This window comes from Nocardia sp. FDAARGOS_372 (genome assembly GCF_002554515.1).
GTDB classification, from domain to species: domain Bacteria; phylum Actinomycetota; class Actinomycetes; order Mycobacteriales; family Mycobacteriaceae; genus Nocardia; species Nocardia farcinica.
Window position 1 is genome coordinate 890,468 of the sequence record NZ_PDDW01000001.1, and the last position, 108,551, is coordinate 999,018.

121 protein-coding genes (2 of these 121 running past the window's edge) are annotated in these 108,551 nt (G+C 72.1%); 70 read left to right on the top strand and 51 right to left on the bottom strand.

The features are described 5' to 3' along the window. The 3 genes from CRM89_RS04520 to CRM89_RS04530 form a co-directional block, all read right to left on the bottom strand. A protein-coding gene (locus CRM89_RS04520; protein WP_098083296.1) for an AraC family transcriptional regulator crosses the window boundary here: on the bottom strand, nt 1–605 show its 5' portion. The gene continues 337 nt to the left of window position 1, outside the view; the window shows 605 of its 942 coding nt (coding positions 1–605); its start codon is at nt 603–605; the stop codon falls past the left edge of the window. 14 nt (nt 606–619) lie between these two features. Beyond that, nucleotides 620–1,240: an NAD(P)-dependent oxidoreductase gene (locus tag CRM89_RS04525; RefSeq protein WP_011208833.1), complete on the bottom strand. Its 621-nt coding sequence runs from the start codon at nt 1,238–1,240 to the stop codon at nt 620–622. A gap of 121 nt (nt 1,241–1,361) precedes the next feature. Continuing rightward, nucleotides 1,362–1,784, bottom strand: coding sequence for a DUF6010 family protein (locus CRM89_RS04530; protein ID WP_098083297.1), 423 nt, complete (start codon nt 1,782–1,784; stop codon nt 1,362–1,364). A gap of 197 nt (nt 1,785–1,981) precedes the next feature. Between CRM89_RS04530 and CRM89_RS04535 the strand changes: the two genes are divergently transcribed. The 3 genes from CRM89_RS04535 (at nt 1,982) to CRM89_RS04545 (ending at nt 4,467) form a co-directional block, all read left to right on the top strand. Beyond that, nucleotides 1,982–2,923 carry a GlxA family transcriptional regulator gene (locus CRM89_RS04535; protein ID WP_098083298.1) on the top strand — a complete coding sequence of 314 codons (942 nt, stop codon included), beginning with the start codon at nt 1,982–1,984 and terminating at the stop codon, nt 2,921–2,923. Nucleotides 2,924–3,001: 78 nt separating this feature from the next. Further along, nucleotides 3,002–3,454: a MerR family transcriptional regulator gene (locus tag CRM89_RS04540; protein ID WP_041560069.1), complete on the top strand. Its 453-nt coding sequence runs from the start codon at nt 3,002–3,004 to the stop codon at nt 3,452–3,454. Then, entirely contained in the window at nt 3,451–4,467 is a 1,017-nt protein-coding gene (locus CRM89_RS04545) for an aldo/keto reductase (protein ID WP_098083299.1), read from the top strand. The genes CRM89_RS04540 and CRM89_RS04545 overlap by 4 nt, the downstream gene beginning before the upstream one ends. A gap of 15 nt (nt 4,468–4,482) precedes the next feature. On the opposite strand, the gene bla is transcribed toward CRM89_RS04545, so the two are convergent. Then, the gene (gene bla, locus CRM89_RS04550) at nt 4,483–5,424 is read right to left on the bottom strand and encodes a class A beta-lactamase (RefSeq protein ID WP_098083300.1); all 942 of its coding nucleotides are present in this window, start codon (nt 5,422–5,424) and stop codon (nt 4,483–4,485) included. 171 nt (nt 5,425–5,595) lie between these two features. Between bla and CRM89_RS04555 the strand changes: the two genes are divergently transcribed. Beyond that, the gene (locus tag CRM89_RS04555; RefSeq protein WP_011208841.1) at nt 5,596–6,816 is read left to right on the top strand and encodes a CdaR family transcriptional regulator; all 1,221 of its coding nucleotides are present in this window, start codon (nt 5,596–5,598) and stop codon (nt 6,814–6,816) included. 63 nt (nt 6,817–6,879) lie between these two features. Here CRM89_RS04555 and CRM89_RS04560 read toward each other — a convergent pair whose 3' ends face one another. Further along, the gene (locus tag CRM89_RS04560) at nt 6,880–8,037 is read right to left on the bottom strand and encodes a triacylglycerol lipase (RefSeq protein ID WP_011208842.1); all 1,158 of its coding nucleotides are present in this window, start codon (nt 8,035–8,037) and stop codon (nt 6,880–6,882) included. 332 nt (nt 8,038–8,369) lie between these two features. Continuing rightward, nucleotides 8,370–9,401, bottom strand: coding sequence for an LLM class flavin-dependent oxidoreductase (locus tag CRM89_RS04565; RefSeq protein ID WP_098086876.1), 1,032 nt, complete (start codon nt 9,399–9,401; stop codon nt 8,370–8,372). Between the two features lie 66 nt (nt 9,402–9,467). On the opposite strand from CRM89_RS04565, the gene CRM89_RS04570 reads away from it, so the two are divergent. Next, entirely contained in the window at nt 9,468–11,147 is a 1,680-nt protein-coding gene (locus tag CRM89_RS04570; RefSeq protein WP_098083301.1) for an FUSC family protein, read from the top strand. A 222-nt stretch (nt 11,148–11,369) separates the two neighbouring features. Then, nucleotides 11,370–11,714, top strand: a complete 345-nt coding sequence (locus CRM89_RS04575; RefSeq protein ID WP_011208846.1) for an Lsr2 family protein — start codon at nt 11,370–11,372, stop codon at nt 11,712–11,714. A 3-nt stretch (nt 11,715–11,717) separates the two neighbouring features. Here the strand turns inward: CRM89_RS04575 and CRM89_RS04580 are convergent, their stop codons facing one another. Continuing rightward, a complete protein-coding gene (locus CRM89_RS04580) occupies nt 11,718–12,602 on the bottom strand; it encodes an alpha/beta hydrolase fold domain-containing protein (protein WP_098083302.1) in 885 nt (294 codons plus the stop codon). 13 nt (nt 12,603–12,615) lie between these two features. Continuing rightward, nucleotides 12,616–13,314 carry a hypothetical protein gene (locus CRM89_RS04585; RefSeq protein ID WP_195039522.1) on the bottom strand — a complete coding sequence of 233 codons (699 nt, stop codon included), beginning with the start codon at nt 13,312–13,314 and terminating at the stop codon, nt 12,616–12,618. A gap of 358 nt (nt 13,315–13,672) precedes the next feature. Between CRM89_RS04585 and CRM89_RS04590 the strand changes: the two genes are divergently transcribed. From CRM89_RS04590 to CRM89_RS04595, 3 genes are all read left to right on the top strand, one after another. Beyond that, nucleotides 13,673–15,253 (top strand): NAD(P)/FAD-dependent oxidoreductase, encoded by a 1,581-nt coding sequence (locus CRM89_RS04590; RefSeq protein WP_098083303.1) that lies wholly within the window; start codon nt 13,673–13,675, stop codon nt 15,251–15,253. 141 nt (nt 15,254–15,394) lie between these two features. After that, nucleotides 15,395–15,553 carry a hypothetical protein gene (locus CRM89_RS30750; protein WP_157838376.1) on the top strand — a complete coding sequence of 53 codons (159 nt, stop codon included), beginning with the start codon at nt 15,395–15,397 and terminating at the stop codon, nt 15,551–15,553. Between the two features lie 101 nt (nt 15,554–15,654). After that, entirely contained in the window at nt 15,655–16,077 is a 423-nt protein-coding gene (locus CRM89_RS04595; protein ID WP_041560072.1) for a hypothetical protein, read from the top strand. Here the strand turns inward: CRM89_RS04595 and CRM89_RS04600 are convergent. Further along, nucleotides 15,993–16,583: a DUF6328 family protein gene (locus tag CRM89_RS04600; protein ID WP_011208852.1), complete on the bottom strand. Its 591-nt coding sequence runs from the start codon at nt 16,581–16,583 to the stop codon at nt 15,993–15,995. The two genes, CRM89_RS04595 and CRM89_RS04600, sit on opposite strands and share 85 nt — an antisense overlap. A gap of 391 nt (nt 16,584–16,974) precedes the next feature. On the opposite strand from CRM89_RS04600, the gene CRM89_RS04605 reads away from it, so the two are divergent. The 3 genes from CRM89_RS04605 to CRM89_RS04615 are packed head-to-tail and all read left to right on the top strand — an operon-like array spanning nt 16,975 to nt 18,058. Then, nucleotides 16,975–17,409, top strand: a complete 435-nt coding sequence (locus CRM89_RS04605) for a phage holin family protein (RefSeq protein WP_011208853.1) — start codon at nt 16,975–16,977, stop codon at nt 17,407–17,409. Continuing rightward, complete coding sequence (locus CRM89_RS04610; protein ID WP_098083304.1) at nt 17,406–17,804, top strand: DUF3618 domain-containing protein; 399 nt, start codon at nt 17,406–17,408, stop codon at nt 17,802–17,804. The genes CRM89_RS04605 and CRM89_RS04610 overlap by 4 nt, the downstream gene beginning before the upstream one ends. After that, nucleotides 17,801–18,058 (top strand): DUF4235 domain-containing protein, encoded by a 258-nt coding sequence (locus CRM89_RS04615; protein ID WP_011208855.1) that lies wholly within the window; start codon nt 17,801–17,803, stop codon nt 18,056–18,058. The genes CRM89_RS04610 and CRM89_RS04615 overlap by 4 nt, the downstream gene beginning before the upstream one ends. A gap of 38 nt (nt 18,059–18,096) precedes the next feature. On the opposite strand, the gene CRM89_RS30755 is transcribed toward CRM89_RS04615, so the two are convergent. Both CRM89_RS30755 and aztA read right to left on the bottom strand, forming a co-directional pair. After that, on the bottom strand, nt 18,097–18,264 hold the full coding sequence (locus CRM89_RS30755) for a hypothetical protein (RefSeq protein ID WP_159005486.1): 168 nt from the start codon (nt 18,262–18,264) through the stop codon (nt 18,097–18,099). Nucleotides 18,265–18,861: 597 nt separating this feature from the next. Further along, complete coding sequence (gene aztA, locus CRM89_RS04620; protein ID WP_098083305.1) at nt 18,862–19,602, bottom strand: zinc ABC transporter ATP-binding protein AztA; 741 nt, start codon at nt 19,600–19,602, stop codon at nt 18,862–18,864. A 59-nt stretch (nt 19,603–19,661) separates the two neighbouring features. On the opposite strand from aztA, the gene aztB reads away from it, so the two are divergent. From aztB to CRM89_RS04640, 4 genes are all read left to right on the top strand, one after another. Next, nucleotides 19,662–21,644, top strand: a complete 1,983-nt coding sequence (gene aztB / locus CRM89_RS04625; protein ID WP_098083306.1) for a zinc ABC transporter permease AztB — start codon at nt 19,662–19,664, stop codon at nt 21,642–21,644. Beyond that, nucleotides 21,641–22,552 carry a zinc ABC transporter substrate-binding protein AztC gene (gene aztC, locus CRM89_RS04630; RefSeq protein WP_098083307.1) on the top strand — a complete coding sequence of 304 codons (912 nt, stop codon included), beginning with the start codon at nt 21,641–21,643 and terminating at the stop codon, nt 22,550–22,552. Before aztB ends, aztC begins: the two co-directional genes overlap by 4 nt. 29 nt (nt 22,553–22,581) lie before the next feature. Then, nucleotides 22,582–23,745 carry a zinc metallochaperone AztD gene (gene aztD, locus CRM89_RS04635; RefSeq protein ID WP_060591853.1) on the top strand — a complete coding sequence of 388 codons (1,164 nt, stop codon included), beginning with the start codon at nt 22,582–22,584 and terminating at the stop codon, nt 23,743–23,745. Between the two features lie 244 nt (nt 23,746–23,989). Further along, nucleotides 23,990–25,669 carry a hypothetical protein gene (locus CRM89_RS04640; RefSeq protein ID WP_098083308.1) on the top strand — a complete coding sequence of 560 codons (1,680 nt, stop codon included), beginning with the start codon at nt 23,990–23,992 and terminating at the stop codon, nt 25,667–25,669. Between the two features lie 12 nt (nt 25,670–25,681). On the opposite strand, the gene CRM89_RS04645 is transcribed toward CRM89_RS04640, so the two are convergent. Next, nucleotides 25,682–26,665, bottom strand: coding sequence for an LLM class F420-dependent oxidoreductase (locus tag CRM89_RS04645; RefSeq protein WP_011208862.1), 984 nt, complete (start codon nt 26,663–26,665; stop codon nt 25,682–25,684). Between the two features lie 106 nt (nt 26,666–26,771). Then, nucleotides 26,772–27,323 (bottom strand): LppA family lipoprotein, encoded by a 552-nt coding sequence (locus CRM89_RS30760; RefSeq protein WP_172964442.1) that lies wholly within the window; start codon nt 27,321–27,323, stop codon nt 26,772–26,774. A 294-nt stretch (nt 27,324–27,617) separates the two neighbouring features. On the opposite strand from CRM89_RS30760, the gene CRM89_RS04655 reads away from it, so the two are divergent. Then, nucleotides 27,618–28,100, top strand: coding sequence for a hypothetical protein (locus tag CRM89_RS04655; RefSeq protein WP_011208864.1), 483 nt, complete (start codon nt 27,618–27,620; stop codon nt 28,098–28,100). 46 nt (nt 28,101–28,146) lie between these two features. Here CRM89_RS04655 and CRM89_RS04660 read toward each other — a convergent pair whose 3' ends face one another. Next, nucleotides 28,147–28,686, bottom strand: a complete 540-nt coding sequence (locus tag CRM89_RS04660; protein ID WP_098083311.1) for a hypothetical protein — start codon at nt 28,684–28,686, stop codon at nt 28,147–28,149. 144 nt (nt 28,687–28,830) lie between these two features. Next, the gene (locus tag CRM89_RS04665) at nt 28,831–29,268 is read right to left on the bottom strand and encodes a DUF6098 family protein (RefSeq protein ID WP_228821703.1); all 438 of its coding nucleotides are present in this window, start codon (nt 29,266–29,268) and stop codon (nt 28,831–28,833) included. A gap of 165 nt (nt 29,269–29,433) precedes the next feature. Between CRM89_RS04665 and CRM89_RS04670 the strand changes: the two genes are divergently transcribed. From CRM89_RS04670 to CRM89_RS04725, 12 genes are all read left to right on the top strand, one after another. Further along, a complete protein-coding gene (locus CRM89_RS04670) occupies nt 29,434–30,012 on the top strand; it encodes an RNA polymerase sigma factor (protein ID WP_011208867.1) in 579 nt (192 codons plus the stop codon). Beyond that, nucleotides 30,009–30,599 (top strand): Asp23/Gls24 family envelope stress response protein, encoded by a 591-nt coding sequence (locus CRM89_RS04675; RefSeq protein ID WP_082668715.1) that lies wholly within the window; start codon nt 30,009–30,011, stop codon nt 30,597–30,599. The genes CRM89_RS04670 and CRM89_RS04675 overlap by 4 nt, the downstream gene beginning before the upstream one ends. Then, on the top strand, nt 30,596–30,973 hold the full coding sequence (locus tag CRM89_RS04680) for an Asp23/Gls24 family envelope stress response protein (RefSeq protein ID WP_060591840.1): 378 nt from the start codon (nt 30,596–30,598) through the stop codon (nt 30,971–30,973). Before CRM89_RS04675 ends, CRM89_RS04680 begins: the two co-directional genes overlap by 4 nt. Then, a complete protein-coding gene (locus tag CRM89_RS04685) occupies nt 30,970–31,284 on the top strand; it encodes a hypothetical protein (protein ID WP_086841380.1) in 315 nt (104 codons plus the stop codon). The genes CRM89_RS04680 and CRM89_RS04685 overlap by 4 nt, the downstream gene beginning before the upstream one ends. A gap of 105 nt (nt 31,285–31,389) precedes the next feature. Further along, nucleotides 31,390–31,875 (top strand): Asp23/Gls24 family envelope stress response protein, encoded by a 486-nt coding sequence (locus CRM89_RS04690; RefSeq protein WP_060591837.1) that lies wholly within the window; start codon nt 31,390–31,392, stop codon nt 31,873–31,875. Nucleotides 31,876–31,904: 29 nt separating this feature from the next. Further along, entirely contained in the window at nt 31,905–32,093 is a 189-nt protein-coding gene (locus CRM89_RS04695) for a hypothetical protein (protein ID WP_011208872.1), read from the top strand. Further along, nucleotides 32,090–32,437 carry an Asp23/Gls24 family envelope stress response protein gene (locus tag CRM89_RS04700; protein ID WP_060591834.1) on the top strand — a complete coding sequence of 116 codons (348 nt, stop codon included), beginning with the start codon at nt 32,090–32,092 and terminating at the stop codon, nt 32,435–32,437. Before CRM89_RS04695 ends, CRM89_RS04700 begins: the two co-directional genes overlap by 4 nt. Next, nucleotides 32,434–33,072, top strand: a complete 639-nt coding sequence (locus tag CRM89_RS04705) for a DUF6286 domain-containing protein (protein ID WP_086841379.1) — start codon at nt 32,434–32,436, stop codon at nt 33,070–33,072. Before CRM89_RS04700 ends, CRM89_RS04705 begins: the two co-directional genes overlap by 4 nt. Further along, nucleotides 33,069–33,641, top strand: a complete 573-nt coding sequence (locus tag CRM89_RS04710; protein ID WP_011208875.1) for a hypothetical protein — start codon at nt 33,069–33,071, stop codon at nt 33,639–33,641. The genes CRM89_RS04705 and CRM89_RS04710 overlap by 4 nt, the downstream gene beginning before the upstream one ends. Before the next feature lie 82 nt (nt 33,642–33,723). After that, a complete protein-coding gene (locus tag CRM89_RS04715) occupies nt 33,724–34,224 on the top strand; it encodes a hemerythrin domain-containing protein (RefSeq protein WP_011208876.1) in 501 nt (166 codons plus the stop codon). Nucleotides 34,225–34,234: 10 nt separating this feature from the next. Then, nucleotides 34,235–35,065: an SDR family oxidoreductase gene (locus CRM89_RS04720; protein ID WP_076573483.1), complete on the top strand. Its 831-nt coding sequence runs from the start codon at nt 34,235–34,237 to the stop codon at nt 35,063–35,065. 49 nt (nt 35,066–35,114) lie between these two features. After that, nucleotides 35,115–36,593, top strand: a complete 1,479-nt coding sequence (locus CRM89_RS04725; RefSeq protein WP_098083313.1) for a DHA2 family efflux MFS transporter permease subunit — start codon at nt 35,115–35,117, stop codon at nt 36,591–36,593. A gap of 58 nt (nt 36,594–36,651) precedes the next feature. Here CRM89_RS04725 and CRM89_RS04730 read toward each other — a convergent pair whose 3' ends face one another. Next, nucleotides 36,652–37,083 (bottom strand): SRPBCC family protein, encoded by a 432-nt coding sequence (locus CRM89_RS04730; protein WP_011208879.1) that lies wholly within the window; start codon nt 37,081–37,083, stop codon nt 36,652–36,654. Nucleotides 37,084–37,204: 121 nt separating this feature from the next. Between CRM89_RS04730 and CRM89_RS04735 the strand changes: the two genes are divergently transcribed. From CRM89_RS04735 to CRM89_RS04765, 7 genes are all read left to right on the top strand, one after another. After that, nucleotides 37,205–38,404, top strand: coding sequence for an LLM class flavin-dependent oxidoreductase (locus CRM89_RS04735; protein ID WP_098083314.1), 1,200 nt, complete (start codon nt 37,205–37,207; stop codon nt 38,402–38,404). Then, nucleotides 38,401–39,111 carry an FMN reductase gene (locus CRM89_RS04740; protein ID WP_098083315.1) on the top strand — a complete coding sequence of 237 codons (711 nt, stop codon included), beginning with the start codon at nt 38,401–38,403 and terminating at the stop codon, nt 39,109–39,111. Before CRM89_RS04735 ends, CRM89_RS04740 begins: the two co-directional genes overlap by 4 nt. Before the next feature lie 79 nt (nt 39,112–39,190). Then, nucleotides 39,191–39,742, top strand: coding sequence for a YceI family protein (locus CRM89_RS04745; protein WP_011208882.1), 552 nt, complete (start codon nt 39,191–39,193; stop codon nt 39,740–39,742). Between the two features lie 539 nt (nt 39,743–40,281). Beyond that, complete coding sequence (locus tag CRM89_RS04750) at nt 40,282–41,655, top strand: sensor histidine kinase (protein ID WP_172964443.1); 1,374 nt, start codon at nt 40,282–40,284, stop codon at nt 41,653–41,655. Beyond that, complete coding sequence (locus tag CRM89_RS04755; RefSeq protein WP_041560083.1) at nt 41,655–42,086, top strand: roadblock/LC7 domain-containing protein; 432 nt, start codon at nt 41,655–41,657, stop codon at nt 42,084–42,086. Before CRM89_RS04750 ends, CRM89_RS04755 begins: the two co-directional genes overlap by 1 nt. Next, nucleotides 42,083–42,433, top strand: coding sequence for a DUF742 domain-containing protein (locus CRM89_RS04760; protein WP_011208885.1), 351 nt, complete (start codon nt 42,083–42,085; stop codon nt 42,431–42,433). Before CRM89_RS04755 ends, CRM89_RS04760 begins: the two co-directional genes overlap by 4 nt. Next, nucleotides 42,408–43,013 carry an ATP/GTP-binding protein gene (locus tag CRM89_RS04765; protein ID WP_041560084.1) on the top strand — a complete coding sequence of 202 codons (606 nt, stop codon included), beginning with the start codon at nt 42,408–42,410 and terminating at the stop codon, nt 43,011–43,013. The genes CRM89_RS04760 and CRM89_RS04765 overlap by 26 nt, the downstream gene beginning before the upstream one ends. Nucleotides 43,014–43,108: 95 nt before the next feature. Here CRM89_RS04765 and CRM89_RS04770 read toward each other — a convergent pair whose 3' ends face one another. Together CRM89_RS04770 and CRM89_RS04775 are read right to left on the bottom strand one after the other, a co-directional pair. Continuing rightward, entirely contained in the window at nt 43,109–44,080 is a 972-nt protein-coding gene (locus CRM89_RS04770) for a proline dehydrogenase family protein (RefSeq protein ID WP_098083317.1), read from the bottom strand. 25 nt (nt 44,081–44,105) lie between these two features. Further along, nucleotides 44,106–44,885 carry a uracil-DNA glycosylase gene (locus CRM89_RS04775; RefSeq protein ID WP_082668617.1) on the bottom strand — a complete coding sequence of 260 codons (780 nt, stop codon included), beginning with the start codon at nt 44,883–44,885 and terminating at the stop codon, nt 44,106–44,108. A gap of 207 nt (nt 44,886–45,092) precedes the next feature. Between CRM89_RS04775 and CRM89_RS04780 the strand changes: the two genes are divergently transcribed. After that, nucleotides 45,093–45,704, top strand: a complete 612-nt coding sequence (locus tag CRM89_RS04780; protein WP_127516063.1) for an LUD domain-containing protein — start codon at nt 45,093–45,095, stop codon at nt 45,702–45,704. A 17-nt stretch (nt 45,705–45,721) separates the two neighbouring features. Here CRM89_RS04780 and CRM89_RS04785 read toward each other — a convergent pair whose 3' ends face one another. Next, nucleotides 45,722–46,336: a QsdR family transcriptional regulator gene (locus CRM89_RS04785; RefSeq protein ID WP_011208891.1), complete on the bottom strand. Its 615-nt coding sequence runs from the start codon at nt 46,334–46,336 to the stop codon at nt 45,722–45,724. 123 nt (nt 46,337–46,459) lie between these two features. Here CRM89_RS04785 and fabG point away from each other — a divergent pair, with 123 nt between their 5' ends. The 4 genes from fabG to CRM89_RS04805 all read left to right on the top strand — a co-directional run bounded on the left by fabG (nt 46,460) and on the right by CRM89_RS04805 (nt 50,208). Then, a complete protein-coding gene (gene fabG, locus CRM89_RS04790; protein WP_060591818.1) occupies nt 46,460–47,221 on the top strand; it encodes a 3-oxoacyl-ACP reductase FabG in 762 nt (253 codons plus the stop codon). Between the two features lie 116 nt (nt 47,222–47,337). Next, nucleotides 47,338–47,754, top strand: a complete 417-nt coding sequence (locus tag CRM89_RS04795; protein ID WP_011208893.1) for a hypothetical protein — start codon at nt 47,338–47,340, stop codon at nt 47,752–47,754. A 51-nt stretch (nt 47,755–47,805) separates the two neighbouring features. Further along, the gene (locus CRM89_RS04800; RefSeq protein WP_098083318.1) at nt 47,806–49,338 is read left to right on the top strand and encodes an NAD(P)/FAD-dependent oxidoreductase; all 1,533 of its coding nucleotides are present in this window, start codon (nt 47,806–47,808) and stop codon (nt 49,336–49,338) included. Between the two features lie 78 nt (nt 49,339–49,416). Next, nucleotides 49,417–50,208: an SAM-dependent methyltransferase gene (locus CRM89_RS04805; RefSeq protein WP_060591813.1), complete on the top strand. Its 792-nt coding sequence runs from the start codon at nt 49,417–49,419 to the stop codon at nt 50,206–50,208. 39 nt (nt 50,209–50,247) lie between these two features. Here the strand turns inward: CRM89_RS04805 and CRM89_RS04810 are convergent, their stop codons facing one another. Both CRM89_RS04810 and CRM89_RS04815 read right to left on the bottom strand, forming a co-directional pair. Further along, entirely contained in the window at nt 50,248–51,159 is a 912-nt protein-coding gene (locus tag CRM89_RS04810) for a DUF5995 family protein (protein WP_082668616.1), read from the bottom strand. A gap of 116 nt (nt 51,160–51,275) precedes the next feature. Beyond that, complete coding sequence (locus tag CRM89_RS04815) at nt 51,276–53,087, bottom strand: serine/threonine-protein kinase (RefSeq protein WP_098086877.1); 1,812 nt, start codon at nt 53,085–53,087, stop codon at nt 51,276–51,278. A gap of 84 nt (nt 53,088–53,171) precedes the next feature. On the opposite strand from CRM89_RS04815, the gene CRM89_RS04820 reads away from it, so the two are divergent. Then, entirely contained in the window at nt 53,172–53,687 is a 516-nt protein-coding gene (locus CRM89_RS04820) for a gluconokinase (RefSeq protein WP_011208898.1), read from the top strand. 41 nt (nt 53,688–53,728) lie between these two features. On the opposite strand, the gene CRM89_RS04825 is transcribed toward CRM89_RS04820, so the two are convergent. Next, nucleotides 53,729–54,520 carry a M50 family metallopeptidase gene (locus CRM89_RS04825; protein ID WP_098083319.1) on the bottom strand — a complete coding sequence of 264 codons (792 nt, stop codon included), beginning with the start codon at nt 54,518–54,520 and terminating at the stop codon, nt 53,729–53,731. A gap of 56 nt (nt 54,521–54,576) precedes the next feature. Beyond that, complete coding sequence (locus CRM89_RS04830; RefSeq protein WP_098083320.1) at nt 54,577–55,629, bottom strand: Gfo/Idh/MocA family oxidoreductase; 1,053 nt, start codon at nt 55,627–55,629, stop codon at nt 54,577–54,579. 130 nt (nt 55,630–55,759) lie between these two features. Here CRM89_RS04830 and CRM89_RS04835 point away from each other — a divergent pair, with 130 nt between their 5' ends. After that, nucleotides 55,760–56,704 (top strand): GlxA family transcriptional regulator, encoded by a 945-nt coding sequence (locus CRM89_RS04835; RefSeq protein ID WP_098083321.1) that lies wholly within the window; start codon nt 55,760–55,762, stop codon nt 56,702–56,704. 31 nt (nt 56,705–56,735) lie between these two features. Further along, nucleotides 56,736–57,482 carry an HD domain-containing protein gene (locus tag CRM89_RS04840; RefSeq protein ID WP_098083322.1) on the top strand — a complete coding sequence of 249 codons (747 nt, stop codon included), beginning with the start codon at nt 56,736–56,738 and terminating at the stop codon, nt 57,480–57,482. A gap of 4 nt (nt 57,483–57,486) precedes the next feature. Here the strand turns inward: CRM89_RS04840 and CRM89_RS04845 are convergent, their stop codons facing one another. From CRM89_RS04845 to CRM89_RS04870, 5 genes are all read right to left on the bottom strand, one after another. Then, nucleotides 57,487–58,248 (bottom strand): siderophore-interacting protein, encoded by a 762-nt coding sequence (locus CRM89_RS04845; protein ID WP_041560086.1) that lies wholly within the window; start codon nt 58,246–58,248, stop codon nt 57,487–57,489. A 59-nt stretch (nt 58,249–58,307) separates the two neighbouring features. Continuing rightward, nucleotides 58,308–58,679: a hypothetical protein gene (locus CRM89_RS04850; protein ID WP_060591805.1), complete on the bottom strand. Its 372-nt coding sequence runs from the start codon at nt 58,677–58,679 to the stop codon at nt 58,308–58,310. A 21-nt stretch (nt 58,680–58,700) separates the two neighbouring features. Next, nucleotides 58,701–59,153 carry a PIN domain-containing protein gene (locus CRM89_RS04855; protein WP_172964444.1) on the bottom strand — a complete coding sequence of 151 codons (453 nt, stop codon included), beginning with the start codon at nt 59,151–59,153 and terminating at the stop codon, nt 58,701–58,703. Continuing rightward, nucleotides 59,150–59,380 carry a CopG family transcriptional regulator gene (locus tag CRM89_RS04860; RefSeq protein WP_011208906.1) on the bottom strand — a complete coding sequence of 77 codons (231 nt, stop codon included), beginning with the start codon at nt 59,378–59,380 and terminating at the stop codon, nt 59,150–59,152. Before CRM89_RS04860 ends, CRM89_RS04855 begins: the two co-directional genes overlap by 4 nt. A gap of 408 nt (nt 59,381–59,788) precedes the next feature. Continuing rightward, nucleotides 59,789–60,124 carry a hypothetical protein gene (locus tag CRM89_RS04870; protein WP_050768268.1) on the bottom strand — a complete coding sequence of 112 codons (336 nt, stop codon included), beginning with the start codon at nt 60,122–60,124 and terminating at the stop codon, nt 59,789–59,791. 475 nt (nt 60,125–60,599) lie between these two features. On the opposite strand from CRM89_RS04870, the gene CRM89_RS31960 reads away from it, so the two are divergent. The 3 genes from CRM89_RS31960 (at nt 60,600) to CRM89_RS04880 (ending at nt 63,399) form a co-directional block, all read left to right on the top strand. Further along, the gene (locus tag CRM89_RS31960; protein ID WP_255266225.1) at nt 60,600–60,722 is read left to right on the top strand and encodes a hypothetical protein; all 123 of its coding nucleotides are present in this window, start codon (nt 60,600–60,602) and stop codon (nt 60,720–60,722) included. 266 nt (nt 60,723–60,988) lie between these two features. After that, complete coding sequence (locus tag CRM89_RS04875) at nt 60,989–62,008, top strand: alpha/beta hydrolase family protein (RefSeq protein ID WP_098083325.1); 1,020 nt, start codon at nt 60,989–60,991, stop codon at nt 62,006–62,008. Beyond that, entirely contained in the window at nt 62,005–63,399 is a 1,395-nt protein-coding gene (locus CRM89_RS04880) for a wax ester/triacylglycerol synthase family O-acyltransferase (RefSeq protein WP_098083326.1), read from the top strand. Before CRM89_RS04875 ends, CRM89_RS04880 begins: the two co-directional genes overlap by 4 nt. Nucleotides 63,400–63,425: 26 nt before the next feature. Here the strand turns inward: CRM89_RS04880 and CRM89_RS04885 are convergent, their stop codons facing one another. Continuing rightward, complete coding sequence (locus CRM89_RS04885) at nt 63,426–64,223, bottom strand: helix-turn-helix transcriptional regulator (RefSeq protein WP_098083327.1); 798 nt, start codon at nt 64,221–64,223, stop codon at nt 63,426–63,428. A gap of 83 nt (nt 64,224–64,306) precedes the next feature. Between CRM89_RS04885 and ilvD the strand changes: the two genes are divergently transcribed. The 5 genes from ilvD (at nt 64,307) to CRM89_RS04910 (ending at nt 69,377) form a co-directional block, all read left to right on the top strand. Next, entirely contained in the window at nt 64,307–66,196 is a 1,890-nt protein-coding gene (gene ilvD / locus CRM89_RS04890) for a dihydroxy-acid dehydratase (RefSeq protein ID WP_098083328.1), read from the top strand. 150 nt (nt 66,197–66,346) lie between these two features. After that, the gene (locus tag CRM89_RS04895; RefSeq protein WP_098083329.1) at nt 66,347–66,772 is read left to right on the top strand and encodes a hypothetical protein; all 426 of its coding nucleotides are present in this window, start codon (nt 66,347–66,349) and stop codon (nt 66,770–66,772) included. Nucleotides 66,773–66,775: 3 nt separating this feature from the next. Further along, entirely contained in the window at nt 66,776–67,546 is a 771-nt protein-coding gene (locus CRM89_RS04900) for a phosphotransferase family protein (RefSeq protein ID WP_098083330.1), read from the top strand. A 66-nt stretch (nt 67,547–67,612) separates the two neighbouring features. Further along, on the top strand, nt 67,613–68,479 hold the full coding sequence (locus CRM89_RS04905) for a glycosyltransferase family 2 protein (RefSeq protein WP_060591789.1): 867 nt from the start codon (nt 67,613–67,615) through the stop codon (nt 68,477–68,479). A 70-nt stretch (nt 68,480–68,549) separates the two neighbouring features. After that, nucleotides 68,550–69,377: an NADPH-dependent oxidoreductase gene (locus CRM89_RS04910; RefSeq protein ID WP_081433301.1), complete on the top strand. Its 828-nt coding sequence runs from the start codon at nt 68,550–68,552 to the stop codon at nt 69,375–69,377. Nucleotides 69,378–69,396: 19 nt separating this feature from the next. Here the strand turns inward: CRM89_RS04910 and CRM89_RS04915 are convergent, their stop codons facing one another. After that, nucleotides 69,397–70,389 (bottom strand): LLM class flavin-dependent oxidoreductase, encoded by a 993-nt coding sequence (locus CRM89_RS04915; RefSeq protein ID WP_011208918.1) that lies wholly within the window; start codon nt 70,387–70,389, stop codon nt 69,397–69,399. A gap of 64 nt (nt 70,390–70,453) precedes the next feature. Beyond that, nucleotides 70,454–71,905, bottom strand: coding sequence for an MDR family MFS transporter (locus tag CRM89_RS04920; protein WP_098083332.1), 1,452 nt, complete (start codon nt 71,903–71,905; stop codon nt 70,454–70,456). A gap of 127 nt (nt 71,906–72,032) precedes the next feature. On the opposite strand from CRM89_RS04920, the gene CRM89_RS04925 reads away from it, so the two are divergent. Genes CRM89_RS04925 through CRM89_RS04935 form a run of 3 tightly spaced genes read left to right on the top strand, consistent with a single transcriptional unit; the run spans nt 72,033 to nt 74,699 of the window. Further along, the gene (locus tag CRM89_RS04925; RefSeq protein ID WP_060591786.1) at nt 72,033–72,356 is read left to right on the top strand and encodes a hypothetical protein; all 324 of its coding nucleotides are present in this window, start codon (nt 72,033–72,035) and stop codon (nt 72,354–72,356) included. Continuing rightward, complete coding sequence (locus tag CRM89_RS04930; RefSeq protein WP_098083333.1) at nt 72,353–73,714, top strand: hypothetical protein; 1,362 nt, start codon at nt 72,353–72,355, stop codon at nt 73,712–73,714. Before CRM89_RS04925 ends, CRM89_RS04930 begins: the two co-directional genes overlap by 4 nt. Beyond that, complete coding sequence (locus CRM89_RS04935) at nt 73,701–74,699, top strand: hypothetical protein (RefSeq protein WP_127516065.1); 999 nt, start codon at nt 73,701–73,703, stop codon at nt 74,697–74,699. The genes CRM89_RS04930 and CRM89_RS04935 overlap by 14 nt, the downstream gene beginning before the upstream one ends. Nucleotides 74,700–74,731: 32 nt before the next feature. On the opposite strand, the gene CRM89_RS04940 is transcribed toward CRM89_RS04935, so the two are convergent. Genes CRM89_RS04940 through CRM89_RS04975 form a run of 8 tightly spaced genes read right to left on the bottom strand, consistent with a single transcriptional unit; the run spans nt 74,732 to nt 81,927 of the window. Then, nucleotides 74,732–75,694 carry a glycosyltransferase family 9 protein gene (locus CRM89_RS04940; RefSeq protein WP_098083335.1) on the bottom strand — a complete coding sequence of 321 codons (963 nt, stop codon included), beginning with the start codon at nt 75,692–75,694 and terminating at the stop codon, nt 74,732–74,734. Further along, nucleotides 75,685–76,659 (bottom strand): PfkB family carbohydrate kinase, encoded by a 975-nt coding sequence (locus CRM89_RS04945; RefSeq protein ID WP_098083336.1) that lies wholly within the window; start codon nt 76,657–76,659, stop codon nt 75,685–75,687. Before CRM89_RS04945 ends, CRM89_RS04940 begins: the two co-directional genes overlap by 10 nt. A gap of 1 nt (nt 76,660) precedes the next feature. Then, nucleotides 76,661–77,278, bottom strand: a complete 618-nt coding sequence (locus CRM89_RS04950; protein WP_011208925.1) for an SIS domain-containing protein — start codon at nt 77,276–77,278, stop codon at nt 76,661–76,663. Next, nucleotides 77,275–77,853, bottom strand: coding sequence for an HAD family hydrolase (locus CRM89_RS04955; RefSeq protein ID WP_011208926.1), 579 nt, complete (start codon nt 77,851–77,853; stop codon nt 77,275–77,277). Before CRM89_RS04955 ends, CRM89_RS04950 begins: the two co-directional genes overlap by 4 nt. 10 nt (nt 77,854–77,863) lie before the next feature. Next, the gene (locus tag CRM89_RS04960; RefSeq protein ID WP_011208927.1) at nt 77,864–78,982 is read right to left on the bottom strand and encodes a glycosyltransferase family 9 protein; all 1,119 of its coding nucleotides are present in this window, start codon (nt 78,980–78,982) and stop codon (nt 77,864–77,866) included. Further along, nucleotides 78,979–79,929 (bottom strand): glycosyltransferase, encoded by a 951-nt coding sequence (locus CRM89_RS04965; protein ID WP_060593378.1) that lies wholly within the window; start codon nt 79,927–79,929, stop codon nt 78,979–78,981. The genes CRM89_RS04960 and CRM89_RS04965 overlap by 4 nt, the downstream gene beginning before the upstream one ends. Nucleotides 79,930–79,976: 47 nt before the next feature. Then, nucleotides 79,977–80,681: an SDR family oxidoreductase gene (locus CRM89_RS04970; protein ID WP_098083337.1), complete on the bottom strand. Its 705-nt coding sequence runs from the start codon at nt 80,679–80,681 to the stop codon at nt 79,977–79,979. 28 nt (nt 80,682–80,709) lie between these two features. Next, on the bottom strand, nt 80,710–81,927 hold the full coding sequence (locus CRM89_RS04975) for a glycosyltransferase (RefSeq protein WP_060593377.1): 1,218 nt from the start codon (nt 81,925–81,927) through the stop codon (nt 80,710–80,712). 248 nt (nt 81,928–82,175) lie between these two features. Here CRM89_RS04975 and CRM89_RS04980 point away from each other — a divergent pair, with 248 nt between their 5' ends. Further along, nucleotides 82,176–83,267 carry a glycosyltransferase family 9 protein gene (locus CRM89_RS04980; protein ID WP_098083338.1) on the top strand — a complete coding sequence of 364 codons (1,092 nt, stop codon included), beginning with the start codon at nt 82,176–82,178 and terminating at the stop codon, nt 83,265–83,267. 17 nt (nt 83,268–83,284) lie between these two features. Here CRM89_RS04980 and CRM89_RS04985 read toward each other — a convergent pair whose 3' ends face one another. Beyond that, nucleotides 83,285–84,001, bottom strand: coding sequence for a GNAT family N-acetyltransferase (locus CRM89_RS04985; RefSeq protein ID WP_229434993.1), 717 nt, complete (start codon nt 83,999–84,001; stop codon nt 83,285–83,287). 179 nt (nt 84,002–84,180) lie between these two features. On the opposite strand from CRM89_RS04985, the gene CRM89_RS04990 reads away from it, so the two are divergent. Together CRM89_RS04990 and CRM89_RS04995 are read left to right on the top strand one after the other, a co-directional pair. Next, nucleotides 84,181–85,470 carry an MFS transporter gene (locus tag CRM89_RS04990; protein ID WP_098083339.1) on the top strand — a complete coding sequence of 430 codons (1,290 nt, stop codon included), beginning with the start codon at nt 84,181–84,183 and terminating at the stop codon, nt 85,468–85,470. 107 nt (nt 85,471–85,577) lie between these two features. Further along, nucleotides 85,578–86,966: a lipase family protein gene (locus tag CRM89_RS04995; protein WP_098083340.1), complete on the top strand. Its 1,389-nt coding sequence runs from the start codon at nt 85,578–85,580 to the stop codon at nt 86,964–86,966. Between the two features lie 6 nt (nt 86,967–86,972). On the opposite strand, the gene CRM89_RS05000 is transcribed toward CRM89_RS04995, so the two are convergent. Then, nucleotides 86,973–87,575 carry a TetR/AcrR family transcriptional regulator gene (locus CRM89_RS05000; RefSeq protein ID WP_011208935.1) on the bottom strand — a complete coding sequence of 201 codons (603 nt, stop codon included), beginning with the start codon at nt 87,573–87,575 and terminating at the stop codon, nt 86,973–86,975. A 109-nt stretch (nt 87,576–87,684) separates the two neighbouring features. On the opposite strand from CRM89_RS05000, the gene CRM89_RS05005 reads away from it, so the two are divergent. Further along, entirely contained in the window at nt 87,685–88,500 is an 816-nt protein-coding gene (locus CRM89_RS05005) for an SDR family oxidoreductase (RefSeq protein WP_098083341.1), read from the top strand. Between the two features lie 16 nt (nt 88,501–88,516). Here CRM89_RS05005 and CRM89_RS05010 read toward each other — a convergent pair whose 3' ends face one another. From CRM89_RS05010 to CRM89_RS05020, 3 genes are read right to left on the bottom strand one after another with little or no spacing between them, the layout of a single operon-like run. Further along, on the bottom strand, nt 88,517–90,166 hold the full coding sequence (locus CRM89_RS05010; RefSeq protein ID WP_098083342.1) for an AMP-binding protein: 1,650 nt from the start codon (nt 90,164–90,166) through the stop codon (nt 88,517–88,519). After that, nucleotides 90,163–90,630, bottom strand: coding sequence for a MaoC/PaaZ C-terminal domain-containing protein (locus CRM89_RS05015; RefSeq protein ID WP_098083343.1), 468 nt, complete (start codon nt 90,628–90,630; stop codon nt 90,163–90,165). Before CRM89_RS05015 ends, CRM89_RS05010 begins: the two co-directional genes overlap by 4 nt. A gap of 32 nt (nt 90,631–90,662) precedes the next feature. Then, entirely contained in the window at nt 90,663–92,012 is a 1,350-nt protein-coding gene (locus CRM89_RS05020) for an MFS transporter (protein ID WP_011208939.1), read from the bottom strand. Nucleotides 92,013–92,231: 219 nt separating this feature from the next. Between CRM89_RS05020 and CRM89_RS05025 the strand changes: the two genes are divergently transcribed. From CRM89_RS05025 to CRM89_RS05035, 3 genes are all read left to right on the top strand, one after another. After that, complete coding sequence (locus CRM89_RS05025; RefSeq protein WP_098083344.1) at nt 92,232–92,900, top strand: TetR/AcrR family transcriptional regulator; 669 nt, start codon at nt 92,232–92,234, stop codon at nt 92,898–92,900. Between the two features lie 107 nt (nt 92,901–93,007). Continuing rightward, on the top strand, nt 93,008–93,898 hold the full coding sequence (locus CRM89_RS05030; protein ID WP_098083345.1) for a manganese catalase family protein: 891 nt from the start codon (nt 93,008–93,010) through the stop codon (nt 93,896–93,898). Nucleotides 93,899–94,017: 119 nt separating this feature from the next. Further along, a complete protein-coding gene (locus tag CRM89_RS05035) occupies nt 94,018–94,293 on the top strand; it encodes a GlsB/YeaQ/YmgE family stress response membrane protein (RefSeq protein WP_011208941.1) in 276 nt (91 codons plus the stop codon). A 94-nt stretch (nt 94,294–94,387) separates the two neighbouring features. Here CRM89_RS05035 and CRM89_RS30765 read toward each other — a convergent pair whose 3' ends face one another. From CRM89_RS30765 to rfaE2, 3 genes are read right to left on the bottom strand one after another with little or no spacing between them, the layout of a single operon-like run. After that, nucleotides 94,388–94,525, bottom strand: coding sequence for a hypothetical protein (locus CRM89_RS30765; protein WP_170986911.1), 138 nt, complete (start codon nt 94,523–94,525; stop codon nt 94,388–94,390). A 24-nt stretch (nt 94,526–94,549) separates the two neighbouring features. Then, the gene (locus CRM89_RS05040) at nt 94,550–95,401 is read right to left on the bottom strand and encodes a glycosyltransferase family A protein (RefSeq protein WP_050768272.1); all 852 of its coding nucleotides are present in this window, start codon (nt 95,399–95,401) and stop codon (nt 94,550–94,552) included. A gap of 11 nt (nt 95,402–95,412) precedes the next feature. Further along, a complete protein-coding gene (gene rfaE2, locus CRM89_RS05045) occupies nt 95,413–96,933 on the bottom strand; it encodes a D-glycero-beta-D-manno-heptose 1-phosphate adenylyltransferase (protein WP_098083346.1) in 1,521 nt (506 codons plus the stop codon). 147 nt (nt 96,934–97,080) lie between these two features. Here rfaE2 and CRM89_RS05050 point away from each other — a divergent pair, with 147 nt between their 5' ends. Both CRM89_RS05050 and CRM89_RS05055 read left to right on the top strand, forming a co-directional pair. Then, entirely contained in the window at nt 97,081–97,269 is a 189-nt protein-coding gene (locus CRM89_RS05050; RefSeq protein WP_011208944.1) for a DUF2795 domain-containing protein, read from the top strand. Between the two features lie 74 nt (nt 97,270–97,343). Next, on the top strand, nt 97,344–98,411 hold the full coding sequence (locus tag CRM89_RS05055) for an NAD-dependent epimerase/dehydratase family protein (protein ID WP_098083347.1): 1,068 nt from the start codon (nt 97,344–97,346) through the stop codon (nt 98,409–98,411). A 51-nt stretch (nt 98,412–98,462) separates the two neighbouring features. Here the strand turns inward: CRM89_RS05055 and CRM89_RS05060 are convergent, their stop codons facing one another. Beyond that, entirely contained in the window at nt 98,463–99,107 is a 645-nt protein-coding gene (locus CRM89_RS05060; protein ID WP_060591747.1) for a TetR/AcrR family transcriptional regulator, read from the bottom strand. 147 nt (nt 99,108–99,254) lie between these two features. On the opposite strand from CRM89_RS05060, the gene CRM89_RS05065 reads away from it, so the two are divergent. From CRM89_RS05065 to fadD1, 3 genes are all read left to right on the top strand, one after another. Then, nucleotides 99,255–100,283 carry an NAD-dependent epimerase/dehydratase family protein gene (locus CRM89_RS05065; protein ID WP_011208947.1) on the top strand — a complete coding sequence of 343 codons (1,029 nt, stop codon included), beginning with the start codon at nt 99,255–99,257 and terminating at the stop codon, nt 100,281–100,283. A gap of 114 nt (nt 100,284–100,397) precedes the next feature. Beyond that, on the top strand, nt 100,398–100,742 hold the full coding sequence (locus tag CRM89_RS05070) for an Lsr2 family protein (protein WP_086844560.1): 345 nt from the start codon (nt 100,398–100,400) through the stop codon (nt 100,740–100,742). A 77-nt stretch (nt 100,743–100,819) separates the two neighbouring features. After that, a complete protein-coding gene (gene fadD1, locus CRM89_RS05075) occupies nt 100,820–102,427 on the top strand; it encodes a fatty-acid--CoA ligase FadD1 (RefSeq protein ID WP_098083348.1) in 1,608 nt (535 codons plus the stop codon). 449 nt (nt 102,428–102,876) lie between these two features. On the opposite strand, the gene CRM89_RS05080 is transcribed toward fadD1, so the two are convergent. Further along, nucleotides 102,877–103,824, bottom strand: coding sequence for an alpha/beta hydrolase (locus tag CRM89_RS05080; RefSeq protein WP_098083349.1), 948 nt, complete (start codon nt 103,822–103,824; stop codon nt 102,877–102,879). Further along, on the bottom strand, nt 103,821–105,200 hold the full coding sequence (locus tag CRM89_RS05085) for an NAD(P)/FAD-dependent oxidoreductase (RefSeq protein ID WP_098083350.1): 1,380 nt from the start codon (nt 105,198–105,200) through the stop codon (nt 103,821–103,823). Before CRM89_RS05085 ends, CRM89_RS05080 begins: the two co-directional genes overlap by 4 nt. A 127-nt stretch (nt 105,201–105,327) precedes the next feature. Between CRM89_RS05085 and CRM89_RS05090 the strand changes: the two genes are divergently transcribed. The 3 genes from CRM89_RS05090 to CRM89_RS30770 all read left to right on the top strand — a co-directional run bounded on the left by CRM89_RS05090 (nt 105,328) and on the right by CRM89_RS30770 (nt 107,895). After that, the gene (locus tag CRM89_RS05090) at nt 105,328–105,975 is read left to right on the top strand and encodes a TetR/AcrR family transcriptional regulator (protein ID WP_098083351.1); all 648 of its coding nucleotides are present in this window, start codon (nt 105,328–105,330) and stop codon (nt 105,973–105,975) included. 263 nt (nt 105,976–106,238) lie between these two features. Then, the gene (locus tag CRM89_RS05100; RefSeq protein WP_371391959.1) at nt 106,239–107,570 is read left to right on the top strand and encodes an NAD(P)/FAD-dependent oxidoreductase; all 1,332 of its coding nucleotides are present in this window, start codon (nt 106,239–106,241) and stop codon (nt 107,568–107,570) included. A 175-nt stretch (nt 107,571–107,745) separates the two neighbouring features. After that, nucleotides 107,746–107,895: a hypothetical protein gene (locus tag CRM89_RS30770; protein ID WP_157838381.1), complete on the top strand. Its 150-nt coding sequence runs from the start codon at nt 107,746–107,748 to the stop codon at nt 107,893–107,895. Between the two features lie 27 nt (nt 107,896–107,922). Here CRM89_RS30770 and CRM89_RS05105 read toward each other — a convergent pair whose 3' ends face one another. Next, on the bottom strand, nt 107,923–108,551 hold the 3' portion of the coding sequence (locus CRM89_RS05105) for a 3-hydroxyacyl-CoA dehydrogenase (RefSeq protein ID WP_060591733.1). 133 nt of this gene lie beyond the right edge of the window; the window shows 629 of its 762 coding nt (coding positions 134–762); its start codon lies beyond the right edge, outside the window — the gene reads right to left on this strand; the stop codon is at nt 107,923–107,925.

Below are 108,551 nucleotides of genomic sequence, written 5' to 3' on the forward strand. Positions count from 1 at the left end.
TACCAGGCCGGTGCGTGCTCGCGTTGCGCGGCGAACCACGTGCGCAACGCGGAGATGAGCAGCACGTCCAGTAGCCGGTCCAGCACCGCGCGCTGACCGGGCGCGGCGATCTGCATCTCCTCGGCGAGCACGTCGATCAGCGGCGAACGCCACTGGTCGCGGCGCAGCACCACCAGCGCGGGCAAGGCCGCGAGCAGCGGTTTGCTCGCCTCGCCTGCGTTGTCGTAGGTGCCGGTGAGCAGCGTGGTGCGGCCCTCGGGCGCGCCCCAGGTGCGCACACCGAGCGACCACTCGTCGACGAGGCTGCGCCCGTCCTCGGCGCTGGTGCACAACCCGCCGGGCAGGACGACCACCGACGGCTCGGTGGCCGGATCGTCGGCGACGGTGTAAAAGCCGGGGCCGCGCACGATCGCCACGTCCCCGGTGCTCAGCCGCACGGCGTCGCCGTCGTCGGGGAGCAGCCACGCCTCGCCCCGCAGCGGCGCCGCCACGGTGAGCGGCGCGCCGTCCTCGATCCGAAGCGCCCACGGCGGGTCGAGCAGGGACCGCAGCAGGAAGGCGCCGCGGGCCCGCGGGCCGTCCAGCAGCGCCTCCAGTACGTCCACATCGGTGAGCGTACTCAGTGCGACACCGCCACCGCACGGCCGACCTGGGCGCGGTCGGTGACGGCGCGCAGCAGCGCGTCGGCCACGTCGGCGCGCGCCACCTTCAGGGTGAGACCGGTTGCGTCCGGGCCGAATCCGTGGCGGTAGTCGCCCGTGCGCGGACCGTCGGTGTAGGCGCTGGGCCGGATGAGGGTCCAGTCCAGGCCGCTGCCGCGCACGACCTCCTCCTGGCGCTGATGGTCGGCGTAGGCGGCACGCAGCAGGAGACCGAACATCAGGTACTTCCAGACGAAGTTCAGATTGGCGCGGCTCTCGCCCGCCCCGAGGGTGGACAGGCACACCAGTCGCCGCACCCCGGTCGCGCGCATCGCCTCGACGGCCGTGCGGGTGCCCGTCTCGCGCACCCCGGCGGCGCGGCCCGCGCCGAGTGCCACGATCACCGCGTCGCTGCCGTCGACCGCGGCGGTCACGTCGGCCGGGACGGTGGCATCGCCGCGGACGACGGTCAGGCCGGGCCGGGCGGGCAGGCGGGCGGGATCGCGGACGAGGGCGACGATCTCGTGACCGTCGGCCGGCGCCTGCTCGACGACGTGGGCGCCGACGCTGCCGGTGGCTCCCAGAAGGGTGATTCGCATGGTGTTCTCCTCGGCGAGTGGGCTTTTCGGTCCACTCCAGTCAACTGCCGGGAGCCGGGTCGAACCATCGCCGAGACGCGCCGGAACATACGCGATCGTCCACACCGGAGCCGCCGATCGCTCAGGGGACCTCGGCCGTGGTCGGCCGGGTCGCGCCGAGCCTGCCGCGCGTCCACGCGATGACGTCCGGCCCACCCCGCAACGCCCACACCGCGATCACCGGGTCGCAGATCGCGCAGCCGAGCGAGGAGTCGTGCAGGAATGGAACGATCGGGTTCCCTTTGAGATGGTGCACGGCGTCCCAGACGGTGTGCAGCAGCCAGGCGATGCCGATGAAGCGCCAGGATCGCAGACCCCGGTAGGCGCAGTAGGTGACGAGCGCGGTGAACGCGAATTCCCAGATGCCGAAGCCGCCGCCGCTGAGGTAGGCGGCCCCGGCCCCGGCCACCATGATCGCGTTGAACTGGCGCCGGTGCGGTTCGCGGATCAGCGACATCAGCACGATGTAGACGGCACCGACGAACAGTGGCGCGACGTAGTTCATGGAGCGACTCCTCGGGGTGGCGGTGGAAGGGGTCCGAGCCGGACCGCTCCGACGCTATCCAGCGCCACGGAAAGCCGCACAGTGGCGAGAACGCCAGATGACGACGGGATAGCGCCAACACTCCTGACCGGGGCCGAGCACGGGCGATCGGCGAAAGCGCGGCTGGCGGAAACCCGGCGGAGAGGTACGTTGTAGCCGTGCACGTGGTGGCCGTTCTCGCCCTGGACCGGGTGATCCCGTTCGACCTCTCGACGCCCCTCGAGGTCTTCACCCGCACCCGGCTGCCCGACGGGCGCCCCGCCTACCGTGTGCGCGTCTGCGCCGAGCGCCCGCAGGTGGACGCGGGCGCGTTCACCCTGCGTGCGCCCTGGGGCCTGGACGGCCTGGACGGCGCCGACACGGTGATCGTCCCCGGCGTCGCCGACCCCGCGTCCCCGCCGTCACCCGCGGTCGTCGCGGCGCTGCGCCGCGCGGCCGCGGTCGGCACCCGCATCGCCTCCATCTGCACGGGCACCTTTCCGCTGGCGGCCACCGGGCTGCTGGACGGCCTGCGCGCCACCACCCACTGGGCGGCCGCCGAGGCGCTCGCGCGGGCCCACCCGGGGGTCACCGTCGATCCGGACGTCCTCTACGTCGACAACGACGGCCGCGTCCTCACCTCCGCGGGCGCGGCGGCGGGATTGGATCTGTGCCTGCATCTCGTGCGCCGCGACTACGGGTCCGCGGTGGCCGCCGACGCCGCCCGGCTGGCCGTGATGCCGCTGGAACGCGAGGGCGGTCAGGCCCAGTTCATCGTCGCGCCGCTGCCGCCCGCCCCGCGTGGTTCGGCGTTGGAACCGCTGCTGATCTGGTTGCAGGACAACCTGTCCCGCCCGTTGACCCTCGCCGAGATCGCCGCCCACGCCGGGACGAGCACCAGGACACTGCTGCGACAGTTCCGCGACCAGACCGGTACCACGCCGCTGCGCTGGCTGCACCGGGCCCGCATCCACCGCGCCCAGCATCTGCTCGAGACCACCGATCACACGGTCGAGCGGATCGCCGCCCAGGTGGGCTTCGGCTCGCCGACCACCTTCCGGGAGCGCTTCACCCGCGTCACCGGCGTCACGCCGCACGCCTACCGCCGCAGTTTCCGGTGAGGGGGCAGAATCGGTCTTGCTTGGAGCGCACTCCAGGTGACTAGTGTCGGGTCGTGTTCGACGAAAGGGGCGAGTCCGGTGAGCGTGATCGCGGCACAAGCCGACGACGGCGAGCGGGAACGGGCGAAATACTCCATCGGTGAGGCGGCCGAACGGTCCGGGCTGAGCCGCGACACGTTGCGGTGGTACGAGCGGATCGGGCTGATGAACTACATCGGCCGCGATCACACCGGCCGCCGCCGGTTCAGCGACCGCGACCTCGAGTGGCTGGAGCTGATCGGCAGGCTCCGCGCGACCGGCATGTCGGTGGCGGACATGATCCGCTACGCGGAGCTGGTGCGCGCCGGGGATGCCACGTTCCCGCAACGCCTGGAGATGTTCCGCGCCACCCGCGCCGAGGCCCTCGCCAAGATCGCCGAACTGCAACAGACCGTGGCCGTGCTGGATCGCAAGATCGCGCTCTACGAGGGCGCTTCCGCGACCCGGCCGGCCGCGCTCGGCACCGACGACTGCGAAGGGACCACCGCATGAGCACCCCCGACACGTTGCCCACCACCACGCTGGGCGCCTCCGGGCTCCGCGTCGGCAGCCAGGGCCTGGGCTGCATGGGCATGAGCGAGTTCTACGGCGAGTCCGATCTCGCCGAATCCCGGGCCACGCTGGAACGGGCCCTGGAACTCGGTGTCACCCTGTTCGACACCGCCGACGTGTACGGCATGGGCCACAACGAGGAATTCCTCGCCGATTTCGTACGCGCGCACCGGGATCGGATCGTGCTGGCCACCAAGTTCGGTATCGTCCGCAAGGCCGACGACCCCGCCTTCCGCGGCATCGACAACTCCCCGGCCTACCTGCGCGCCGCGGTGGACGCCAGCCTGCGCAGGCTCGGCATCGACACCATCGACCTGTACTACCTGCACCGGCGCGACGTGCGCGTGCCGATCGAGGAGACGGTGGGCGTGCTGGCCGAGCTGGTCGCCGCGGGCAAGGTGCGCGCGCTCGGCCTGTCCGAGGTGACCGGTGCCGAGCTGCGGGCCGCGCACGCGGTGCACCCGATCGCGGCGGTGCAGTCGGAGTGGTCGCTGTTCTCCCGCGACGTCGAACGCACCGCCGTGCCCGCCGCGGCCGAGCTCGGGGTGGCCTTCGTGCCGTACTCACCGCTCGGCCGCGGCTTCCTCACCGGGTCCTTCACGGCCGCGAGCGAATTGAGCGACACGGACTTCCGGCGGGCGATGCCGCGGTTCACCGGCGCCAACGCCGCCCGCAACGCCGAACTGCTCGCCCCGATCCGCGCCATCGCCCAGGAGCGGGGCCGCACCCCGGCCCAGGTGGCGCTGGCCTGGGTGCACAGCCGCACCCAGGTCCACGGCCTGCCGGTGGTGCCGATCCCGGGCACCCGCAGCCGCACCCGGCTGGCCGAGAACGTCGCCGCCGCGACGCTGCGCCTGACGCCGGAGGAGCTGGCGGTGCTCGAACCGATCGCCGAACAGGTGGCCGGACCGCGCTACGCCGACATGGCCTTCACCTCGGCGGGGCGGGAGTGACCCGCGCGCTGATCGTCATCGCAGGGCGGTGACCACCGCCCGGGTCGCCTCGGCGAGCAGGGCGTTGTCGGCCTTGGCGGCGGGGTCGGTGCGGTGCGAGAGCAGGGCGATGACGATCGGGTCGCCGGTCTCGGTCCAGGCCACGGCCACGTCGTTGTTGCCGCCGTGGCTGCCGCCGCCGGTCTTGTCGCCGACCGTCCAGCCCGCGGGCACGCCCGCACGGATGCGCTGGTCGCCGGTGGTGTTGGCGACCAGCCAGTCCCGCAACTGGGCGCGCTCGGGCTCGGCGAGCACGTCACCGAGCACCAGCGCGCGGTAGTTCGCCGCCACGGCGGCGGGGGTGGTGGTGTCGCGTTCCTCGCCGGGCGGCACCTCGTTGAGTTCGGTCTCCCAGCGGTCCAGCCGGCTCACCTCGTCGCCGAGCGAGCGCAGGAAGGCGGTGAAACCGGCGGGGCCGCCGAGCAGTTTCAGGATCTGGTTGCCCGCGGTGTTGTCGCTGACGGTGATCGTGGCGTGGCACAGTTCGGCGACGGTCATCCCGGTGTCCACGCGGGTCTCGGTGACCGGCGAATAGGACACCACCTCCTCGCGGGAGTAGCGGACGACCTGGTCGAAATAGCCGGACGACAGCGGGTGCTCGCGCAGCAGCGCGCCGCAGGCCAGGCCCTTGAAGGTGGAGGCCATGCCGAACCGCTCGTCCGCCCGGTAGGCGACCTCGGCGCCGCTGGTCGTGTCGACCGCGTAGACGCCCAGCCGCGCGCCGAATCGCTGTTCCAGTGCGGCGAACTCGGCGGTCGCCGCGTCGGTGGCCGTGCTCGGCGCGGTCGTGCTCGCCGCGGTGGTGGCGGGCTCGGAACCCGCGTCCGCGCCGCAGCCGCCCAGTAGCGCGATCGCCGCGGCGGCCGCCATCGTCCGGCGACCAGATTTCTTCAGGAAGGAAATATCCACGCCTGGCATCTTCGGCCGACGCCCCACCGCCGCGCAACGCGAGCGCTGTGAGCACTCACAGACGCGGTCGCGGCGGTCCGGAGCGTTGTCACAGAACCACGCGATTCCGTCCGCGGCAGCACCCCGCTCATTAGTGTGAATCTGCCACACAGTAATTCTCGGGGGCTGAAGGAGTTGCCGATGACCGTCGACAGTTCGATCAGACCGAGCCTGACCCTGTCGGGCAAGCCGATGTCGTCCCCACTCAAGGACGTCCGCGGCCTGTCCCGGCAGATGGTCGGCCACTTCGTGCAGAACGTGGTGCCCTGCGGCACGCTACCCGGCGACGCGATCAGCGGCGACGTCACCACCATCACCCGCGTCTGCCTCGAGGTGGCGGTGAGCATGCTCGACGGCCGCGATATCCAGACCAAACTGCGCAGGCTGGAGGACGCCGCGGCGGGCTGGGCCCGCGAAGGCGTCCCCATCGACACCATCCACCATTCGGTGCACGAGGGCTTCAAGATCGGCCTGGACCTGGTGGTCGCAAATGCCTCGGTCAAGGACTACGACAGCCTCGTCGACGGCGCCAAGCTGGTCGTGGAGATGCTCGACCGGATGACGACCACGATCTCGACCGCCTACGTGCGCGAACTGCGCGCGGTGGTCAGCGAACACCACACCGCCGTGCACACCCTCACCTCGGCACTGCTGGGCGGGCACAGCAATTCGACGATGGCGCGCGAATGCGGCATCGCCATCGCCGACTCCTACGCGGTGGTGGCGGTGGCGATCCCCCCGCACCGCGACGAGGCAAATCCGGCGCTGGACGGCCAGGTGGTCGCGCGCCGCAAACTGCGCCGGGTGCAGGCCGAACTCGCCACCCGCTGCGGCACCGCCGCGCTGTCGCTGCTCAGCGTCGACGGTGGCACCCTGCTCGTCCCGGCGACCATGTTCGACGACGACGGCCTGGACCGTCTCGTCACCGACCTCTCGCGCGCCGCCCAGGTCGGCATCACCGCCACCCTCGTGCAGGCCCCGCCACCGCAGATCCCCGACGCCGCCGACCAGGCGCACGAACTGCTGGACATGGTGCAGCGCTTGCAGGCGGTGCCCGGCCTCTACCGCTTCGACGAACTGGCGTTGGAATACCAGCTCACCCGGCCCGGCCCGGGCCGGGAGTACCTCGGCGCACTGCTCGACCCGCTCGACGACCATCCGGAACTGCTCGAAACCCTGCAACGCCACATCGCCAACAACCTCAACCGCCAGCGCACCGCACGCCTGCTGCACGTGCACACCAACACCGTCGACTACCGCCTCAAGCGGATCGGCCAGCTCACCGGCTTCGACCCCACCCAGCCCTCCGGACTGTGGTACCTGCGTTCGGCGCTGGTCGCGCGCAGCTACCGCACCCGCTGACCGCGAACACCCAGAAGGGCCGGGCGATCTCCTCGCCCGGCCCTTCTCGGTGCGATCAGCGTGTCACAGCGATCCGCCGCCACCGAGCAACCAGGGGTTGCCCGTGCACACCAGATCCGGGTGGCCCTCCGGGTCCAGGGCGCGCAACGCGATGGACAGCCCGCGCGGGGAGTACATCATCGTCAGGTGATCGGACATGTCCTGCTCACAGCCGTCCTGCAGGGTGATGTTCTGCACGGTCGCGCCGGGCACGGCCTGCAGGAAGGTCAGCTCGTAGGGGTTGGTGATCTCGTCGTAGCGGGTGCCCACCACGGTGTAGTCCACCCCGGCGATGGTGTCGCCGTTCTCGTTGAGCTTGTTGATGAAATCCGATCCCACGGTCTGCTGGATACCGGCGTGACCGACGAAGATCTCCACGAAACCGAGCACGTCGATGCCGAAGTTGTTGATCGCCCGGCCGAGCGCGCCGATACCGACCAGCGTCGTGCCGTGGTGGGTGGCCCCGTAGGTGATCAGGTTCTTCACCTTGTCCGCGCCGCCCTCGTACTTGGTGTACCAGTTCGCCAGCGCACCGCCCTGGGAGTGGGCGATGATGTCGACCTCGTCGGCGCCGGTCGCCGCCAGCACCCGGTCGACGAAGGTGGCCACCTGCTTGGCCGAATCCTGGATGTAGCCGGTACCCATCACGCCCGGCAGCACCGAGCCGAGGCCGCCGCCCTCGAGCAGATTCGACCGCCCGTAGTTCAGGGTGAAGGTGCAGAACCCGGCGTCCTTGATCGGCTGGCTCATGTAGGCGAAGCCGTTGTAGGCGTTCATCCAGGTGCCGTGCAGCAGCACCACCGGGCGCGGATGCTCGGCGGTCGGCTTGCAGTTCCAGTCGTTGGCGCCCGGCGGCGCCACATCCGGATTGCCCAGGCCGTAGCCGAAAGCGGCCAGCCACGACGACATCTCGGGACCGTGCCCGACGGTGTCGCTGGCGTAGCCGCCCGCCGAACCCGAGCTGCTGCCCGAACCGCCGTAGCAGTTGCCCGAGCCGTTACCCGAACCCGCACCGCTGCCGGACGTGCACGCCGAGCCGGTGCCGCCCGCGGTCGGTGCGAGCGTGCGACCCTCGGCGATGATCGCCGCCAGCGCCTGCTCGGAGACGGAGGTGCCCGCGTCGGGATCGGCGTGCGCGGGGGAGCCGGACACCGTCACCGCCAGCACCGAGACGGTGACCATCGCCGCGGTGCCACACCATTTGGCCAGAAGCGTCGCGCGCCGGCCGGAACTTCGTTTCATGGAGATGCCTTCCTACAGAACGTCGGCGTTCTCGGATTCGAGGTACTTGCGACCTCGAATTCCGGGAGGACAGTAGGGTCGGCGAAATCCCGGAAACCACCGATCGACCGGCTGTCCGGACAGCTCACGAAAGCGTTCCGGAACAGCTAGGGAGCGGCCACAGCGGCGTACCGGCGCCAGTCACCGGACTGGTCCGGAGGCGCCCGCGGTCCTTCGGCGGTGCCGAATACCGTTGCGCCCGGTGAATTCTCACAAATCGCGCGCGGAGTCGTTCAGGCGGCGGGATATGCCTGTGCCCGCGCGGTCAGGCCGGCGAGCAGCGCCAGTCGCCGATGCGACTCCAGCCGGGCCGCCCGGTCGAAGGTGCTGGTGTGCACCAGGACCTCGTCGGCGGAGGTGGCGGCGAGCAACTGCTCGAGTTCTTCGGCGACCTCGTCTTCGGTGCCGTGGATCTGATCGCGCAGTGCTTCGTCGAAATACGCCCGCTCGCGGGGCGCGAGTGCCGCCGGATCGATGGTGGTGGGATCGGGCAGTGGCGGGAATTCGCCTTTGGTCCGGGAATAGGCGTTCGACCACGCTTCCGGCCACAGCAATCGATGTGCCTGCTCGGTCGTGTCCGCGATCATCACCGTCGTGGAGACCATGACGTAGGGCTGCTCGCCCCACGGGGTGCGGGTGAAGTCGGCGCGATAGCGGGCGATCGCCTCGGCCATCCGGTCGAAGCCGCCGACCGGCGCGATCACCAGCGGCAACCCGAACCGGGCGGCCCGCGCCGCACCGGAACCGGTGGCCAGCAGAAAGGCGGGAACGGACAGGCCCTCCGCGGGCCAGGCGTGCACGCCCGCGCGCCCGCGCGCCAGATAGTCCAGCACCTCGGTGAGCCGGGCGTCGAAGTCGGCCGCGTCGCTCTTGCCGTGGGCCAGCGCCCGGCGCACCGCCTCGGTGAAGCCGACCGACCGGCCCAGGCCCATGTCGATGCGCCCCGGATACAGCGATTCGAGCACCCCGAACTGTTCGGCCACGACCAGCGGCTGGTGGTTGGGCAGCATCACCCCGCCGGTGCCGACCCGGATGCGCTCGGTCGCGGCGGCGACGGCGGCGGCGAGCACCGTCGGCGCCGACCCGGCCACGCCAGGCACGCTGTGGTGCTCGGACACCCAGAACCGGTGGTACCCCCACCGCTCCGCGAGCCGGGCGAACTCGACCGTCTCGCGCAACGCGGCCGGATGCGGCTGGCCGCGGCGCACCCGCGATCGATCCAGGATCGAGAATCGGACGGTACCGGTCGGTGTCGCGCTGGTCATGTTCACCTCAACGCGCGCGCGGCGCGAGGATTCCACCGGGCGGTCCTCCGTAGACTGATCCGGGCAATGAGCTCCGATCGCCCCGACCCCGCGAACCCGGTCCGCGCCACCGCACGGGAGGTGCTCGACCCGGCCGTGCTGCGGCAGTCGCTGCGCGTCGGCCGGGCCGACGCCGCGCTGGCTCCGGCCGTCCGCGTCGGCATCGCGGCCGCGATCGCGTTGGTCGGCTTCGGGCTGGCCGGGCATCAGGAACTGGCCGGTTTCGCCGCACTCGGCGCCCTGACCTCGCTCTACGGCCGCTACGACACCTATCGGCGGCGCGCGGCCCTGCTCGCCACCGTCGGGACGCTGATGACCGCCGCGATCGGCGGTTTCACCCTGCTCGCCGCACTCGGCGCGCCGACACCGGTGGGCTGGCTGCTGATGGCGACGCTGGCCGGCGGGATGACCGCGTTCGTGCTGCTGCTGCGGGCCGGACCGCCGGGAGCGACCATCGTCGTGTTCTGTGCGGGGGCGGGAATGGCCGGCGATCCGGCGACCGGCGATGTGCTGCCGCGCACCGGCGCCGCCGCGACCGGCGCGCTGCTGGCCTGGGTGGTGTGCATGGCGGGCGTGCTCGGGTACCCGACCGCGCCCGCCCGGCTGGCGGTGCGCCGCGCCGCCGACGCCGTGCGCCGGGCCCGCGCGCACCGGTCCGCCGACGACCTGGCCGCGGCGCAGGCCGCACTGGCCGCCGCCCGCGCGGCCCTCGCCGACGACCGATCGTGGCGGCGCACCCGGCCCGTCGCGCAGCTGCTGACCGGCGAACTCGACGCGATCGAGCGTGCCCTGTACCCCGACCGCACCGGCCCGCCGACACCGCTGCCACCGCGCCGTTCGTTGCGCGGCACCGCCCGGGCCGAGAGCGCCGGGCCGGGCTGGATCCTGGCGACCGCCCGGGTCACGATCGCGGGTCTGGTCGCCTGCGTGGCCTCCGCGGTGGCCGGGCTCGGGCACGCGGCCTGGGCGGTGATGGGGTCGACCGCCACCCTGCAGGCCGACACGCCCCGGCACGCGGTGGTGCGGGCGGTGCAGCGCGCCGCGGGCACGGTCGTCGGGGCGCTGGCGATCGCGTGGCCGCTGCTGGCCGCGGACCTGTCCTTCTGGCAGGCGGCCTGCGTGGTGCTCGTCCTGCAGGTCGCCACCGAGATCGTCATCGCGGTGAACTACGGTCTCGCGCAGCTGCTCATCGCGCCGATGGCGCTGCTGATGACCGCGCTCGGCGCGCGCCGACCCGTCCGCGCTCGCGATCGACCGCGCGCTGGACACCGCGCTCGGCGCGTTCGTCGGTGTGCTCGCCGTGCTGCTCGTCCACCCCCGTCCCGCCCGCGCACGAGCCTGACTCACCCCGCGTCGCCGGGCCGGGCCGCCACCCGGACGCCACGGCGGGGCGAGCGCGCGCCGGATCGGCGCAGCGGGCGATCGCGAGACGGGACGGCGGGTTCGTGGCCGGTGTTCCCGCCGGCCGGGTGGCACGGAAGGAGTGCTGCGCCGATTTCCCGGGGAATTCCGCCGCCGGGGAATTGCGGGCGGCGGAATTGCCGCGGGGATGAAATACTCGGTGGTGGCGGATTTCAGGATTCCGGGAGGGGGATGAGTTCGAAATGGTCGCCGGGTTCACCGGCCGGTCCGCCGGGCCTGCCGTTGATCGCGGTGGACCCGCCCGGGTGGGCGACCACCCATTGCCCGCAGACGCAGCGGAGGTAGCGCACGGAACCGTGGGTGGACACGAGCATCGGGGCGGGCCAGGCACAGGTGGGGCAGGGGTCGGACATGGGGTAAGAGTGGGCAGTGGGCGGGGGTAATGCAATCACCCGTGCGGCGTGGCGGGGGAAATGAGACCGATCGTGACCGGGGCGAGAGCGGCCTCGGTGCGGGTGCGACGCAGAATAGGATCGCAGTTTCGCAGACCGAGGAGGAGGGCACGTAGTGGCACGCAAGGTGGTCGTGACGATCGTCGATGACTACGACGGCGAATCGCAGGCCGCGGAGACGGTTTCGTTCGGGCTCGACGGTGTGGGTTACGAGATCGATCTGTCCGAGCAGAACGCCGCCGCGCTGCGGCAGATCTTCGAACAGTGGACTCCCTACGCGCGCAAGGTGGGCAAGTCCGGCCGCAGCCGCAGTGTGAAGCAGCGCGAGCGCGGCGATCAGGAGCAGGCCGCCGCGATCCGGGAGTGGGCGCGCCGCAACGGCTACGAGGTGTCCAGCCGCGGCCGGGTCTCCGCCGACGTGGTGGCCGCGTACAAGGCGGCGCACGCCGACGGCGACTGACGCCTAACGGCTCGCGCACACCGCGCGGGCGATGCGGGCCGCGGCGGCGCGGCCTTCGCGGGTCGGCAGCAGCGGATAGTCGTGCAGCGCACCGCCGCACACGGTGAATTCGACCCGCACTCCCGCCGCGGTGGCGCGGTCCCGGAACGCGCACGCGTCGGGGTAGCCGAGGTCGCGGGTGCCGATGTAGAGATCGGTGGGCGGCAGCGCGTCCATCGGGCCGTTGAGCGGACTCAGCCGCGGATCGGTCGGGTCGGTGCCCGCCGCCCACGCCCGTCCGGCCTCGAGCAGCCCGGCCCGGGTGAGCCACGGATCGTCGACGGCCGCCATGTCCGGATTCGACAACGTGAGATCGAGCCACGGTGCGATGAGCACCAGCCGATCAGGCCGACGGACGGGCTCGTCGAGTCCGGCGAGCGTCTGGGTGAAGCCGAGGGCGAGTCCGCCGCCCGCGGAATCACCCAGCACCGTCACCGGTCCCGGCGCCTCGGCGGCCATGGCGCGATACGCCTCGGTGACGAACGGATACGCGTCGTGATGGCTGAACCGCGGGGCCAGACCGTAGATCGGGACGTCGACGCGCGCACCGTGGTCGACCAGCCGGGCGATCAGTCCCCAGTGCTGGCGCGCGATCTCGGCGATGTAGGAGCCGCCGTGCAGGAACAGCACCGCGCAGTGCGGCGCGCGGTGCCGTGGCGTCACGGTGTAGGTGGTGAATTGGCCGAACCGGCGTTCGGTGACGGTGTGGCGGGCCCGTAACCGGGCGGGCGGCGCGGCCGAACTTTTGGGCGCCGCCATCCGCGCACGGGCCCGTTCGGCGGTGGCCATCCGGCGTCGCGAGGTCAGCCGCAGGTAGAGCCCGACCGCGCGCATTCCCAGACCGCTCACACCACACGTCCTCTCATCCGCGCGACGCGGAGGGCACCGACGCGCGCTCCGGTTCGTCGTGCTCGGGCGAGTTGGGCTCGCCCGGCCCGAACGCCTTGTCGGCGTTGCGGATGACGCTCTTGGCCAGCATACGGTTGCCCGCCGCGCCGACCACCGCGCCGATGCCTGCCGGGATCACCCGGCCGAAGGCCAGCACGCTGCGCTTGGCGATGGCGCGCACGACGAGCCGTTTGAGCGCGGAGTCGTCCATCTCGCCGATGATCGGCAGCCGGTCGGCCAGCTCGTCGGCCCAGTTCTTGGCCGACCCCGCCGACTCCTTGCCGAGCAGTCGCGCGCCCTCGGCCCCGAACACGATGCCCGAGAGCAGGGTGGCCTGTCGCGCGATGAGCTCGGTCTCCTCGCCCGCCAGCGCGGCGGCCGTGAGTGCGTAGAACACGGAGGCTTCGACGAAGAACACGGTGTCCACGCCCATCGCGGCGAACCCGGTGATCAGCCCGATGCCGGGCACCGCGGCGCACATACCCGCCGCGACACCGCTGGCGGTGACGGCGACGAGGTAATGCTTGCGAGCACGGTGCAGCAGCTGCTCCGGCGACTCGGCGGGGTGCGCGCGACGCAACCAGTCGCCGTACTTCTCCACCAGCGGGGTCTGCGCCCGCGCGCCGGTGTCGATGGCGGTCAGCACGATCTTGTTCACGGCCTGTCCGAACACGTTGCCACCCTTTCCTACGACTCCGCCTCCGCGGAATCGGATCGACCTCACGGATACCCGACACCCCGGCCGCTCAGACGGCACGGGCACGTGTCGGGGCTCACGTGCTGGTCGGTTGATTTTGCTGGATGTCTGCTGTGAACCTGTTCTCTCCTTGATTTCGGGCTGTTCCATTCTGCATGGAAGGGTCAGGCCTACAGCCACGCTGAGCGCGTTTCGGCCATTTCCGCTGAGAAGACCCCGTTTTATTCGTTGTGTGCGTGTGATTCGATCTTGAACCGTGCTGTCCCATAGCATGTGGTCCGCGTCACAATTGGGTTTGCTGAATGTTGTCCATTGATGAGGAAGTGAGGCTGCGGTGACTGCGGAGCGGGACGGGGCGGACGCGGTTCGAACGACACGGGTGGTGATCGTCGGGGCGGGGTTCGGCGGGATCGGCACGGGGGTGGGATTGAAACGGGCCGGGATCGAGGACTTCCTGATCCTCGAGGAGGGGACCGACGTCGGCGGGGTGTGGCGCGACAACACGTATCCGGGCTGCTCGTGTGACGTGCCCGCGCACCTGTATTCGTTCTCGTTCGCGCCCTACCGCAGCACGCGTAGACGCTACCCGGGACAGCAGCACATCCTGGCCTACCTGCGCCGCGTCGCCGCCGACCACGGGCTGGTTCCGCACCTGCGGCTGCGCACACCGGTCGCCGCGGCCACCTACCGGGAGGACCGGGCGCGCTGGGAGGTGCGCACGGTGGCGGGGGAGGTGATCGACGCGGAGTTCGTGGTGTTCGCGGTCGGCCAACTGCACCGGCCGTGGGAACCCGCGCTGCCCGGCCGGGAAGTGTTCGCGGGCAAGGCCTTCCACACCGCGCGCTGGGATCATCGGGTCGACCCCGCGGGACGCGAGATCGCCGTGATCGGCACCGGCTCCAGCGCCGCGCAGGTGGTTCCGGAACTGGCGGCGGTGGCGCGCCGGGTCACGGTCTACCAGCGGACCCCGAATTGGCTGTTGCCCAAGCCGTGTGAGCAATTCGGCCGCGTCTCGCGCACCCTGTTGCACCTGCCCGCCGCCCACCGGATGTACCGTGGCGTGCTGGCCCAGGGCGCCGACCTCACCCTGGCCCCGATCATGCGCCGGGGGTGGTCGGCCCGGCCCGCCCAGTGGTTGGCCCGCGCCCACCTGCGCCACCATGTCGCCGACCCGGACCTGCGGGCGAAACTCACCCCCCGCCACCCCATCGGCGCCAAACGCATTCTGTTCGACAACGGCTACTATCGCGCGCTGACCAGGGACAACGTCGAACTCGTCACCGAGCCGATCGCGCGGCTCACCCCCGACGGCGTGTGCACCACCGACGGCGTGCACCGCCGCGCCGACGTGCTCGTCTACGCCACCGGGTTCCGCGCCGCGGAATTCCTCGCCCCGATCGTGGTGCGTGGACGTGGCGGGCAGGTGCTGCACGAGCGGTGGCGCGACGGCGCCGAGGCCTATCTCGGGCTGGCGGTTCCCGGATTCCCCAACGCCTTCCTCATCGCCGGGCCCAACACGTTCAATCCCGCGGGCAGCAACCCGGGCATGAAGGAACACCAGATCGAGTTCGTGCTGGAATGCCTGCGCTGGCGCGACGAGATCGGCGCACCGGCCATCGAGGTCACCCCCGCCGCCATGGAGGGTTATCGGCGCTGGCTCAGCGGGGCGATCGCCGAGACCGTGTGGCCGGCCAGCGCGAGTTGGTACCGGCACCCGAGCGGCCGGGTCACCAACCCGTGGCCCGCCACCGCGCGCTCCTTCGCCCGGATGCTGAAACAGTCACCCGCCCACGCGTTCCGGCGCGTCGACCCGCCGCCTGCGCCGCCGCGCAGACCGAGCGCCTGCGACCGCGCCCGGGTCGCCCGGATCCTGTCGGCCCGCTACTCCTCGCACGCTCCGGCGCCTCGGGCCTGAGGCGGGGAGGTCACCGGACGGCGTAGGGGTCGTCACGAGACGGTCTCCGCGCCGTGTGCCCCGCCTGCCGTCACCCGCCCGCCGGGCTAGCGTCGCCGCTCGACCCGTGCACGGTGCGGACCGGTGAGGAAGGTGGCAGGCATGCGGATCGAGGCAGTACGGACGGCCGTCACGATCGGCGTGGCCGCGGCGGTGCTGGCCGCGGGCTTCGTCGTCGCCCAGCGGGCACTGCCCGCCGACCGTGCCCTCGCCGAGGCCCAGCGCGGCCCCGCGCCCGTGTACACCGACCGGACCGGCTGAGGCGACCGTCGCCGCCGGTTTGGTGGCCGCCGTGGCGGGAAGTCGCTTGGGGGCAGATGAGCCGACGGCAAATAGAGCAGAGGGCAATAAAGGAGACGGCAATGACGGAACCGAACGACACCTTCGACCCGCCACAGGACACGGGGGCGCCGGATTCGGTCGAGACCGACCCGGCCGCTCTCAACAGCGCCGAGGACCTGGACGAGGACCGGCTGCGATCCGATCCGCTGGAGGCGGGCATGGATCCGCCGGAACACTGGACCGCCGCCGACAAGTACGGCACCACCCCGTGGGAGCAGGCCCATCCGCGCCCGATCGGCGACCGGCTCACCGAAGAGGAACCCGACATCGATCCGGACCGGCAGGCGCCGCCCGCGGACGACCAGCGGCTCACCGATATCGCGGCCGACAACGGCGAGGAAGTCGGCCCGGCCACCAGCTACGAGGAGTCGCTCGGCGTGGAGGCCGATGTCGCGGGCGGCTCGGTCGCCGACGACATCCGCCGTCCCGAGCCGCCCGAATGAGGCGAACGCCGTGGCGCCTGCCGGTGGCCCCGCCGGCGCCACGGCCCGATCATCCACGCCAGCAGGAACGACACCGCGAGCACGACCGCCGCCGCGGCGGCGGCCTCCTCGCCGAGGATCCGGTCCACCACGAGCACCAGCGCCCCCGTCAACGCCACCGCCAGGCACACCATGCCCGCGGCGGCGAACCGGTGCGCGGCGGCGACCAACTGTTCGAGCCGGTGCCTGCGGAACAGCACCCGATGCCAGGCCACCGGCGCGACGACGAAGACCGTCGCCGCCACCGAGGCGCCCATCGTGGTCAGATAGATCGCGCGCATGCCGGTGTCGAGATCGGCGAAACCGGGCTGGAACGGCAGGGTCACCAGGAAACCGGTCAGCAACTGCACACCGGTCTGCAACACCCGCAGCTCCTGCAGCAGATGCGACCAGTTGCGGTCCAGCCGTTGGGTTTTCGTCTCGCCCCTGGCCCGGCGATTCCAACCGTCGTCGTCATCCAGCGTCATCGGACCGTGCTCCCGCCGGCCGCGGCGGCGACCGCGGCCCGGAGCGGTCGAAGGCTCCAGCATCGGGTCGACCACCTTCTCCAGTACTCGCACGGGGCGCGGCCCCGCTGGAGCGAACTACCCACCCGCGCCGGATCCAATCGCGGAATCGCGCCCTGACCTGCTGTTCAGGTCGGCGATTGAGTGATCGGCGGCAGGGTATACGCCCCGTGGGACATCGCGTCATCGACACCCGACGCGAATCCCGGCGGCACCACCGCCGATTCGGCCGTCGCCGACGGCGTCAACGGGGACGTGGGCTCGCAACGGCGCGGGCCGGGAACGGCGACGCACAGCCGAATCGGGTGTGCCCGTCCGGAACGGACATGCCGCTCGATGCGGAGGAGGACTCATGACCGACACGACAGGGGCTCACCTGACCGAGCAGGCCAGGTCGACGACGCAGTCCCGGTCGACGGCCGAACTGGTCGAAGACGCCACCGCGCAGGTCAGCAGGCTGATCAGAGACGAATTCCGGCTGGCCCAGCTGGAGATGCAGAGGAAGGCGCGCGGCATCGGGATCGGCGCCGGACTCGCGGGCGCCGCGGGGCTGCTGGCGTTCTACGGCGGCGCGGCCCTGGTCGCGGCGGCGGTGTTCGCGCTGAACATCCCGCTGCCGGACTGGGCGGCCGCGTTGATCGTGGCCGCGGCGCTGTTGCTGGTCGCCGGCGTGCTGGCGCTGGCGGGCAAGAAGAAGGTGGACAACGCCACCCCGCCGGTGCCACAGGAGGCCGTGCGCGGCGTGGAAGACGACATCCGAGCGATCAGGAACGGGACCCGCCGATGAGTGACACCGAGCCGAACAGCACGAGCCCGGACGCGCTCGCCGACGCCGTCCGCGAGGACCGCGATCAGGCGCGCCGCGAACTGGGCGAGACCGTCGACGAACTCGGCCGCAAACTGGACGTCCGAGCCCGCGGCAAGGAGAAGGTGAACGACACCGTGCACTCCGCGCAGCAGGCCGCGAACGAGGCGGTGCTCGCCGCCGAGGACAAGGCCGCGCAGGCGGGCAGGCGCGCCAAGGAGGCCATCGCCCGCGCCGAGGCCAAGGTGCCCGAACCGGTCGCCCAGAGCGGTAGGCACGCCGCCGACACCGCGCGCAGGCAGCCGGTGCCGCTGGTGCTCGGCGCCGTGGGTGCCGGCGTCCTGGTGTGGTGGCTGTTGCGGAGGCGGCGCTCGTGAAGACCTTGTACAAACCCCTCGGACTGATCGTCGGCGTGCTCGGCGGTGTCGCCGCCAACGCCGTGTTCAGCAAGGTATGGGGCAAGCTGACCGGCGAGGACGAGGCGCCGAACGCGACCGCGCCCGATCACACCTGGCGCGAGGTCGTCATCGCGGCCGCGCTGCAAGGTGCCATCTTCGGTGCGGTGAAGGCCGCGGTGGACCGCGCGGGTGCCCGCGGATACCAGTCGTTGACCGGTACCTGGCCGGGCTGATCGCCGGGCGGGGAGTGCGGGGTTCCGGCCCGGCGGCGCTATTGCCGCCGGGTGCTCTCGTGCAGCGCATCCCCCGACGACCCGGCGGACCGGCTGCCCGATCCGAACATGACCCGTTCCCACCACGGCTCGAGACGGCTCGGCTCGGGCCAGATCACCACCCCCGGCTCGGGTTCGTACTGCTCGGTCACGGCATTGTCGACCATGGTCGGCCTCCTCGGCAGGTGGGCCGGCGCCGACGTGGCGGCATCGCGATGTTCGAGCGAAGGCGCTGGTCGTCGGGCCGCGGGGACTTCCTGTACAGACGAACTGGTGAGGTGGACAGGAATGCCGACCCACTTCGATTTTCCAGGTGCCGACAATTTTAGCCGCTGATCGCCGAGAATGCGGGAAACAATTCGGACTGCCACCCCGCATCGGTGGTCGGTTACCGGAAAATCGGTCCGAATCTCGCCCGGTGGAGCCCACAAATCGGGACTTCCGGCGTGGATGTGCCGATGATCTGCGCGTTCGGATGCACGGGAAGATTTGCGCGGAATTAACAATTCACGTATCCGCGCCGGTGCAAACGGTATCCTGTCGACCGTCCGGGCGCCCCGCGCAATTCGTGCTCGGCGATGTGCCGCAATTCTTCGATGGATCGAGGATCGCTCGGAACGAGCGGAGTTTTCCGGAGGGGGTGCTGGTCAGGCGGGGTCCGGGCTGAAGCCGGACCCGGGCCCCGCCTGACCTGCTCGGCGATGGCGAGTCGCGTTCGGGGGCGTGACGACCCGCCCTGCAACCCCGGGGCTACCGGGGCGCACTCAGCGTAAGCCGATCGATTGCCGCGCCAAGGCGTTTCGGTCGAACGACACGCCCTCGTGACCAAAGAGTTGCGCCGCGGGGCCGCCGAGTATCGACGCGGGATCACCCTGGGCGCGCAGGTGTCCCGCCTCGAGCAGCAGGCAGTGGGTCGCTGCCAGTGCCTCGTCGGGATGGTGGGTCGCCTGCACGATCGTCGCGCCGTCGGCGGCCAGTTCGACGAGCAGGTCGGCGATGATCCGGCGCGAGTGCGCGTCGAGGCCGACGGTGGGTTCGTCGAGCAGCAGGATGTCGGCCCGCTGGGCCATCGCCTGGGCGAGCAGGGTGCGCTGGCGCTGGCCGCCGGAGAGGGTGTCGAGGCGGCGCCCGGCCAGCTCGGTGAGGTCCAGCCGGTCCAGGCAGGCGTCGACGATCGCGGTGTCGGCGCGGGTGAGCCGCCGCCAAGGACCGCGATGCGACCAGCGGCCCATCGCCACCGTCTCCGCGACGGTGATGGGCAGCGTGGCGGGCACGGCGCTGTGCTGGACCACGAACGCCAGCCGCGTGCCGGGGCCGCGCTCGACCCGTCCCGCCGCGGGGCGCAGCACTCCCGCGACCGCGGCGAGCAGCGTCGATTTGCCCGAACCGTTGGGTCCGAGCACGGCGGTGACGGCGCCGCCGGGCAGATCGGCGGTGAGGTCGTGCAGGGCGATCCGCCCCCGATAGCCCGCGGTCAAGCCGTGGATCCGCAGTCCCGCCGCCATGTGTGGCTCCCGTCACGTCAGTTGTAGTGATAATCGTTTTCATCTTATGGTGTCTCGCCATGGAATGGTTGCTCGCCCCGTTCGAGGTGTCCTTCGTCCACCGGGCGTTGTGGGGCGGGCTGCTGGTCAGCTGCCTGTGCGCGATCGCCGGAACGTGGATCGTGGTGCGCGGCATGGCATTTCTGAGCGACGCCATGGCGCACGGCATGCTGCCCGGCATCGCCGTGGCCGCGCTGCTGGGCGGAAACCTGGTCCTGGGCGCCGCCGTCAGCGCCGCGGCGATGGCGCTCGGCGTCTCCGCGCTGACCCGCTCGCCGCGATTCTCCGCCGACATCGGCATCGGCCTGCTCTTCGTGGGCATGCTGGCGATCGGCGTGGTGATCATCTCGCGGGCGCAGTCGTTCGCCGTTGACCTCACCGGCTTCCTGTTCGGTGACGTGCTGGCGATCCGTGACCGCGACCTGGCCTTCCTCGCGACGGCCCTGCTGCTCGCCGGGATCGTGGCCGCACTCGGCCACCGCGCGTTCGTGGCGCTGGCCTTCGATCCGCGCCTGGCCCACACCCTCGGCCTGCGACCGCGCCTGGCGCAGGCGGCCATGCTCGGCCTGATCACGCTCGCGATCGTGGCCTCCTTCCACGTGGTCGGCACCCTGCTGGTCTTCGGGCTGCTCATCGCGCCGCCCGCGGCGGCGATGCTGTGGGCGCACCGCATTCCGGTGATCATGGCGCTGGCCGCGCTGCTCGGCGCGAGCGCGACGGTGGCGGGACTGCTCATCTCCTGGCATGCGGGCACCGCGGCGGGCGCGACGATCGCGGTCGTGGCGGTGGCGCTGTTCTTCCTGTCCGCGGCCGCCTCCGCCGCCCGCTCGTGGTGGCGCGGGCGCCGGGCCCGCGCGGCCGCCGCCACCGTGGCCGTGGCCGCGGTGCTGACCGGTTGCGCCGCGAATCCCGAACCGGCGCAACCGGAGCCGACCCCGCACGGATACATCGCGGGCGCCGAGGAGACGGCCGAACCGCAGCCGCGGCTGGTACTGGCCGACACCGGGTCCGGCGCCGTACGGGTCCTCGACCTGGTGAGCGAGCAGGTCACCGAGCTGCCCGCGGTGCCGGGCGTGCGCGGCATCGCCGCCGACGGCAGGCACGCCTACCTCTCCGACGGCGCCGCGCTGCGGATCGTGGACACCGGCAGCTGGCTGGTCGACCACGGCGACCACACCCACTACTACCGTGCGCCGATCCGCGAAGTGGGCACCCGGCCGGTCACCGGTGACACCACGGTGCTCGCCGACCGCGCCGTGGCGGCCGTGCACACCGGCGCCGAGACCGTGCTGCTGGATCGTGGCGCGCTGGACGACGGTTCGGTGCGCGCGCTCGGCGAGCCGATCGCCGGAACGGCCGTGCCCTACGCCGAACATCTGGTGATCGCCCGCCCCGACGGCCGGGTGGAGGTGCGCACCAGGGACGGTGCCCCCGTCGCGTCGCTGCCGCAGCCCTGCCCGGAACCGCGCGGCAGCGCCTCGACCCGCCGCGGTGTGGTGTTCGGCTGCGCGGACGGCGCGCTGGTCGTGCACGCGGACGGTACCGCCTTCACCGGCACTCCGATCGCCTACCCGCACCCGGTGCCCGCCACCGAGCGCGCGACCGAGTTCCGACACCGTCCGGGCAGCGCGACGCTGGCGGCGCGGGCCGGTGATCGCGGCGCCTGGCTGCTCGACGTGCGGGCGCGGACCTGGACGCTCGTCCCGGCCGGGCCGGTGCTCGCGGCGAACACCGCGGGGGAGGGCGCCCCGTTGCTCACCCTCACCGCCGACGGGATGCTGCACGCCCACGACCCGGTCACCGGTGTCGAACTCGCCGGCACGCAGCTGCTGGCGACGGTGGATCCGGCCGCGGCCCCGACCGTGACCGTCGACAGCGCCCGCGCCTACGTCAACGACCCGGCGGGCAGGCGGGTGTTCGAGATCGACTACGCGGATCTGCGGGTCGCGCGGACCTTCCCGCTCGACATCGCCCCCGCGCTGATGGTGGAGACCGGCGAATGAGAACGATCCTGCGACTGCTGGTCCTGGTCACCGCGCTCGTGCTGGCCGCGGGCTGTGCCGACGGCGGTGGCCGCGGCGAGGGCGTCGTGGTGACCACGAACATCCTCGGCGACCTCACCGCCGCCGTGGTGGGCGACGCCGCCGAGGTGACCGTGCTGATGTCGCCCGGCGCGGACCCGCACCATTTCGCCGTCTCCGCCCAGCAGGCGGCCGTGCTCGAGCGGGCGAGCCTGATCGTGCACAACGGCCTCGGCCTGGAGGAGGGCGTGGCCCGCCACGTCACCGCTGCCGCCGAGGCGGGTGTGCCGACGCTGGCGGTGGGGGAGCGGGTCGATCCGCTGCGCTTCCGGCCCGAGGTCGGTGCCGACCGTCCCGACCCGCACTTCTGGACCGACCCCCGCCGGGTGGCCCGCGCTGTCGAAGCGCTGCGCGACGCGGTGCTCGAACACACCGGCGCCGACCCGGACATCGTGCGGGCGCGGACCGAGAACTATCTACGCGAGCTCGACGAGCTGGACCGCTGGATGACCGAACGTTTCGCCACCGTGCCGCCCGAGCGCCGCAAGCTGGTCACCAACCACCACGTCTTCGGCTATCTGGCCCAGCGTTTCGGTTTCGAGGTGATCGGCGCGGTGATCCCCGGCGGCACCACGCTCGCCTCGCCCAGCCCCGCGGATCTGGCCGAGCTCGCCGGCGCGGTGCGCGCGGCGGGTGTCGGGGCGGTCTTCGCCGACACCGCCCAGCCCGACCGGCTCGCCCGCGTCCTCGCCGAACAGGCCGGACTGCACGTGCGGCTGATCGGCCTGCACTCGGAATCGCTGAGCCCACCCGGCGGCGGCGCGGCCACCTACCTGGAGATGATGCGGTCCAACACCGAGGCCATCGTGGCCGGGCTGGCCGCTCCGTGAACGCAATACATCGGAAAAGGGAGCACCACATGCACATTCGATCCACCGCGCGGACCGCGACCGCGCTGGCCGGTCTGCTGACCGCCGCGGTCACGCTGACCGCCTGCGGGTCCGGCGACGACGCCGACGCCCAGGACCGCGCGATCGCCGAGCCGATCGCGGTCACCTTCGACGGCGGCATCCACGTCCTCGACGGCCGCACGCTGGAACTGGGCGGCACCACCCGGCTCGACGGCTTCAACCGGCTCAACCCGGCCGGTGACGAGCGGCACCTGATGGTCTCCACGTCCGAAGGGTTCCGGGTCTACGACGCGACCGCCGCCGAATTCACCGACATCTCCTTCCCCGGCCCGGAGCCCGGGCACGTCGTGCGCCACGCCGGGCGCACCGTGCTGTTCACCGACGGCACCGGCGAGGTGGTCTCCTTCGACCCGGCCGACCTCGCCGCGGGCGCGCCGCCCACCGAGGTCTACAAGACCCCGCAGCCGCACCACGGTGTCGCGGTGGAACTGGCGGACGGGAAGCTGGTCGTCACCCTCGGCACCGAGGAGAAGCGCACCGGTCTGGCCGTGCTGGACGAGCGGCGTACCGAGATCACCCGCAACGAGGACTGCCCCGGCGTGCACGGCGAGGCCGCCGCCGAGGACGAGACCGTCGTCGTCGGCTGCGAGAACGGTGTGCTCGTCTACCGCGACGGCGTCATCACCAAGATCACCAGCCCGACCCCCTACGGTCGCATCGGCAACCAGGCCGGCAGCCCCGAATCGGCCATCGTGCTCGGCGATTACAAGCAGGACAAGGACGCCGAACTGGAGCGCCCGCAGCAGGTCTCGCTGATCGACACCACCACCGGCTCGCTGCGCCTGGTGGATCTGGGCGCCAGCTACACCTTCCGCTCCCTCGGCCGCGGCCCGCAGGGCGAGGCGCTGGTGCTCGGCACCGACGGCCGCCTGCACGTCATCGACCCGGTGGCGGGCACGGTGGTGCGTCGCATCGACGTGCTCGCGCCGTGGCAGGAACCGCTGAAGTGGCAGCAGCCGCGCCCGGCGCTGTTCGTGCGGGGCGGTGACGTCTACGTCAGCGATCCGGCGACCAAGCAGGTGCACCGGATCGATCTGGCCGCGGGCACCGTGGCGGCCTCGGTCACCTTGCCGGACAGCCCGAACGAATTGAGCGGCGTGAGCGCGCACTGATCGCGCGCGCCGAGCGGTGCCCGTCCCGGGATGTGCCGGGGCGGGCACCGCGCTGTCGTCGTGCTGTCGTCGTGCCTGGGAAAAGCGCGTCGTTCCCCCGTGTGTCGCGCGCGGCGCGCCGGGGAAGAGCGGAGCGGGAAAATCTATGGTTTTGCAGGCAACCGTGCATGGACTATGAATGTGGGGTGCTGTTCACACCCGTGATCACTTGTCTGCCATCGAAACTCCCCGGCGGGAGGTCGATATGACCGTCGAGCATCCGATCGAGGACGAGGTCACGCAGCTGGCGCGGCGGGTCGAGAAGGCCAGAGGCCGCCTGGCCTACCAGTTCGACCCGGCGCTCACCGAGGCGTTGTCGGAGGACGAGCTGCGTGCCGAACGCGAGCTGGCCGAACGCATTCGCGAGCAGGACCGGGAACAGCGCTGGAAAGAAGTGCAGGCCGCCGCGGTGGCCTCGGACCGGGCACGTCAAACCGCGGAAGAGATCGCGAAGGCCGACATGCGAGATCTGTTGCTCGCCCGCAAGGCGATCGCCGCGCAGCGGCGCGAATCCAGCCCGCACGCGAAACTCGCCTCGCTGTACCGGCATCGGTCCTGGTCGCTGCGCGCGCTCGCCGGTGTCGTCGCCGCAGGCATGCTCTGGTCGGCGGTCAACGTCCAGCACAACATCGCCCCGGGCGGGCCGGGCGATCCGCTGTACTGGTTCAGCTATCTGCTGGAAGGCATGATCAGCGTCTGTCTGATCATCATCATGATCGGCACCAACAAGGTGGCCGAATGGGGCGTGGTCGACAACCGCAAGCAGGTCGCCGCCGCCGAGATCGCGCTGCTGTCGCTGACGGTCGTGCTGAACACCTACCCGTATCTGCGGGCGGGGCAGTGGTACGAGGTCGGTGTGCACGCCATCGCGCCGGTGATGATCGGCGTCGCGTTGCTCATCCACGACGCCGCCAGCTCCCGCTACGGTCTGGCGATCTACCGGGCGACCGAGCAGGTGCGCGAGCTGCCCGACCCGGCCGAGCAGATCCGCAACAGCCTGCCCTCGCTGGTGGCGGTGCGCTCGCGCGGCCCGATCGAGATGGTGCCGCGGGTGGCGGCCGAGGCCGAGATCGCCGAGCAGGCCGACCCGGACGTGGACGGCCGCGTCGATCCCGAGACCGGTGAGCCGCTGGCCGCCGACGAGGCGCAGGAGGCACCGGCCGAGGGCGAACTCGTCGAGGCGGGCCACCGAGGCGAGCCCGCGGACGGGTCCGCCGCACCGGCGGCCGAGAAGTCGCGCCCGAAGACCGCCGCGCCCGAGAAGAAGGCGGCCACGCCGGCCGAGCCGACAGCTGCGGCGTCCACGAACGGCAGCGCCGCCACCCACGGCACCTCAGGCAAGGGCACCACCACCAACGGCACCCCCGCGAAGTCCGCCCCGGCCGCGGTGAAGACGCCGAAACCGGCTGCGCCCGCGACCAAGCCATTGAGCACGTCGGTGCCCGCGACCGCGCCGATTCCCACCGCGACCGGGAAAGCCGCGGCCGCGTCACCGAATCCGGCCCCGAACCGGGCGAAGACGATCGACGAGGCACTGGCTCCGGTCGGCCGCCCCGCGGTGCCCGGCCGGTCCGACAGCGCGATGACCGCCAAGGTCGTCGTGCCGCAGACCCCCGCGGCGGCCAAGGGCGATCCCTCGGTGCCGCCGCCGGTCGCCAAGGACAACCGGTCGCTGGCCAAGGACAGCCGCACCATGTCCTCGCGGAAGAGCAAGGAGCGCAGCGTGCCGCCGCCCGATCCGGACGGTGCCTACCACGAGGTGGTGCGGTCCTCGGGCATCTACGACACCGGCCAGTTCCGTATCGCCGAGGCGCTCGAGCAGGAGCTCGCCGAAATGGCCGAGGCGCGCCGCCGCGCCCGCAGCAGCAGGCAGCGCCTGAGCTGAGCGGGCGCCCGCTCAGCCGCGGTGCGCGGTGAGCGCCGTCGACTCGCGCAACGTCTCGCGCAACCGCGAGCCGTAGAAGTCGATGAAGCCGTACGGGTCCGGCCCCGCGTTCTGCAGGACGAGGTGGTCGAACCCGGCGTCGGTGAAGGTGCGCACGGCCTCGACGTAGCGATCCGGGTCGGTCCCGCAGGTGAAGTGCGCGCGGATGTCGTCCTCGCGCACGGTCGCGCTGGCCGCGGCGAAGTTCACCGGGTTGGGCAGTTCGCTCATCACCTTCCAGCCGGCGAGCGCCCAGCGGGTGGTCTCCAGCGCGGCCTGCGCGGCGGTGTGCTCGTCGGGCGCCCAGGCCACCGGCACCTCGGCGTAGCGCGGGCCGCTGCCGCCGTGCTCGTGGTACTCGCGGACGATCTCGGCATTCGGCTCGGTCGCGAAGAGCCCGTCGCCGAGATCGGCGGCCAGCCGCGCGGCCGCGGGTCCGCCCGCGGCCACCGCGATCACCGGGGGCGTCTCGGGCAGGTCGAAGATGCGGGCATCCGACAATTGCAGGTACTTGCCCTCGTAGGACCGGTAGCCGCCCTGCCAGAGCAGCCGGATGATCTCCAGCGCCTCGCGCAGCATCTCGTGGCGCACCCGCACCGAGTCGGGAAACTCCAGTCCCACCACATGTTCGTTGAGGCGTTCACCGGAGCCGATGCCGAGGGTGAAGCGGCCGTCGGAGATCAGCGCGGTGGTCGCGGCGGCCTGGGCCACGATGGCGGGGTGGTAGCGCAGCGTCGGGCAGGTGACGCCGGTGGCCAGGCCGATCCGTTCGGTGCGCGCGGCGATCGCGCCGAGCACGCTCCAGGCGAACGGGGAATGGCCCTGGTTGTCGAGCCAGGGATGGAAATGGTCACTGATCTCGACGAAGTCGAAGCCGGCCTGCTCGGCCGCCACGGCCTGCCGGATGAGGTCGTTCGGCCCGTAGCCCTCGGCCGCGAGCTTGTATCCGATGGGCATCGCTACCTCCTGAGCTGGTGTGCAGTCCCGGTCGGTCGCCCGGGACGCCGGGCGACCATGGAGCGCCTACCCGGGCCCCCGCCGGGCAAACAGCCACGGCGCGGCGTCAGGGACGGCGGCAGCCGGTGTTGGCGGTGATCGTCATCGAGTCCGGCCCGGCGAACACGGCCAGGTTCGTCTGGTTGTCCCAGTACGCACCGTCGGTGCCGTCGGCGTCGAGGTGGTAGTGCGGTGGCGTGCTGGTGTCGGGCCGCAGATCGACCGCTCCCGCGGCGGCAGCGAACTCGTGCGCGACGCGGCGGAACTCCGGCCAGGCCGACGCGGGAATGGAGCCCTCGGCGAGGTAGCGCGGCAAGACCACCCGCAGCCCGCCGACACTCGCGTACGGGCCGTGGCAAGGACCTTCGGCGCGTTCGCCGCTCCAGCTCCACCGCAACGCCGGGTTGTGTGCGCCGGCCGCGGCGGCGATGTGCTCGACGGCCGTGCGCAGCGACTGTTCGGCCTCGGCCGCGCGCGGCAGTGCCGCCACCTCGTCGGCGGCGCGCGCGATCTGCTCCGGCGACGGCGGCGGCGGCGGATCACCGAACAGGGTCGCGCAACCCGGGACGGCGGCCACGACGACGGCGACGGCGAGCGCGCGGCGTAGACGGCCGGGCATGGAGTCCTCCCCGAGCGCCCGCACGGGCGGCGAGCGCGCTTCGGCGGCAAGCCTATTCGGTGGCCGCCCGCGCCGGTGCCGATCGCGGCATCCGGCCAGGTGGTGGCTGCTCTGGACAGGGCAGGCCGACTTGGCTACGTTGATGCCGCGTTGGTGATGCCGCGTTCGATGCAGGGGCGTGTTCCGGTCCCGGGGGTGTGGGTTCGGTACCGGGTGTGTTTCGACGCGGCGGGTGGTTCGAGGCGGTTCGATGGGTGGGCAGGACAGGCGCTGGCGAACAGGGAGGACGCGAACGTGGTGACCATCGCGCAACTGCGGGCGGTGCTGGCGATCCTGCGGGTGGACCCGCAGGAGTCGGTCGCGGCGCATCGCGATCCGGCGTCCGAGCAGGCCGAACTCGTCGGCCTGCTGCACCGGGTGGTGTCGGGGGAGTTGCGGCAGGTGCTCACCGCCGACCCGGCCCACCCGCTCGCCGAGGTCGGTGCGGTGCTCGACGAAAGCCCCACCGAACAGGTGTGTTTCGAGGCGTGCCTGTTGCACGATCACATCGACGCGCTCGCCGGGGCGGCCACCGCCGACCCGGCGCCGGTGCTGCTCGACGCCGCCGCCAGGTCGGCCGATGCCGCCGCCGCACTGCTGGCGCTGAGCCGCAGGCCCGCGGGGGAACTGGCCGATGGCTGGTGGCAGCGGGCACTCACCGATCTCGGCGAGGCCTATCACCTCATCAACGACGAGTACGTCGGCCGATCCAACACCGTCACCGCCCCCTTGCGCTGATCGCCGGCGTCCGTGCGTGCGGACGCCGGCGATCCCGGTGGCCGTGCTAGGGGGTGGCGAAGCCGATCAGGGCGCCGATCCCCGCGCCGATCGGCACGGTGACCAGTGCGCCGACGCCACCGAGGAAGAACCCGAACACCGCGCCGATTCCGGCGCCGATGAGCGCCCCGACGCCGGCGTTGTGCTGCTTGCGGGCCAGTGTCTCGTCCTGGTCGACGAAGCTGGCCAGCCGCTCGCTCGCCGCGGGCGCGCCGACGGGGGTGAGGGTGAGCGTGCGGCCCGCGTCGCTGATCCGCGGGGACAGGGTGACCGCGGCGCCGTCGACCTGCACCGTGGCCGGTACCGCGGCGACCGGCAGGCCCGCGGCGTCGGTGAGGACGACGGCATCGCCGACCGCGCGGAACGTGCCGGAGTCGAGGCGGGTGACCAGACCGGTGCCGTCCGTGGTCGGGCCCGCGGTGAAGCCGATGCCCTGTTCCACCCCGGCGATCTCGGGTGCGGCGGGCGCGGCGTGCACGGTGCCCGCGGCGAAGGTGGTGGCCCCGATGGCGAGCAGGGTGGTTGCGGCGAATCGATGGACTCTCATCGTGTGATCCCTACGTGTTTCGTGCGGGCAAGAGTCGATCGGGAAAGACGAGCTGCGGATGTCCCCCCGTCGGCGGCCGACGCGCGGCCCCTTCCATTCTCGCTCGCGAAACCCCCGCCACCGCAAGGTTTTCCACAAGAAATCTCAGTCCGAGGTGGAGTCCCGGCCCACGTGGAACCGCTCGCCGTAGACCCGTTCGGCCTCCGCCAGCGCCGCCTCGCTCACCCGGGCAATCGGTGTCATATCGGCCACCAGCGGCTCGTGGTCTGGTCCGCGCCCTACCACGCGACCGATCAGCAACCAGGGAAACCGGCCGTGCGCGGCGCCGAGTTCGGCGTATTTGCACAGCCGGCGCGCCACCCAGTCCCGGTCGGGTCGCGGCCACCACGGTTCCGGTGTCACGGTCGTCACCGACCACCCGGGCAACTCGACCTCGGCCTCGAAATCGCGGCTGGGACCGCTGCGCGCGTCGGCCGCGGGCCCGCGCGAGTAGCGCAGGAACACCGAATCGTGCGCGCGTGCGATCTCGGTCACCTCGTCGAGGGTGTCGATGCTCGGCAGGGAATCCTCGTCGATCGCCATGTCCGGGAGGTTAACCAGCGCCCGGTGCGGTAATCGGTCCTGGCGGGGACGACACGCGCGCACCCCGCCCGCGAACGGCACTCGCTGAGACGACCGTCACGCGATAATCGCCGTGACGTTCTCGCAGCCCGCGGTGTCCCACCCATGAGCGGCGGAGGAGGTGCGGTGACCACGACCGATGCGGTTGTTCACGACACGGGGTCCACGACGCCCGACGAGGTGACGCTGGTCGAGCGCGCCAAGGACGGTGATGTGCGGGCCTACGAGCAATTGGTGCTGCGGTACCAGAACCAGATGTTCCGGCTGGCGTTGCGCATGCTCGGCGACCGCGCCGACGCCGAGGACGCGGTGCAGGAGGTCTTCCTCGGCGCGTGGCGCAGGCTGAGCCAATTGCAGGACTCGGCCGCGTTCGTCGGCTGGCTGTACCGGATGACGACGAACCGGTGCCTGAACGTGATCCGCGCCCGCCGCCCCACCGCCGACGTGGACCCCGATACCGCCGAGTCGCCGCGCACCGACACCAGACCCGACCACGCCGCCCAGGTGAATTCGCAGCTGGCGGCACTGAACCAGGCCCTGCAACGGCTCACGCCGGAACAACGCGCGTGCTGGCTGCTGCGGGAAGTCGACGGACTGTCCTACGAGGAGATCGCCACGATCGTCGAGACGAACACGACCGCCGTACGCGGCCGCATAGCCCGGGCACGCGCCCAACTCGCGGAGGTGATGAAGCCGTGGCGGTGAACGACACGACCGAACAGAATTATGTGTTGCCGTGCGGCCGCGACATCGAACAGGTGTGGGAGCGGTTGGACATGGTGCGCGCGGGCTTCGGTGACGAGCACGACATGACCTGCGAGTACTGCCGCGGCGCGCGGGAGAGCCTGCTCGCCCTGCGCGCGGCCACCGCGGAACTGATCGAGGAGCCCACCGCGCCGCCACCGGACCTGGTCACCCGGATCATGTCCGCGGTACGGGCCGAGGCGCGGCGCGGGCGCACCCTGCGGTTGGCCACCGACCAGCCGGGTGCGGTGGAGGTGAGCGAGCAGGCCGTCGCCGCGGTCCTGCGCTACGCCGCCGACACCGTGCCCGGCGTGCGCGCCCGGCACTGCGCGGTGCGGGAACTGGGCGCCGAGCCGGACGGAACGCGCCGGGTGACGGTGGAGCTGTCCATCGCCGTGCGCTTCCCGGCCACCGAGGTCGGCCGGGTGCTGCCCGCGGTGCGCGAGCGGGTGCGCACGGCGTTGGCCGCGCGGACCGGGCTGGTGGCCGAACGCATCGACGTGGTCGTCGCCGACGTGTTCGACGAGTCGCCGCGGGAGGGCCGATGAGCACGCCGCCGGGGACCGTGCTGGTGGTCGAGCCCGCCGTGGTGGCGGCGGTGGCGGCGCGTGCGGCTGCCGCCGTCCCCGGGGTACGCAGACTGGAACCGGGGGTGCGCGGACTGGTGGGGTCGGTGCTGCGCGCCGGTCGGCAGCGGCTCGCCGGCGCCGACCCCGCCCGCGCCGATGGCGTCCGCGTGCGGCGCACCAACGACGGCGGCGTGCGGGTCGCGGTGGACCTGGTGGTCACCGCCGACGCCGACGTCGCGGCGGTGGGCCGTGCCGTGCAGCGCGAGATCACCCGCGTCGTCGCCGAACAGACCGGCGAGGACGTCGGCGAGGTCGCGGTGCTCGTGCTCGACATCGAGCCGGAGGCGCGATGATCGACGAGGAGACCAGGGACAAGATCGTGGCCGCGGTCGGCGGCGTGTCCGGGCTGCGGCCCGCGACCCCGCTCGGCGCGGGCGACCCGGCCTGGTGGCCGTGGGACACCCGCCGCTACGCCGTCGATCTCGGCCCGACCACGGTGGAGGTCAGGGTGATCGCCGCGGCGCTGCCGTTGCCGCCGCTGCTGAACCTCGCCGCCGAGGCGGTGCGCGGCGTCCTGCACGGCACCCGCTGGGAGAACGCCGCGGTGCGCCTGGTGGTGACCGAACTCGACGCCGCCGCCTTCGCCGACGACCAGGGCGGGTGACCTCGCTCACCCGATTTCCACCGTGAGCATACCGCCCGTGCCGGTGTCGAAAGGAGTACAGGACCGGCGACAACCGCTGTATCCGAAGGAAACTCAGGAGGAACGATGACCACTGCGACACCCTCGAAGTCCACCGGCGAGAACAGCGCCCCCGCCAAGACCACGGCCGAAACCGCGCCCAAGCGCAACGACCTGGTCACCGATCAGGGCAGCACCACCATCGCCGACGTCGTCGTGCAGAAGGTCGCCGGCCTGGCCGCCCGCGAGGTGCGCGGCGTCCACGCGCTCGGCGGCGGCGCGGCCCGTGCCTTCAGCGCCATCCGTGACCGCATCCCCGGCGCCTCGGCCAGCATCGGCCAGGGCGTCTCGGTCGAGGTGGGCGAGACCCAGGCCGCGGTCGACCTGGAGATCGTCGTCGAATACGGCGTGGCCATCGCGGAACTGGCGCGCACGGTGCGCCGCAACGTGATCACCGCGATCGAGCAGATGACCGGCCTCGAGGTGGTCGAGGTCAACATCCACGTCAACGACGTGCACATCCCCGGCGACGACGAGGACGAGACCGACGCCGCGCCGAGCCGGGTCCGCTGAGCGGCCGGGGCCGCGGAGAGGAGACCGGTGTGAACGCGACAACGCTGTGCCTGGCCGTGGGTCTGGCGCTCGGATTCGCCGTCGCCTTCGGGGGTTTCGGCGCCTTCGCCATCGTCTTGGTGTTCGCGCTGCTCGGCCTGGTGGTCGGCCGCTGGCTCGACGGCGAGCTGGACGTGGCGGGCCTGGTGCGCACCGCCCAGCGTCGGAGCGGGCGATGACGGCGGTGACCGCCGCGGCCGATCCGGTGGACCCGGCGGCGGACCTGCCCGGCGTCACCGTCGTGGCCGACCGCGTGGTGCGCAAGATCGCGGCGCGGGCGGCGCGCGAGGTCGAGGGCGTCGAGCCCGATGTCGACGTGGCGGTGCGCGTGCTCGGCGACCGCGCCACCCTCGACGTGCGGCTGGCGGTGGGCTACCCGCGCCCGGTGGGCCGGACCAGCGACAGCTGCCGCGCGCATCTGATCCGCCGCACCGGCGAACTCACCGGGCTCACCGTCGACCGGGTGGACATCGTGGTGAACCGGCTGGTGCGTCCGGCCGAGACGGCCGGGAGGGTGCGATGATCCGCAGGCCGCGCCGCACGCTGCCCGCCGTGATCGTCGCGCTGGTGCTGCTGGCGCTGTCGGTCGGCGCGATCGTGTGGGCGGTGCAGCGGCTGGCCGGTGCGCGCGAGTTCGTGTCCTACCAGCGGGTGGCGACCGAACTGCACGGCCGGACCTGGGACGACGTGCCCGTCCTCGTGACCGGGGTGGTCCTCGCCGCGCTCGGCCTCGTGCTGCTGGTGCTGGCGATCTGGCCCGGCCGCGCGGTGGTGGTGCCGCTGGCCGGCGACGACGGGCTGCGCGGCGGCGTCACCCGGCGCGGACTCGGCACCGCGCTGCGGGCCTCGGCGACCACGGTCGGCGGGGTGTCCGCCGCGCGGATCCGGGTGCGGCGCAAGGCCGTCAAGGCCCGCATCCGCACCGACCGGGCCCGCTCCGAGGGGCTGGCCGAGGCGGTGTGCGAGCGGCTGACCACCCGGGTGCAGGAGATCGGCCCGCAGTCGGTGCGCAAGGTGAAGGCGTCGGTGCACGGCGGTCGGCGCGCGAAGGCCGAGGGACGCCGGGGCGCGAAGGGACAGCTCGGGGCGGAACCCGCCGCGCCGCAGCCGTCGGCCGCGCCCGAAACGGTCGAGGTGACCGGAAGGGGAGTGTCGTGAGCGGAATCAACCGCCCGGCCGGGACGAACCGGACCCTGCTCGGGCTGACCGGTGCGGTGCTGGTGGCCGCGGGTGCGCTGCTGATCGCCGCGCACTTCGGCCGCCTGGCCGCCGCAGGCCGCGACGAACCGCTGGTCCCCGGCACCGGCGCGCCGCCCACCTGGGTGCTGGTGATCGTGATCGCCGCGGGGTTGCTGGCGGCGCTGCTGTGCCTGCGCTGGTTGCTGGCCCAGGCGTTCCGGATGCCCAAGGCACGGGCGTGGGAGATCGGCACCGCCACCGGCGCCGGCGTCACCACCCTCGACACCCGCACCGCCGCGGCGCCGGTCGCCGACGACATCGAGACCTATCCCGGGGTGCGCTCGGCCTCGGCCTGGCTCACCGGCACCGGCACCGAGCCGGAACTGCATCTCGTGGTCACCGCCGAACCGACCGCCGACATCGCCGAGCTGCGGCGGCGGATTCTCGGACACGCGGTGGCGCGGCTGCGCGAGGCACTGGAGGTGAGCACCGTGCCGGTGACGCTGGAGCTGCGCTTCGACGACGGCAGGCGCGGGCTGGCGCGCTAGCGTCCCGGCGCGACCGCAGGTTTCGGACCTCGCCCGGCGGGAATGTCCGCCACGACGGTCGAACCGAATCCGAGGAGTCGCCATGAGCACCGATGCCATCGTGTTGCTGCGGGAGGATCACAAGGAGATCCGGAAACTGTTCCGCGAGTTCGAGAAAGCGGGAGACGACGCCAACGCCACCAAGGGCCGGGTGGTCGACAAGATCATCGAGGCGCTCACCGTGCACACCTACATCGAGAACGAGTGCATGTACCCGGAGGTGCGCAAGCTGGTGCCCGAACTCACCGACGACATTCTCGAGTCCTACGAGGAGCACCACGTGGCCGATCTGCTCGTCATGGAGCTGGCCACCATGAAGCCCGAGGACGAGCACTTCACCGCCAAGACCACGGTGCTGATCGAGAACGTCGACCACCACATCGACGAGGAGGAGCACGAGTGGTTCCCCAAGGTCCGGGAGCGGCTGGGGCGCAAGCAACTCCAGGAGATCGGCGCGCGGATGCTGGAGCTTAAGAAGAAGGCGCCGCACTCGCCCGCGCAGCCCTCGGCCCTGAAGAAGGCCGTCGACGCGGTCATCAGCTGAGGAGGCCGCCGTGCCGACCATCGCACCCCTTCCCCATGAACGCACCGGCGCGCCGTTGCGCGCGGTGGTGACCGGCTCGGACTCCGGCATCGGCAAGGCCGTCGCGGTGGCGTTGGCCGCGGGCGGCGGCGTCGACGTCGGCGTCACCTACCACCGCGACGCCGAGGGTGCCGAACGCACCGCCGAACAGGTCCGCGAGCGCGGTGCGAGCGCGGCCGTCCGGCAGCTCGACCTCACCGACCTGCCCACCGCGGCCGCCGTCATCGACGACATCGCCGAGGAGCTGGGCGGGCTCGACCTGCTGGTGAACTGCGCGGGCACCGGGTCGGCCGAGAAGGTCATGGACATGGACTTCGACACCTGGCGCCGGGTGCTCTCGGTGGATCTGGACGGCGCCTTCCTGTGCGCGCAGCGCGCGGCCAAGCACATGATCCGGGGTGGCCGGGGCGGCCGGATCATCAACATCACCAGCGTGCACGAGCACGCGCCCAAGGTCGGCGCCGCACCCTACTGTGCGGCCAAGGCCGGGCTGGGCGCGCTCACCAAGGTGCTCGCTCTGGAGCTGGCCGAGTACGACATCACCGTCAACTCGGTGGCGCCCGGCGAGATCTCCACCCCGATGACCGGCCAGGAGGACGTGGACCCGCGCGAACAGCCGCGTCCGGGTGTGCCGCTGGGCAGGCCGGGACACGCCGAGGAGGTCGCCGCGGTGGTCGCCTTCCTCGCCACCCCCGCGGCCGGCTACGTCACCGGCGCCTCGTTCGTGGTGGACGGCGGCATGCTCCTGATGGGCCCGCAGGCCAGCAGCATGCTGCCCGACGAGCAGTGGCGGGAGGTCTGAGCGCGGATATCGGGTGGTCACGGACGCGCGAACGTGGCACCCTTAAGCGGTGACAGAACCTCCACATACGCAGGCGGCACAGCCTGATCCCGCCGCGGACAAACTCGACGCAGGGGTGTACAAGGTCGCGGGCGTGGTCGTGCTCGGCGCGATCATGTCGATCCTCGACGTCACCGTCGTGACCGTCGCCCTGCCCACTTTCATCACCGAATTCGAGACGACCTACGCGATCGCCGCGTGGACCATGACGGGGTACACGCTGGCGCTGGCCACCGTCATCCCGATCACCGGCTGGGCGGCGGACAGGTTCGGCACCAAACGCCTCTACCTGATGGCGTTGACCTTCTTCGTGCTCGGCTCGCTGCTGTGCAGCGTGGCCTGGAACATCGAGTCGCTGATCGCCTTCCGCGTGATCCAGGGCCTGGGCGGCGGCATGCTCATGCCGCTCGGCATGACGATCATGACGCACGCGGCGGGCCCGCAGCGCATCGGCCGGGTCATGGCCGTGCTCGGCGTGCCGATGCTGCTCGGCCCGATCACCGGCCCGATCCTGGGCGGCTGGCTGATCGACGCGTTCAGCTGGCACTGGATCTTCCTGATCAACCTGCCGATCGGCATCGTGTCACTGGTGCTGGCCTACCTGGTGCTGCCCGCGGACGAACCGCAGCCCTCGGAGTCCTTCGACTTCCTGGGCATGCTGCTGGCCTCGCCGGGCCTGGCGCTGTTCCTCTACGGCGTGTCGACCATTCCGGAGACCGGCACGGTCGCCGACGCGAAGGTGCTGGTCCCGGCCGCCATCGGCGTCCTGCTGCTGGTGGGCTTCGTGTTCCACGCGCTGCGCACCGAGCACCCGCTCATCGATCTGCACCTGTTCCGCAACCGCGCGCTGACCTTCTCGGTGCTCACGATGGTGCTGTTCGCCATCGCGTTCTTCGGCGCCGGCCTGCTGCTGCCCAGTTACCTGCAGCAGGTGCGGGGTGAGTCGGCCATGGCCGCGGGCCTGCTGATGGCGCCGCAGGGCATCGGCGCGATGTTGACCATGCCGATCGCCGGGCGCTTCGTCGACCGGATCGGACCGGGCAAGATCGTCATGGTCGGCATCGCCGTCATCACGGTGTCGATGGTGTTCTTCGTCCAGCTCACCGACCAGACCTCCTACGTGGCGTTGTGCGCCGCGCTGTTCGTCATGGGCCTGGGCATGGGCTGCACGATGATGCCGATCATGACCGCCGCCATCCAGACGCTGACCCACCAGCAGGTGGCCCGCGGCTCGACGCTGATGAACATCATCAACCAGACCGCCGGTTCCATCGGCACGGCGACGATGTCGGTGGTGCTGTCCAACGAGATGAAGGACCGGTCGGGACCGGCCGGTCTGCCCGGCCCCGCCGAGGCGGCCGAGGCCTTCAGCAACACCTATGTGGTGGCGCTGGTGCTGGCCGGGCTGACCCTCATCCCGGCGTTCTTCCTGCCGCGCACCCGGCCCGCCGCGACCCAGGACGCGGACGCGCCGATGCTCGTGCACTGAGCGCCGCCGACGCCGATCGCCGGTCCCGGTTCGTCCGTGGCCGGCGATCGGCGTTTCATCAGCCGTAGAGCGCGACGAATTTCTCCAGCGACCGCTCGATGTCGCCGCGTACGGCCTTGGCGACCCCGGCGCCGATCGGGCCGAACAGGGGCGCGCCGCCCAGTTCGAGGTCGACGCTCACCTGCGAGCCGGTGCCCGTGGGGGCGACCAGCAGGCCGAGGGTGAATTTGGTGCCGCCCTTGCCCGAACCCTTCAACACCAGCCGGTTCGGCGGTTCGGCGGTCTGCACCGTCCAGGTGACGCGGTTGCGCAGGCCCTTCACCGTCGCCACCCCGACCAGTGTGGTGCCCGGGGTCAGTTCGGTGGGCACCTCGCCGCGCCAGGCCTCGTGCATGGTCAGCCACTTGTCCAGGCCGGCCAGGTCGGAGGTGTGCGTCCACGCCTGCTCCGGGCTGATCGGGACGTCGGCGGAGACCTTCAGCTTTGCCATTCGCGCATGGTATCCGGCGGCTTCCGGTGGCGCCCGCCACGGGAACGGGTGCGGGGAATAGACGGGAGGAGGCCCCGGTTGGTATGGTTGCCAAGTCAACCAACGAGCCCGAGGAGGCCTCGTGCAGTTCGGAATCTTCTCCGTCGGTGATGTCACCACGGACCCGACGACCGGTCGGACCCCCACCGAGGCCGAACGCATCAAGGCGATCGTGCGGATCGCGCAGAAGGCCGAGGAGGTCGGACTCGACGTCTTCGCCACCGGCGAGCACCACAACCCGCCGTTCGTGCCGTCCTCGCCGACCACCATGCTCGGCTACATCGCCGGCACCACCGAGCGCATCCAGCTGTCCACCGCGACCACGCTGATCACGACCAACGACCCGGTCAAGATCGCCGAGGACTTCGCGATGCTGCAGCACCTGGCCGACGGCCGGGTGGACCTCATGCTCGGCCGCGGCAACACCGGCCCGGTCTACCCGTGGTTCGGCAAGGACATCCGCGACGGCATCGCGCTCGCCATCGAGAACTACCACCTGCTGCACCGGCTCTGGCGGGAGGACGTGGTGGACTGGCAGGGCAAGTTCCGCACCCCGCTGCAGTCGTTCACCTCGACCCCGCGCCCGCTCGACGACGTGCCGCCCTTCGTCTGGCACGGCTCGATCCGCAGCCCGGAGATCGCCGAGCAGGCCGCCTACTACGGTGACGGCTTCTTCGCCAACAACATCTTCTGGCCGAAGGAGCACTTCCAGCGGTTGATCGCGCTGTACCGGCGCCGCTACGAGCACTACGGGCACGGCTCGGCCGACCAGGCCATCGTCGGCCTGGGCGGGCAGGTGTTCATGCGCAAGAACTCCCAGGACGCGGTCCGCGAGTTCCGGCCGTACTTCGACAACGCGCCGGTCTACGGGCACGGGCCCTCGCTCGAGGAGTTCACCGAGCAGACCCCGCTCACCGTCGGCAGCCCGCAGCAGGTCATCGACAAGACGCTGACCTTCCGGGAGTACTTCGGCGACTACCAGCGCCAGCTGTTCCTGATGGACCATGCCGGCCTGCCGCTGAAGACCGTGCTCGAGCAGCTCGACCTGCTGGGCGAGGAGGTCGTGCCGGTGCTGCGCAAGGAGTTCGCCGCCCGCCGCCCCGCGCACGTGCCCGACGCCCCCACCCACGCCGCGCTGGTCGCCGCCCGCCGGGCGCGGGCCGACGAGATTCAGGCCGACGCTGCTCAGCCCGACGGGGTTCAGGCCCACGAGGCTCAGGCCGACGAGGTTCAGGCCGACGCTGTTCAGGCCGACGAGCAGAGGCAGGAGGTGCGGTCGTGACCGACACCCGAATCGCGGTGATCTCGGCCGGGCTGTCCCAGCCCTCGTCGACCCGCCTGCTGGCCGACCGGCTCGCCGCGGCCACCGCCCGCTCGCTCACCGAGCGGGCACGCGAGGCGGAGGTCGCCGGGCCGGGGTTCACCGACGCGGAGTTCACCGGCGCGGGGTCCAGCGACGCGGAGTTCACCGGCGCGGAGTTCACCGTGATCGAACTGCGCGACCACGCGCACGACCTGGCGAACAACCTGGTCACCGGGTTCCCCTCGCCCGCACTGCGCGAGGTGACCGAGGCGGTGACCACGGCGAGCGGTCTGATCGCGGTGACGCCGATCTTCAACGCCTCCTACAGCGGCCTGTTCAAGACCTTCTTCGACGTACTGGAACCGGACTCGCTGACCGGGATGCCGGTGCTGCTCGGCGCCACCGGCGGCACCGAACGGCATTCACTCGCGCTCGAGCACGCGCTGCGGCCGATGTTCGCCTACCTGCGCTCGATCGTCGTGCCGACGGCCGTCTACGCGGCCTCGGCCGACTGGGGCGGCGGCGACGCCGGGGAAGGACTGGACCGGCGCATCGATCGCGCGGCCGGGGAACTGGCCGAGCTGGTGGCTGGACGGGTGGGCGCCCGGTCCGCCGATCCCGACCCCGCCGATCCCTACGAGGAAACCGTTCCCTTCGAAGACCTGCTGGCCGGCCGCCTCGGCTGACCGGCACCCCGTCGGGGCACCGCCCACGGGGCTCCCGACCACCCCACTAGTTGAAATTTCTACCACTGGAGGACACGACATGACCACCGGAATCGCCAAGGGACTGACCGCGGGCACCTGGGTCATCGACCCCGCCCACTCGACCGTCGGCTTCTCGGTCCGGCACCTGATGGTGAGCAAGGTCCGCGGCCGCTTCACCGACTTCGACGGCAAGCTCGTCATCGGTGCGGACGGCACCGCCTCGGCCGAGGCCGCCATCCGCGTCGACTCGGTCACCACCGACAACGAGCAGCGCGACGCGCACCTGCGCACCGCCGACTTCTTCCACGCCGCCGAATTCCCGGAGATGACCTTCAAGTCGACCGGCTTCCGCGTCGACGGGGAGAACTTCGTGGTGGACGGCGAATTCACCGTCCGCGGCAACACCAAGCCGGTCTCGCTGGACGTCGAGTTCCTCGGGGTCAACCCGGGCATGGGCCAGGGTGAGGTCGCCGGGTTCGAGGCCAAGACCGTGGTGAGCCGCCGCGACTTCGGGCTCGACATCGACATGCCGCTGCCCGACGGTGGCGCGGTGATCGGCGACAAGATCACGCTGACCCTCGAGGTCGAGGTCGTCAAGCAGGCGAGCTGATCGCCGGCGACGCCGCGATACCGACCGGCCCGTCCACCCGCTGCCGTGGGTGGACGGGCCGTTGTCGTCTCCGGGGGCGTTGCCGGTCGGCTGCGGGACCGGCGTGTCGCGGCGGCGGGTCCGGCTCGGCGTCTGGGGGCCGTGACGCCGTACGGCCCTCGGACCAGCTGTTTTCCACGGGCAGGTACGTGCGGGGCGGGCAAATCCGATGCCGGTCAGCAGGTTACGTCGAGACCGCGCCGTAATACTGCTAATGTTGGCGCGTCGTCGGGTTCCGGTCCGGTCGGGATACCCCGTCCGGACGGCGGTCGTGGTCTGGATCGCCTGTCCCGCAGGCACAGTGAGGTGAGCGGTGAGCCTCCGTGCCGCCCCGGGCCGTTGAACCCTCCGGCAGGAAACCGATCCGATCGAGTTCCACAGGTCGGAAATCCCGAGGAAAGGCACAACGAGTTCTGTGGTCGCAGGCTGGTGGTCGACACGGGGGCCGTGACGTGCTGTTTCCGGGTGAAGGCTCGTAGCCGTAGATGACGAGAGAACAGATGAATTTGGATATCGCCGTAGTACTTCCGTGGATTCTCGCCCCCGTCCTGGTCCTGGCGGTGGCCGTGTACGCCTCGGTCGCGATCCGCAAGGAGCGTGCCCGCGTCGAGGAACTCACCCGTGAGCAGGGTGCGCGCGACGAGGCGCTGGAGCGATTCGCCTCGCAGACCGTGCCCGCGCTCACCGAGGCGATCCGGCGCCACGACGCGCCGACCGTCACCGTCGAAGTGCCTGTCGCGCTACAGAACTCGCGCTTCGCTCAGGTGCTGAACTGGACCGGGGAGCGGTACGTCGACGGCCTGCGCCTGGTGCAGGCCGAGACCGCCGACCGGGTGGGCGCGGAGGCCGAGGCCCGCACCAGGCAGGCCGTGGAAGCGGCCGAGGAGGCCGTTCGCGCCTCCGCGCGGGAAGCGACCAGTGGCGCCGTGCGCTCGTTCGGCACCTCGGTGGTGAGCCTCGGCGCCGACGTCAGCCAGGTGGTCAGCGCCGCGCTGCGCGCGCACCGCGACGACGAGGTGTACGCGACGCTGACCCGCATCGACCACACCGTCCAGCAGATGATCCGCCAGGCGCAGTCCTACGTGATCGTCTGTGGCGGCCTGCCCGGCCGGCGCTGGCCCGCCCAGACGCTGACCGACGTGGTCGGCGGTGCGACCGGCCGCGTGCGCGACTACCTGCGGGTGCGGGCCAACCAGTCCGACCGGGTGGTCATCAGCCGCGCGGTCGAGCCGCTGGTGCACACGCTGGCGACCCTGCTGGACAACGCGCTGCGCTACTCGCCGCCGACCTCCTTCGTGGACGTGACCTTCCAGGAAGGCCACCACGGCGTGACGGTCATCGTGGACGACGCGGGCGTGCGGATGAACTCCGAGCAGATGGAGGAGGCCAGGCAGGTGCTGGCCGGAGAGCGCTCGGTGGACATCCACCAGCTCGGGCCCTCGCCGAAGGTCGGCTTCCCCGGCATCGCCGCGCTGGCCCGCCGCTACGGATTCACCGTCTACATCGACGGTCCCAACGCCTACGGCGGCATGCGCGCGATGGTCTACATCCCGGAGGCGCTGCTGCAGCCGCAGAAGGCGAGCGAGTCGGGCGAGGACGTGGTCGAGGAGCCGGCGCCCGCGCGCGAGCCGGTCGCGGTCGCCGCGGCCCGTACAGACGAAGGGGAGGAGAAGCAGTTCGCCGTGCACGAGATCACCCAGGGCGGACTGCCGAAGCGGCGGCGCAGGGCCGTCGCGCCCGCGATCGGCGCCCGGCCGCGCCGGACCGGCACCGAGGCGACGCCCGGCCGCCCGGATATCGCCGCGGCTTGGCATGCCGGTTCCAAGAGCGGTCGCGCCGCCGCGACCGAACACACGGAAGGGACGACACCTTGATGGGCACAACGAATACGGCCGTGACCGACAGCAGCAACAGGCTGGGCTGGTTACTCGAGGATCTGAGCATTCCCGGTGTGCGTTTCGCGGTGCTGCTGTCCGACGACGGCCTGCGCATCGCGCACTCCTCGGGGATCGCCCGTGACGACGCCGAGCGGTTCGCCGCGGCGGCGTCGGGTCTGCGCTCGCTGGGCAAGGCCCTGGGCGAGTTCTGCGGCGGCCCGGAGAGCGGTGTCCGGCAGAACATGACCGAGTACGACGACGGGATGATCTTCATCACTGCCGCGGGCGAGGGCGCGCTGCTCGGCGTGTCGACCACCACCGAGATCGATGTCAGCCTGATCGCGCATCGGATGAACGAGCTCGCGGGCCGCGTCGGGCACGAGCTCGGCAGCATGCCGCGGCAGAGGACAGACAGCGACCTGTCATGAGCAGGCACCGCCGCGACCCCGACCTCGTTCGGGCCTATGTGCGCACGGGCGGTCGATCCCGACCCACCCGCGACCTGGATCTGGTGACCCTGGTCGTGGCCGCGTCGGATCCGCCCACCGGCGCGAGTCCCGACGCGCGCCGGGTGATGAATCTGTGCAGCCGCCGCGGCGCCCTGTCCATCGCGGAAATAGCCGCCTACCTGGACATGCCGCCGTCCGTGGTGAAGATCGTGGTCTCGGATCTGCTCGACGGCGGCAATCTCAGCACACCGACTCCGGCCCAGATGTTGCCGGAGATCTCCCTGTTGGAGGAGGTACTCAATGGGCTCCGTGCTCTCCCGGCCTGACCGTGTCGTCGAGTATGTGCCGGAGACGGTGACCCGATCGGTGAAGCTGTTGGTGGCGGGTAATTTCGGCGTCGGCAAGACGACCTTCGTCAGCAGCGTCTCCGAGATCAAGCCGCTGCGTACCGAGGAGACCATCACCGAGGCCAGCATCGGGGTGGACGACATGGCGGGTCTGCCGGGCAAGACGCAGACCACGGTCGCGATGGACTTCGGGCGCATCACCCTGAATCCCACGCTGGCGCTGTACCTGTTCGGCACGCCCGGCCAGCAGCGGTTCGTGCCGCTGTGGGAGGAGCTGGCCCGGGGCGCGCTCGGCGCGCTGGTGCTGGTCGACACCCGCCGGATCGAGAAGTCCGACGAGGTGCTCTCGGTGCTCGAGGAGCGCGGGGTGCCGTATTCGGTGGCGGTCAACCAGTTCGACGACGGCCGGGTCTATCCGCTCGACGAGGTGCGCGACGCGCTCGACCTCTCGCCGGAGACCCCGCTGACGAACCTGGACGCCCGCCACCGCGGCACCTGTCTGCAATCGCTGATCACGCTGGTGGAGTATCTGTTCCACCGCGTGGAGTCGCGCGTCTGACGCCCCCGGGCGGGCCGCATCAGGTGTGGCCCGCCCGCGGCGGGACGCCGCTCGCACCGGCTCGGCGCCGGACGACGGGGCACGCCGCGCGCGGATCAGGCGCGGTCGCGGGAGGCGGCGGCGCGGAGGAAGAAGGCCAGATTCGCGGGGCGTTCGGCGAGGCGGCGCATGAAATAGCCGTACCACTGGTCGCCGTAGGGCACGTAGACCCGCATGCGGTGGCCCGCGTCGGCGAGGCGGCGCTGTTCGGCGTCGCGGATGCCGAACAGCATCTGGTATTCGAAATCGTCCGGGCCCCGTCCGGTTTCGGCGGCCAGGCGATCGGCCTCGGCCAGCATCGCGGGATCGTGGCTGGCGACCATCGGGTAACCCCGGCCGGACATGAGGATGCGCAAGCATCGGCGGTAGGAATCGTCCACCTCGGCGGCGCGTTGGAAGGCCACCGATGCGGGTTCGCGATAGGCGCCCTTGCACAACCGGACCCGTGATCCCGGCCCGGCCAATTCTCGGCAATCGCCCTCGGTGCGGCGCAGATAGGCCTGCAGGACGGTGCCGACGCCCGGGAAGTCCGCTCGCAGCTCGCGCACGACGGCGAGGGTGGCGTCGGTGGTGGTGTGGTCCTCGGCGTCCACCGTGACGCCGATCCCGGCCGCGGACGCGGCGGTGCAGATCTCGCGGGCGTGGTCGAGCGCGATCGCCGCACCGTCGCCGGGCAGGGCCTGGCCGAGTGCGGAGAGCTTGACCGAGACCTCGAGCGGGCGGACCGTTCCCGGCGCACCGGCGGCGGGCAGTTCGGCGAGGGCCGCGAGCAGGCGGCGGTAGTGGGCGACGGTGTCGCGGGCCCGCGCCAGGTCGGTGGTGTGTTCACCGAGATGGTCGACGGTGATCCAGCGGCCGGAGGCCAGCAGCGCCTCGACGGTGCCGAGCGCGTCGGCCTCGGTGGTGCCCGCCACGAAGCGGTCCACCAGCGCCCGGGTCGCGCGCAGCGACGTGACGGTGCGCTCGACGCGGGGCGAGGCGGCCGCGGCGAGCAGGGCGGGGCGGAGCAATCGGGTGAAACCGCTCATCGGCGTGCCCTTTCCGTACGGTCGCTCACGACGTGGTCCGCAGTCCGGCGGCGTCGGCGGCTTCGGCCAGCACGGCTTCGAGCATCGCCGGGGTCAGCCTGCCGGTGAAGGTGTTCTGCTGGCTGACGTGGTAGCAGCCGAACAGCTCGAGCGGCGCGCGGTCCGCGGCGGCCGGTTCCAGCCGCACCCGCACCCCGTGCCCGAACTTCGGCCGCGGCCGTGGCACCGCCCACCCCGCCTCGGCCAGCGCGGGCAGCAGCGCCTGCCAGCCGAAGCCGCCGAGTACCACGATGGCGCGCACGGTCGGCGCGAGCAACCCGAGCTCGACGTCGAGCCAGCCGCGGCACCGATCGCGTTCGGCCACCGTGGGTTTGTTGTCCGGCGGGGCGCAGTGCACCGGGGCGGTCACCCGCGCGCCGAGCAGGCGCAGCCCGTCGCCGGGATGCACCGCGGTGGGCTGATTGGCCAGGCCGACCGCGTGCAGGGCGGCGAAGAGGACGTCACCGCTGCGGTCACCGGTGAACATCCGCCCGGTCCGGTTGCCGCCGTGCGCGGCGGGCGCGAGTCCCACGAGCAGCAGCCGGGCGTCGTCGGGACCGAAGCCGGGCACCGGGCGGCCCCAGTACGTCTCGTCGCGGAACGCCGCGCGCTTGGTCTCGGCGACGAGTTCGCGCCACCGCACCAGCCGAGGGCAGGCGCGGCAGGCGGCGATGTCGGCGTCGAGGTCGGCGATGCTGCGGTAGCGGGCGCGCGCCGGCGCACCACCGGCGAGGGGAACGGGCGGCGGTCGCGTACCGGAGGACATCTCGCCAGGGGACATATCCGCAGCATAGGCCCGTCGTGACGGGGATCATGCGGTTGCCACGCCCCGCGCGGCGCGGGTACGTTGCCCGGTGCGGGACGGCCCGGCGGTCGCGGACGCGAGAGGCCGTCGACCCGCGTAGGCGACAACGGTGAGGTGAGACATGACCGAGGGCAGGTGCGAACCGCGCGCACCCCGGAGGGCGGCGCCGTGAGCTCCGACGAACAGCTGCTGCGCCGGGTCCGCGACCTGCTCGTCGAACTGCCCGACGACGAGCGGGTGGTTCCGGTGCGGCGCGGCAGGCACGCCGCGATCGACCCGGCCGACCGCGCCGGCCTCGTCTCGGACTTCCTCGCCCGCCTCGCGCGCGACGGTGCGCGGGGGCGGCGGGTCGCCGAAGAAGAGGTCGCCGCGGCACTCGACGACGCGCTGCGCACGCTCGGCGCGACCGCGGTGATGGTGCCCGACGGGCTGCCCGCCGCCCTGCTGGCGCCGTGGCGGAACGCGGGCCACCGGGTGGTCACCGACAGTCCGATGTCGGCCGCCGAGGAGTTCGACGGGGTCGACGCGGTCGTGACGACCTGCGCGGCTGCCGTCGCCGACTCCGGAGCGCTGGTGCTCGACGGCGGCCCCGGCCAGATGCGGCGTGCCGCGCGCCTCGACGTCGCGTGGCACGTGTGCCTGGTGCGGGCCGAGCAGATCGGCCCGTCCCTGCCGGAGGTGGTCGACCGGCTCGACCCGCGCCGGTCGATCACGATGTTCGGTGGGCCGGGCCAGGAGTCGGCGGGCGGCGCGGGCCTGGTCGTCCTGGTGGTGGAGTAGTTCCGCTCCGGTGTGGTTCAGCCGGAGGTCGGCGGAACCAGCCCCACCAGCACCGAATACACCTCGCGCAGCCGGTCCACGTCGTTGCGGATGCCCGCGGCGGTGTCGGTGTAGAGGAACGCCTCGCCGATGCGCACCAGGGTGTAGGCCAGCAGGTCGCGTTCGAGCGGCGGCTGATACCCGTCCTCGGTCTCGACCCGGCTGATGAGTTCGGCGACGGCGGCGACGGCCCGCGGCTGCACCGGCCCGTCGCTGGCGGTGAGGATCCGCAGTCCCGACATCGGCTCGTTCTCGAAGTACCGGCGGAACGGTTCGTTCACCGCCTCCCAGCGGGCCACGCGGTCGAGCACGTCGAGGATCCGGCGTCCGCCGCGCGCCCGGCACTTGGCGTCGGCTTTGGCGATCATCTGCTCGTACTCCTGGACCAGCATCGCGCCGAGCAGGCCGTCGCGGGAGCCGAACCAGCGGTAGATCGAGGCGCGGCTGAGGCCGAGTTCGGCCGCGATCGCCTGCACGTCCACCCGTTCGCCGGCCAGGAAGGCGCGCCGGGCGAGCGCGACGACCTCCTGGCGGGTCGCCGACGCGGGCCTGCCCGGGGATCGGGTGCCCGCGGGGCGTGGGGGAGTGGTCATCCGGCGAATAATACAGGCAGTCGACTGTGTATCAAAATGCCGCGTCGTGCCGCCGGGCGCGTCTATGTTATTCGGTATCCGCCGGTCCCACACCGGCGCGCCCTCGAACATGTCTGGAGCATCATGAGCGCATCGACCTCCCGCACCGCCATCGTCACCGGTTCCGCGCGCGGCATCGGCGCCGCGACCGCACGCAGGCTGGCCGCCGACGGCTTCGCGGTCGCCGTCCTGGATCTGGAAGAGTCGGCGGCCGGGCCGGTCGTCGGCGAGATCGAGGCGGCGGGCGGCCGGGCACTGGCCGTCGGCGTCGACGTCGCCGACGAGCAGTCCGTGGACGCCGCGGTGCAGCGGGTGGCGAGCGAGCTCGGCGCGCCGACCGTGCTGGTGAACAACGCCGGTATCACCCGCGACAACCTGTTGTTCAAGATGTCGGTGCAGGACTGGGACGCGGTGATGAACGTGCACCTGCGCGGCTCGTTCCTGATGAGCCGGGCCACCCAGAAGTACATGACCGAGGCGAAGTGGGGCCGCATCGTGAACCTGTCGAGCACCTCGGCGCTGGGTAACCGCGGCCAGGCCAACTACTCCGCCGCCAAGGCGGGCCTGCAGGGCTTCACCAAGACGCTGGCGATCGAGCTCGGCAAGTTCGGCGTCACCGTCAACGCCATCGCCCCCGGCTTCATCGAGACCGACATGACCGCGGCCACCGCCGAGCGGCTGGGAATCCCGTTCGAGCAGTTCCGCGAGGCCGCCGCCAAGCAGATTCCGGTGGCGCGCACCGGCACGCCGGAGGACATCGCGCACACGGTGTCGTTCCTGGTGAGCGAGGGTGCGGGCTTCGTCTCCGGCCAGGTCGTCTACGTGGCGGGCGGCCCCACGGCCTGACCGGCACGGCACGGTTTGCCGGATCGTTGCGAGATCGGCGGAAAGGCCCCGATCGGGCCGGTCGCCGCCCTACGATCGCAGTGGGTTTCCCGCGTCGATCCGGAAGGGCCACGCCGATGACCGTCACCGCGCACACCCGCGTCCGCGCCGCCGTCGCCGCAGGCCTGTGCGCCTGCGCCGCCGGGCTCGCCGTGGCCACGGCACCGGCCGCGGCCGGTGCCGTCACCGGACTGAAGACGTTGCCCAACCTCACCTGGGGCATCGACAGCGACTACGGCACCGGCTGCACCGCGACGATCCAGGCCTTCGTCACCGATCCGGTGGCCCCGGTGTACTTCTACGACAACGGGATTCCGCTGGCGACCGTGCGTCCCACCGGCGGGGTCGCGCTCGTCACCTGGGTACCGGCCACACCCGGAATGCACCGGATCAGCGCGGGCCAGGCACCCGACGCGGTGGCCGCGGTGGCGGTGGATGTGTGGACCGGTGTCGGCACGCCGGTGGGCTACGGGTGCGTGGTCACCGGCGCCTGACCGGCGTGTCGGTGTTGGGCCGCGGCCGCGCCGCCGTGCTATCGAGGACCGATGACGCGAGGTAGCTATGACGTGGTCGTGGTCGGCGGCGGGCACAACGGTCTGGTCGCCGCCGCGTATCTGGCCCGCGCCGGGCGTTCGGTGCTGGTGCTGGAGCGGCTCGACCACACCGGCGGTGCGGCGGTCTCGCAACGTCCGTTCCCGGGAGTGGACGCCCGGGTCTCGCGCTACTCGTATCTGGTGAGCCTGCTGCCGGAGCGCATCGTGCGCGATCTCGGCCTGCGCTTCCACACCCGGCGCAGGCGCATCTCGTCCTACACCCCGGTCGGTAGCGGCGGCCTGCTCGTCGACACCGCCGACCTCGCCCGCACCCGCGCCTCGTTCCGCGAGCTCACCGGCTCGGACCGGGAATTCGAGGCGTGGCAACGCTTCTACGCCGCCACCGCCCGGCTGGCGCACCGGGTGTTCCCGACCCTGACCGAACCGCTGCCCACCCGCGCCGAACTGCGCGCCCGCGTCGACGACGACCGGACCTGGGCGGCGGTGTTCGAACGGCCGCTCGGCGAGGCCCTCACCGCCACCTTCGCCGACGACACCGTGCGCGGCATCGTCTGCACCGACGCGCTGATCGGCACGTTCACCCACGGCGAGGACCCCACCCTGCGGCAGAACCGCTGCTTCCTCTACCACGTCATCGGTGGCGGGACCGGTGACTGGACGGTGCCGGTGGGCGGCATGGGCGCACTGACCTCCGCGCTCGCCGACGCCGCCCGCGCGGCAGGCGCCGAGATCCGCACCGGCACCGCCGTGACCGGCATCGACAGCGACGGGCGCACCGCGGAGGTGTGCTACGACGGCGGTGCGGTCGGTGCCGGGCACGTGCTCGTCAACGCCGCCCCGCGCGAACTGGATCGGCTGCTCGGCCGCGCGCCGGGCGGCGAACCCGAAGGCTCCCAACTGAAGGTCAACATGGTGGTGCGCCGATTGCCGCGATTGCGCGACACCGCGGTCGATCCCCGGGACGCCTTCGCGGGCACCTTCCACGTGGCCGAGTCCTACCGCGAACTCGACGCCGCCTATCGCAGTGCCGCGCACGGGCGGATGCCCGCGGTGCTGCCGTCGGAACTGTACTGTCACACGCTGACCGACCCGTCGATCCTGACCGGCGACGCGGCCGGGATGCACACCCTCACCCTGTTCGGACTGCACACGCCCGCACGGCTTTTCCGCGACGATCCGGAGGCGGCCAGGGCCGCGGCGTTGCGGTCGGCGCTGGCCGGGCTCGACGCGGTGCTCGCCGAACCGTTGGCCGACTGCCTGGCCGAGGACGCCGAGGGCAGACCGTGCCTGGAGGTGCGCTCGCCGCTGGACCTGGAGCGGGAGCTGGGTTTGCCGGGCGGACACATCTTCCACGGCGATCTCGAGTTCCCGTGGCGCGCAACCGAGGCCGACGATCCCGCGCACCGGTGGGGGGTGGCGACCGGCGTGCCGAACGTGCTGTGTTGCGGTGCGGGTGCGGTGCGCGGCGGCGGCGTCAGCGGGATCGGCGGCCACAACGCCGCCATGGCGGTACTGGACCGGTGACCGAAGACCCTGCTGCGACAGTGGGATCGGCGGTACAGTCGCCACGACATCGCCGGAAAAGTGTTTCAGGAGTCACCCATGGTCGACCAGCACCGTCCCGTCCGAACCGATGTCCCGTCCTCGGCGCGCATCTGGAACTTCTGGCTGGGCGGGCGTGACTACTACGAGGTGGACCGCCAAGCCGGTGAAGCCGGGCTGGCCAGCTACCCCGAGATCCGCTCGATGGCGGTGCAGTCCAGGCAGTTCCTGATCCGGGCCGTGCACTGGCTGGCCACCGAGGCCGGGGTGCGCCAGTTCCTCGACATCGGCACGGGTCTGCCCACCATGCAGAACACCCACGAGGTGGCCCAGGCCGCGGCGCCGGACGCCAAGATCGTCTACGTGGACAACGACCCGCTGGTGCTGGCCCATGCCAGGGCGTTGCTGGTCAACACCACCGACGAGGGCGTGACCACCTACATGGAGGCCGATTTCAACGCTCCCGAGCTCATCCTCGCCGACAGCCGCAACGTGCTGAACCTGAGCAAGCCGGTGGCGGTGATGTTCATCGGCGTCCTCGGCCACGCCGCCTCCTACGAGGACGCGCGCCGCGTGGTGCGCACCATCATGGAGCCGCTGGCCTCGGGCAGCTACCTGGTGCTCTACGACGGCACCACCGACGATCCCGGCTATGTCCGGCTGTGCGCGAACTACGCGAAAACCGGTGGGGTGCCCTATACTCCGCGCACCTCCGAGCAGATCCGCGGACTGTTCGACGGGCTCGAACTCGTCGAACCCGGTGTGGTGCCGATCAATTTCTGGCGCACCGACGAGGCCGAGCAGGGCGTTCGTCGCGCGTCGGCCTGGGGCGGGGTCGGCCGCAAGCCCTGACCCGCACAGTCCGCGGATGCGCCACGATCCGCGGACGTCTCACAGGCCGCCGACGGCTGCCAGCACCTCGAAGGCGGCGTCCGCGCTGCGCCACAGCACGTCGATCTCGGCGCGCACCGCGGGTTCGAGCGCCGGATCCTGGAGTGCCAGACCGTTGCCGAAGATCACCACATTGGCGCCCGCGTCGGCCAGCCGCAGCAGTGGCCCGGTCGCCACGCCCGCGCCGAGCACGGCATCCAAGCCCTCCCCGACGAAGTAGAACCGCCACAGCGGACCCAGGTCGCCGCCGTAGATCGCCTTCGTCGCGTCCACGATCAGGAAGCCGTGACTGGCGATCGCGTCGACGATGGTGAAGTAGTCGCGGGCATCGGCCGGGGTGGCGCGGGTGGCGGCGACGGCGTTGGCGAGGTCGACGCTGAGGTGGGCGTTGTAGCCGGCCATCGCGACCCGGGCCGCGGAGAGTTCGCAGCGGCGGGTGAGCGCAAAATAGTGCGTCCATTGGGGTTCGGTCGGCCCGCCGGTGAACTCGGCGTGCAGGTTCCGCAGGAAGCGCAGCAGCAGGTCGAGGCTGATGCGGTGCGCCCACTCCGGGTCGTCGAAGGCAGCGGGCGTGCGCTGCAGCGGCATCACCGCGGTCTGTTCGACGGTGTCCAGGCCGAGCGCGAGCAGGCCGCGGCGGTCGCGGTGCTCGACGAGGATCTCGGTGATGCGCCGGTGCCGCTCCACCGCGCGCTCGAGCCGGTCGAGGGAGCTGCCGGTGGCCGGGTCGGCGACCTCGGTGGTGTCGGCGAGGTCGGCGATCTCGGCCACGGTCGCGGGCGCGAGCGGCGCACCGCAGGCGGTGTCGGCGACGGCGGCGGCGCGCGCGGGGACGAGCAGGGTGAGCGCGCTGCACAGCAGTGCCGCGAGGACGGCGAGGGGCAGGAACGGCCGCGCGGGGCGAAGGCTCATGGGTCGCTGCGCTTTCGGGTCGGCGAGTGATCGGCGATCGGGCGGTGACGCGGTCGAGCGGCTGGGATGTCGAGCGGGCTGGGACGTCGAGCGGGCTGGGATACAGCCTAACCCGGTCAGCCGCGGCGCAGGATCCCCGCGATCGAACCGCCGAACAGTCCCGGGGTGCTGTAGGCGAGGGAGCCGTCCGGTTGCAGGCGCACGGTGGTGACCGCGCCCTCGTCGCGGCAGTCGCGCGGGCTGTCGTCGGCCAGCCGCGCGACGAAGGTGAGCTGCTGCGAATTCGCCTCGGTGAGCCGTTCGACGCGGCTGCACCGCTGTCCGATGAGTTTGCCGGTGTTGGCCGAGCGGGCCACCTCCGCGCCGATCTCGCCCTCGTCGATGACGAGTTCGATGTCGAAGGCCACCAGGCCGTCGGCCGCCGTGCCGCGCCAGGTGCCGACGAACTCGGCGGGTACCGCGGATTCGGGGGCGGTGGTCGTCGACGTGGCCGCCGTGGTGGTCGGCGCGGTCTCGGTCGGTTCGGCGACCTGTGCGCTCGGCGGGGCGCCCGCGTTCTCGTGCGGGGGCTGGTCCCGCAACTGCGTACCGATCACGAAAGCGCCCGCGGCGACGGCCGTTCCGACGACGACCAGGGCCGCCACCAGCGGCCCGCGCCGGCCGGACCGGCGGGTGGACGGCTCGTGCGCGGTGGACGGGCGGTGCAGGGCTGTCGCGTCGGTGCGGCCCGCGCCGGACCCGTGTTGCCAGCCGTGTGGAGAGTTCGCCGAATGATCCTGGGGGACATGGTGATTCCGGTCCACCGAGCGGTCGGAGCCGGAGTGTGCGGTGTGGGTGTGCCACCCGGTCGGGGTGGTGCCGTAGCGGCCGGGCTCGGGCTGCGCTCCGGTGCCCTGCCCCGCCGCGATGCCGTACCCGCCCGACGACTGCCGGTAGGGGTCGTCCTGCGGGTAGCGGGCGGTGCCGGGATGCGAAAGTGCGGTGCCGTGGCCGGACGGGATGGTGGCCGCTCGGGTGGGTTCGCCGTAGCCGTCGTCGGGTTCGGAGTCGAGATCGAGCAGCCGCACGGCACGGGCGCTGACGTCCTCGAGCACCGGCGCGGGCAGCCAGCCCGCGCGGTCGGGCAGGCCGAGCGCGGTGAGCTGGTCGAGCACCTGCCGCGGGGTGGGCCGGTCGGCCGGGTTCTTGGCCAGGCAGGCGGCCACCACCGGCCGCAGCCGCGGCGGCACCGCCTCGATCCGCGGTTCCTCGTAGACGACGCGCCACAGCAACTGCACCGTGTCGCCGGTGCCGAACGGCCCTTGGCCTGCGGCGGCGTAGGCCAGCACGCCGCCGAGGGCGAACATGTCGCCCGCGGGCCCGATCGGTTCGCCGGTCACCTGCTCCGGACTCATGAACGCCGGGGAACCGATGACCTTGCCGGTCGTGGTGAGCGAGGTGTCGTCCATGGCGCGGGCGATGCCGAAATCGATCACCTTCGGCCCGTCGAGGGCCAGCAGCACGTTGGAGGGCTTGAGGTCGCGGTGCACCACCCCCGCCGCGTGCACCGCGATCAGGGCCTCGGCCAAGCCGTGGGCGAGCACGAGCAGGGTGTGCTCACCGAGCGGACCGAACCGCTCCACCGCATCCGACAGCGCGAGCCCGGCGACGTAACCGGTGGCCAGCCACGGCGGGTTCGCGGCCACGTCGGCGTCGAGCACCGGCGCGGTGCACGAGCTGCCGACGCGCCGGGCGGCGGCCACCTCGCGCTGGAAGCGGGTGCGGAACTCCGGGTCGGCGACCAGATCGGGCCGGATCACCTTCACCGCGACGGTGCGGCCGCCCGCGCTGCGCCCCAGGTACACCCGCCCCATGCCGCCCGCCCCGAGGACGCCGAGAAGCCGGTAGTCGCCGATCCGTCGCGGATCGTCCAAGCCGAGCGGTTGCATCGCGTAGCGGGTTCCCTTCGAGCCGATCGAACCCCGAAAGGCTACCCACCCACCGATCGCGTCCGCGACACGCACCATGGGGGGATGACGCAGAACGAATCCGCGCCGCGGGTGGTGGTGATGGGCGTGACCGGATCCGGCAAGACGACGGTGGGAACGCGCCTGGCAGCGGCACTGGGTGTGCCCTTCGCCGAGGGCGACGACTTCCATCCGGCGGCGAACATCGAGCGCATGCGCGCCGGTATCCCGTTGACCGACGCCGAGCGCAGGCCGTGGCTGGACCGCATCGCCGCCTGGTTGGCCGGGGCGACCGGCGGAGGCGTGGTGAGCTGTTCGGCGCTGGCCCGCGCCTACCGCGACACGCTGCGCGCGGCCGCGCCCGATGTGCTGTTCGTGCACCTCGACGTGCCGCGGCCGGTGCTGGATCGGCGGGTGCGCGAACGCCGCGGGCACTTCATGGCACCGCAGCTGCTGGATTCCCAGCTGGCGCTGTTGGAGCCACTCGGGCCCGACGAGCCGGGCGTGGTGCTCGACGGAACGCGGCCACCCGAGGAACTGGTGGCGCGGGCACGCGAGCTGATGCGGACGACGCCCCGCTGACCACCGGCTCGGATGCCGTTTCCGGTGCCGGGGTGACCGGTTCAGCCCGGCGCCGGGCAATTGCCCGAGGAGATCGCGGGCAGGCACAGTCCGGTCGCCTCCGACAGCAGCAGCCCGCCACCGTAGAGCAGGGCGGCCAGGGCGATCGCGGCGAAGATCAGCACCCACAGCAGCGCGGGCAGGTGGGTGAGCGCGGCGAGCTGGTCGGCGTCGGAGTCGACGCCGCCCGGATTGCCCCACCGGTGTCGGCGGCCGCGCTGCATCTCGACCACCGGCCGCAGCCCGGCGAACAGCAGGAACCAGGCGGCCAGGTAGGCGAAGGCCGCCTGCACGAGGTCGGTGCCGAACCAGGACACCGCGAACACCAGCGCGCCCAGGGCGAGGACCGTGCACAGGCCGTAGAGGTTGCGCACCTTGATCAGCACGGCGGCCAGCAGCGCGATCGAGGTCCACAACATGAGCGTGATCCGGTCGGCGGCCAGCAACGCCGCGAAACCGAGCCCGAGCAGCGGCGGGGCCGGATACCCGGCGAGCGCGGTGAGGATCATGCCGGGGCCGTAGGGCTTTCCGCGCGAGACCGTCAGGCCCGAGGTGTCCGAGTGCAGGGTGATGCTGTCGAGCCTGCGGCCGGTGACCAGCGCGACGAGCGCGTGGCCGCCCTCGTGCGCGATGGTGACCGCGTTGCGGGTGATCCGCCACAGCGGCCCGGCGGCGACGAGCACCAGCGCCAGCACGGCGGTGACGAGGACCAGTTGCCACGGCGGCGGACTCTGCGTGGTCGTGAGCCGGTCCACGAGGGAGGCGCCACGATCGACGAATTCGGCGGTGTGCACCCGCCGAACCCTAGCGATCGCACCGCCGCACCGCACCGGCTCCCGGCGTCGGGTCGTCAGTCGACGGCGACGACCAGCCCGTCCTCGGCGGAGCGGCGCGCGGCTTCCAGGACGCGCAGTCCGGCCACCGCGTCGGCGGGATCGACCGGCACCGGGCCACCGTCGAGAACCGCCCGCGCCATGCCGTCGTAGAAGGCCGGGTAGTCGCCGGGCAGCGTCGGGTACGGCGCGCTGTCGGGCTCCGCGCCGAGAGTGCCCCACGCCTCGGGAGGGGTTGTGCCCCAGTCGCTTGCACCGGGACGGCGGCCCGCCCGCAGCGCGTCCTCCTGCGGGTCGAGCCCGAACGTGACATAGCCCGCCCGCGCCCCCAGCACGCGGAACCGGGGCCCGAGCCGCGGCGCGACCGCGCTCGCCCACAGGTGCGCCCGCACGCCGCTGTGGTGGGTCAGCGCGAGGAACACATCGTCGTCGGTGCGCACCTCCGGGCGCCGGTTGTCGAGTTCGCAGTACACCGACCGCACCGGTCCGAACAGCGTGAGCGCCTGGTCGACCAGGTGCGAGCCGAGGTCGTAGAGCAGGCCCGCGCCGTCGGCGGCGGTGCCGACCTCGCGCCAGCCGCCCTTGGACACCGGCCGCCACCGCTCGAACCGCGACTCGAACCGGCGCACCTCGCCCAGCTCCCCGGTCTCGACGAGCCGGCACACCGTGCGGAAATCGCCGTCCCAGCGCCGATTCTGGAACACCGAGAGCACCACGTTCGCCCGCCGCGCGGCGGCCACCACCTCCGCGGCCTCGGCCGCGGACACGGCGAACGGCTTGTCCACCACCACGGCCAGCCCGGCCGCGACGGCACGCAACGCCAACGGCGCGTGGGTCCGGTTCGGGGTGGCCACGACGACGAGGCCGACGTCGCCCGGATCGGCGAAGAGCGCGTCGGCGTCGGGCAGCACCCGCACCCCGGGGTGCTCGCGCCGGGCCTGTTCGGCGCGCTCGGCCGAACCCGTCACCACCGCCGCCACCCGCATCCGCGGATGCGCCGCGATCAAGGGTGCGTGGAAGACCGCACCCGCCAAGCCGTATCCGATCACCGCCACGTCGAGGCTGCTCATGCTCCCGACGCTACCGCCCGCACCGGGCCGGTCGCGGCATGCGCCGCCGGGACCGGACGCCCCGACCGTGTCCGAATCTGTGGGCGACGTGTCCTTGTGGACATGCCGTCGCGGTCGAGAGACTGAACGCATGGAATCGACGGACCGCGACGACGTGGTGGTCGCCCTTGCCGACGGGGTGCTGCTGCTGGATGTCGCCGGTCCGGTCCAGGTGCTGCACTGGGCGCGGCGGCGGGTGCGATTCGCCTCCCTCGACGGCGGCCCGGTGCGCACCGACGTGGGCGCACCGCTCGGCGCGGACTGCGCGTTCGCGGAGGTGGCCGCGCGGATCGACACGCTGCTCGTCCCGGGCTTCGCGCCCGACGACCGGCCGGACTCGCGCCTGGTCGCCGCCGTCGGCGCGCTGGCCGGGCGGGCGCGCCGGGTCGCCGCGGTCTGCACCGGCGCTTTCGTCCTCGCCGAAGCCGGGCTGCTCGACGGCCGCCGGGTCACCACGCACTGGATGGGTTGCGGCGAACTGGCCCGGCGCTTTCCGCGCGTCGCCGTGCAGCCCGACGCCATCTACGTGCGCGACGGGGGCGTCGTCACCTCGGCCGGGGTCACCGCGGGCATCGACATGGCACTGGCGCTGGTGGAGGAGGACCAGGGCCAGGAGCTGGCCCGCACCGTCGCCAAACAGCTGGTCGTGTTCCTGCGCCGGCCGGGCGGCCAGTCCCAGTTCAGCGTGCGCGCCCAGATCGCGGGCCCGCGCGCCGACGGCGTGCGTGCCGTCGTCGATGCCGTGATCGCCGATCCCGCAGGTGATCACAGCCTGCCCGCGCTGGCGGCCCGCGCCGCCATGAGCGAACGGCATCTGAGCCGCCTGTTCCGCAGGGAACTCGGGACGACGCCGGGCCGGTTCGTCGAACGGGCCAGGGTGGAAGCCGCGCAGCACCTGCTGGAGGCGAGCACCGATCCGATTCCCGTGGTGGCGCGCCGCTGCGGGCTCGGCTCCGAGGAAACACTGCGCCGCACCTTCGTCAAGGTGCTCGGCGTCACGCCCAGCGACTACCGGGCGCGCTTCCGCGCGCACTGATCCGATCCGTTCTCGACCAGAGGGGTGACCCATGTCCCTGTCCCGCCGTGCCGCCCTCGGTGCGTCCGCCGCCGTCCTCGCCTCCGCCGCGGTCGCGGCCGCCGACGCGCATCAACCTGCCGCACCGGACGATCCGCTCGCGGTGCCGACCACCCCGCTGGCCCGCCGCGCCACCGAACTGATCGACGCCGAACTCCCCGCGCATCTGCGGAACCACAGCGTGCGCGGATTCCTCTTCGCCCGAGCGGTGGCCGCCGCGCGCGGCATGCGGCCCGGCCACGACTACGACGAGGAGCTGATGTACCTCATCAGCGCCCTGCACGACATCGGCCTGGCCGAGATCGCCAACGGCAGCCAACGTTTCGAGTTCGACGGCGCCGATTACGCCGCGGAGTTCCTGGAGCGCAACGGCGTCACCGACGAGCGGGTGGACGTGGTGTGGGACGCCATCGCCTGGCACACCACGGGCTTCGGCGACTCCCCGGTCCATCGGCGCAGGCGCCGTCCGGAGATGTGGATCACCGTGGAGGGCATCGGCATCGATGTGGCCGGCGGCCCGGCGGACCTGCCGCCCGGCCTGGCCGACCGGGTGCACGAGCGGTATCCGCGGCTGGGCGGCAGCCGCGCGCTCACCGAGGCGATCGAACGGCAGGCGCTCGCCGACCCGCGCAAGGCGCCACCGGCCACCCTGCCCGGCGAGATCGTGCACCAGCGCCACCCGCACCTGCCCTACCTCACCTGGGACATGATCCTGGCCTCGAGCGGGTGGCGGGACTGACCGCTCAACTCGCGGCGGGCGCGGACTCCTTCGCCGCCAGGTCGGCCTTCCACTGGCGGAAGCCCTCCTCGGTGCGGCCGCGCCGCCAGTAGCCCGAGATCGAGGACGCCCACTCCGCGGGCACCTCGCGTTCGCGGCGGATGTACCGGCGCAGGTCCTGCATCACCGCGTGCGCTTCGCCGTGGATGAAGACCTGTACCCGGCCGGGCCGCCACTGCGCGGCCCGCACCGTCTCGGCCAGCAGTTCGCCCGCCGGGCGGTCGCCCCGGTGCAGCCAGGTCAGTTCGATGCCCGCCGGGGTGGTCAGCGGCAGTTCGTCCGCGGGGCCGGGTACCTCGACGAAGGCCAGCCCGGACGCGCCCGGGTCCATCGTCTCGAGGGCGGCGGCGATGGCGGGCAGCGCGGCCTCGTCCCCGGCGAGCAGATGCCAGTCGGCGTCCTGGCGCGGCGAATACGCCCCGCCCGGCCCGTACACGTCGATGGTCTCGCCCGGCTGTACCGAGGCGGCCCACGGGCCGGCGACGCCCTCGTCGCCGTGGTACACGAAATCGACCGCCAGCTCGGCGGCCGCGGCGTCGACCCGGCGCACGGTGTAGGTCCGCAGCACCTCGCCGTCCGCGCGCGGGAAGATCAGCTTGATGTAGGAATCGCTGAACTCACTCGGCCGGAACGCGGCGAACCCGGGGCCGCCGAAGTGGACGCGGATCAGGTGCGGGGTGAGCTGCTCGGTGCGCAGCACGGTGAGGGTGGTACGTGGGCGGGCCAAGAGAACCTCCGGCAATAGCGAATAAGGGTTGCCTAACCAACCGTACCCGCTTCCGGCTGTCAGTAGCTGAACGCCGCCGCGACCAGCCCGACGCTGGTGGCCAGGAACGACAGCACACTCACCGCGCGATAGGCGAGGTGGCCGGTCAACTCCTCGCGAAACGCCAACGGCAGGAACAAGGTCGGATTGAGCAGGGTGCCCAGGATCACCAGTGCGACGATCCACCCCGCGAGGTCGGGCACCGCCACCCCGACCGCGATCAGGATGACCCCCATGATGATGTAGTCCAGGTGCGCCTGCAGCAGCCTGCGCGGACTCACCACCCCCCACCGCTCGAACAGCCGCGGCGCGGCGTGGCTACCCGCGATCACCCACCCGAACATCGCCCCGAACGCCAACTCCAGCAGCCCGACCCGCACCAGCACACTCATCCCGACTCCTCCCGGCAACGCCTACTCTGATTCGCCGTCCTGGATGGGCAGGTGGAAAGCGGCGAAGGATGGGGTGAGCGGGGTCAGTGCGCGGAAGTCACGTTCGTCGAGCGTCACGATGACATTCGTCAGATAACGTTCAGCGAGCACCACGTTCACAGCATCGGCCAGGTCGAGGCGTAGACCGCCGAACTGGTGGATGAGTCGCTGAGCCACCCGCAGGTCGTGGTGGTCGACGGGAGGGACGAGGATCGCCCCTTCCTCGGCCGAGGTGAGCAGATCGTCCAGGACGAGATCGGCGACGCGCCGGTCCTTTCCGAAGCGGGCGACGAGCAAGTGATCGACCTCGTCCAGGACCAGCGGGGAGACGACGGCGACCGAGCTCGCGAGTAGAGTCCGCACCTTTTCCTGCTGCGCTGCCGCATTGTCGTACGCGGCGATCAGCGCGGAGGTGTCGGCGATGAAGAAGCTCACCGCTCGTATGCCGAGCGAAGATGTTCCTCGGCGTCTACGGCGAACCGCGGGTCACCCGAGTCGAACGAGGGCCACTCGCGGGTTCGCGGTGCCCGCGGGGTTCGTAGCAGCACCAGGTCCACGCCTTCCCGAATCAGGTCGGCTTCCGAACGACCAGCGGCCTCCGCGGCGCGCTTGAGACGCTCGACCTGCTCCTGATCGAGGTACACGCTGGTCTTGATCTTCACAAACGTATGGTAACACGTAGGGCACCCGACCCCGGGCTCGCGACGCCGGGCGCACGCTTCGACGAGGCATTCAGCAGCGACGTTTCGGTTGTCACTCCGGCCGCTCCCGGCCAGGCGACCGACTCCGACGCGGCCGCTCGAGACACGCCAGGGAGTCGCGGAACCCGCGCGGGTCCGTATCCGCTGGGATCGGTGATCGCCGACGGCGACTGGCGGGTCACCGTCAACAGCGTCACGCCCAATGCGAATGACGCTGTGGCAGAGGAGAACCCGTTCAACGATGCGCCTCCGGCAGGTTCACAGTATCTGCTGGCCGATGTGACCATCACCTACACCGGCACCGATCCGCAGGGCAAGGCGCCCCTAGGTGTTCGTCGCGGTGAGGTGACCGGTTCGTCCCCGTCCGGGTCAGGGTTTGCCGCGGGCGGGGGTTTGGCCGGCGACGCCGTGGCGCAGGGGGGTGTTGTCGGCGGGGGAGTGGGCGGGGTGTACCGGGGAGCCGCCGGGTTCGCCGTGTACCGGCGGGGCGTTGCCGGGGTCGCCGCCGGAGGGTTGGGCGCCCGCCTCGAGCTGGTCGATCCGCGCGGACAGGATCGCGACCACCCGGGGGCGGTGCGCGGCGCCGCGCTCGTGGTCGAGCAGCCGCCGGACGGCGTCGAGGTCGAGTGCCCTGATGCGGTGCTCGATGGAACCGACCTCGAGCTGGTCGTAGTCGGGCAGCGGGAGATCCGTGTCGCCGCTCATCGCCATACCTCCGATCCGGACGTCGCTTCCCTCCCGCCTACCCGCGACGTCCGCGGCGAAACCGGCGCGACGCACCCGATGGTGAGCTTATTCGCCAGATAATTGCTATCTGTCGGAGGCGGTGCCGAGGCGCGCTGCGGTCCCTGGGACACCGCACAGCGTCGCCCGCCCTGCTGTCGCTTTCCGTGGCTGCGAACCGCTCGATCAGTCGTTTCCCACTGGAAATTTGCTCGCGCACCCCGAGATCGTCCGGTGTATCGCCGTGCCCCGAGTTTCGTGGGCATGACCTGCGAAAAGTGCCCTGACCAGGCATTACATCCCATGAATGCGGGAAAATGTGAAACATGCCTTGTCGGCCAACTGATCGCTTGATATGTTGCCCCGGTCACACGAGATGGCATGCACCGATTGCGCCGCAGCCGACCCCTCGATGGCTGTGAGGTCTGGTGCATACCACGGACGAAGGAGATTCGCTATGGGTTCGCTCAGCGACCTGCTCGGCGCTTTGATTCCCGCCCTCGGCTCCGCCGTGGCCGGCGACGGGTTGTGGGATGTGTTCCTCGGCTCGCTCGAGGGCATCACGGGCTTCGCCGGCTGAGTGCCGGCCGGCTCCGCGATCCGACCTCCGAGTCCGGCGTCCGCCGGCTCCTGAAACCAGCAACGCAAGGAGAGAACAATGGGATCTTTGATCGACATCCTCGGCATGGGCACCGCCAGCCTCGGCGAGACCGGCACCAGGATCGTGAACGCGCTGATCAGCCTGAGCGGCGGCACGCCGGGAGCGGGCAAGTAGGCGCGCAGGACCCGTGGAGACGCCCGCGGAGCCGGGCGTCTCCACTGTTCCGGTCGAAGGTTGATCGAACGATGGATCCCCGCAGAAACCGTGCACTGGCCTGCGCCGCAACCGTTCTCGCGCTCGCCTGCACACCCCTGACCGGTGCCGTGGCGACCGCGACGCCGGACGCCCCCGCGGTGACGGGAACGCCCTCCCGGCTCGTCGACCTCGCCGTGTATTCCCCCGCCATGCAGCGCTCGATCGCGGTGAAGGTGCTGCGGCCCGCCGACACCACCCGCCCCGCGCCGACGCTGTACCTGCTCAACGGGGCCGGTGGCGGCGAGGACGCGGCCAACTGGTTCGGCCAGACCGACGCGGTGGACTTCTTCGCCGACAAACACGTCAACGTCGTCATCCCGATGGAGGGCGCGTTCAGCTACTACACCGACTGGGAGCGGGCCGACGAGGGCCTGGCCGAGACGCTGGGCAACAACGGCCGCAACATGTGGACCACCTTCCTCACCGAGGAACTGCCGCCGGTGATCGATGCGACCTTCGGCGCGACCGGCGCGAACGCGCTGGCCGGCATCTCGATGGCGGGCAGCTCGGTGCTCGACCTCACCATTCAGGCCCCGACCCGCTACCGCAGCGTCGCGGCCTACAGCGGCTGCGCGATGACCAGCGACCCGCTCGGCCGGATGTTCGTCACCGTGGTGATCAGCCTCGGCGGCGGCGACCCGGAGAACATGTGGGGGCCCACCGGCGGCGACGGCTGGCGCGAACACGACCCGTACCTGCAGGCGCACCGGTTGCCGCCGATACCGATGTACATCTCCAGCGGCAGCGGCCTGCCCGGCCCGCACGACACCCTCGCCAACCCGCGGCTGCACAACGACGATCGGCAGCTGCTCAACCAGACACTGGTCGGCGGCGCCATCGAATCGGTGACCAACCTGTGCACGACCCGGCTGGCCCAGCGCACCGCCGAACTCGGCCGCACCGACATCACCTACAACATCCGGCGCCCCGGCACCCATTCGTGGGGGTACTGGCAGGACGACCTGCGCGACTCCTGGCCGATGATCGCCCGGTCGATCGGCGCCGAATGAGCCACGCCGCCCGTGTGTCGGCGCAGCGGCTGCATCCGCGCGACGCCGTGTTCGTCTACGACGAGACCGACACCCACCCGTCCACCGTCGTCGGCTGCTATGCCTGCACCGCGACCACCCCGCTGACCGAGGCCGCGGTGCTGGACTGGGTGCGCGACCGTCTCGGTCTGGCACCGCTGTTCCATCGCCGCCTTCGGCGCGTCCCGCTCGACCTGGACCTGCCCTACTGGGTGCCCCACCCGGATCCGGATCTGCGCGCGCATGTTTCGCTGCGCACCGGCGGCACGTGGGACGACGCGCGCCGGGTGATCGCCGAGCTGGCCGCGACCCCGATGGACCTCGCCCGCCCGCCGTGGGAGATCCACGTGCTCGACCTGATCTCCGACGTGCCCGGCCTGCCGGGCGAGACCACCGTGGTCGTCCTGAAGTTCCACCACGGTGCCGCCGACGGCGTCGCCACCCGGGAACTGGAACTGAAGCTCTTCGGCCCGCACCCGCTCCCGCCGCCGCCCACCTTCGACCGCACCCCGTGGCTCCCGTCCGCCGCGCTGCGCACCGCGAGCGCCCTCACCGTCGGCACCGCCCGCTTCGCCGCGCACCTGCGGCGCACTCGCACCACCGAGCCCGCCGACCTGCCCCCGCCGCTGCCGACCCGGCCCGCCACGCGGTTCAACCGCCCCGTCCACCGCCCGCTCGTCTTCGACCTGGTCACGCTCCCGCTCGCCGACATCCGCCGCGCCAGGGCCGCCTCGGACACCCCGGTCACCCTCAACGACCTCCTGCTGACCACGGTCTCCCTGGCACTGGGCGACTACCTGGCCGAGCGCGGGGAGCTGCCCGCCGGTTCCCTGGCCGCGATGGTGCCGATGTCGGTGCGCGGTATCGGCTGGACCTCGGCGAACCAGCTGTGCCAGCGGTATGTCGACCTGCACACCGACGTCCCGGACCCCCTCGTCCGGCTGGCCGCCGTGCACCGGTCCGCCGCCCGGGAGAAGCAGCGCAACGTCCATCCGGACGTGCTGCGGGCCGAATCCCGGGTGGAGACCGCACCGGCCTGGCTGTTGCGGCTGGCGGGCTGGGCCCGCGCCCGGCGCGACTACCGCACCGTGGAGACCGTGCCGCTGATGAACACCACCGTCAGCAACGTCCCCCCGGTCGCCACCGACCTCGCCTTCCTCGGCAGGCCGGTGACGAGGATCTTCGGCGTCCTGCCCACCATGGACGGCGACTGCCTGCGCCACCTGGTCACCTCGCAGGGCGAGGAAGTCGTCATCTCGTTCAGCACCGACGAGACGGCGATGCCGGATCCGCGGCATTACGGTGACCTGCTGCGTGCAGCGTTCGTCACCCTGCGAGACCTGCTGGTCGACAGCGGTGACCGGGCGGGGTGACCGCCGACGGTCGGCCGCCGCACCGGTCATCCGGGTCCGACGGGGGTGTACATGACCAGGTGCAGGTCGGGGTGGTCGGCCGGTGCGAGGCGGTGGTGCTCGTAGCGCAGCTCGCCGCGCACCGGGTGGTGGAAGACCCGTTCCCGGGAGGCGAATCCCTCGATGTGATGGCTGCGCCAGGCCTGCCGGAAGGTCGCGTTGTCGTCGAGGAGCCGGCGGATGGCCGGTGACCGGGCCAGATCGCCGAGGCGGGGCCCGGCCTCGGCGCGGAATTCGGCGAGGAAGCGGCGGCTGGTGATCTCCCAGTCGGGCAGCAGGTCGCGCACGTAGGGGTCGGTGAACACCAGCCACAGCAGGTTGCGGTCGGCGGGGGCGACGGCGGCGACATTCGGGTAGAGCTCGAGGTACGCCGCGTTCCAGCCGGAGATCTGCCAGTCGGGCGCGATCGCGTACGCCGGGAACGGCACGGCGTCGAGCAGGTGCTGGATGTGCTCGGGCGCACGGTGGTTCGCGGGCTCGTCGGCCGCGGGCAGCGGCGCGTAACCGGCGAGCGACAGCAGGTAGTGGTGCTCGGTGGGGGTCAGGCGCAGGGTCGCGGCCAGCGCGTCGAGCACCTGGCGGGACGGCTGGATGTCGCGGCCCTGCTCGAGCCAGGTGTACCAGGTGGCACTGACCCCGGAGAGCGTGGCGACCTCCTCGCGGCGCAGCCCGCCGCGCCGTCGTGGCCCCGCGGGCGGCAGGCCGACGGTGACCGGGTCCAGCCGGGCGCGGCGGGCGCGCAGGAAGCTGGCGAGCTCGGCCCGCCGCTGGGCTGTGGTGCTCATCCGAGCAATCCTAGAACTGGTGGTCCTACTACTGGTATTACGGGCGTCTTCGCAGGTGGCGGCCGTCGCGGCAGGCTCGGGACATGCCAGAACTTCGTTCCAGGACGGTCACCCACGGGCGGAACATGGCCGGTGCGCGGGCATTGATGCGCGCTTCCGGCGTGCCCGCCGCCGACATCGGCGCCAAACCGGTCGTCGCCGTCGCCAACAGTTTCACCGAGTTCGTTCCCGGCCACACCCATCTGCAACCGGTCGGGCGCATCGTCGGCGACGCGATCCGCCGGGCGGGCGGCATTCCGCGCGAGTTCAACACCATCGCCGTCGACGACGGTATCGCGATGGGGCATCAGGGCATGTTGTACTCGCTGCCCTCGCGCGACCTCATCGCCGATTCGATCGAATACATGGTCCAGGCGCACTGCGCCGACGCGCTGGTGTGTATCTCCAACTGCGACAAGATCACCCCGGGGATGCTGCTGGCGGCGATGCGGTTGGACATTCCGACCGTGTTCGTCTCGGGCGGGCCGATGGAGGGCGGGCGCGCCACGCTCGCCGACGGGACGGTGCGCCGGCTCGACCTGATCACCGCCATGAGCGAGGCCGTCAACGACGCCACCTCCGACGCCGACCTGGCCACCATCGAGGAGAACGCCTGCCCCACCTGCGGCTCGTGCGCGGGGATGTTCACCGCGAACTCGATGAACTGCCTGGTGGAGGCGCTGGGCTTGGCGCTGCCGGGCAACGGCACGACGCTGGCCACCCACACCGCCCGACGCGACCTGTACGAGGCGGCCGGGGAAACGATCATGGCGATCACCCGCCGCTACTACGACCGCGACGACGCCAGCGTCCTGCCGCGCGCGATCGCCTCACGGGCGGCGTTCGACAACGCGATGGCGCTGGACCTGGCGATGGGCGGGTCCACCAACACCGTGCTGCATCTGCTGGCCGCCGCGCACGAGGCCGGGCTCGACTACACCCTGGCCGACATCGAGAAACGGTCCCGTGCGGTGCCCTGTCTGTGCAAGGTGGCGCCCAACGGCAGCCATCTGATGGAGGATGTGCACCGCGCGGGCGGGATTCCGGCGATCCTCGGTGAATTGCGCCGGGGCGGGCACCTGCATACGACGGTGCGGGCGGTCCACAGCGAGTCGCTGGACGGGTGGCTCGCCGAATGGGATGTGCGCGGGCCGAATCCGGCGCAGGCGGCGGTCGACCTGTTCCACGCCGCGCCCGGCGGGGTGCGTTCGGCGACGGCGTTCTCGCAATCGGCGCGGTGGGCGTCACTGGACCTCGATGCCGAATCGGGGTGCATCCGTGACGTGGCGCACGCCTACTCCGAGGACGGTGGACTGGCGGTGTTGCGCGGCAATCTCGCCGTCGACGGAGCCGTGGTGAAGTCCGCCGGTGTCCCCGCCGACCTGCACGTCTTCACCGGCGAGGCGGTGGTCGCCGAATCGCAGGAGGAGGCGGTGACGGCGGTCCTCTCCGGCCGGGTGCGGCCGGGCACGGTACTGGTGATCCGGTACGAGGGACCGCGCGGCGGGCCGGGCATGCAGGAAATGCTGTATCCCACGGCGTATTTGAAGGGCCGTGGGCTGGCGGGGTCGGTCGCGGTGGTCACCGACGGGCGGTTCTCCGGCGGGAGTTCCGGTCTGTCGATCGGCCACGTCTCCCCGGAAGCCGCGGCGGGCGGCACCATCGCCGCGGTCGCCGACGGCGACCGGATCACGATCGACATCCCGTCCCGGACCCTCCGGCTCGAGGTCGACGACGCCGAAATCGCCCGCCGCCTGGCCCACCGACGCCGCACCGGCTACCGCCCGCGCAGCCGCCACCGTCCGCTGAGCACCGCCCTGCGCGCCTACGCGCTGCTCGCGCAATCCGCCGACAAGGGCGGTGTGCGCCGGTTGCCGCCCGACGAGCTCGGCGGGCCGGAGGCGGCATTCGACACGCAGACCCGCGCCGGCTGATCACCCGGGCCACGACCGCGCGGAGGGAAGATGACGCCGTGCCCTTTCCGCCCCCCCGGGGGACGACGATCGCCTCGTCTGGCGCCTCCTGATGCGCGCGGACGCCCCGGCGCCACCGGCCGATCCCCGCATCGCCCGCACGCGGCGTGGATGCGGGCGCCGGCCGCGGTCGCCCGCACGCCACGGGCGGATGCGGCGGTCGATCGGCTGGTGTGGAGCCTGGTGATCACCGGCGAGTACGACGTCGTCGTCGGGTGGGAGCGCGGGCGCGGGATCGGCGAGTTCGGGATCGGGCACGGGTTGACGATGGACGCCGGATACGGCGCGGCCGCCGTGTGGGTCGCCGATGTCGTCCAAGGCCGGCTGGCGGGCCGCGAGTTCGTGCAGTGGCCGAGCAGCGGGTTGTTCCCTCTGCTCGTGCCGCGGCTGGTCGGGTCGGCGCCGGTGTGGGTCGATCCGCACACCGGCGCGACGATCGCCCCCCGGCGAACTGTGTGCGCACGGCGACCGGTGGCACGGCGGGCGACCGTCCCACCGTGCCCGGCGGCGGGCGGGGGAGCAGGGGTAATACCGTGAGGCGTGGAGTTCTCCGGTGGATGGGACAGTGTCGCGACGTTGGTCGAGGGTCGGTGGGTCGAGCGGCGGCCGCGGCGGCCCGAGGTGGCTGAACAGTTGCTGCGCGAGACGCGGGTGATGCCGTGGCTGGCTCCGCTACTGCCGCTGCCGGTTCCGGTTCCCGTGGTGGTCGAGGCCGACCCGCTCGTCGTGCGTCATGCGCTCGTGCCCGGAGAGCCCCTGACCACGCCGCGGGCCGACCACGGTCGCGTCCTCGGCGGCTTCCTGCGCGCGCTGCACGGGAGTTCGGCGTCGGCGGCGGTCCGGCACGGTCTCGCGCCCGCGGCGGCCACGCACCGCGACCGCGTGGCCACCGTCGGCCGATTCCGCGCGCAGGTCGTTCCCAGAGTGCCCGCGTCGCATCGTGATTGCGCCGATGCCGTGCTCGCGGACGCGTGCGAGCTCCCGGCCGACACCGTGGTCCACGGCGATCTCGGCCCGGAGCACATCCTGGTGGCGGACGATCGGGTCAGCGGCGTCATCGATTTCGGTGACCTCCACCTCGGCGACGCGGCCAACGATCTGGCCTGGCCCCTGTACGGTGCGCCCGCCGAGTTCGCCGCCGCCGTCGCCGCCGCCTACGAACCCACCGACGACCTCCGGCGGCGGGCGCTGCTCTGGCATCGGCTCGGACCCTGGCACGAGGTGCTGCACGGCCTCGACACCGGCGACGAGGCGGCGGTCCGCAGCGGATTGGCCGGGGTGATCGAGAGATTGGCGCTCGGAGTCCGCTGAGCCCGTCGGCCGCGGGCCGCGCCTCGACTTCGCACCGAACGCCGCGCGCTGGTAGGTTCGCGGCCCATGCGTGACAAGACGGTCGGGGTGCTGCTGGTGACCTACCAGAGCGCCGAGGATCTGCCCCGTTTCCTGGATTCGCTCGGTCCGGCGGTGGAGCCGTTGGCGGTGGACGTGGTGTGTGTGGACAACACCAGCACCGACAACGGTCCCGACCTGGTCGCCGACTACGGCGGCCGCGTCATCCGCAACACCCGCAACGTCGGCCTCTCGCGGGCGATCAATCAGGCCGCGGCGCAGACCGACGCCGAATGGCTGCTGGTCGCCAATCCGGACACCCAGCTCGCGCCCGGTGCCGTCGCCGGACTGGTCGAGACCGCGCGCGCCGACGACCGCATCGGCATGATCGGCCCGAAGATCCTGCGCTTGGACGGCACCCCGTACCCGTCCGGCCGCCGCTTCCCGTCGCTGCTCGTCGGTGTCGCGCACGCCCTGCTGGGCGGGGTGTGGCCCGGCAACCCGGCCACCCGCCGCTACTTCGGCCCGCAGCTGACCGGCCCCGGCGACGTGGACTGGATCTCCGGCTGCTGCATGCTGTTCCGTCGCGCCGCCTTCGACCAGGTCGGCGGCTTCGACGAGCGCTACTTCCTCTACTTCGAGGAAGTGCAGATGGCGTTGAACATGCACCGGGCGGGCTGGCGCGTCGTCCTCGACCCCACCGTCGAGATCCGGCACCGCGAGGGCGGCAGCATGCGCTCGGCGCCCTTCCGCAAGGTCCGCGCGCACCACCGCTCGGCGCTGCGCTTCTACTGCGACTACCACCGCGGCACCCCCTGGATCCTCGCCGCCCCGCTGGTCGCCGCGGGCCTGGCCGTCCGCGCCGTCCTCGCCGCCGCCGTCACCGCCGCCACCGGCCGCCTCGCCCGCAACTGAGCCCCGCGCTTTCGGTTCAGGGTGAGGGTTACCGGAGACGGGGTGGCCCGCGGCGACCATCATGACCGCCATGACGCAGATCGCCCCCTCTCCGGCCGAGACCGTGCGCACCCGGTACCGGGACGCGCAGGTGCCCGAGCCCGCCGTGTGGAACGCCACACTGGCGGTGCTGCACGAGCACCGTTCGGTGCGCCGCTACCTGCCCGACCCGGTGTCCGACGACACGTTGCGGCTGCTGATCTCGGCCGCGCAGTCGGCGCCGACCTCGTCCAACCTGCAGGTGTGGAGTGTGGTCGCGGTCCGCGACCCCGATCGCAAGGCCCGGCTGGCGGCCCTGGCCGGTGACCAGGCGCACGTGGTGCGGGCGCCGCTGCTGCTGGTGTGGACGGCCGATTTCGCGCGGTTGCGCCAGCTCGCCGCCGACCACGACGCCCCGCTGGCCGGAGCCGACTATCTCGAGTCCAGCTACGTCGGCTTCATCGACGCGGCGCTGGCGGCGCAGAACGCGGTGGTGGCCGCCGAATCCCTCGGCCTCGGCACGGTCTACATCGGGGCGTTGCGCAATCATCCGGAGGCGGTCGCAACCGAACTCCAGCTCCCGCCAGGGGTTTTCGCGACCTTCGGCCTGGTGGTCGGCCATCCCGACCCGGCCGAGCGCGCCCAGGTCAAGCCGCGCCTGCCACAGCAGGCGGTACTGCACCGGGAAACCTACCGGCTCCCCGAGCAGCGCTCGCACGTCGCCACCTACGAGCGCCGCATCGCCGAGTTCTACGGCGAGCAGGATCTCGCGCACTCCTGGACCGAGCGGGTGCTGGCCCGTCTCGCCTCCGCCCGCAGCCTCGCCGGCCGCGACCGCCTCCGCACCGCCCTGCACAACCAGGGCTTCCCCCTGCGGTGACCCGCCCCGAGCCGGGGGATCAGCCCTGGGCGAGCTTGCGGATGAGTTCGAAGGAGCGGGTGCGGTCGTCGATGTCGTAGACGAGCGTGTTGATCATCAGCTCGTCGGCCTCGGTACGGTGCAGCAGGTCGGTGAGCTGGGCGTGCACGGTCTCCGGCGAGCCGAGCGCCTGTCCGGCGCGGCGCTGTTCGATGAACTGGCGTTCGCCCTCGCTCGGCTGGAAGGCCGCGGCCTGCTCGGGGGTGGGCAGCTCCCGCGGCCTGCCCGCGGCCAGCTGCAGGAAGGCCAGGTCGCGCGGGCGGGCCAGTTCCTCGGCCCGCTCGTCGGTGTCGGCGCACAGCGCCGCCGCCGCGACCATCGCGTAGGGCGCCTCGAGCTGCGCGGACGGACGGAATTCGGTGCGGTACAAGGCGAGTGCGGCCTCGGTGGCGGCCGGATTGATGTGGTGGGCGAACGCGAAACGCAGGCCGAGCACGGCGGCGACCTGCGCGCTGTAGCCGCTGGAGCCGAGCAACCAGATCTCGGGTTCCTCGCCCCGGCCGGGCGTCGCGGCGATGCCGCCGGGACCGGTGCCGCGGAAGTAGCGCAGCAGGTCGGCCAGTTCCTGGGGGAAGTTCTCCGCCGACAGGCCCGCCTCGGTGCGGCGCAGCGCGCGGGCGGTGGCCTGGTCGGTGCCGGGGGCGCGGCCGATGCCCAGGTCGATGCGCCCGGGATGCAGTGCGTGCAGCGTGCCGAACTGTTCGGCGACCACCAGCGGCGCGTGGTTGGGCAGCATGACCCCACCGGAACCGACGCGGATGCGGCTGGTGGCGGCGGCCACGTGCGCGATCAGGACCGCGGGCGCCGAGCTGGCGATACCGGGCATGTTGTGGTGCTCGGCCACCCAGAACCGCCGGTAGCCCAGCTCCTCGGTGCGGCGGGCCAGCTCGGTGGTCGCGGCGAGCGCGGCACCCGGGTCGGCGCCCTCCTGCACCGGCGCGAGATCGAGCACGGACAGTGGGACGTCGATCATGGGGCTCCTTCGCGAACGGATGTCTGGTCAGGACAACGTCCCGCGCCGGGCCGGTAATCCCGGGCTACCCGGTGCCGTCGACCGCCCGGCCCGGCAGCATGGCCGAGGCGGCCAGCAACACCACCGCCGAGACGACGACCGCGACGAACACCAGGTGCACCGCGTCGGCGAGCACCGCCGGCGCCGGGTGTTCCGCACCGGCGACGCGGGCGTTGACGATCGCGCCGAACACGGCCACCCCCACCGCGCTGCCCAGCGAGCGCGCGAACATGTTCGCCGAGGTCACCACGCCCCGCTCGGACCATTCGGCGCTGGTCTGCGCCGCGATCAGGCTGGGCGTGGCGACCAGGCCCATGCCCGCGCCGATCACGAAACACGACAGCGAGACCTGCCACAGCGTCGAGTCCTGGTCGATCAGCAAGGTCGACGCCGCACCGAGCACGGCCAGGCCGCTGCCGATCAGCGCGCTGCCGCGGAAGCCGATGCGCAGGTACACCCGCCCGGCCTGCGAGGCGGCCAGCGGCCAGCCCAGCGTCAACGCGCCGACGGTGAGACCGGCGACCAGCGCGCCGGTGCCGAGCACACCCTGGGTGAAGGTCGGCACGTAGGAGGTGAGCCCGAGCAGCAGCGCGCCGATCAGCACCGACATCAGGCTGCTGGCCACCACCACCCGCCGGGTGAACACCCACAGCGGCAGGATCGCGTTGCCCGCACGCCGTTCCACCAGCACGAACAGCACCAGCGCCAGCGCGCCGCCGCCGAAGACGCCGATGCTCACCGGCGAGGACCACGCCCACGCCTGCCCGCCCTCGAGCAGGCCGAGGATCACCGCGCCCGCGCCCACGGTCAGCAGGGCCGCGCCGAGGTAGTCGATGCGTTGATCGCGCCGTTGCGGGTGCTCGTGGAAGCTGCGCACCAGCGTCCACGCGGCCACCGCGGCCAGCGGCAGGTTGATCAGGAAGATCCAGCGCCAGCTGACGAAGTCGGCGAACACCCCGCCCAGCAGCGGACCCGCCACCGAGGACATCGCCCACACGCTGGCCAGATAGCCCTGCACCTTGGCCCGCTCGGTGAGGGTGTAGAGATCGCCCGCGATCACCATCGTCATCGGCTGGATCGCGCCCGCGCCCACACCCTGCAGGGCGCGGAACACGATCAGCCCGGGCATGCTCGTCGCGAGTCCGCACAGCAGCGAACCCACCGCGAACATGCCGATGCCGAACAGGATCACCGGTTTGCGGCCCAGCGTGTCGGCGAGCTTGCCGTAGATCGGCACCGTGACCGCCTGCGCCAGCAGGTAGATCGAGAACAACCACGGGAACTGCGCGAATCCGCCGAGAGACCGGGTGATCGAGAGCACCGCGGTCGCGATGATCGTGGAATCGAGGGCGACCAGCCCGGTGGACAACATCAGCGCGGCGAGGATCGGACCACGGTCGGAACGTAAGCCGATGCCTGCTGATGTCGTCTCGGTCGCCACTGCGCGGATCTCCTCGGGTGGGTCGGATTCGGGCAGCGCGTGCCCGCGTTCTGTATACCGGCACCAACTTTCGGGCTGCCAGGGGTTATTCCACTGCCCGGCATGCGAGGATGGTGGGGCGTGATGCGGCAGCGATCAGTTTGGTTTCCGTGAAGGGGGAACGATGGACACGCTGAAGCTCGATCCGGCGGCGATCGCCGCGTACACCGCGATAGCGGACACCGTCTCCGAACAACTCGCCGACGCGGCGGCGGCCAGCGCCGGGGCGGTCGATCAGGCGCGGCTCGAAGCCGATCTCGGGTTGCTCGGTGCGGGATTCGCGGCCCGGTTCACCGCCGCGGTCGCCGAACACACCCAGGCCCTCACCACGGCGGGCCAGTTGGTCGCCGCCTACGGCCGGGTGCTGCGCGACTACGACAGCGCGATGCGGACCGGCGACGCCGAGACGGCCGCCGCGCTGGACAAGGCGGGGGAGGAGCTGGCATGAGGACGCTCACCGGATTACGCAGGCGCCGCCCCGAAAACGCCGCGAACGACACCGTTTCCGTCACCCCCGATCCGGCGGCCGACCCGCCGATGATCGCCGCGCTCGTGCAGCCGATGCTGGCATTGCGCGCCTCGCTCGGTTCCGGCGCCACCCTGCCCGATCGCGGGATCACCACCGCGCTGTCGGCGGCGGCGAACCGGGCGGCCGATTCCGAGGCGCCGCACCGCGACGGCCTGCACGCCCTCGAATCGACCTGGACCTCCACCGGCGCCGACGCCGCCGTGCCCGCGCTGCGCACCACGCAGACCCAGCTCGGGGAGATCTCCGATCGCGGCCCGGCCTACCTGTCGGTGCTGGCCGACGCGCAGGCCACCAGTGCGCGCGCGGCCCGCAAGGTGGACCAGATCATCGCCGACTTCCGCGCCGACGCGCGGGTGATCCTGGCCAACGCCGGGTCCGCGCCGGAGACCGACGCGGTGATCGACCGTGCCGCCACCGCGCTGCGGGAGGCCATCACCACGGTCACCGCGGCCCGGACCGAGATGGACGGGCACACCGGGCGCCTGGACGCGATGGGCCCGCTCACCGTCACCACGCCCGCCGGGGTCACCGGGCAGGGCGGTATCGGCGGTACGTCCACGCCGGTCACCTACTTCGCCAACACGCCGAGCACCGGATATCCGACCACCACCGCCGACGGCCAACCGCTCGACCCCGCGCTGATCGCGCAGTTGCAGTTGCAGCAGCAGCTCGTCTCGGCGGGCGTGCAGCTGGGCACTGCGGCGATCACCGCCGGCGTCGACATCGGCACCCACCTCATCGACAAGATCGTCGAGGTCGGCACGCACGCGATGGACACCGTCGCCGCCTCGGCGGACAAGGCGATCGACAAGGCCATCCCCGAACTGCTGAACCCGGGCAGCACCACGAACAACGGCGCGGGCGGCCAGTCCGGTGGCGCGCCGTCCAAACTCATCGACTTCGGCGGTGGCACCGGCCCGTCGAGTTCCGCACCGCTCATGGCCGCACCGGGCACCGCCGCGCCCGCACCGAAGACCGACCCGCCACCCGCCGAGGAACCCGAACCGGAGCCGCCCGCGGGCGAATCGGTCCCGGCCCCCGAACCCGAGACGCCGCTGGCCCAGGCGCCGTTCGCGGCCGAGCCGGCGCCGGAGCCGCCCGCCCACCAGCCGGGTACGACGGGCGGGATGGCGATGCCGCCCGCGGTCGGCGGCGATCAGGACCGCAGGCCGCGGGACGGTCAGCTCGGGGTGACGGTGCCCGCGTCGGAGATCCTGCCCGAGACGGTGACGGTGCCCGCCGCCGTGATCGGCGACTTCGGTGATGACGCCCTCTGACCGAGACCCGCGCACACCTCCGAACCCGAACCCGTTCGACACCGGCCTGCCCATGCTGCGGCTGCCCGAACCGCCCAAGGGCAGGCGCAAACGCAAGCGGCCACCGGCCGCCGAGCGCGGTCGCCCGCCGCGCCCGGAGCCGGGAGTGATCGACGCGCACAGCACCGGCGAACCGATCCCGCCGCTTCCGGTGCCCGATCAGTCGCGCCCCAGCGGCGACTGGTCCGAATGGCTCCAGCCGTCGCCGTCGCGGGCCCGTCCGGGCGAGCCGCCGCTGCCGCGCGCTCCACTCGACGAGCCCGCGCCGGAGCCGGAGGAACCGGCCGCGGAGGAGGCGCCACGGCTGTTGCCCTCGCTCGTCGACCGCACCGGCGGCAATCCGGGCCCGGCGCTGCGCAGACCGCGTCCCCAGCGCGAGGACGGCCGCTCCGGCGGCGACCGGGTGCTGGCGGTGCTGGTCGTCGTCGGGGTGCTGGTCGCGGTCGGCTCGATCCTGTGGGCGGTGCTGCCCGGTTCCGCGCCGTCGAGCGCGCCGACCTCGGTGGCGGCCCCGCCCCCGGCCGTCGCACCGACCACGGTCGCGCCCCCGGTGGCGACCCCCGGCTGCGAGCAGCGCAACTCCGGTGACATCGTCTCGGGCACCGGCCCCGGCGGCACCACCGACGGACCGTCGGCGATCCTGGCCTTCGAGCACGCCTACTACGTGCTGCGTTCCGGCGCCGCCGCCCGCGCGGTCGTCACCCCCGACGCCGCCGTCCCACCCGCCGACCAGATCCAGCGCGGTATCGATCAGGTGCCGGTCGGCACCCGCTACTGCGTGCGGATCGGCAAGGCGACGGCGGCGCCCGCGCTCGACGGGCTGGCCCGCTGGGAGGTGCGGTTGACCCAGCAGTACCCGAACGAACAGCCCAAGACCTTCACCCAGGTCATCGCCACCCGCACCCAGGCCGGGCGCACACTGATCGCCTCGATCGCGATGGGGTAGCGCGCCTCGTCGAGGCCGCTACGGTGCCGGTGTCAGGAGGGCGCCGGGCTGTCCTGGCGCGCGCGGGGCGGCCACCGGGTGAGCTGGGCGCGGACGGCGGCGATCACCTCGTCGGTGCCGAGGGCGAGCAGGCCCGGGTCGACGGTGTCGCCGTGCGGGTCGCCGATGTGCCCGGCCCACAACGCGGCGTGGCGGCGGCGCTGCGGAGGCGGACCCCACCAGGCGGGCGGGTTGGGGCCGAACAGCACCACCGAGGGCGTGCCGAAGGCGGTCGCGAGGTGCCCGACGCCGGTGTCCGAGCAGACCACCAGGGCCGCGCCGGCCACCGTGGCGGCGAGTTCACGCAGGTCGAGTTCGCCCGCCAGCACCGCGTCCGGGCCGAGACCCGCACGGGCGGCGACGGTTTCGGCCAGCGGCCGTTCGGCGGCGTCGCCGGTGACGAGCACGCGGTCGGCGTGGCCGCGCAGGTAGGCGGCGACCTCGGCGAACCGGTCGGCGGGCCAGCGCCGCGCGGCCGAACTGCCGCCCGGATGCACCACGACCGCGCCCGCGTGCGGGGTGCCCTCGGGCGGGGGAGCCAGGTCGAGGCGGGCCGGATCGGCGGGAATGCCGGCCCCCGCGAGCAGATCGCACCAGCGCCGCACCTCGTGGGCGGTCGGCGACCACGACGGGCCCGGGATCGGAAAATCCGGGTGCGCGTGGGTGATCAGCCGCGCCGCGCCCGTGGCGAGCAGGTCGGCGATGCTCTGGGGTCCGCGTCCGTGCAGATTCACCGCCAGGTCGGGCGGCGGGCCGGTCCAGTGCAGTCGGCCGTGGCCGGGTGTCTCGTGCAGTTCGTCCACACAGCAGGCCAGGTCGACGATCGGGCGCAGCCAGCCGGGGGCGGCGAGGACGAGCCGGTCGTCGGGGCGGGCCGCGCGCAGGGCGCGCAGGGCGGGCAGCGCGGTGAGCAGATCGCCGAGCCCGAGCGCGCGCAGCGCCAGCGTCACGCCCACGACGTCACCGAGACCGGTTCGGGCACCGCAGTTTCCGTGACCGAGACGGTGCCCGCCGCGCCGCGGGCCACGAAATCGGCCGCGGCGTACACCGCGCGCCGCACCGCCTGCTCGAGGTCGTGGCCGTCGGCCAGTGCGGCCGTCGCGGCGGTGGCGAAACGGTCGCCCGCGCCGCAGGTGTCGCACCCGTCCGGGCCGCGCCGCTCGGCGGGCAGGGCGATCCGGGTGCACTCGTGCCGCCCGCACACCAGCGCGCCCTCCGACCCGAGGGTGACCGCCACCGCCCGAACGCCCCACCGCCGGGTCAGCGCGCACAGGTCGGTGTCCGTGGTGGGCGGGGCGGCCAGCTGGTCCAGCGCCTCGCCGCGATTCGGTGTCACCAGCGTCATGCCCGGCACGGGGGCCGCGCCGCGCGGATGCGGATCCCACACCACCGGCGCCGCGGCGTTCTTCAGGACCGCCCGCAGGTGCGGGTGCGCGCTCGCGCCGCGCCCGTAGTCCGACACCAGCACACCGCGCGCGGCGGCGAGCGCGTCGAGCGCGTCGTCCGGGAGCGGGTCGGTGCCGATCCGGCCGTCGCCGTAGTCGATGCGGGTGATCAGGGCCCGGCGGCCGCGCTGGTCGCCGCGTGCGCCGGGCCGGGCCCACGGCCCGGTGGCGAGTACCCGCTCCTTGCGGACGGTCGCGCCGTGCAGCGGCAGGGCGACCACGCGCACCCGCGGTCCGAGCAGCGCGCGCAACCGCTCGCTCGCCTCGTCGGGGGCGAAGCCGGCGATCAGCACCACCTCGGCGCTGTCGTCGGCGGCCAGCCTGGCCGCCAGGCCCGCGCCGCCGGGACGATAGGTGCGGCCGGTGACATCGACGACCGGCACCGGAGCGTCCGGGCTGCGCCGATCCGCCGTACCCTCGACGTCCACGTCCAGCAGGATGTCGCCCACCACGACCAGCGGCCCCGTGGCCGCCATGTCAGCGCACCTCCAGCGCGGCCTCGAGCGCGGTGCACAGCGCGTGCACCAGCACCAGGTGCATCTCCTGGACGGTGGCGACGGTGTCGGCTTCGATGGCGACGGCGTCGTCGCACAGGGCGGCAAGGGGATTCGGCGGGGGACCGGTCATCGCCCAGGTCGCCATGCCGATGTCGTGCGCGGCCTTGGCGGCGGCGACCACGTTGGGACTCGAGCCGCTGGTGGACAACACCACCAGCACGTCGCCGGGACGGCCGTGCGCGCGCAGCTGGCGGGCGAACATCTCGTCGATGCCGTAGTCGTTGACGATCGCGGTGGTGCTCGACGTGTCGCAATGCAACGCGATCGCCGACAACGGCTGCCGTTCGCCGCGGAACCGGCCGGTCAGCTCGGCGGACAGGTGCTGGGCCTCGGCCGCGCTGCCGCCGTTGCCGCAGGTGAACAGCCGCCCACCGCGCTGATAGACGCGGGCCAGTTCCTCGCCCCAGGTCCAGATGTGCGCGACGGCGGGAGACAGATTGCGCCGCAGCGCGTTCGAGAGCGCGTCGAAGTGGCGCTCGAGCTCGGCCCCGGTACCGGGGACGAGATGACGGGTGGATTGCACCTTCGAGCTGGTCACGACAGTACGTCCTTTCTCGACGTGCCCGACAGGGCAAGCGTCACCGCGTCGGCCAGATCCGGCGCGACCAGTGCCACCTCCCGGGCGTAGGCGATCTCCTCGGGGCGGGTCTTGGCGGTGGGAACCAATACGGCGCGCGCGCCCGCCGCGACGGCGGCGGCCACGTCCGAGCCGATGTCGCCGATCAGCACGCAGTCGGCGGGCACCGTGCCCAGCGCGGCGGCGGCGTCGATCACCAGCCCCGGTTCGGGCTTGCGGCACCGGCATCCGTCGTCGCGTCCGTGCGTGCACACCTGCCAGGTGTCGAACGGTCCGAGCAGTTCCTCGACCCTGGCATTGACCGCCGCCAGCTGCGCGGGACTGATCAGCCCGGCGGCGACGCCGGACTGGTTGCTGACCACCCCGACCCGGATTCCGGCCGCCCGCAGGCGGTTCAGTTGCTCGGCCGCGCCGGGCACCGGACGCACCCCGGCGGGGTCGGCGAGATAGGGGACGTCGACGATGAGGGTGTCGTCGCGGTCGAAGAGCACCGCGCACGGCGCCGCCGCGCCCACCGTGTCGTCGATCGTGTCCACCCGGACCTCCTCACGCCTGCCCCTGGTCGGCCGCGCCGACCACGTCTGCCTCGCTGATTCCCCGCCGCGCGCGGTCGAAACGGCGCGGCCGCAGCCGGGTCGGCGCGTCGCGCCCGTCCAGCAGCGTCGCCACCGCGGCCACCACCTCCTGCGCGGTGATCCCGTCCAGGCACGGATGCCCGGGAACCGGACATTCCCGCGCCCTGCTGCCCGCGCACGCCGCCCGCTGATCGCCGAGCAGCACGGTGGGCACCCCGTAGGGCGCCCAGCGGGTCGCGGGCACCACCGGGGCGAACAGCGACACGATCGGCGTGCCGACCGCCGCGGCCAGGTGCGCGGGCCCGGTGTTCGGGGCGACGACCACGGCCGCGTCCCGCAGGATCGCCGCCAGCCCCGCGAGATCGGTGGCGCCGCCCAGATCGGGAGCGAGTCCGGCCGCGACGGCGGCGGTGAGTTCCCGTTCGTCGGGCCCGCCGGTGACCAGCACCCGATGCCCGGCGGCGGTCAGTGCGGCCACATAGGACCGGCAGCGTTCGGCCGAGGGGCGCCGCGCGGGCACCGCGGCCCCGGGATGCACCACGACGTAACCCGGTGCGCCGGTGAGATGTCCGACGTCGGGGAGGTCGGCCCGCACCCGCAACCCGCCGCCGTCGCCCCGGTAGCCCGCGGCTTCGGCGAGCGAGAGCGCCCGCTCCGGTTCCGGTACGTCGTCGTCGACGCGGTGGCGCACATCGAGCAGCGAACCCGGGTAGTCGGGGCTGATCGCCGAGATCCGCGGCACCCCGGCCATGCGCAGCAGCAGCGCCAGCGGCAGCGGCGACTGATGGAAGGAGGTGAAGATCACCGCCTCGTCGATCCGGCGCGCGCGCAGGTCGGTGACGAACGCGTCGATGCCCGCCGCGGTGACCGGCGGGGAGTCGAAATCGACCCAGCCCGCGTGATATTCGACGATCTCGTCGATGCCGGGCAGCAGTCGCGCCGCGGCCACCCCGCGCGGACCGGCCAGGAAGGTCACCCGGCCCGCCCCGGCGGCGACGGCCCGCACGGCCGGACCCATGAGCAGCACGTCCCCGGCGCTGTCCAGCCGCGCGGCCAGGACGTGCGGGGCGGGCGGCGGTGGCGAGGTCATGACGGCCGCCCCGCCGGATGCTCGGCGATCGTGCGCGCCAGCAGGGCATCCCAGCGCTCGACGAAGGCGTCGATGCCGAAATGCGCGTGCGCCCACTGCCGGCCGGCCTTGCCCGCGACCTCGGCGAGCATCGGCTCGGCGAGATAGCCGCGCACCGCGTCGGCGAGCACGGCCGGGTCGGTCGACACGGTGCCCGCCTCCGGTGGGATCGACGCGCCCGCCTCGGTGCTGCCGACGGCGACCACCGGCATCCCGAGATACATCGCCTCGAGCAGCGACAGGCCGAGCGAGGTCCAGCGCGGCAGGTGCAGGAACACCCGTCGACGCCCGAGTTCGGCGTGCAGCCGGTCCTGGGTGTGGTCGCCCGCGCCGTGCACCCGGTCGTCGCCGACCTCCAGTGCCTCGTGCAGATCGTCGGTGCCCATGCCGAACACGTCGATCGGCGCCGCCGCCGAGAGCGGCACCAGCAGATCGGTGCCGGTGACCCGTCCCCGCCGCACCGGCTCGTTGATGATCGTTGCGGCCCTGGCCATTTCGCCGGTGTAGCGGTAGCCGGGGTCGAGCACGCCGTGCGGCACCACCGTGGCGGGGTTGCGCCCGTTGTCCCACATCAGCCGGTTGAAATCGGTGACGTGCACGATCGGGATCTCCGGCCGGTCGGCCAGCGGATGCCGGGTCAGCGCGGCGTGCTGGTTCGGGGTGTTGTGCTCGACGTAGAGCGCGGGCACATCGATGCCCGGCCGCCTGCCGGTCCACTCGAGCGTGAGGTCGAGCTCGCGTGGTCGCTGCACCACCACCACATCGATCTCGGCGTCGGCCAGCGCGGCGGGCGCGATCTCCTGCGCCGACTCCGGCCACGGCCGCCCGCAGCGGCCGCGCGCCCACTCGCCCTGGTGCCCGTCGGCGGGGATCAGATATCGATGCCCGCCCTGCACGAACGAGGTCATCCACGACCCGTGCACGTGCCAGGCCAGGATGGTCAACCGTCGCCCCGTCACGGCCACGATCCCTCGGTGGAGTGACACACCACCAGCTCGCGCACCTCGCAGCCCGGCGGGCGGGTCAGCGCGAAGAGCACGGTGTGGGCGACATCCTCGGGCTGGTTCAGGGTGACATCCGGCGGCGGCGCGTACTGCTCGGGGCGGCCGTCGAAGAAGGCGGTGTGCATGCCGCCCGGGACGAGCAGCGTGACACCCACCTCGCCGCGGGTCTCGGCGGCCAGCGCGCGGGTGAAACCGACGACGCCGAACTTCGAGGCGCAGTAGGCGGTCGCGTCACCGACCGCCTTGATGCCCAGGGTCGAGGCGACGGTCACCACCGTGCCGTGCGAGGCGCGCAGCGCGGGCAGCGCGGCCCGCACCACCGCCGCGGTGCCGAACAGGTTGACCCGCACGACCCGCTCCCAGTCGGCGGTCGACACCCCGTCCAGCGGACCGCAGACATCGGTGCCCGCCGCGGTGAAAACCCCGTCCAGGCGCCCGTCCACCCGGCTGAGCAGCCGCGCGACGGCTTCCTCGGCGTCCTGCGAGTCCGCGAGATCGGCGTACTCCCAGGCCAATTCGGGGTCCGGCTTGTCGCGGTCGATGACCAGCGGAGTGCCGCCCGCGGCGCGGACGGCGGCGGCGGTGGCGGCGCCGAGACCGGACGCGCCACCGGTGATCAGGATGTTCCCGAGCTCGCGTGCTCCTGGTCGGCTCACTGTGCTCCTTTCGGCCGGAGGTGGTGGCTCAGCCCGCCGACGCGGTGGTCGCGCCGGCGTTGGTGGCGGAGGTGATGCGCTGATAGGTGGTCAGGGTGCGTTCGGCGACGCGGTCCCACGAGTAGGTGCTGTGGGCGCGGCGGTAACCGGCGGTGCCGAAGGCCAGCCGCAGGTCGGGATCGGCCAGTAGCGGCCGCACGACCTCCGCGACCGCCCGCGACGTGACCGGCATGACCAGGCGACCGGTCACGCCGTCGTGGACGGTGTCGAGCATGCCGCCGACTGCGCTGGCCACCACGGGTTTCGCGCACGCCATCGCTTCCAGCGGCACGATGCCGAACGGCTCGTACCACGGCGTGCACACCACCACGTCGGCCGAGCGCAGCAGCGCAGGCATCGCCGCGCGCGGCACCTGCCCGGCCAGCCGGACCCGGTCGGCGACGCCGTAATCGGCGGCGAGTTCGCGCAACCGGTTCATCTCCGGGTCGGCCTCGGCATCGGAACCCGGTGCGCCGCCCGCGATCACCAGCTCGGTGTCGGGCAGGTCGGCGAGCGCGCCGATGGCGGTGTCGAATCCCTTGCGCCGCACCATCCGTCCGACCGTGACCAGCCGGTGCGGGTAGGTCTTCGGGTCGGTGGGCCCGTCCGGGGTGAACTGCTCGAGGTCCACCCCGCACGGCACCACCGTGGTCCGGTTGCGCGGCACCCCCATCTCGCCCAGTTCGGCGACCTCGTCGGAGCAGGTGGCGATCACATGGGTGGCGCGGTTGGCGATCTGGCGTTCCAGCCGCAGCCGGGTCGGCGGGCTGGTGTCGTCGGCGCCCTGGTAGCGGCGTTTGACGGTGCCGAGCGCGTGAAAGGTCAGCACCACCGGCACATCGAACTTGCGCGCCGCGAGTTCGGCGGCGACACCCGACATCCAGAAATGCGCGTGCACGACCTCCGGCCGCTCGATTGCCCAGCGTTCGCGCAGAAACCGGGCGAATTGGCTGAGAAACGGCAGGATGTCGTCCTTCGGGATGGGATGCGGCGGGCCCGCAGGCACATGGACGACGCGATATCCCGCACCGGTCAACACCTCCGGCTCCGCGCAGGAACCGTCGTGACGGGTATAGACGGTGACCTCGTGACCTCGGCGCGCCAGCGCCGCGGAGAGTTCGGCGACGTGGACGTTCTGGCCCCCCGCATCGGTGCCGCCCAAAGGGGCCAGCGGGCTGGCGTGCTCGGAAACCATCGCAATTCTCACCGCGTGCTCCGTTCGTCGAGGCGACACGGAGACCGATTCGCCGGTCATTTCGGGCGAATCGGTCCTGGTCGTCGTTGTGCCGGGTTGTCCCGCGACGCGCAACTGCCGCGGTGCCCGGCGACTACCCCGCACTTCTCCGGTGAAACAAACGGGGTTGATGGGCCTGGTGAGGACGCGCCCGGTTTGCCCGGAGAATGCCGGGGTAGAACGGCCAGGACGTGTGATCCACCTCGTGACAGGAGTTCGGCGTGACGACTCGTGAACAGGTGTCCCGGCGCTCGGTTCTCGGCCCGCTGGCCGAGCCGTTCCCCGACGTGCGCAGCATCGTCGTGCTGCGCGGCGGCGGCCTCGGCGATCTGCTCTTCGCCATGCCCGCGGTGCACGCGCTGGCCGCCACCTACCCGGATGCGCAGATCACCCTGCTCGGCTCGCCCGTGCACGCCGAACTGCTGGGGGAGCGGCCCGGTCCCGTGGCCGAGGTGATCCCGCTCCCGGCGGCCGAGCACGAAGCGGCGTTCAGCCGCGATTTCGCGCGCCGCCGCCCCGACCTCGGCGTGCAGCTGCACGGTGGCGGCGCGTGGTCGAATCCCTTTCTGACCGGGCTCGGGCCGCGCTGGACCGTCGGGCCACGGGCCGCCGACGCCGGTCCGCTCACCCGCACCCTGCCGTTCCGCTACTACCAGCACGAGATGCTGCGCTGGCTGGAAGTGGCCGGGCTGGCCGGGGCCGCGCCGGTGGTCCTGGAACCGGAACTCGAGGTGACCGGCGCCGACCTGCTCGCCTCCGAGGCGGTGCTGCAGGAGGCCGCCGGACCGGTCGTCGCCCTGCACCCGGGCGCCACCGACCCGCGCCGCCGCTGGCCGCCGGACCGGTTCGCCGACGTGGCGGCCCACTGCGTCGCGCGCGGTGCGGTGGTCCTGGTGCTCGGCGCGGAGTCGGAGCGCCCGCTCGTGGAGGAGGTCTGCCTGCTCGCCCGGCGCCGCACCCCGCAGCCGGAGGCGGTGCGCTCGATGATCGGCGCTTCGATGTCGGCGCTGTGTGGGGTGCTGGCGCGCAGCACCCTGTTCCTCGGCAACGACAGCGGTCCGCGCCACCTGGCCCGCGCGGTCGGCACACCGACGGTCGGCATCTACTGGATCGGCAATGTCGTCAACGCGGGTCCGCTGGTCCGCACCCGGGACCGCGTGTTGGCCTCCTGGATGACGAACTGCCCGGTCTGTCACGCCGACCTGACCGACGAGACCCTGCCGCGCTGCCCGCACGACGACTCCGTGGTCACCCCGGTGCGGACCGAGCAGGTCTGCGCCGAGGTGGACGACCTGCTCGCGGCACAGGGTTGAGCCGCGGGGCCGGGCCGTTATGGGACGCGGAAGCCGCGGAAGGTCAGGCGCCGCCGGGTACGGAAACCGAGCCGTTCGTAGTGGGCGATCGCGCCGGTGTTCGACTCGGCGACGTGCAGGAACGGCCGGTCCCCGCGCGCCTCGATCCGCGCGACGAGTGCCCGCACCAGCCCGGCGGCGTACCCGCGCCCGCGCGCCCGGGGTGCGGTGCAGACCGCGCTGATCTCGGTCCACCCCGGCGGTCGCAGGCGTTCCCCGGCCATCGCCACCAGCTCGCCGTCGACGCGCACACCGAGGTAGGTGCCGAGTTCGTGGGTGCGCGGGCGGAACGGGCCCGGTTGCGTGCGCGCGACGAGGTCGAGCATCTCGGGCACGTCGGCGGCGCCCAGCTCGACCATCCCGGCGGGGGGCGGACCGGTCTCCCGGCCACCGGCGTGAACCATCTGACGTCCGTCGAGCGTGAAGACCGGGTCCCAGCCGTCGGGCGGCAGGGCCGGGCAGCTGAACATGTCCGCGAGCTCGCCGCGGCCCAGCAGCCGCGCCAGCTCGTCCCATCGCCCCGGGTCGGGGTCGAGGCCGACGCTGGCGAAGGTCGCCACCTCCGCCCGGTAGGTGAGCGCACCTCCGCACCGCCGGGCCAGGTGCGCGTGCCGCCCGCGCAGGGATGCGCCCACCGGATCGTCGAGCGCGGTGTCCGGGTACACCGCTGTTCTGCGGTTCTGGTCGTTCAGCACGTCCCGAGTATGCGCCGGGCGTGCGCGGCGCCGGGCCGGCACTCCCCGGGGACCCGGCACGTCGGTGGCTGTGCCGTTCGCCCCGGGTCGTGAGCCGTCGGCACACCGCCTCCGAAGACGCCGATCACGTCGCGATAACTTCTTTCGAGAAAGCCATCTTCGTCCAGAGAGTCACCGGGATGTCGCTGCGTACTTCCGCGCCCGTCGGCGCGCCCCGCCGCCCACGGGTCCACCCGGCCTGGTGGGTGGCCGCCGTCGCGTTCCTCGCGCTGCTCGGCGCGGCGGGGTTCCGCGGCGCACCCGGCGCGCTGATGGTGCCGTTGCATCACGAATTCGGCTGGTCGATGAGCGTGATGTCGCTGGCGGTGAGCATCAACCTGGTGCTCTACGGGCTGGTCGCCCCGTTCGCCGCGGCGTTGATGGACCGGTTCGGCATCCGGCAGGTCGTCTCGGCGGCGCTGCTGCTGGTGGCGCTCGGCGCGGGCGGCAGCGTGTTCATGACCGCCTCCTGGCAGCTGCTGGTGTGCTGGGGGCTGCTGATCGGCACCGGCACCGGCGCGATGGCGCTGGTGTTCGCCGCGACCATCGCCAACCGCTGGTTCGTGCGCCGCCGCGGGCTGGTCATGGGCGTGCTCACCGCGGGCGCCGCCACCGGCCAGCTGGTCATCCTGCCGCCCGTCGCCGCGCTCGCCGATCGTGTCGGCTGGCGGCCGGCCTCGCTGGTGATCGGTGGCGCGGCGCTGGTCGTCGCCCCGCTCGTGTGGTGGGTGCTGCGCGATCACCCCGAGGACCGTGGCGTCGCACCCTACGGCGCCGATCCGGGCACCCACGTCGCCGCGCCCCGCACCGGCGGCGGCGCGGTCCGGCGGGCGATCGACGGCTTGGTCTTCGCCGCCCGGCACCGCGCCTTCTGGGCACTGGCCCTCGCGTTCGCGATCTGCGGCGCGACCACCAACGGTCTGGTCGGCATCCACTTCATCCCGTCGGCCCACGACCACGGCATGCCCGCCACCACCGCCGCCGGGTTGCTCGCCGCCGTCGGGGTGTTCGACATCGCGGGCACCATCGCCTCCGGCTGGCTCACCGACAAGTTCGACCCGCGCGCACTCCTGGTGGGCTACTACGGCTTCCGCGGCCTCGGCCTGCTCGTGCTGCCGCTGTTGCTCGCCCAGCACGTGCACCCCAGCATGATCCTGTTCGTCGTCCTCTACGGCCTCGACTGGGTCGCCACCGTGCCGCCCACCGCGGCCCTGTGCCGCGACATCTTCGGCGACCGCGGCACCATCGTCTTCGGCTGGGTCTTCGCCTCGCACCAACTCGGCGCCGCCGCAGCCGCGTTCGGCGCGGGCGTGATCCGCGATCGCTTCGGCAGCTACACCTACGCCTGGCTGGCCGGCGCCGCCCTCTGCGTCCTCGCCGCGGGCGTGTCCGTCCTCGCCCGCCCACCCCGCTCCCGACCGGTGGTGTGAATTCCTCCGGCCCAGGAAAAACCGCGATTCCGCGAGGGAAGCAAAAGCCAGGCCGCGGAATTGGAACTTGTTATAGTTCCCTCGTCGCCGCTCGAAGGGAATCGCGTATGCCCACACGTCTCGGTCGCCGCCGCCCCGCGTACCTGGTGCGCTCGACCGTGCTGGTCGCCGCGGCGATCGCCCTGGTGTGCACGGTGTTCCCGGTGTCGGCGGGGGCCGCGCCGAATCTCGCGGATCCCTTCTACGCCCCGCCGCCGGGGTACGAGGCGACGGCGCCGGGCACGATTCTGCGGACCCGCGCGATCGATGTCGGGTTCTTCCAGGCCGTCGCGATGCAGGTCGACGGGTGGCAGGTGCTGTACCGGACGACGCGGGCCGACGGCAGCCCGTACAGCGCGGTCACGACGGTGCTGAAACCCCGGCACGGGGGACCCCCGGCCGCGCTGCTGTCGTTCCAGAACATGACCGATGCCGTTGCGCCGCACTGCGTGCCGTCGCAGGCCCTGCAGCGGGGCGCGGTGCCGTGGCTCGATCCCGGCCGGCCGGGGCCGGTCACGCTCACCACGATGGCGGCGGAGACGCCGTTGGTGGCCGCGGCGCTCGCGCGCGGCTGGGTGGTGTCGGTGCCCGACTACGGCGGTGTGGACAACCACTTCCTCGCCGCGCGCGAACCCGGCTATGTCGTTCTCGACGGCATCCGCGCCACCGCCGCGTTCGGTCCGACGGGCCTGCCCGGCCCCGACACCCGCGCGCTGCTGTGGGGATACTCCGGCGGCGGCATCGCCACCGGATGGGCGGCGCAGGAGCAGCCGGGCTACGCACCGGAGCTGACCCTGGCCGGTGCGGCGCTGGGCGCACCGGTCGGCGACTTCCGCGCCGGGATCGCCGCGGCGAACGGCAAACCCGTCGACGGCGCGCTGTTGCCCGTCGCGTTGATGGGCATGGCCGAGGGTTCGGCCGAGTTCGCCGCCGCGCTGAACCGGTATCTCACGCCCGCGGGGCAGGAGAAGGTGCGCGCCGCCGCGGCCCACTGCACACCGCAGAACCTGCTCGCCAATCTCGGCTTCGACGCGTCCGCGCACCTCACGGTGCCACTGGCCGAGGTCTTCGCCGATCCGGTGATCAGCGCCGCCGTCGACGCCGCCGAACTCGGGTCGGCGGCGCCCACCGCGCCGCTGTATGTCTACAACGCCGTCGGCGACGACATCAGCACCATCGACGGGGTGGGCGCGCTGGTCGACGCCTACTGCCGCGCGGGCACCGCCGTCACCTTCCGCCAGGAGCAACTGCCGATGCCGGTGTCGGCGCACACGGTCGAATGGGGGCTGGGCGCACCGGGTGCGCTCGCCTGGCTGGAACAGCGCGCGCACGACACCGCGGTGCCGAGCGGGTGCGACATCCGGGCCGTCCCCGCCACGCTGCTGGCGCCCGAGGCGCTCGACGCGCTCGGGTCCGGGATCATCGCCGGGTCGATGCGCCAGCTGCTCGGGTTCTGACCCTCGTCAGCCGGCGTCCGGGCGCATGGCTTTGAGAAAGGCGTCCACCAGGGCGTCGGCGTAGTCCGGGGTGAGCGGGCCTGTGCGCAGCAGCCAGCGCTGATACAGCGGGGCGTAGAGCAGTTCCAGGGCCAGGTCGAGGTCGGCGTCGGCGGCGAGCTGACCGGCGCGCTGGGCGCTGCGCAGCCGGGCCTTCTTGGCCTCGTCCACCGGGTCCGCCAATGTCTCGCGGTAGCGGGCGGCGAGGTCGGGGTCGTCGATGATCTCGCGGTTGAGCGCCCGGATCGGCTTCTCGAAGGCCGGATCGGCGAATTCGGCCACCGTGGCCCGCATGACCGTTCTGAGGTCGGCCGCCAGATCGCCGGTGTCGGGCAGCGCCATGCTCTGCTCGGGACCGCTGCGGCTCAACGCCAGCACGGCGTCCAGGACCACCGCGCCCTTCGAGGGCCACCAGCGGTAGATCGTCTGTTTGCCGACCCCGGCGCGTGCGGCGATGGCCTCGATGGAGAGTTTGGCGTATCCCGTCTCGGCGACGAGTTCGCGCGCCGCGGTGAGGATCGCCTGCCGGGACCGCTCGCTGCGGCGGGTGGGATCGGGCTGTTTGACCATGCCTGCATCGTACCCGTCCAGCGAGACGACACGGTCCGTCTTGACTATGAGCGAGACGAGACGTAACGTCTTGTCTCGTTACCGGAAGCGAGTAGAAGGAGGTGGGGCCATGAGCCGCATCTGGTTCATCACGGGCGCGTCGCGAGGCCTGGGCCGGGCGTTCACGGAAGCGGCGCTGCGGGCGGGTGATCGGGTGGTCGGCGCGGCGCGCGATGTCGCACCGCTCGCCGATCTCGCCGCGGAGTATCCCGACCGGCTGGTCCCGCTCGCGCTCGACGTCACCGACCGCGCGGCCGTCTTCGCGGCGGTCGAGCGGACCGTCGCACGCGTCGGACGGCTCGACATCGTGGTCAACAACGCCGGGGCCATGCTGCTGGGCATGGTGGAGGAGGCGACGGAGGAACAGATCAGGGCCCACTTCGACGTCAACCTGTTCGGGGCGCTCTGGGTGACCCAGGCGGTGCTGCCCCACCTGCGGAACCAGGGCGGCGGGCGGCTGCTGCAGATCACCACGATGGGCACCGGCGGCGGTTTCCCGATGGTCGGGCTGTACGCGGCCGGTAAGTCGGCGCTGGACTCGGTGAGCGAGGCCGTGGCGATGGAGGCCGAACAGTTCGGCGTGCAGGTCACCATCGTCCAGATGGGCGGCTACGACACCGGCCTGTTCACCCTGGGCACCACGGCCACCACCCCCGACCCGCGGTATCAGCGGCTGCGCGACGAACTCACCGAGATGTGGGGCGACGACGCCGGCCCCGCGCCGGAGACCGCCGCACCCGTCCTGCTGCGGCTGGTGGACCTGCCGAATCCGCCGCGGCGGCTGATCGTCGGGTCCGATTCCTTCGACCTGGTCCAGCAGAACCTGCGAAACCGGGCGGCCGGCTACCGCGAGTGGGAGCACCTCAGCCGTGCCGTCGCGGGCTGACCGCCGCCGCCCGCGCTCACCCGTCGGCCGCCAGGTGCCGTAGTTCGCGGCGGAGGATCTTCCCGGTGGTGGTCATCGGCAGTTCGTCGAGGAAGGTGATCCGGCGCGGATACTGGTAGAAGGCGAGCCGGGATTTGACGTGGTCCTGGAGTGCGCGGCGTAGGTCGTCGGTGCCGGTGACGCCGTCGGTGCCGGTGACGCCGTCGGTGGGGACGACGAAGGCATGGACGGCTTCACCGCGCAGATCATCGGGGACGCCGATGACGGCCGCCATCGCCACGGCGGGGTGGGTGAGCAGGCATTCCTCGATCTCGCCCGGCCCGATGCGGTAACCGGCGGAGGAGATCACATCGTCGAGGCGGCCCTGATACCAGAGGTTGCCCGCGGTGTCGGCGCGCCCGAGGTCGCCGGTGTGGATCCAGCCGTCGTGGACCTTCTCGGCGGTCGTGCCGGGTTGGTTCCAATAGCCGAGGAACTGCCCCGGATTGCCCGCGGCCACACAGATTTCGCCGGTCTCGCCGGGTGGCGCCGGGGCGCCGGTGTCGTCGAGGACGGTCACGGTGAAACCGGGGAACGCGCGTCCCATCGAGCCGGGTTCGGCGCTCCACCGGGTGCGGGCGGTGCCGACCGTGAGGTTCATCTCGGTCTGGCCGTAGAACTCGTTGACGGGTGCGCCGAAGGTGTCGTGCACCCAGTGTTGCAGTGCCTGGCCGAGGGATTCGCCGCCGCTGGCCAGCGCCCGCAGGTGCGTGCCGGTGGCGGCGGCGCGGTCGACACCGGCGCTGCGCATCTGCTTGAGCGCCGTCGGCGGGAGGAACGCGGCGGTGATGCGGTGGGCGCGCATGACCGCGAGGGCGCGGTCGGGGGTGAAGGCGCCGGGGGTGGCGACCACGGGGCAGCCCAGGGCCAGGGCGGGGAACAGGACGTCGAACAGCCCACCGATCCACGCCCAGTCCGCCGGTGTCCAGAACACGTCGCCGGGCTGCGGCGCGTTCTCGAAAGCGGTGCGCACGCCCGGCATGTGGGCGAGCAGGACGCGGTGCCCGTGCAGGGCGCCCTTGGGGCGTCCGGTGGTGCCGGAGGTGTAGATGATGATCGCCGGGGTGTCCGGGCCGGTCGCCGCGGTGTGGGTGTCTTCGGTAGCGGCCGTGAGTGTTTCGGCGAACGACCGCACCATCGCCTGCCCGGCCGGGACGTCGCCGACGACCAGGACCGCGGCGAGCGACGGGACGTCGGTGAGGCCGTCGCGGACGCGGGCGAAGCAGTCGGCGTCGACGACGAGCACGCGCGCGCCCGAATCGCGCAGCCGATGGGCGACCGCGTCGCCGCCGAACTTCACCGACAGCGGCACGGTGACCATCCCGGCCCGGAACGCACCCAGATGTGCGGTGAGCACCTCGAGGCCCTGCGGCACCATGACGCCGATCCGGTCGTCGGCGGCCAGGCCGAACTCGCGCAGGGCGGCGGCGAACCGGCGGCTGAGCGCGGCCACCTCACCGAAGCTGTGCCGGGTGCTGGTGTCGCCGGTGTCGACGATCAGGGCGGTGTCGTCCGGCCGCTGGACATCCAGGCAGGCGTGGGCGATGTTGAACTCGTCGGGCACGTGCCAGGTGAACGGTTCGGCGTCGAGGTCCTGCCACCACCGGTGGCGCGGTGCGGCGTTCACCGGGTCACCTCCTGTCGCTCGATGGCGTGCGCGCGTCCGGCGACCAGCAGCGAGAACAGGCCGGTGAACACCGTCGTGCCGTCCTGGTTGATCAGCGAGCCACGGCAGGTGACCACGGCGGCTTCGCCGTCCGGGCGGGGCCGGATGCCGACCACCTCCGAGACGACGTGCACGCGGTCACCGAGGTGGGTCGGGGCGAGGAAGCGCACCTCGTCGAGGCCGTAGAAGCACTGCAGATAGGCCGGATGCAATTCCACCAGGCCGAGCAGGGTGGCGATCATCAACGCGCCGTGGGCGATCCGTTCCCCGAACCGGGTCCGCCGCGCGTACTCCGGATCCAGGTGCAGCGGGTGCCGATCCCAGGTCAACTCGGCGAAATCGCGGACATATTCCTCGGTCACCGTGCGCCACGCGGTGGTCTCGGTGTCACCGACGCGAATATCCTCGAAGGGCTTGGAAATCAACGAACGTCCTTACGTCGTGGAACGAGCGGAAATCACTGCGCGACGGGGCGGTACACGCCGTCGTCGTCGATGAACATGTCCGTGCTGCCCCTGCGCAGATCCGATTCCCGGACGAAGTAGACACTCGCCAGCGAAATCGCCGACAGCACCGCGATATACAGCGCCACGGTGAACGACGTGCCGGTCTTGGCGACGAGCGTGGCCGCCACCATCGGCGCGATCGCGCCGCCGAGCAGCACCCCGATCTGGAAGCTGATCGAGGACGCGCTGTAGCGGACCCTGGCGTCGAACAATTCGGCGATGAAGGTGGCCTGCGGACCGTAGGAGATGCTGAGCATGAGTGCGCCGACCGCGAGCGCGCCGGTGGTCAGCGCGAAGTTGCCGGTATCGATCGCGGCGAAGGCGGCGAAGATCCACACGCCCATGCCGCCGATACCCACCATCAGGATCCGGCGACGGCCGTAGCGCTCGGAGATCTGGCCGAAGACGGGAATGAAGATCACCGCCACCGCCGCCGACACCATGACGGCGACCAGCATGAGATTGCCGGAGAGCAGATCGAATTGGTCGGCGTAGGTGAGGCTGTAGGTGTTGAGAATGTAGAAGTAGGCGCCGGTGCTGATCATCGACCCGGCGGCGAGCACGATCTGGCGGGGGTAGGTGCGGAAGGCATCCGCCAGCGGAACCTCGACCTCGGCGCCGGTCTGCTTCACCCGCGTGAACGACGGGGTCTCGGCGAGCGCGACGCGGATGTAGAGGCCGAGCGCCACCAGCACGATGCTGAGCAGGAACGGAATCCGCCATCCCCACACCAGGAACTGGTCGCCGGTCACCGCGCGCGTGCCGAACATGACGCCGGTGGCCAGCAGCAGTCCGGCGGGCACGCCGACCTGCGGCATGGAACCGTAGAAGCCGCGGCGGTTCTTCGGGGCGTACTCGACCGCGGTGAGCACCGCGCCGCCCCACTCGCCGCCGACCCCGAATCCCTGGATCAGCCGCAGCACCACCAGCAACACCGGCGCCCACATGCCGATCTGCTGGGAGGTGGGCAGCAGGCCGACCGCGAAGGTTGCGGCGCCCATCAGCAGCAGCGCCACCACCAGCATCTTCTTGCGGCCGATCCGGTCACCGAAATGTCCCATGACGATGCCGCCGAGCGGCCGGGCCACGAAACCCACCGCGAAGGTGGCGAACGACAGGATGGTGGCCAGCCAGGGCTCGACGCCGGAGAAGAACAAGGGCGCGAACACCACGGCGGCGGACGCGCCGTAGATCTGGAAGTCGTACCACTCGATGGTGGTGCCGACGAGCACCGATCCGGCCACGCGCCGAAGCGCGGGCCGATCGACGGTGGCCGGCGGTGCAGACAGTTCGACCTGCATGACAGTGCTCCTGCGGTAGCTGAGATCCCGGTCGACGAACCGGGCCTGGGCAGCAGGGTAGGCAGTGACTCAGGACACAGTCAAGACCTTGTCAATCAATCGATTGATAGCGAACAGAAGGTAAGTGCAGGCCAAACACGGTTCCCAATCAATCGATTGGCTATCGGTCGGCCGGGTGGCCGGGTGCTAGCATGATCGCGAGACGACCGAAAGAGGGCCATGGACCTGCGGCGTGTGCAGCAAGCGGCGGTGACGCTCTTCGCCACCAAGGGGTTCGCCGCGACCGGAATCCGCGAACTCGGTGCCGAGGCGGGGATCAACTCGGCGACGCTGTACCACTACGTCGGCAGCAAGGAAGCGCTGCTGGCCATGATCATCCGGTCCTGCCTGGACGAACTCATGGAGGCGGGCACCCGCGCCCTGCGCCGCAGCGCCGATCCGGTGGCGCAACTGGCCGGCCTGGTCGCCGCACATGTCGGCATCACCGCGGTGAATCAACTGACCGCGCGGGTGGCCGAATACGAGATGCGCGCGCTCACCGATGCCAATCGCGGCGAGCTGCAACGGATGCGCGACGAATACGAAATGCTCTTCGGCCAGGTGCTCGAACGCGGCGCGCGGGTCGGCCTGTTCGACATCGACGACCCGGCGATGTGCCGGCTGGCCATTCTCGAGATATGCACCGGGGTGGCCCACTGGTACCGGCCCGGCGGCCGTCTCGCGCTGGTGGACGTCCAGCGGTATTTCGTCCGGTCCGCCTGCCGATTGGTCGCGGTGGACCCCGCCGAACTCGACGGGGTGGATTACCTGCAGGACACCCGTCGCCTCGACAGCGAACCCGAGGCCCGCTCGGCCGACGTATGGGGTACCGGCGCCGCCGCCCGCTGAACGGGCCGGATTTCGATCGGATATCGCCGGGCGACCGCGGTGTTTCCGCCGGTACGCGCCGGGTAGGCGCGCGTCGTATCCACCCCGACGGCTCGGTGAGGAGAACGATGTTCATCCACAACAAAGACCTACAGTTCGAGGTGCGCGTGGACCGGCCGGATCCGCGGTTCGCGACACTGTTGCAGGAGCAGTTCGGCGGCGCGAACGGGGAATTGAAAGCCGCCATGCAGTATTTCAGCCAGGCGTTCGTGCTGCGGCGCAAACACCCGAAGATGTACGACCTGTTCATGGACATCGCGACCGAGGAGTTCAGTCACCTCGAGATCGTCGGATCCATGATCACCATGCTGCTCGACGGACTCAACGACGATCTGAAGCAGGCCAACGAGCGCTGTGACTGGATGCCAACGGTGGCCGGTTCGGACGGACGGGAGGAGGCGATCCACCAGGTCGCCGCCGATCCGCTGTTCTTCGCCCTGCGTGGTGGTGGCCCCGATGTGGGCAATTCGGCGGGCGTGCCGTGGTCGGGTTCCTATGTGAATTCCAACGGGGAACCGTCGGTCGATCTGCGCAGCAATCTCGCGGCCGAATCCCGGGCGAAGATCGTCTACGAATATCTCAAGCAGTTCACCGACGATCCCGGCGTGCAGGACACGCTGTCGTTCCTGATGACCCGGGAGGTGGCGCACTTCCAGCAGTTCACCGCCGCGCTGAACGAACTGCCGGTGAACTTCCCGCCCGGACAGCTGCCCGGCGACGACCGGTTCCAGAACCTGGCCTTCAACATGTCCAACGGGTCGGCCAGTGCGCGCGGGCCCTGGAACGAGGGCCGCGGACCGTGGCCGGAAGGCATGCAGTGGCGCTACATCGAGGACCCGGCGGGGCAGTGGCTGGGCAGCGACGAGCGGGCGAACCGCGGCCCCCAGGACAACCCGCAGGGTGAGCCGGCGGTGCACGGCAGCAAGCCGTTCACCCACGAACAGCACATGCCGCACTAGGCGGCGGAAAATCGGGGGATGACCCTCCGGTGCTCGGTTGGTTCGGGCGATGCGGGGTATCTCCTGCGCAGCGCACGTCGAACGGCGTGCGGTTGTACCAACGAGGATGGGAGAAGATCATGCTCGGTCTCGGAATCATCGGGTGGATCATCATCGGCGGTCTGGCGGGCTGGATCGCCAGCAAGATCATGAAGACCGACGCTCAGCAGGGCATCCTGCTCAACATCGTGGTCGGCGTCATCGGCGGTCTGCTCGGTGGTTTCCTGCTGAAGCTGCTGGGCGTCGACGTGGAGGGCGGCGGCCTGTGGTTCAGCTTCTTCACCTGCCTGGGCGGTGCGGTGATCCTGCTGTTCCTGGTCGGCCTCGTCACCGGCCGACGCGGCGCCATGCGCTGACCGGACGGCCCGGATCCACGAACGACGGTCACCGCGAACCTCCGGGATCGCGGTGACCGTGTCGTGTGCGGACGGAATCGGGTGCGGCCGGGCGTCAACCGGCCTCGTCGTCGTCCTCGCCCTCGGCCTGATCCGGTTGCGGGCGCACGCGTTCCGGTTGCAGCATCTCCGGGTCGGCGTCCGGGTCGTGGTCGGGGTCGTAGCCGGCGTGCTCGCCCGATGGCTGGGACATGGTTTCCCCTTTCGTGTCGGCTCGTCACGGGCGCGCCGAGCGCCCGCCGCGCACCGCCCGCTCCGGCCAGAAGTCCGGCGGCACGATCTCGTAGGCCTCGACCGGGCGCTCGCGCACCGTGGTCGGGGACTCCAGATGCACGGCGCCGCTGGGCAGGATCCCCGCGCCGCCGTAGCGGGCCAGCACCCGCAGCTGGGCGAGCACGTCCTCGCCGCTGTGCTGCGGGGGCAACTCGGTCCAGAAGTCGAACCCGCCGGTCTCCACCAGCGCCGCGCGGTCGTAGAGCACGCAGCCGCCCACCCAGGCGATCTTGTAGGGCACCCGGGCCCCCGGCTCGGTGGCCACCGCCTCGCCCAGATGCGTGGGGTTGGCGGCGTTGTGCAGTCGCCAGCGCTCCCAGGCGGGTTCGCCGCGCACGATGTGCTCGGGTTCGGGCCGCCCGCGCCACCGCTCGAACGGCTCCAGTTCGTGCGGCCGGAAATCCGACAGGTAGGACAAACCCTGCACCGCGCAGCCGACCAGGCCGCACCCCCATTCGGTGATGGACGCGTGCATCCGGCGCACCGTGTCGGGTTCGAGCCACACGTCGTCGTCGAGGAACAGCACATACCGCGCCCGCGACTGCGCCAGCAGGTGGGCGCGATGCTCGGCCATGCCGCGCGGTGGGCAGTGGCTGCCGAACCGCACCGGGTGTCCGTGCCTGCGCAGCACCCGGGCCATCGTCCGGGCCGCGGGCGTGTCGTAGCTGGGCGCGTCGTCGGACTGGTCGCTGACGATCACGCCGAAATCCGGAAAGTCCTGGGCGGCAAGGCCGGACAGGGTCGTGGCGAGCTCGGTCGGGCGATTGCGGGTCGGGACGAGAACATCGATCTCCATCACCGCCGGGGTCACCTGCCCGCCGTGACGCGCGACCGGATGCGTTCGATGACCGCGGAGGTGGAGTGGTCGGCGAGGTAGGTCAGCACCCGCACCTCGCCGCCGTACTCGCGCACCACCGGGGTCTCCGGCAGCATCTCCGGGCGATAGTCGCCGCCCTTGACGTAGAGATCCGGTTCGGTGGCGCGCAACAGTTCCACCGGAGTGTCCTCCTCGAAGACGGTGACATGGTCCACGCAGCTGAGCGCCGCCAGCACCGCGCACCGGTCGTGGTCGGGATTCACCGGCCGATCCGGGCCCTTGAGCGCGCGCACGCTGCTGTCGGAGTTGACCGCGACGACCAGCACGTCGCCCAGTCGTTTGGCCTCGTTGAGGTAGGCGATGTGGCCCGCGTGCAGGACGTCGAAGCAGCCGTTGGTGAACACCACCCGCCTGCCTTCGGCGCGGTGGCGGCGGACCACCTCGACGAACGCCGCTCGGGACAGCACCGCGCCGCCCGCGCGGTCGAGCCGTTCGCGCAGCTGGGTGCGGGTGCACACCGACGTACCGGGCCGGTGCACGACCACGTCGGCGGCGGCCTGGGCGAGCTCGACCGCCGCGGTGAGCGGCAGGCCGCCGAGCAGCGCCAGCGTCAGCGCCGCCACGAAGGTGTCGCCCCCGCCCGCGGACTGGCTGTCGGGCACCGGCTGCGCCCAGGTGCGGTGCGCGGGGCGGTCACCGGTCAGCAGCACGCTGCCGTCCCGGTCGAGGGTGACCACCGCGGCCCTGGTGCCGGTGGCGGCGAACAATTCCTCGCGGTGCTCGTCGAACAGCCGCACCCGGTCGTCGACGTCGCGGCCGGTGTCGGCGCGGGCCAGCCCGAGTACCGCGGCGGCCTCGTCGGCATTGGGGGTGATCACGTCGGGGTGCAGGTCGCGCCACCGGTCGGGATGGTGGGTGTCGAGCACCACCAGGGGCAGCGACGCCCGCCGGCGCGCCAGTACCGGGCACAACGCGTCACCGAGAGCGCCGTCGTAGTCACACACCACCAGCGCGTCGGCGTCGACCAGTGCCTCGTCGAGCAGTTCGGCCACCGCGTCCAGGTCGGTGGGGGTGGCCCGCCCGGTGTCGCCTTCGTCGTAGCGGAGGAGGATCTGGTCGTCGGCCAGGATGCGGATCTTGGCGGGTGTGGCACGGCCGGGCACCGCGTGCAGCCTGCTCGCGTCCACGCCGTCGCGTTCCAGCGCCGCGCGCAGCGCCGCGCCCTCGGCGTCCGCGCCGACCAGGCCGACCAGGCGGGTGCGCGCACCGAGCGCGGCCAGGTTGGCGGCGGTGTTGCCGGCACCGCCGGGGACCGCGGAGTCGCGGTGCACGTCCACCACCGGCACCGGAGCCTCACGGCACAGGCGTTCACAGCGGCCCCACTTCCAGACGTCGAGCACGGCGTCGCCGAGCACGACCACGGTCGCCTCGCCGCCGGTGATCCGCTCGGCCGCCTCCGGCCCCAGACTGCTGTCGGTACCCGTCTCCTCCGTGCCGCCGTCGACCCGCATGCCAAGCCTCCCGTTCGCCTCGGACAGTCGCTGTCGCTGTTCCACGAACCGGTGTGGTTAAACCGGCGCCGGTTTGACATCCACCCCGCGTGGTACTGCGGCCCACGTCCGACATCGATCGACCTCGAGGGGAAAGGAGCAGATCACATGGGTCAGCAGGTGAACCCCATCCAGGTGCAGAAGTTCTTGTCGGGTGTGGACTACCCGTGCGACCGCGAGGGCATCGTCTCCGCGGCCAAGAGCAACGGCGCCGACGACGACATCGTCCGCGCGCTGGAGCAGATCCCCGACCGCACCTACGACGGCCCGAACGCCGTCAGCCAGGCCGTGTCCTGAGCGGTCTCCCAGCGACGCCGGGCCCGCACCCCGGGGGCCCGGCGCCGTCGGCGTCAGCCGGGAAGGAGCGCGGCATGCGCGTAGTGGTGGTGGGGGCGACGGGCAACATCGGCACGGCGGTCGTCGATGCCCTGCGCGGGGAACCCGAGGTCGACTCGATCGTCGGGGTCGCCCGGCGCGGTCCCGGCGAACTGCCGCCGGGGGTCGAGTTCCACCGCGCCGACATCCGCACCGACGACCTCGTGGCGGCCTTCCGCGGCGCCGACGCCGTGGTGCACCTGGCGTGGCTGTTCCAGCCCACCCATCGCCCCGCCGACACCTGGGACAACAACGTGATCGGGGCCGAGCGGGTGCTGGCCGCCGCGTCGGCGGCGGGGGTGCGCACGCTGGTGTGCGCCTCCTCGGTGGCCGCGTATTCCCCGGCGCGCGACGACGAGCCGGTGCGCGAGACCTGGCCCACCGACGGCTGGCCGCTGGCGGCCTACCCGCGCGAGAAGGCGTACGTGGAGCGGGTGCTCGACGCGTTCGAGCGCGCCCACCTGGAGATGCGGGTGGTGCGGATGCGGCCGTCGTTCGTCTTCCAACGGTCCTCGGCCAGCCAGCAGCGCCGGTTGTTCGCCGGGCCGCTGGTGCCCAATGCGCTGGTGCGGCCGGGACTTCCGATTCTTCCGGTGCCGAAGGGACTGCGGTTCCAGGCCGTCCACAGTGCCGACGCGGGCCGCGCCTTCGCCCACGCCGTCGTGCTGCCGGTGCGCGGTGCGTTCAACTTGGCCGCGCCGCCGGTGCTCGACCGCGATCGGCTCGCCGAACTGTTCGGCGCCCGCCCGGTGGACGTGCCCGCGGGGTTGGTGCGCGGGGCGTTGTCGGTGGGCTGGCGGCTGCGGCTGGTGCCCGCGACACCCGGGCTGTTCGACACCGTCCTGCGCCTGCCGATCCTGGACACCGCCCGCGCGCACGACGAATTGAACTGGACCCCACGGCATTCCGCGGTCGAGGCGCTGCGCGAGATGCTGACCGGGCTGCACGACGGCGCGGGCGGGGCGACGCCGCCGCTGGCCGCCGACGCGGGCGGGCCGTGGCGGGTCCGGGAATTCGCCTCCGGTGTGGGCGGACGCGACAGCGTCGACCGGTTCGGCGCCTGAGGCGTCCGACGCGCCGGAGTCCGGTCGCGGCCGGGTGCCCGCCGCCCGGATTCAGGGCCTCTCGTCGTCGGCGATCGAATCACCCCGCGGTGCCGCGCCCTTCGGGTCGGGCACCGTCGCGTCGAGGATCAGCCGGGTGATGTGCTCGTGGATCGCGCCGGTGTCGTCCTCGGCGACCAGCTCCAGGAACAGCGCCGACCCGGCCGCCAGCGCGATGAGCGCGCGGGCATGCAGTGCCGCCCGCTCGGGGTCGGCGTCGGCGGGGGCGAGCAGGGCCGCCGCCGGGCCGCTGAATCCGGACCACAGCCGGTGCTTGAGATCGGGATCGCGGTCGAGCGCGGTCAGCAGCCCGGGCACCGCGGCACGGACCTCGGGCCGGGCGAACAGTTCCCGGCTGCCGCGAAGCACCCACTCCACCCAGCCGCGCCGGTCCGTGCCCGCGAACGGCGTGAGGTCGGGAACCTCGCCGAGCACCGCGTGCAGCACCAGCTCCGGTTTGCTGGCCCAGCGGCGCAGGATGCTGGCCCGGCCGACGCCGGCGCGCGCGGCCACGCCACGCACGCTGAGCTCGTCGTAGCCGGTCTCGATCAGCATCGCCCGCACCACCGGGAGCACGCGGTGCTCGATCGTCTCGTCACGGGGCCGGCCCGCGCCACGCGAGGGCGGGTCGGTGGGTGCGGCTGCCGATGTCGTCATGCGACTCCCAGATCGCTATTACGATGCCAGTGGTATCGATTATGGTTTCGGGCAGAGCTCCCGCCGATTGTGCCGTGCGGGCGCGCGTCTCGGTACCCGGGACCGGAGAGAGATGAGGTCGAGGATGCAGCGGACCGTGGCCGAGTCATGCGGCGGGCGCCGACCGACGGGATGGGCGCCGTGCTGATCGCGGTCACCGGCGGCACCGGTTACCTCGGCGCGCACACCGTCGCCGCCCTGCTCGCCGACGGGCACGAGGTGCGCCTGCTCGTCCACCCGGCCGAGAATCCCACCGAGGTGACGGCCCTGTTCGGGGTGGGCGCCGATCGTCTCACCACCGTCGCGGGCGACATCCGCGACCGCGCGGTGGTCGCCACGCTGCTCGACGGGTGCGACGCGCTGCTGCACGCGGCGGGCGTGGTGGGCACCGACAGCAGGCGCGAGGCGCTGATGTGGGAGGTCAACGTCGAGGCGACCGGGCGCATCCTGGCCGAGGCGACCGCGCGCGGACTCGATCCCATCGTGCACGTCGCCAGCTACAGCGCGCTGTTCCCGTGCCCGGACCCGGTGATCACGCCCGACAGTCCCACCGCGGCGGGCCGCAGCGCCTACGGTCGCACCAAATCCACTGCGGACCGGATCGCCCGTGCCCTGCAAGCGGCGGGCGCGCCGCTGGTGATCACCTATCCCTCGTCCGTGGTGGGCCCCGCGCTCGGCCCGCAGGCGGGTATCACCGCCGAGGGCTGGGCGGTGATGCTGCGCAGCGGCTGGGCGCCCAGTGTGCGCGGGGGCATGCAGATGGTCGACGTGCGGGACGTGGCCGCGGTGCACGCGGCGCTCATGCGCCCGGGGCGCGGGCCGCGGCGGTACCTGTGCGGCGGCCATCTGCTGACCTTCGACGAGATCGTCGATCTGCTCGAAGAGGCGAGCGGACGGCGGATCCGGCGGGTGCCGCTCTCGCCCGCGCTGTTTCGCGGCATCGGCCGCGCGACCGATCTGCTCTCGCGCGTGATGCCGATCAGTGCCGGGCTGAGCTACGAGGCCGCGTGGTTGCTGACGGCCGCCACGCCCACCGACGACTCGCGCACTCTCGCCGAGTTGGGGGTGCGCTGGCGACCGATCCGCGCATCGATCGTCGATGCGTTGCGCGCCACCGAAACCGCCGCGGACGCCTGAGTTCCGCCGCCGGTCCACGGTCCGCGCGCGCCGCGCCGCTTCCGATTGGAAGCGGGCTCGGGCGAGTGGCTACGCTTGTGTCCTTTGCTCATTCATGTGATGTGAGGGGAATTGATGGCTCGCAAGGTGACCGTGCTGCTGGTCGATGACGTCGACGGGAAATCCGTGGCGGACGAGACGGTGTCGTTCGCGCTCGACGGTGTGCATTACGAGCTCGACCTGTGCACCGCGAACGCCGAGCAGTTGCGAGCCCTGTTCGCGCAGTGGACGCCGTTCGCGCGCCGGGTGGGCAAGGCCGCGGGCGGCGCGCGGGCGCCCCGGTCGCGCCGCGCCACCGAGCAGGACCAGACGCTGGCCATCCGCCGGTGGGCGCAGGAGAACGGCATGCAGGTCTCCAGCCGCGGGCGGGTCTCGGCCGCGGTGGTGGAGGCCTACCACAAGGCGAACCCGCACGGCTGAACCGCTTCCCGCGCCGGGTAGTAGACAATTTCCCGAATCTGTATACGCGGTGTGAGAACGCGTTCTAGATTCGGGACATGGCCGACACAGTCACCGCACTCCTCCAGGCGCGCGCGGAGGACGACGATCTCGCCGTCAGCTATGCCGACCGGCGGTGGAGCTGGCGCGAGTACGTCGACGGCGCGCGCCGCCGCGCCGCCGCCGTGCTGGCGATGACCGACCGGGACCGGCCGCCGCACGTAGCCACCCTGCTGGGCAACACCCCCGAGATGCTGTTCGCGCTGGCCGCCGGCGCACTCGGCGGCTATGTCACCGTCGGGCTCAACGACACCCGCCGCGGCGTCGCGCTCGCCGACGACATCGCCCGCGCGGACGCGCAGATCGTGCTCACCGATGCCGACCACCGCGCCCTGCTCGACGGCCTCGAACTGCCCGGCGTGCGGGTCGTCGACACCTCGGCGCCGGAATGGGCCGAGTCCGTCGCGCACGCGGGCGAACTCGAACCGCTGAGCGTGCCCGGCGCGATGGACACCTTCATGCTCATCTTCACCTCCGGCACCAGCGGCAATCCCAAACCGGTCCGCTTGGCGCACATGATGGTTCCGTTCGCGGGTCCGCCGCTGACCGGACGCTTCGGCATCGGTCCCGACGACATCTGTTACCTGTCCATGCCGCTGTTCCACTCCGCGGCCATTCTCGGTGGCCTGAGCGTCGCGCTGTGCAGCGGCGCGGCGATGGTGCCCGCGAAGTTCTCGGCCTCGACGTTCCTGTCCGACATCCGCCGCTACGGCGCCACCTACATGAACTACGTCGGCAAGCCGCTGGCCTACATCCTGGCCACCGAGGAACGCCCCGACGACGCCGACAATCCGCTGCGGGTGGCCTTCGGCAACGAGGCCACCGACCGCGACATCGCCGAGTTCTCCCGCCGGTTCGGCTGCACGGTGTGGGACGGCTTCGGCTCCACCGAACTGGCCATCATCATCACCCGTGAGGAGGACACTCCGTCGGGCTCGATCGGCAAGGGCTTCCCCGGTGTCGCGGTCTACGATCCGCAGACGGTGACCGAATGCCCGCCCGCCCGGTTCGACGAGCACGGCGCGCTGGTCAACGCCGACGAGGCGATCGGCGAACTGGTGAACTCGCAGGGCGCCGGATTGTTCGTGGGCTACTACAAGGACGAGGACGCCACCGCCGAACGCCTGCGCGACGGGATGTACTGGTCCGGCGACCTGGCCTACAAGGACAGCGACGGCTTCATCTACCTCGCCGGGCGCACCGCCGACTGGATGCGGGTGGACGGCGAGAACCTGGCGGCCGGCCCCATCGAGCGCGTGCTGCAGCGCCTGCCGGGGCTCAACCGGGTGGCCGTCTACGGTGTACCCGACGAGCACGTGGGCGATGCGGTGATGGCGGCGATCGTGTTGCAGGACAACGCCTCCCTGACCCCCGAGGAGTTCGCCGACTTCCTGCGCGCGCAGGCCGACCTGTCGCCGAAGGCATGGCCGCGCTATGTCCGGTTCAACCGGGATCTGCCCGCCACCGCGACGAACAAGATCCTCAAACGCGAACTGAAATCCCAAGGGGTGACCGCCGCGGGCGGCACGCTCTGGGTCCGCCCGGAACGCTCGTTCGCCTACACCGTGGCCGGCACCGCCACGCTGGAAGGTGCGGGCGCCCCGTGAGTTCGGCGGCCGGGATCACCCGCCGTCGGTCATGGCGGCCACCCTGGCCAGGATGTCCGGGTAGCGGCGCAGGTGGGCGCCGCCGTTGAGGTCGATCGCCCTCGGCGATGTGCCGTCCGGCATGCTTGATCACCAGGAAGCTGCCGGTGAGGCACACGTCGACGGTCGTCTGCCAGTGCGCCGGCGCCGGCTCGGTGATCGGGCCGGGCATGGACAGTCCGGCGCGATCGACCACCGCGGTCGGACTCGCGATGCCCGCGATGCCCGTGGCGACGGACTCTTCGTCGGTGACGTCCATGCCGAGCGCGGTGGCGCCGAGTTCCGGGCGGCGTCTTCGTCGATGTCGGCGACGACGCGGTAGCCCTCGGCGGTGAAGGCGCGGGCGGTGGCGAGCCCGATGCCGGATGCGCCGCCGATCACGAGAGCCGTGCCCGGGGTGTGGTGGTCGCTCATTCCGCCGGCTCCGCGGTCGCCGGAGCGGGCTGTCCGGCCGCGCCCAATTTCCTGGTCAGAAAGCGCAATTGATGGTCGACCACCGGATCGAACCACGGGTTTCCGGCGAACACGTCGAAGTGGTCGCAGGGGTAGTGCCTGACCTCGGCGCGCGCGGCGAAGGCCGCCTTGGCCGCCGCCTGCGGAGGTGCGGCGCGATCGAAGTCGGCGATCTGCACCAGCACCGGGGCGGTGATGCGGTCGGCGTGCCGGTCGGCGCGGTAACCACCGAGCTCGAGGCCCACCGCCGCGTCGACCTCGTTGCGCCAGGTCGGGCCGGCCAGCGCCCGATAGCTCTCGTAGTAGCCGGGAGCGGTGAGTGCGGCTCGCTCGCCCGGCCTGCCCACCAGCGGCATCATCGTCGGGGCCGCGCCGAGCCGGGTGGCCACGGCGCTGCGCAGCCCGGCCAGCGTGGCGGCGGCCATCGGCGCCGCGCCCCGCTGCGCGAACGCGTGCCTGCCCGCGGCCAGGCCGCTGACCATCGGCACCAGGGCGATCACCGCGCACACGTCGGCCCGCTCGGCGGCCAGGGTGAGCGCGTGCCCGCCCGACTGCGAGACGCCCCACAGCACGATCCGCGCGGGGTCCGCACCGGGGGCCCGCCCCGCCGCGGCGATCGCGGCACGGTAGTCCTCGACCTGCCCGCGCATCGAGACCCGTTGCCGCGGTTGGCCTTCCGAGCTGCCGAAGCCGCGATAGTCGAAGGCGAACACGGCCAGCCCCGCGGCGGCGAGCCGGCGGGCGAACGGTTCGAGCCCGGAGTCCTTCGTGCCGCCGAAGCCGTGCGCCATCACCACCACCGGCCTGCCGCGCTCGCCCGCGAAGGGGCTGTCACCGCCGTGGAAGTACCAGGCATGGCAGGTGGTGCCGTGCGAATCGAAAGCCATCTCGGTGCGTGTGCTCATCGGGCACCGCCGGCGGTCACCGCGTCGTCCTCGGCCACCCGCGCCCAGGGCGGTGGACCCTGGCGCCGGGCGCGGTCGGCGCCGGCCGGGAGTTCGCGCACCCGCAGGTCGTGTTCGTAGAGGAAGTAGTCGACCTGCTGGGTGTGCCGGGGACGGTCGAGCATGTGCCCGGTGTAGCGCTGCTGGTCCTCGGCGATCACGCGTCGCATCCGGTCCGGGGACGGCAGCCGGTAGCGGCCGACGGCGTAGGCCCCGATCAGCCGGGCCTGCGCCTCCACGAACGGGAACAGCGTGGGCGTGGCCTGGGCGAAACCCGCGAAGACCAGGTCCTCGACGCCGGGGGCGAACATGCGTTTGTAGAGGTCGATCCGGTTGTCGGGGGCGCTGATGAACTCCGGGTCGAAGAACGGGAAGGTGATGTTGTACCCGGTGGCGTAGACGACGATGTCGAACTCGCCGCTGGTGCCGTCGACGAAATGCACCGTGTGCCCGTCCAACCGGGCGATATCGGGTTTGGCGACCACGTCGCCGGAGCCGAGGCGCAGCGGCAACTCCACCGACTGCGTCGGATGTGCTTCGAAGAACTTGTGGTTCGGGGTGGGCAGCCCGTAGGACTCGGGTCTGCCCGCGGTGAGCGGCTGCCCCCACTGCGCGATCTTGCGTTGCCAGGACAGTGGCAGGTACGGGCTGGTGCGGTAGTACTTGTCGGCCGGGCGGCCCGCGATGTACTTCGGCACGATCCAGGCCCCGGACCGGGTGGACAGGGTGAGGGTGGTGCCCAGCGCCTTGGCGGACAGTTCCACGGCGATGTCGGCGGCGCTGTTGCCCAGCCCGACGACCAGGATGCGTTTGCCGGTGAAGTCCAGCGGCGTCCACGGGTCGATGTAGTGGTGCGCGTGCAGCACGGTGCCGCCGAACTCGCCGGGGAAGTCCGGGTAGCGCGGGTCCCAGTGGTGGCCGTTGGCGACGACCAGCAGGTCGAAGCGGCGGGTCTCGCCGCGCCCGGTGGTGAGCTCCCAGCCACCGCCGGGCAGCCTGCGGGCGTGTTCGACGGCGTTGCCGAACTCGATGTGCTCGGCCAGGCCGAACGCCGCGCAGTAGTCGTCGAGGTAGGCCTTGATCTGGGTGTGGTGCGGGAAGTCCGGATAGTCCGCGGGCATCGGGAAGTCGCGGAAGGACAACTGGTGCTTGGAGGTATCGATGTGCAGCGAGCGGTAGGCGCTGCTGTGGCCGTTCGGATTGCCGAAGGCCCAGTTGCCGCCGATCCGGTCGGAGGACTCGAAGCAGACATAGGGCACGCCGTAGTCGGTGAGCATCTTGCCCGCCGTCAACCCGCTGATGCCCGCCCCGATGACCGCTGTGCGCGGGAGATACATCGTCGAATCCCTTTCCGCCGGGCCCCGGCGTCGGTGGACGCGGTGGGTAGACAGATTTAGGATTCTGTCTACAAGTAGTCACATTCTCAGATCTGTCCACCCTTTGTTAGGGTTTTCGCGAAACCGGATGCCGTTGCCGTGGCGGCTCGAGGCGAAAGCGAGGCGCGTGAGCGAGGCACCGACCGTCTCGGTGGTGGACCGGCTGCTCGACGCCGCCGAAAAGTTGCTGGCCAGTAAGGGGATCCGCGCCACCACGGTCAGCGAGGTCGCGGAGGCGGCCGGCGTCTCGCGCGCCTGGCTGTACCGCCATTTCCCCGACAAACCCGCGTTGATCGGCGCGGCGATCGTCCGCCTGAACGAGACCTTCTGGCAGGACGCCGGCGCCGAGCTGGAGCGCATCGGCACCTTCGCCGAACAGGTCGCCGCCGGTGTCCGGATCGGGCGCGGCGCCTACGACGACCCCGGCGCCCTGCTGCTACGGCTGCGCACCGACGAACCGGAGGAGTTCGCCGCCTGCGCGGGCGCCGGTGTCTCCGGTCTGGTGCCCGACCTGGCCGCGTTCTGGCGCCCGTTCGTCGAAGCCGCCGCCGCCCGCGGCGAGATCCACCCCGGCCACGACCTGGCCGAGGTGTCGGAATGGCTGGCCCGCGTCCTCATCAGCCTCGGCACCGTGCCCGGGGAGACCATCGACCCCGACGACCCGGCGGCCGTGCTGCGCTGGGTGCGCACGTACTTCCTGCCCGCACTGCGCGCCGATCCGGCCGCCGCGCACTGATCCCGGGCGTGCGCGATCCGGCGTGCGCCTCCGCCTCCGGTTCGGTCGTCGGCCGCTCGGGCGTGCGGCGCAGGTTGCCGCGCTGATACACCGCGAAGCCGGCCTGCCCGGTCGCGAGCCCGTCGAACACGGCGGTGAGCGAGACCGCCACCGTCCGGCTCGGCCGCGCTGACCACGCGTTCGGTGGGCCGACGAAAACCCGTTTCGGCGGTACCAGGCCGGGAATGGCCGGGGGAGAGCCGAAACGAAGGAGGTGGCCGATCGTGTCGCAGACACAGGCCGCGAGCCGGCGGCGAGTGGTGATCGTCGGCAGCGGATTCGCCGGGTTCACGTGCGCCAAGCACCTGTGCCGCACGCTGGCCTGGACCGGCGAGGACGATGTGGAGATCGTGCTCGTCACCCCCAACGACTACATGCTGTACACCCCGCTCTTGCCGGACGTGGCGGGCGGGCTGATCGATCCGCGCTTCGTCGTCATCTCGTTGGCCGATTCGCTGCCTCGGGTGCGGCTGGTGGTCGCGACTGCGGAGTCGGTGGACCTCGCGAACAAGACGATCACCGTCACCAGCCCGCACCACGCACCCCGCGAGCTGTCGTGGGACCGGCTGGTGCTCACACCCGGCTCGGTGACCCGGCTGTTCGACGTGCCCGGCCTGGCCGAGCACGCCCGCGGGCTCAAGACCGTCGCCGAGGCGCTGTACCTGCGCGAGCAGCTGCTGCGCCAGCTCGAACTGGCCGACCACGAGGACGACCCCGAGGTGCGCCGGGCGCGCCGCACGTTCGTGGTGGTCGGCGCCTCCTACGCGGGCACCGAACTCGTCGCCCAGTTGCGCGCCCTCGCCGACACCTACGCCGATCGCCGCGGCTTCGCCCGCGAGGAGATCCGGTTCCTGTTGCTCGACACCGCCGAGCGGGTGATGCCCGAGGTGGGCGAACGCCTCGGTGACAAGGTGCTGGAGGTGCTGCGCGGCCGCGGCATCGACATCCGGTTGCAGACCACGCTCGCCGAACTCGACGACGACCGCGTGGTGCTCACCGACGGCACGGTGGTGCCGACCCACACCGTCGCGTGGGTGACCGGCGTGACCGGCGCGCCGATCCTGGCCACGCTGGGACTGCCGATGGAACGGGGGCGTCTGGTGGTCGACGAATACCTGCGGGTCCCCGGCCACCCGGACGTGTTCGCCGGCGGCGACGCCGCCGCGGTGCCCGACCTGACCGCGCCGGGCAAGATCACGCCACCGACCGCCCAGCACGCGAGCAGGCAGGGCAAGGCGCTGGCCCGCAATGTCGCGGCGAGTCTCGGCACGGGCAGCGAGGCGCCCTACCGGCACAAGGACATGGGGTTGGTGGTCGACCTCGGCCCCGGCTTCGCCGTCGCGAATCCGCTCGGCGTGCGACTGTCCGGACTGCCCGCCAAGGTGGTCGCGCGCGCCTATCACACGTATGCGGTGCCGCGCGGGGTCAACCGCTGGGCGATCACCCTCACCTACCTGACCAACGCCGTCACGCCGCGGCCGCTGTCGCTGCTGGGCCTGGTCAGTCCCGAGGAGGCCAGCTTCGGCATGAGCGAGGGCATCCCCGCGCGCCGATGAGCGGGGAACGAACCGGCGGGTTTGGCTCCGCGCCCCCGTGGTACCCACCCCGCGTATGGCCCCGCCGATGGTGCCGGGGCGAGATCACGTGAGGGTTCCCGCTGCGGCCGAGCCGTCCGGCCCGACCGCAGCGGGTGCCGCTCGCGACAGGTATCGCACAAGGAATGGCAGCGTGATGATGGACAACACTCCCGTGCGCAGCGGCGAGCCTCAGGACACCGACCCCGTGATCTGGCCCGACCCGAGCCCGCTGGCCGGGTGGTGGGCCGACGTGATGTCGAGCGGCACCACCCAGCGGCCGACGAACTCCTCTGCCCAGAACTGATCGGCCCAGAACTTATCGGCCCGGGGACTAGCGCGGCGCCATCCGGATCGCGCCGTCGAGGCGGATCGTCTCGCCGTTGAGCATCGGGTTCTCCACGATGTGCCGGGCCAGCGCCGCGTACTCGCCGGGATCACCCAGCCGCGACGGGTGCGGGACCTGCGCGCCGAGCGAGGCGATCGCCTCGTCGGGCAGCGTCGCAAACAGCGGGGTGTGGAACAGGCCGGGCGCGATGGTGACGACCCGGATCTTGATCGCGGCCAGGTCGCGCGCGATCGGCAGCGTCATCCCGACGATGCCGCCCTTGGAGGCGGAGTAGGCGGCCTGGCCGATCTGGCCGTCGAAGGCGGCGACGGATGCGGTGTTGATGATGACGCCGCGCTCCTCGCCCTCCGGATCGGTGGCGGCGATGCGCTCGGCGGCCAGGCGGATCACGTTGAACGTGCCGATCAGGTTGACGTTGACGACCTTGGTGAAGTCGGCGAGCGGGAACGCGCCCTTCTTGCCGACGGTCTTGATCGCGTTGCCGATGCCGGCGCAGTTGACGGCGATGCGCAGCGTGCCGAGTTCCTGGGCGGCGTCGAGGGCGGCGCTCACCTGCTCCTCGTTGGTGACGTCGGCCGCGGCGAAGACCACTCCGTCGCCGAGTTCCTTGGCGA

Excerpts from the sequence above, each read along its gene's own strand:
- CRM89_RS04525 (WP_011208833.1), bottom strand. The coding sequence starts at position 1,240 with ATGCGAATCACCCTTCTGGGAGCCACCGGCAGCGTCGGCGCCCACGTC.
- CRM89_RS04530 (WP_098083297.1), bottom strand. The coding sequence starts at position 1,784 with ATGAACTACGTCGCGCCACTGTTCGTCGGTGCCGTCTACATCGTGCTG.
- CRM89_RS04545 (WP_098083299.1), top strand. The coding sequence starts at position 3,451 with ATGAGCACCCCCGACACGTTGCCCACCACCACGCTGGGCGCCTCCGGG.
- bla (WP_098083300.1), bottom strand. The coding sequence starts at position 5,424 with ATGCCAGGCGTGGATATTTCCTTCCTGAAGAAATCTGGTCGCCGGACG.
- CRM89_RS04555 (WP_011208841.1), top strand. The coding sequence starts at position 5,596 with ATGACCGTCGACAGTTCGATCAGACCGAGCCTGACCCTGTCGGGCAAG.
- CRM89_RS04560 (WP_011208842.1), bottom strand. The coding sequence starts at position 8,037 with ATGGTCACCGTCTCGGTGCTGGCGGTGACGGTGTCCGGCTCCCCCGCG.
- CRM89_RS04565 (WP_098086876.1), bottom strand. The coding sequence starts at position 9,401 with ATGACCAGCGCGACACCGACCGGTACCGTCCGATTCTCGATCCTGGAT.
- CRM89_RS04570 (WP_098083301.1), top strand. The coding sequence starts at position 9,468 with ATGAGCTCCGATCGCCCCGACCCCGCGAACCCGGTCCGCGCCACCGCA.
- CRM89_RS30750 (WP_157838376.1), top strand. The coding sequence starts at position 15,395 with ATGCGGATCGAGGCAGTACGGACGGCCGTCACGATCGGCGTGGCCGCG.
- CRM89_RS04595 (WP_041560072.1), top strand. The coding sequence starts at position 15,655 with ATGACGGAACCGAACGACACCTTCGACCCGCCACAGGACACGGGGGCG.
- CRM89_RS04600 (WP_011208852.1), bottom strand. The coding sequence starts at position 16,583 with ATGACGCTGGATGACGACGACGGTTGGAATCGCCGGGCCAGGGGCGAG.
- CRM89_RS04605 (WP_011208853.1), top strand. The coding sequence starts at position 16,975 with ATGACCGACACGACAGGGGCTCACCTGACCGAGCAGGCCAGGTCGACG.
- CRM89_RS04610 (WP_098083304.1), top strand. The coding sequence starts at position 17,406 with ATGAGTGACACCGAGCCGAACAGCACGAGCCCGGACGCGCTCGCCGAC.
- CRM89_RS30755 (WP_159005486.1), bottom strand. The coding sequence starts at position 18,264 with ATGGTCGACAATGCCGTGACCGAGCAGTACGAACCCGAGCCGGGGGTG.
- aztA (WP_098083305.1), bottom strand. The coding sequence starts at position 19,602 with ATGGCGGCGGGACTGCGGATCCACGGCTTGACCGCGGGCTATCGGGGG.
- aztB (WP_098083306.1), top strand. The coding sequence starts at position 19,662 with ATGGAATGGTTGCTCGCCCCGTTCGAGGTGTCCTTCGTCCACCGGGCG.
- aztC (WP_098083307.1), top strand. The coding sequence starts at position 21,641 with ATGAGAACGATCCTGCGACTGCTGGTCCTGGTCACCGCGCTCGTGCTG.
- aztD (WP_060591853.1), top strand. The coding sequence starts at position 22,582 with ATGCACATTCGATCCACCGCGCGGACCGCGACCGCGCTGGCCGGTCTG.
- CRM89_RS04640 (WP_098083308.1), top strand. The coding sequence starts at position 23,990 with ATGACCGTCGAGCATCCGATCGAGGACGAGGTCACGCAGCTGGCGCGG.
- CRM89_RS04645 (WP_011208862.1), bottom strand. The coding sequence starts at position 26,665 with ATGCCCATCGGATACAAGCTCGCGGCCGAGGGCTACGGGCCGAACGAC.
- CRM89_RS30760 (WP_172964442.1), bottom strand. The coding sequence starts at position 27,323 with ATGCCCGGCCGTCTACGCCGCGCGCTCGCCGTCGCCGTCGTCGTGGCC.
- CRM89_RS04660 (WP_098083311.1), bottom strand. The coding sequence starts at position 28,686 with ATGAGAGTCCATCGATTCGCCGCAACCACCCTGCTCGCCATCGGGGCC.
- CRM89_RS04665 (WP_228821703.1), bottom strand. The coding sequence starts at position 29,268 with ATGGCGATCGACGAGGATTCCCTGCCGAGCATCGACACCCTCGACGAG.
- CRM89_RS04680 (WP_060591840.1), top strand. The coding sequence starts at position 30,596 with ATGAGCACGCCGCCGGGGACCGTGCTGGTGGTCGAGCCCGCCGTGGTG.
- CRM89_RS04685 (WP_086841380.1), top strand. The coding sequence starts at position 30,970 with ATGATCGACGAGGAGACCAGGGACAAGATCGTGGCCGCGGTCGGCGGC.
- CRM89_RS04690 (WP_060591837.1), top strand. The coding sequence starts at position 31,390 with ATGACCACTGCGACACCCTCGAAGTCCACCGGCGAGAACAGCGCCCCC.
- CRM89_RS04700 (WP_060591834.1), top strand. The coding sequence starts at position 32,090 with ATGACGGCGGTGACCGCCGCGGCCGATCCGGTGGACCCGGCGGCGGAC.
- CRM89_RS04705 (WP_086841379.1), top strand. The coding sequence starts at position 32,434 with ATGATCCGCAGGCCGCGCCGCACGCTGCCCGCCGTGATCGTCGCGCTG.
- CRM89_RS04715 (WP_011208876.1), top strand. The coding sequence starts at position 33,724 with ATGAGCACCGATGCCATCGTGTTGCTGCGGGAGGATCACAAGGAGATC.
- CRM89_RS04730 (WP_011208879.1), bottom strand. The coding sequence starts at position 37,083 with ATGGCAAAGCTGAAGGTCTCCGCCGACGTCCCGATCAGCCCGGAGCAG.
- CRM89_RS04745 (WP_011208882.1), top strand. The coding sequence starts at position 39,191 with ATGACCACCGGAATCGCCAAGGGACTGACCGCGGGCACCTGGGTCATC.
- CRM89_RS04750 (WP_172964443.1), top strand. The coding sequence starts at position 40,282 with ATGAATTTGGATATCGCCGTAGTACTTCCGTGGATTCTCGCCCCCGTC.
- CRM89_RS04755 (WP_041560083.1), top strand. The coding sequence starts at position 41,655 with ATGGGCACAACGAATACGGCCGTGACCGACAGCAGCAACAGGCTGGGC.
- CRM89_RS04760 (WP_011208885.1), top strand. The coding sequence starts at position 42,083 with ATGAGCAGGCACCGCCGCGACCCCGACCTCGTTCGGGCCTATGTGCGC.
- CRM89_RS04765 (WP_041560084.1), top strand. The coding sequence starts at position 42,408 with ATGGGCTCCGTGCTCTCCCGGCCTGACCGTGTCGTCGAGTATGTGCCG.
- CRM89_RS04770 (WP_098083317.1), bottom strand. The coding sequence starts at position 44,080 with ATGAGCGGTTTCACCCGATTGCTCCGCCCCGCCCTGCTCGCCGCGGCC.
- CRM89_RS04775 (WP_082668617.1), bottom strand. The coding sequence starts at position 44,885 with ATGTCCTCCGGTACGCGACCGCCGCCCGTTCCCCTCGCCGGTGGTGCG.
- CRM89_RS04785 (WP_011208891.1), bottom strand. The coding sequence starts at position 46,336 with ATGACCACTCCCCCACGCCCCGCGGGCACCCGATCCCCGGGCAGGCCC.
- fabG (WP_060591818.1), top strand. The coding sequence starts at position 46,460 with ATGAGCGCATCGACCTCCCGCACCGCCATCGTCACCGGTTCCGCGCGC.
- CRM89_RS04795 (WP_011208893.1), top strand. The coding sequence starts at position 47,338 with ATGACCGTCACCGCGCACACCCGCGTCCGCGCCGCCGTCGCCGCAGGC.
- CRM89_RS04800 (WP_098083318.1), top strand. The coding sequence starts at position 47,806 with ATGACGCGAGGTAGCTATGACGTGGTCGTGGTCGGCGGCGGGCACAAC.
- CRM89_RS04805 (WP_060591813.1), top strand. The coding sequence starts at position 49,417 with ATGGTCGACCAGCACCGTCCCGTCCGAACCGATGTCCCGTCCTCGGCG.
- CRM89_RS04810 (WP_082668616.1), bottom strand. The coding sequence starts at position 51,159 with ATGAGCCTTCGCCCCGCGCGGCCGTTCCTGCCCCTCGCCGTCCTCGCG.
- CRM89_RS04815 (WP_098086877.1), bottom strand. The coding sequence starts at position 53,087 with ATGCAACCGCTCGGCTTGGACGATCCGCGACGGATCGGCGACTACCGG.
- CRM89_RS04820 (WP_011208898.1), top strand. The coding sequence starts at position 53,172 with ATGACGCAGAACGAATCCGCGCCGCGGGTGGTGGTGATGGGCGTGACC.
- CRM89_RS04830 (WP_098083320.1), bottom strand. The coding sequence starts at position 55,629 with ATGAGCAGCCTCGACGTGGCGGTGATCGGATACGGCTTGGCGGGTGCG.
- CRM89_RS04835 (WP_098083321.1), top strand. The coding sequence starts at position 55,760 with ATGGAATCGACGGACCGCGACGACGTGGTGGTCGCCCTTGCCGACGGG.
- CRM89_RS04840 (WP_098083322.1), top strand. The coding sequence starts at position 56,736 with ATGTCCCTGTCCCGCCGTGCCGCCCTCGGTGCGTCCGCCGCCGTCCTC.
- CRM89_RS04850 (WP_060591805.1), bottom strand. The coding sequence starts at position 58,679 with ATGAGTGTGCTGGTGCGGGTCGGGCTGCTGGAGTTGGCGTTCGGGGCG.
- CRM89_RS04870 (WP_050768268.1), bottom strand. The coding sequence starts at position 60,124 with ATGAGCGGCGACACGGATCTCCCGCTGCCCGACTACGACCAGCTCGAG.
- CRM89_RS31960 (WP_255266225.1), top strand. The coding sequence starts at position 60,600 with ATGGGTTCGCTCAGCGACCTGCTCGGCGCTTTGATTCCCGCCCTCGGC.
- CRM89_RS04875 (WP_098083325.1), top strand. The coding sequence starts at position 60,989 with ATGGATCCCCGCAGAAACCGTGCACTGGCCTGCGCCGCAACCGTTCTC.
- CRM89_RS04880 (WP_098083326.1), top strand. The coding sequence starts at position 62,005 with ATGAGCCACGCCGCCCGTGTGTCGGCGCAGCGGCTGCATCCGCGCGAC.
- CRM89_RS04885 (WP_098083327.1), bottom strand. The coding sequence starts at position 64,223 with ATGAGCACCACAGCCCAGCGGCGGGCCGAGCTCGCCAGCTTCCTGCGC.
- ilvD (WP_098083328.1), top strand. The coding sequence starts at position 64,307 with ATGCCAGAACTTCGTTCCAGGACGGTCACCCACGGGCGGAACATGGCC.
- CRM89_RS04895 (WP_098083329.1), top strand. The coding sequence starts at position 66,347 with ATGCGGGCGCCGGCCGCGGTCGCCCGCACGCCACGGGCGGATGCGGCG.
- CRM89_RS04905 (WP_060591789.1), top strand. The coding sequence starts at position 67,613 with ATGCGTGACAAGACGGTCGGGGTGCTGCTGGTGACCTACCAGAGCGCC.
- CRM89_RS04910 (WP_081433301.1), top strand. The coding sequence starts at position 68,550 with ATGACGCAGATCGCCCCCTCTCCGGCCGAGACCGTGCGCACCCGGTAC.
- CRM89_RS04915 (WP_011208918.1), bottom strand. The coding sequence starts at position 70,389 with ATGATCGACGTCCCACTGTCCGTGCTCGATCTCGCGCCGGTGCAGGAG.
- CRM89_RS04925 (WP_060591786.1), top strand. The coding sequence starts at position 72,033 with ATGGACACGCTGAAGCTCGATCCGGCGGCGATCGCCGCGTACACCGCG.
- CRM89_RS04930 (WP_098083333.1), top strand. The coding sequence starts at position 72,353 with ATGAGGACGCTCACCGGATTACGCAGGCGCCGCCCCGAAAACGCCGCG.
- CRM89_RS04935 (WP_127516065.1), top strand. The coding sequence starts at position 73,701 with ATGACGCCCTCTGACCGAGACCCGCGCACACCTCCGAACCCGAACCCG.
- CRM89_RS04945 (WP_098083336.1), bottom strand. The coding sequence starts at position 76,659 with ATGGCGGCCACGGGGCCGCTGGTCGTGGTGGGCGACATCCTGCTGGAC.
- CRM89_RS04960 (WP_011208927.1), bottom strand. The coding sequence starts at position 78,982 with ATGACCTCGCCACCGCCGCCCGCCCCGCACGTCCTGGCCGCGCGGCTG.
- CRM89_RS04965 (WP_060593378.1), bottom strand. The coding sequence starts at position 79,929 with ATGACCTCGTTCGTGCAGGGCGGGCATCGATATCTGATCCCCGCCGAC.
- CRM89_RS04990 (WP_098083339.1), top strand. The coding sequence starts at position 84,181 with ATGTCGCTGCGTACTTCCGCGCCCGTCGGCGCGCCCCGCCGCCCACGG.
- CRM89_RS04995 (WP_098083340.1), top strand. The coding sequence starts at position 85,578 with ATGCCCACACGTCTCGGTCGCCGCCGCCCCGCGTACCTGGTGCGCTCG.
- CRM89_RS05000 (WP_011208935.1), bottom strand. The coding sequence starts at position 87,575 with ATGGTCAAACAGCCCGATCCCACCCGCCGCAGCGAGCGGTCCCGGCAG.
- CRM89_RS05005 (WP_098083341.1), top strand. The coding sequence starts at position 87,685 with ATGAGCCGCATCTGGTTCATCACGGGCGCGTCGCGAGGCCTGGGCCGG.
- CRM89_RS05020 (WP_011208939.1), bottom strand. The coding sequence starts at position 92,012 with ATGCAGGTCGAACTGTCTGCACCGCCGGCCACCGTCGATCGGCCCGCG.
- CRM89_RS05025 (WP_098083344.1), top strand. The coding sequence starts at position 92,232 with ATGGACCTGCGGCGTGTGCAGCAAGCGGCGGTGACGCTCTTCGCCACC.
- CRM89_RS05030 (WP_098083345.1), top strand. The coding sequence starts at position 93,008 with ATGTTCATCCACAACAAAGACCTACAGTTCGAGGTGCGCGTGGACCGG.
- CRM89_RS05035 (WP_011208941.1), top strand. The coding sequence starts at position 94,018 with ATGCTCGGTCTCGGAATCATCGGGTGGATCATCATCGGCGGTCTGGCG.
- CRM89_RS30765 (WP_170986911.1), bottom strand. The coding sequence starts at position 94,525 with ATGTCCCAGCCATCGGGCGAGCACGCCGGCTACGACCCCGACCACGAC.
- CRM89_RS05040 (WP_050768272.1), bottom strand. The coding sequence starts at position 95,401 with ATGGAGATCGATGTTCTCGTCCCGACCCGCAATCGCCCGACCGAGCTC.
- rfaE2 (WP_098083346.1), bottom strand. The coding sequence starts at position 96,933 with ATGCGGGTCGACGGCGGCACGGAGGAGACGGGTACCGACAGCAGTCTG.
- CRM89_RS05050 (WP_011208944.1), top strand. The coding sequence starts at position 97,081 with ATGGGTCAGCAGGTGAACCCCATCCAGGTGCAGAAGTTCTTGTCGGGT.
- CRM89_RS05055 (WP_098083347.1), top strand. The coding sequence starts at position 97,344 with ATGCGCGTAGTGGTGGTGGGGGCGACGGGCAACATCGGCACGGCGGTC.
- CRM89_RS05060 (WP_060591747.1), bottom strand. The coding sequence starts at position 99,107 with ATGACGACATCGGCAGCCGCACCCACCGACCCGCCCTCGCGTGGCGCG.
- CRM89_RS05065 (WP_011208947.1), top strand. The coding sequence starts at position 99,255 with ATGCGGCGGGCGCCGACCGACGGGATGGGCGCCGTGCTGATCGCGGTC.
- CRM89_RS05070 (WP_086844560.1), top strand. The coding sequence starts at position 100,398 with ATGGCTCGCAAGGTGACCGTGCTGCTGGTCGATGACGTCGACGGGAAA.
- fadD1 (WP_098083348.1), top strand. The coding sequence starts at position 100,820 with ATGGCCGACACAGTCACCGCACTCCTCCAGGCGCGCGCGGAGGACGAC.
- CRM89_RS05080 (WP_098083349.1), bottom strand. The coding sequence starts at position 103,824 with ATGAGCACACGCACCGAGATGGCTTTCGATTCGCACGGCACCACCTGC.
- CRM89_RS05085 (WP_098083350.1), bottom strand. The coding sequence starts at position 105,200 with ATGTATCTCCCGCGCACAGCGGTCATCGGGGCGGGCATCAGCGGGTTG.
- CRM89_RS05090 (WP_098083351.1), top strand. The coding sequence starts at position 105,328 with ATGCCGTTGCCGTGGCGGCTCGAGGCGAAAGCGAGGCGCGTGAGCGAG.
- CRM89_RS30770 (WP_157838381.1), top strand. The coding sequence starts at position 107,746 with ATGATGGACAACACTCCCGTGCGCAGCGGCGAGCCTCAGGACACCGAC.